The 115,343-nt window shown below is 42.7% G+C and carries 105 protein-coding genes, 1 tRNA gene and 3 pseudogenes (2 of these 109 cut by a window edge); 74 read left to right on the top strand and 35 right to left on the bottom strand.

Translation table 11 applies throughout. The features are described from left to right. The 3 genes from W03_RS04240 to hemB all read left to right on the top strand — a co-directional run. Positions 1-342 carry the final stretch of a type III pantothenate kinase gene (locus W03_RS04240; protein ID WP_244071705.1) on the top strand. It extends 426 nt beyond the left edge of the window, so only the last 342 of its 768 coding nucleotides appear in the window; the start codon falls outside the window, past its left edge; its stop codon occupies positions 340-342. Positions 343-353: 11 nt separating this feature from the next. Continuing rightward, entirely contained in the window at positions 354-1,022 is a 669-nt protein-coding gene (gene yihA / locus W03_RS04245; RefSeq protein WP_244071707.1) for a ribosome biogenesis GTP-binding protein YihA/YsxC, read from the top strand. Positions 1,023-1,429: 407 nt separating this feature from the next. Then, on the top strand, positions 1,430-2,443 hold the full coding sequence (gene hemB / locus W03_RS04250; RefSeq protein ID WP_279600001.1) for a porphobilinogen synthase: 1,014 nt from the start codon (positions 1,430-1,432) through the stop codon (positions 2,441-2,443). Between the two features lie 75 nt (positions 2,444-2,518). On the opposite strand, the gene W03_RS04255 is transcribed toward hemB, so the two are convergent. Then, the gene (locus tag W03_RS04255; RefSeq protein ID WP_244071711.1) at positions 2,519-4,858 is read right to left on the bottom strand and encodes a penicillin-binding protein 1A; all 2,340 of its coding nucleotides are present in this window, start codon (positions 4,856-4,858) and stop codon (positions 2,519-2,521) included. Between the two features lie 133 nt (positions 4,859-4,991). Between W03_RS04255 and W03_RS04260 the strand changes: the two genes are divergently transcribed. From W03_RS04260 to pilQ, 5 genes are read left to right on the top strand one after another with little or no spacing between them, the layout of a single operon-like run. After that, the gene (locus W03_RS04260) at positions 4,992-6,119 is read left to right on the top strand and encodes a pilus assembly protein PilM (RefSeq protein ID WP_244071713.1); all 1,128 of its coding nucleotides are present in this window, start codon (positions 4,992-4,994) and stop codon (positions 6,117-6,119) included. Further along, positions 6,116-6,691: a PilN domain-containing protein gene (locus W03_RS04265; protein ID WP_244071715.1), complete on the top strand. Its 576-nt coding sequence runs from the start codon at positions 6,116-6,118 to the stop codon at positions 6,689-6,691. Before W03_RS04260 ends, W03_RS04265 begins: the two co-directional genes overlap by 4 nt. A gap of 45 nt (positions 6,692-6,736) precedes the next feature. Beyond that, the gene (locus W03_RS04270) at positions 6,737-7,348 is read left to right on the top strand and encodes a type 4a pilus biogenesis protein PilO (RefSeq protein ID WP_244071717.1); all 612 of its coding nucleotides are present in this window, start codon (positions 6,737-6,739) and stop codon (positions 7,346-7,348) included. A gap of 3 nt (positions 7,349-7,351) precedes the next feature. Beyond that, positions 7,352-7,867, top strand: coding sequence for a pilus assembly protein PilP (locus W03_RS04275; RefSeq protein WP_244071719.1), 516 nt, complete (start codon positions 7,352-7,354; stop codon positions 7,865-7,867). A gap of 22 nt (positions 7,868-7,889) precedes the next feature. Then, positions 7,890-9,986, top strand: coding sequence for a type IV pilus secretin PilQ (gene pilQ / locus W03_RS04280; RefSeq protein ID WP_244071721.1), 2,097 nt, complete (start codon positions 7,890-7,892; stop codon positions 9,984-9,986). A gap of 13 nt (positions 9,987-9,999) precedes the next feature. Here the strand turns inward: pilQ and trmL are convergent, their stop codons facing one another. Further along, positions 10,000-10,464: a tRNA (uridine(34)/cytosine(34)/5-carboxymethylaminomethyluridine(34)-2'-O)-methyltransferase TrmL gene (trmL, locus tag W03_RS04285; RefSeq protein WP_244071723.1), complete on the bottom strand. Its 465-nt coding sequence runs from the start codon at positions 10,462-10,464 to the stop codon at positions 10,000-10,002. A gap of 37 nt (positions 10,465-10,501) precedes the next feature. Continuing rightward, positions 10,502-11,179: a ComF family protein gene (locus W03_RS04290; RefSeq protein ID WP_244071725.1), complete on the bottom strand. Its 678-nt coding sequence runs from the start codon at positions 11,177-11,179 to the stop codon at positions 10,502-10,504. A gap of 211 nt (positions 11,180-11,390) precedes the next feature. Here W03_RS04290 and bioB point away from each other — a divergent pair, with 211 nt between their 5' ends. The 5 genes from bioB to bioD are packed head-to-tail and all read left to right on the top strand — an operon-like array spanning position 11,391 to position 15,785. Further along, a complete protein-coding gene (gene bioB / locus W03_RS04295) occupies positions 11,391-12,308 on the top strand; it encodes a biotin synthase BioB (RefSeq protein WP_375792727.1) in 918 nt (305 codons plus the stop codon). A 3-nt stretch (positions 12,309-12,311) separates the two neighbouring features. Then, positions 12,312-13,475, top strand: a complete 1,164-nt coding sequence (bioF, locus tag W03_RS04300; RefSeq protein WP_244071729.1) for an 8-amino-7-oxononanoate synthase — start codon at positions 12,312-12,314, stop codon at positions 13,473-13,475. Next, positions 13,472-14,236, top strand: coding sequence for a pimeloyl-ACP methyl ester esterase BioH (bioH, locus tag W03_RS04305; RefSeq protein WP_244071732.1), 765 nt, complete (start codon positions 13,472-13,474; stop codon positions 14,234-14,236). The genes bioF and bioH overlap by 4 nt, the downstream gene beginning before the upstream one ends. Next, positions 14,226-15,104 carry a malonyl-ACP O-methyltransferase BioC gene (bioC, locus tag W03_RS04310; protein WP_244071734.1) on the top strand — a complete coding sequence of 293 codons (879 nt, stop codon included), beginning with the start codon at positions 14,226-14,228 and terminating at the stop codon, positions 15,102-15,104. The genes bioH and bioC overlap by 11 nt, the downstream gene beginning before the upstream one ends. Before the next feature lie 24 nt (positions 15,105-15,128). Continuing rightward, complete coding sequence (gene bioD, locus W03_RS04315; RefSeq protein ID WP_244071736.1) at positions 15,129-15,785, top strand: dethiobiotin synthase; 657 nt, start codon at positions 15,129-15,131, stop codon at positions 15,783-15,785. Between the two features lie 54 nt (positions 15,786-15,839). Here bioD and W03_RS04320 read toward each other — a convergent pair whose 3' ends face one another. Beyond that, positions 15,840-16,823 carry an MvdC/MvdD family ATP grasp protein gene (locus W03_RS04320; protein WP_244071739.1) on the bottom strand — a complete coding sequence of 328 codons (984 nt, stop codon included), beginning with the start codon at positions 16,821-16,823 and terminating at the stop codon, positions 15,840-15,842. Between the two features lie 586 nt (positions 16,824-17,409). Here W03_RS04320 and W03_RS04325 point away from each other — a divergent pair. Continuing rightward, positions 17,410-18,183 (top strand): phosphoadenylyl-sulfate reductase, encoded by a 774-nt coding sequence (locus W03_RS04325; protein ID WP_244071741.1) that lies wholly within the window; start codon positions 17,410-17,412, stop codon positions 18,181-18,183. A 36-nt stretch (positions 18,184-18,219) separates the two neighbouring features. On the opposite strand, the gene pip is transcribed toward W03_RS04325, so the two are convergent. After that, positions 18,220-19,185, bottom strand: a complete 966-nt coding sequence (pip, locus tag W03_RS04330; RefSeq protein ID WP_244071743.1) for a prolyl aminopeptidase — start codon at positions 19,183-19,185, stop codon at positions 18,220-18,222. 172 nt (positions 19,186-19,357) lie between these two features. Between pip and W03_RS04335 the strand changes: the two genes are divergently transcribed. The 6 genes from W03_RS04335 to W03_RS04360 are packed head-to-tail and all read left to right on the top strand — an operon-like array spanning position 19,358 to position 25,173. After that, a complete protein-coding gene (locus W03_RS04335) occupies positions 19,358-19,576 on the top strand; it encodes a hypothetical protein (RefSeq protein ID WP_244071745.1) in 219 nt (72 codons plus the stop codon). Continuing rightward, positions 19,573-20,739, top strand: a complete 1,167-nt coding sequence (locus W03_RS04340) for a patatin-like phospholipase family protein (protein ID WP_244071747.1) — start codon at positions 19,573-19,575, stop codon at positions 20,737-20,739. The genes W03_RS04335 and W03_RS04340 overlap by 4 nt, the downstream gene beginning before the upstream one ends. Positions 20,740-20,792: 53 nt before the next feature. Further along, positions 20,793-21,515, top strand: a complete 723-nt coding sequence (locus tag W03_RS04345; protein WP_244071748.1) for a TerC family protein — start codon at positions 20,793-20,795, stop codon at positions 21,513-21,515. A 32-nt stretch (positions 21,516-21,547) separates the two neighbouring features. After that, on the top strand, positions 21,548-21,973 hold the full coding sequence (locus W03_RS04350) for a universal stress protein (RefSeq protein WP_244071750.1): 426 nt from the start codon (positions 21,548-21,550) through the stop codon (positions 21,971-21,973). Positions 21,974-21,998: 25 nt separating this feature from the next. Next, positions 21,999-22,763 (top strand): MBL fold metallo-hydrolase, encoded by a 765-nt coding sequence (locus W03_RS04355; protein ID WP_244071752.1) that lies wholly within the window; start codon positions 21,999-22,001, stop codon positions 22,761-22,763. Between the two features lie 19 nt (positions 22,764-22,782). Then, the gene (locus W03_RS04360) at positions 22,783-25,173 is read left to right on the top strand and encodes a GspE/PulE family protein (protein WP_244071753.1); all 2,391 of its coding nucleotides are present in this window, start codon (positions 22,783-22,785) and stop codon (positions 25,171-25,173) included. Positions 25,174-25,465: 292 nt separating this feature from the next. Here W03_RS04360 and W03_RS04365 read toward each other — a convergent pair whose 3' ends face one another. Together W03_RS04365 and glnE are read right to left on the bottom strand one after the other, a co-directional pair. Further along, complete coding sequence (locus tag W03_RS04365) at positions 25,466-25,894, bottom strand: prepilin-type N-terminal cleavage/methylation domain-containing protein (RefSeq protein WP_244071756.1); 429 nt, start codon at positions 25,892-25,894, stop codon at positions 25,466-25,468. 188 nt (positions 25,895-26,082) lie between these two features. Then, positions 26,083-28,890, bottom strand: coding sequence for a bifunctional [glutamate--ammonia ligase]-adenylyl-L-tyrosine phosphorylase/[glutamate--ammonia-ligase] adenylyltransferase (glnE, locus tag W03_RS04370; RefSeq protein WP_244071758.1), 2,808 nt, complete (start codon positions 28,888-28,890; stop codon positions 26,083-26,085). A 200-nt stretch (positions 28,891-29,090) separates the two neighbouring features. Here glnE and W03_RS04375 point away from each other — a divergent pair, with 200 nt between their 5' ends. The 9 genes from W03_RS04375 to W03_RS04415 all read left to right on the top strand — a co-directional run bounded on the left by W03_RS04375 (position 29,091) and on the right by W03_RS04415 (position 39,032). After that, positions 29,091-29,954, top strand: a complete 864-nt coding sequence (locus W03_RS04375; RefSeq protein WP_244071760.1) for a carbon-nitrogen hydrolase family protein — start codon at positions 29,091-29,093, stop codon at positions 29,952-29,954. Between the two features lie 278 nt (positions 29,955-30,232). Then, on the top strand, positions 30,233-31,720 hold the full coding sequence (gene tldD, locus W03_RS04380) for a metalloprotease TldD (RefSeq protein WP_244071762.1): 1,488 nt from the start codon (positions 30,233-30,235) through the stop codon (positions 31,718-31,720). A gap of 69 nt (positions 31,721-31,789) precedes the next feature. Continuing rightward, positions 31,790-33,493: an acetolactate synthase 3 catalytic subunit gene (locus tag W03_RS04385; RefSeq protein ID WP_244071765.1), complete on the top strand. Its 1,704-nt coding sequence runs from the start codon at positions 31,790-31,792 to the stop codon at positions 33,491-33,493. A 6-nt stretch (positions 33,494-33,499) separates the two neighbouring features. Further along, positions 33,500-33,991, top strand: a complete 492-nt coding sequence (ilvN, locus tag W03_RS04390) for an acetolactate synthase small subunit (RefSeq protein ID WP_244071767.1) — start codon at positions 33,500-33,502, stop codon at positions 33,989-33,991. A gap of 132 nt (positions 33,992-34,123) precedes the next feature. Then, a complete protein-coding gene (gene ilvC / locus W03_RS04395) occupies positions 34,124-35,140 on the top strand; it encodes a ketol-acid reductoisomerase (protein WP_244071769.1) in 1,017 nt (338 codons plus the stop codon). A gap of 54 nt (positions 35,141-35,194) precedes the next feature. Beyond that, complete coding sequence (locus W03_RS04400; protein WP_244071771.1) at positions 35,195-35,839, top strand: phosphatidylserine decarboxylase; 645 nt, start codon at positions 35,195-35,197, stop codon at positions 35,837-35,839. A 125-nt stretch (positions 35,840-35,964) separates the two neighbouring features. Next, positions 35,965-36,759 (top strand): CDP-diacylglycerol--serine O-phosphatidyltransferase, encoded by a 795-nt coding sequence (pssA, locus tag W03_RS04405; RefSeq protein WP_244071773.1) that lies wholly within the window; start codon positions 35,965-35,967, stop codon positions 36,757-36,759. Positions 36,760-37,006: 247 nt separating this feature from the next. Beyond that, positions 37,007-38,539, top strand: a complete 1,533-nt coding sequence (locus W03_RS04410) for a 2-isopropylmalate synthase (RefSeq protein WP_244073692.1) — start codon at positions 37,007-37,009, stop codon at positions 38,537-38,539. A 28-nt stretch (positions 38,540-38,567) separates the two neighbouring features. Continuing rightward, positions 38,568-39,032, top strand: coding sequence for a TlpA disulfide reductase family protein (locus tag W03_RS04415; protein ID WP_244071775.1), 465 nt, complete (start codon positions 38,568-38,570; stop codon positions 39,030-39,032). Positions 39,033-39,044: 12 nt separating this feature from the next. Here the strand turns inward: W03_RS04415 and W03_RS04420 are convergent, their stop codons facing one another. Next, complete coding sequence (locus W03_RS04420; RefSeq protein WP_244071777.1) at positions 39,045-39,662, bottom strand: lytic transglycosylase domain-containing protein; 618 nt, start codon at positions 39,660-39,662, stop codon at positions 39,045-39,047. Further along, positions 39,650-41,359, bottom strand: a complete 1,710-nt coding sequence (locus W03_RS04425; protein ID WP_244071779.1) for a proline--tRNA ligase — start codon at positions 41,357-41,359, stop codon at positions 39,650-39,652. The genes W03_RS04420 and W03_RS04425 overlap by 13 nt, the downstream gene beginning before the upstream one ends. 218 nt (positions 41,360-41,577) lie before the next feature. Between W03_RS04425 and W03_RS04430 the strand changes: the two genes are divergently transcribed. The 10 genes from W03_RS04430 to W03_RS04475 all read left to right on the top strand — a co-directional run bounded on the left by W03_RS04430 (position 41,578) and on the right by W03_RS04475 (position 50,469). After that, positions 41,578-42,105 carry an RNA pyrophosphohydrolase gene (locus W03_RS04430; protein ID WP_244071781.1) on the top strand — a complete coding sequence of 176 codons (528 nt, stop codon included), beginning with the start codon at positions 41,578-41,580 and terminating at the stop codon, positions 42,103-42,105. Between the two features lie 246 nt (positions 42,106-42,351). Further along, positions 42,352-43,344: a cytochrome-c peroxidase gene (locus W03_RS04435; protein WP_244071783.1), complete on the top strand. Its 993-nt coding sequence runs from the start codon at positions 42,352-42,354 to the stop codon at positions 43,342-43,344. 232 nt (positions 43,345-43,576) lie between these two features. Continuing rightward, positions 43,577-43,822, top strand: a complete 246-nt coding sequence (gene hfq, locus W03_RS04440; RefSeq protein ID WP_244071785.1) for an RNA chaperone Hfq — start codon at positions 43,577-43,579, stop codon at positions 43,820-43,822. A gap of 24 nt (positions 43,823-43,846) precedes the next feature. Then, positions 43,847-45,022: a GTPase HflX gene (hflX, locus tag W03_RS04445; protein ID WP_244073693.1), complete on the top strand. Its 1,176-nt coding sequence runs from the start codon at positions 43,847-43,849 to the stop codon at positions 45,020-45,022. 35 nt (positions 45,023-45,057) lie between these two features. After that, positions 45,058-46,242, top strand: coding sequence for an FtsH protease activity modulator HflK (gene hflK / locus W03_RS04450; RefSeq protein WP_244071787.1), 1,185 nt, complete (start codon positions 45,058-45,060; stop codon positions 46,240-46,242). Beyond that, on the top strand, positions 46,243-47,124 hold the full coding sequence (hflC, locus tag W03_RS04455) for a protease modulator HflC (protein WP_244071789.1): 882 nt from the start codon (positions 46,243-46,245) through the stop codon (positions 47,122-47,124). Positions 47,125-47,275: 151 nt separating this feature from the next. After that, positions 47,276-47,461 carry a DUF2065 domain-containing protein gene (locus W03_RS04460; protein WP_244073694.1) on the top strand — a complete coding sequence of 62 codons (186 nt, stop codon included), beginning with the start codon at positions 47,276-47,278 and terminating at the stop codon, positions 47,459-47,461. 35 nt (positions 47,462-47,496) lie between these two features. Further along, a complete protein-coding gene (locus W03_RS04465) occupies positions 47,497-48,648 on the top strand; it encodes an ATP phosphoribosyltransferase regulatory subunit (RefSeq protein WP_244071791.1) in 1,152 nt (383 codons plus the stop codon). Positions 48,649-48,678: 30 nt separating this feature from the next. After that, complete coding sequence (locus W03_RS04470) at positions 48,679-49,974, top strand: adenylosuccinate synthase (RefSeq protein WP_244071794.1); 1,296 nt, start codon at positions 48,679-48,681, stop codon at positions 49,972-49,974. 57 nt (positions 49,975-50,031) lie between these two features. Beyond that, complete coding sequence (locus tag W03_RS04475; RefSeq protein ID WP_244071796.1) at positions 50,032-50,469, top strand: GNAT family N-acetyltransferase; 438 nt, start codon at positions 50,032-50,034, stop codon at positions 50,467-50,469. 119 nt (positions 50,470-50,588) lie between these two features. On the opposite strand, the gene W03_RS04480 is transcribed toward W03_RS04475, so the two are convergent. Continuing rightward, complete coding sequence (locus W03_RS04480; protein ID WP_244071798.1) at positions 50,589-52,301, bottom strand: bifunctional diguanylate cyclase/phosphodiesterase; 1,713 nt, start codon at positions 52,299-52,301, stop codon at positions 50,589-50,591. Between the two features lie 516 nt (positions 52,302-52,817). Next, the gene (locus W03_RS04485; RefSeq protein ID WP_244071800.1) at positions 52,818-53,195 is read right to left on the bottom strand and encodes a hypothetical protein; all 378 of its coding nucleotides are present in this window, start codon (positions 53,193-53,195) and stop codon (positions 52,818-52,820) included. 176 nt (positions 53,196-53,371) lie between these two features. Here W03_RS04485 and W03_RS04490 point away from each other — a divergent pair, with 176 nt between their 5' ends. Next, positions 53,372-53,737: a hypothetical protein gene (locus tag W03_RS04490; protein ID WP_244071801.1), complete on the top strand. Its 366-nt coding sequence runs from the start codon at positions 53,372-53,374 to the stop codon at positions 53,735-53,737. Positions 53,738-53,800: 63 nt separating this feature from the next. On the opposite strand, the gene scpB is transcribed toward W03_RS04490, so the two are convergent. Genes scpB through W03_RS04520 form a run of 6 tightly spaced genes read right to left on the bottom strand, consistent with a single transcriptional unit; the run spans position 53,801 to position 58,629 of the window. Next, positions 53,801-54,394 carry an SMC-Scp complex subunit ScpB gene (scpB, locus tag W03_RS04495; RefSeq protein WP_244071804.1) on the bottom strand — a complete coding sequence of 198 codons (594 nt, stop codon included), beginning with the start codon at positions 54,392-54,394 and terminating at the stop codon, positions 53,801-53,803. After that, positions 54,372-55,187 carry a ScpA family protein gene (locus W03_RS04500; RefSeq protein ID WP_244071806.1) on the bottom strand — a complete coding sequence of 272 codons (816 nt, stop codon included), beginning with the start codon at positions 55,185-55,187 and terminating at the stop codon, positions 54,372-54,374. Before W03_RS04500 ends, scpB begins: the two co-directional genes overlap by 23 nt. Before the next feature lie 38 nt (positions 55,188-55,225). Beyond that, the gene (locus W03_RS04505; RefSeq protein WP_244071808.1) at positions 55,226-56,428 is read right to left on the bottom strand and encodes a tryptophan--tRNA ligase; all 1,203 of its coding nucleotides are present in this window, start codon (positions 56,426-56,428) and stop codon (positions 55,226-55,228) included. Between the two features lie 24 nt (positions 56,429-56,452). After that, on the bottom strand, positions 56,453-57,118 hold the full coding sequence (locus tag W03_RS04510) for a site-2 protease family protein (protein WP_244071810.1): 666 nt from the start codon (positions 57,116-57,118) through the stop codon (positions 56,453-56,455). After that, a complete protein-coding gene (locus W03_RS04515; protein WP_244071811.1) occupies positions 57,111-57,743 on the bottom strand; it encodes an L-threonylcarbamoyladenylate synthase in 633 nt (210 codons plus the stop codon). Before W03_RS04515 ends, W03_RS04510 begins: the two co-directional genes overlap by 8 nt. Positions 57,744-57,786: 43 nt before the next feature. Further along, positions 57,787-58,629 carry a 3',5'-nucleoside bisphosphate phosphatase gene (locus W03_RS04520; RefSeq protein ID WP_244071813.1) on the bottom strand — a complete coding sequence of 281 codons (843 nt, stop codon included), beginning with the start codon at positions 58,627-58,629 and terminating at the stop codon, positions 57,787-57,789. A 138-nt stretch (positions 58,630-58,767) separates the two neighbouring features. Between W03_RS04520 and W03_RS04525 the strand changes: the two genes are divergently transcribed. The 3 genes from W03_RS04525 (at position 58,768) to phoU (ending at position 61,559) form a co-directional block, all read left to right on the top strand. Further along, complete coding sequence (locus W03_RS04525; protein WP_244071815.1) at positions 58,768-59,985, top strand: NnrS family protein; 1,218 nt, start codon at positions 58,768-58,770, stop codon at positions 59,983-59,985. A gap of 137 nt (positions 59,986-60,122) precedes the next feature. Then, positions 60,123-60,782 carry a ribose-5-phosphate isomerase RpiA gene (gene rpiA / locus W03_RS04530; protein ID WP_244071817.1) on the top strand — a complete coding sequence of 220 codons (660 nt, stop codon included), beginning with the start codon at positions 60,123-60,125 and terminating at the stop codon, positions 60,780-60,782. 69 nt (positions 60,783-60,851) lie between these two features. Continuing rightward, positions 60,852-61,559, top strand: a complete 708-nt coding sequence (gene phoU, locus W03_RS04535) for a phosphate signaling complex protein PhoU (protein ID WP_244071819.1) — start codon at positions 60,852-60,854, stop codon at positions 61,557-61,559. A gap of 45 nt (positions 61,560-61,604) precedes the next feature. On the opposite strand, the gene W03_RS04540 is transcribed toward phoU, so the two are convergent. The 6 genes from W03_RS04540 to W03_RS04565 all read right to left on the bottom strand — a co-directional run bounded on the left by W03_RS04540 (position 61,605) and on the right by W03_RS04565 (position 68,102). Continuing rightward, positions 61,605-62,069 carry a type IV pilin protein gene (locus tag W03_RS04540; protein WP_244071821.1) on the bottom strand — a complete coding sequence of 155 codons (465 nt, stop codon included), beginning with the start codon at positions 62,067-62,069 and terminating at the stop codon, positions 61,605-61,607. Between the two features lie 102 nt (positions 62,070-62,171). Beyond that, the gene (locus tag W03_RS04545) at positions 62,172-65,753 is read right to left on the bottom strand and encodes a pilus assembly protein (protein ID WP_244071823.1); all 3,582 of its coding nucleotides are present in this window, start codon (positions 65,751-65,753) and stop codon (positions 62,172-62,174) included. Then, the gene (locus W03_RS04550; RefSeq protein ID WP_244071825.1) at positions 65,713-66,285 is read right to left on the bottom strand and encodes a PilX N-terminal domain-containing pilus assembly protein; all 573 of its coding nucleotides are present in this window, start codon (positions 66,283-66,285) and stop codon (positions 65,713-65,715) included. The genes W03_RS04545 and W03_RS04550 overlap by 41 nt, the downstream gene beginning before the upstream one ends. After that, the gene (locus tag W03_RS04555) at positions 66,282-67,139 is read right to left on the bottom strand and encodes a PilW family protein (protein ID WP_244071826.1); all 858 of its coding nucleotides are present in this window, start codon (positions 67,137-67,139) and stop codon (positions 66,282-66,284) included. The genes W03_RS04550 and W03_RS04555 overlap by 4 nt, the downstream gene beginning before the upstream one ends. Beyond that, on the bottom strand, positions 67,069-67,584 hold the full coding sequence (pilV, locus tag W03_RS04560) for a type IV pilus modification protein PilV (RefSeq protein ID WP_244071828.1): 516 nt from the start codon (positions 67,582-67,584) through the stop codon (positions 67,069-67,071). The genes W03_RS04555 and pilV overlap by 71 nt, the downstream gene beginning before the upstream one ends. After that, on the bottom strand, positions 67,575-68,102 hold the full coding sequence (locus W03_RS04565; protein ID WP_244071830.1) for a GspH/FimT family pseudopilin: 528 nt from the start codon (positions 68,100-68,102) through the stop codon (positions 67,575-67,577). The genes pilV and W03_RS04565 overlap by 10 nt, the downstream gene beginning before the upstream one ends. 246 nt (positions 68,103-68,348) lie before the next feature. On the opposite strand from W03_RS04565, the gene W03_RS04570 reads away from it, so the two are divergent. The 5 genes and pseudogenes from W03_RS04570 (at position 68,349) to glgB (ending at position 74,562) form a co-directional block, all read left to right on the top strand. After that, positions 68,349-69,497: an efflux RND transporter periplasmic adaptor subunit gene (locus W03_RS04570; protein WP_244071832.1), complete on the top strand. Its 1,149-nt coding sequence runs from the start codon at positions 68,349-68,351 to the stop codon at positions 69,495-69,497. A gap of 20 nt (positions 69,498-69,517) precedes the next feature. Next, positions 69,518-70,228: an ABC transporter ATP-binding protein gene (locus W03_RS04575; protein ID WP_375792728.1), complete on the top strand. Its 711-nt coding sequence runs from the start codon at positions 69,518-69,520 to the stop codon at positions 70,226-70,228. A 48-nt stretch (positions 70,229-70,276) separates the two neighbouring features. Next, a complete protein-coding gene (locus W03_RS04580) occupies positions 70,277-71,500 on the top strand; it encodes an ABC transporter permease (protein WP_244071834.1) in 1,224 nt (407 codons plus the stop codon). A 45-nt stretch (positions 71,501-71,545) separates the two neighbouring features. Then, positions 71,546-72,169 (top strand): annotated as a pseudogene (locus tag W03_RS04585) (exopolysaccharide biosynthesis protein). A gap of 197 nt (positions 72,170-72,366) precedes the next feature. Continuing rightward, positions 72,367-74,562: a 1,4-alpha-glucan branching protein GlgB gene (gene glgB / locus W03_RS04590; protein ID WP_244071837.1), complete on the top strand. Its 2,196-nt coding sequence runs from the start codon at positions 72,367-72,369 to the stop codon at positions 74,560-74,562. 308 nt (positions 74,563-74,870) lie between these two features. Here glgB and W03_RS04595 read toward each other — a convergent pair whose 3' ends face one another. After that, positions 74,871-75,164 carry a high-potential iron-sulfur protein gene (locus W03_RS04595; RefSeq protein ID WP_244071838.1) on the bottom strand — a complete coding sequence of 98 codons (294 nt, stop codon included), beginning with the start codon at positions 75,162-75,164 and terminating at the stop codon, positions 74,871-74,873. Between W03_RS04595 and W03_RS04600 the strand changes: the two genes are divergently transcribed. From W03_RS04600 to W03_RS04645, 10 genes are all read left to right on the top strand, one after another. After that, entirely contained in the window at positions 75,150-75,803 is a 654-nt protein-coding gene (locus W03_RS04600; RefSeq protein ID WP_244071182.1) for an IS1595 family transposase, read from the top strand. The two genes, W03_RS04595 and W03_RS04600, sit on opposite strands and share 15 nt — an antisense overlap. A gap of 643 nt (positions 75,804-76,446) precedes the next feature. Then, the gene (locus W03_RS04605) at positions 76,447-76,683 is read left to right on the top strand and encodes a cyclic nucleotide-binding domain-containing protein (protein ID WP_244071841.1); all 237 of its coding nucleotides are present in this window, start codon (positions 76,447-76,449) and stop codon (positions 76,681-76,683) included. A 114-nt stretch (positions 76,684-76,797) separates the two neighbouring features. Further along, on the top strand, positions 76,798-76,992 hold the full coding sequence (locus tag W03_RS04610) for a helix-turn-helix domain-containing protein (protein ID WP_244073696.1): 195 nt from the start codon (positions 76,798-76,800) through the stop codon (positions 76,990-76,992). 155 nt (positions 76,993-77,147) lie between these two features. Beyond that, entirely contained in the window at positions 77,148-77,516 is a 369-nt protein-coding gene (locus W03_RS04615; RefSeq protein WP_244071842.1) for a hypothetical protein, read from the top strand. 356 nt (positions 77,517-77,872) lie between these two features. Continuing rightward, positions 77,873-81,040: an efflux RND transporter permease subunit gene (locus tag W03_RS04620; RefSeq protein ID WP_244071844.1), complete on the top strand. Its 3,168-nt coding sequence runs from the start codon at positions 77,873-77,875 to the stop codon at positions 81,038-81,040. A 1-nt stretch (position 81,041) separates the two neighbouring features. Further along, positions 81,042-82,274 carry an efflux RND transporter periplasmic adaptor subunit gene (locus W03_RS04625; protein ID WP_244071846.1) on the top strand — a complete coding sequence of 411 codons (1,233 nt, stop codon included), beginning with the start codon at positions 81,042-81,044 and terminating at the stop codon, positions 82,272-82,274. Between the two features lie 31 nt (positions 82,275-82,305). Next, a complete protein-coding gene (locus W03_RS04630; protein WP_244071848.1) occupies positions 82,306-83,901 on the top strand; it encodes an efflux transporter outer membrane subunit in 1,596 nt (531 codons plus the stop codon). A gap of 222 nt (positions 83,902-84,123) precedes the next feature. Beyond that, on the top strand, positions 84,124-84,720 hold the full coding sequence (locus W03_RS04635) for a TetR/AcrR family transcriptional regulator (RefSeq protein ID WP_244071850.1): 597 nt from the start codon (positions 84,124-84,126) through the stop codon (positions 84,718-84,720). Positions 84,721-84,784: 64 nt separating this feature from the next. Next, positions 84,785-85,057 carry a DUF4242 domain-containing protein gene (locus W03_RS04640; RefSeq protein ID WP_244071852.1) on the top strand — a complete coding sequence of 91 codons (273 nt, stop codon included), beginning with the start codon at positions 84,785-84,787 and terminating at the stop codon, positions 85,055-85,057. 54 nt (positions 85,058-85,111) lie between these two features. Next, on the top strand, positions 85,112-86,773 hold the full coding sequence (locus W03_RS04645; RefSeq protein ID WP_244071854.1) for a M48 family metallopeptidase: 1,662 nt from the start codon (positions 85,112-85,114) through the stop codon (positions 86,771-86,773). A gap of 59 nt (positions 86,774-86,832) precedes the next feature. Here W03_RS04645 and tsaD read toward each other — a convergent pair whose 3' ends face one another. Further along, the gene (gene tsaD, locus W03_RS04650; protein WP_244071856.1) at positions 86,833-87,885 is read right to left on the bottom strand and encodes a tRNA (adenosine(37)-N6)-threonylcarbamoyltransferase complex transferase subunit TsaD; all 1,053 of its coding nucleotides are present in this window, start codon (positions 87,883-87,885) and stop codon (positions 86,833-86,835) included. 118 nt (positions 87,886-88,003) lie between these two features. Here tsaD and rpsU point away from each other — a divergent pair, with 118 nt between their 5' ends. From rpsU to W03_RS04685, 7 genes are all read left to right on the top strand, one after another. Further along, positions 88,004-88,216: a 30S ribosomal protein S21 gene (gene rpsU / locus W03_RS04655; RefSeq protein WP_244071858.1), complete on the top strand. Its 213-nt coding sequence runs from the start codon at positions 88,004-88,006 to the stop codon at positions 88,214-88,216. 94 nt (positions 88,217-88,310) lie between these two features. Further along, complete coding sequence (locus W03_RS04660; RefSeq protein WP_244071860.1) at positions 88,311-88,757, top strand: GatB/YqeY domain-containing protein; 447 nt, start codon at positions 88,311-88,313, stop codon at positions 88,755-88,757. A gap of 90 nt (positions 88,758-88,847) precedes the next feature. Continuing rightward, a complete protein-coding gene (gene dnaG / locus W03_RS04665) occupies positions 88,848-90,641 on the top strand; it encodes a DNA primase (RefSeq protein WP_244071862.1) in 1,794 nt (597 codons plus the stop codon). A 108-nt stretch (positions 90,642-90,749) separates the two neighbouring features. After that, positions 90,750-93,050, top strand: coding sequence for an RNA polymerase sigma factor RpoD (gene rpoD, locus W03_RS04670; RefSeq protein WP_279600006.1), 2,301 nt, complete (start codon positions 90,750-90,752; stop codon positions 93,048-93,050). Between the two features lie 12 nt (positions 93,051-93,062). Continuing rightward, positions 93,063-93,139: transfer RNA gene (locus W03_RS04675), tRNA-Ile, on the top strand. A 260-nt stretch (positions 93,140-93,399) separates the two neighbouring features. Continuing rightward, positions 93,400-95,031 (top strand): FMN-binding glutamate synthase family protein, encoded by a 1,632-nt coding sequence (locus W03_RS04680; RefSeq protein WP_244071864.1) that lies wholly within the window; start codon positions 93,400-93,402, stop codon positions 95,029-95,031. A gap of 305 nt (positions 95,032-95,336) precedes the next feature. Then, positions 95,337-95,906: an NADPH-dependent FMN reductase gene (locus W03_RS04685; protein WP_244071866.1), complete on the top strand. Its 570-nt coding sequence runs from the start codon at positions 95,337-95,339 to the stop codon at positions 95,904-95,906. Positions 95,907-95,938: 32 nt separating this feature from the next. Here W03_RS04685 and W03_RS04690 read toward each other — a convergent pair. Then, positions 95,939-96,725, bottom strand: a pseudogene (locus W03_RS04690) (integrase core domain-containing protein); the annotation flags it as partial. 149 nt (positions 96,726-96,874) lie between these two features. Between W03_RS04690 and W03_RS04695 the strand changes: the two are divergent. After that, positions 96,875-97,612 carry a carbonic anhydrase gene (locus W03_RS04695; RefSeq protein WP_244071869.1) on the top strand — a complete coding sequence of 246 codons (738 nt, stop codon included), beginning with the start codon at positions 96,875-96,877 and terminating at the stop codon, positions 97,610-97,612. A 28-nt stretch (positions 97,613-97,640) separates the two neighbouring features. Here the strand turns inward: W03_RS04695 and W03_RS04700 are convergent, their stop codons facing one another. The 7 genes and pseudogenes from W03_RS04700 to W03_RS04730 all read right to left on the bottom strand — a co-directional run bounded on the left by W03_RS04700 (position 97,641) and on the right by W03_RS04730 (position 105,640). Further along, complete coding sequence (locus tag W03_RS04700) at positions 97,641-99,221, bottom strand: alginate export family protein (RefSeq protein ID WP_244071871.1); 1,581 nt, start codon at positions 99,219-99,221, stop codon at positions 97,641-97,643. Between the two features lie 86 nt (positions 99,222-99,307). Beyond that, positions 99,308-100,957 (bottom strand): MFS transporter, encoded by a 1,650-nt coding sequence (locus W03_RS04705; protein ID WP_244071872.1) that lies wholly within the window; start codon positions 100,955-100,957, stop codon positions 99,308-99,310. A 51-nt stretch (positions 100,958-101,008) separates the two neighbouring features. Next, the gene (locus W03_RS04710) at positions 101,009-102,880 is read right to left on the bottom strand and encodes an amidohydrolase (RefSeq protein WP_244071873.1); all 1,872 of its coding nucleotides are present in this window, start codon (positions 102,878-102,880) and stop codon (positions 101,009-101,011) included. A gap of 133 nt (positions 102,881-103,013) precedes the next feature. After that, positions 103,014-103,643, bottom strand: a complete 630-nt coding sequence (gene ycaC, locus W03_RS04715) for an isochorismate family cysteine hydrolase YcaC (RefSeq protein WP_244071874.1) — start codon at positions 103,641-103,643, stop codon at positions 103,014-103,016. Between the two features lie 42 nt (positions 103,644-103,685). Continuing rightward, complete coding sequence (locus W03_RS04720; protein ID WP_244071875.1) at positions 103,686-104,036, bottom strand: SnoaL-like domain-containing protein; 351 nt, start codon at positions 104,034-104,036, stop codon at positions 103,686-103,688. A 7-nt stretch (positions 104,037-104,043) separates the two neighbouring features. Next, on the bottom strand, positions 104,044-104,676 hold the full coding sequence (locus W03_RS04725; RefSeq protein WP_244071876.1) for an isochorismatase family protein: 633 nt from the start codon (positions 104,674-104,676) through the stop codon (positions 104,044-104,046). Positions 104,677-104,759: 83 nt separating this feature from the next. Next, positions 104,760-105,640: pseudogene (locus W03_RS04730) on the bottom strand (pirin family protein). Positions 105,641-105,759: 119 nt separating this feature from the next. Here W03_RS04730 and W03_RS04735 point away from each other — a divergent pair. Further along, positions 105,760-106,080, top strand: coding sequence for a helix-turn-helix domain-containing protein (locus W03_RS04735; protein WP_244071877.1), 321 nt, complete (start codon positions 105,760-105,762; stop codon positions 106,078-106,080). A gap of 278 nt (positions 106,081-106,358) precedes the next feature. Here the strand turns inward: W03_RS04735 and W03_RS04740 are convergent, their stop codons facing one another. After that, positions 106,359-108,680, bottom strand: coding sequence for an EAL domain-containing protein (locus W03_RS04740; protein WP_244071878.1), 2,322 nt, complete (start codon positions 108,678-108,680; stop codon positions 106,359-106,361). Positions 108,681-109,044: 364 nt separating this feature from the next. Further along, complete coding sequence (locus W03_RS04745) at positions 109,045-109,785, bottom strand: pteridine reductase (RefSeq protein ID WP_244071879.1); 741 nt, start codon at positions 109,783-109,785, stop codon at positions 109,045-109,047. Positions 109,786-109,881: 96 nt separating this feature from the next. Between W03_RS04745 and W03_RS04750 the strand changes: the two genes are divergently transcribed. The 7 genes from W03_RS04750 to hisI all read left to right on the top strand — a co-directional run. After that, complete coding sequence (locus W03_RS04750; protein WP_244071880.1) at positions 109,882-111,078, top strand: class I SAM-dependent methyltransferase; 1,197 nt, start codon at positions 109,882-109,884, stop codon at positions 111,076-111,078. A gap of 86 nt (positions 111,079-111,164) precedes the next feature. Then, positions 111,165-112,247, top strand: coding sequence for a histidinol-phosphate transaminase (hisC, locus tag W03_RS04755; RefSeq protein WP_244071881.1), 1,083 nt, complete (start codon positions 111,165-111,167; stop codon positions 112,245-112,247). A gap of 49 nt (positions 112,248-112,296) precedes the next feature. Then, complete coding sequence (hisB, locus tag W03_RS04760) at positions 112,297-112,884, top strand: imidazoleglycerol-phosphate dehydratase HisB (RefSeq protein ID WP_244071882.1); 588 nt, start codon at positions 112,297-112,299, stop codon at positions 112,882-112,884. 22 nt (positions 112,885-112,906) lie between these two features. Continuing rightward, positions 112,907-113,545, top strand: coding sequence for an imidazole glycerol phosphate synthase subunit HisH (gene hisH, locus W03_RS04765; protein ID WP_244071883.1), 639 nt, complete (start codon positions 112,907-112,909; stop codon positions 113,543-113,545). A gap of 62 nt (positions 113,546-113,607) precedes the next feature. After that, positions 113,608-114,363, top strand: a complete 756-nt coding sequence (gene hisA / locus W03_RS04770) for a 1-(5-phosphoribosyl)-5-[(5-phosphoribosylamino)methylideneamino]imidazole-4-carboxamide isomerase (RefSeq protein ID WP_244071884.1) — start codon at positions 113,608-113,610, stop codon at positions 114,361-114,363. 79 nt (positions 114,364-114,442) lie between these two features. Then, complete coding sequence (gene hisF / locus W03_RS04775; protein WP_244071885.1) at positions 114,443-115,216, top strand: imidazole glycerol phosphate synthase subunit HisF; 774 nt, start codon at positions 114,443-114,445, stop codon at positions 115,214-115,216. Between the two features lie 76 nt (positions 115,217-115,292). Next, positions 115,293-115,343 carry the 5' end (the start) of a phosphoribosyl-AMP cyclohydrolase gene (gene hisI, locus W03_RS04780; protein WP_244071886.1) on the top strand. It continues 339 nt past the right edge of the window, so the window shows 51 of its 390 coding nt (coding positions 1-51); the start codon lies at positions 115,293-115,295; its stop codon lies beyond the right edge, outside the window.

Genomic DNA, 115,343 nt, shown 5'->3' on the forward strand with positions numbered 1-115,343 from the left:
ATTACGCCAAGCGCCCACCTGATTTTTGAGAGTTTGCGTTTGAACACTCAACTGAATTATTCACAGAAAAGCAACTACAACGATTTTCCATTGACTACAAATGAGGCAATTCATAGTGGTGCTATTTATTGCCTTGTAGGTGCAATAGAAAGAATGCAGCAATTATTCGTCGATAAATTTAATTGTTCGATGATCGATTGTGTGATTAGTGGGGGTGGAGCTTCAATATTACTTCCATTTATAAAACTGCCAATAGTATTTGTCGATGAGTTAGTGCTTGAAGGTTTGGTCATCATCGGGAATAGTGATCAAATTGATTCTTGTTCTAGTAACTCTGAGTGACCTTTCTTGCTATGAATTCTTCATTCCATCATGTTAGTTTCTACAAATCGGTTGCCGACATGCAAGATCTTCCTTCGAATTCTAAAGTTGAAGTTGCGTTTGCTGGGCGATCAAATGCTGGGAAATCAAGTGTTATTAACACACTGACAAATAGGAATCGACTTGCTTATGTGAGCAAGAAGCCTGGACGAACACAACTTATTAATTTTTTTAAAGTTACTACTGAATGTGAAGAGAAATTTCTTGTTGATTTACCGGGTTATGGATATGCTGAGGTTCCTCAAGCGGTTCGCGAAAAGTGGTGTAGTTTGTTGAACAATTATTTGCAGCGGAGAGAATCGCTTCAAGGATTAGTATTAATTATGGATGTGCGGCATCCATTGAAGTCGCTTGATATGGAAATGTTGGACTGGTTCTTGCCAACAGGTAAACCAATTCACATCTTACTTACTAAAGCGGATAAGCTTAGTAAGTTACGTGCAAATGAAACCTTGAAAGAAGTAAAATCATTTTTTCAGAATAGTATTTATTCTCGGTGTAGCGTTCAATTGTTTTCTAGCACTATACCTTTAGGCGTTGAAGATGTATATGAGATTCTTGATAGATGGTTTTCTTTTGAAGGGAGTAGCAAAATTACCAATGGTCACATCATCAATAATGAAGATAATGCGCCCCTTTAGCGATTTAAAAAATTAAAGCTTATTTTTTACTTTACCCGTATTCTTATCCTTGAAGGGATAAATAAAATCAGTGAAAGATATGCGGTATAAAAATAAAAAAATCCCCAACCAAGGGGAGGAGGTTGGGGAAATTGCCTTACGCAAAGAATAGAGCACTCGTCTTAGGGAGGAAAGAACGAGCACTGAATTATTGTTTCATCTATATGAGAAATGATTCATCGATAAGTTCAAAAATATTCGATAAAATTTTATGGTAGTTTGTGAATACAGATAAGCCACGTAAGAAGGATGAATAACTTGGTGCTACTAAAGTAGATTGGGCAAGTTTTAGTGCAACTGAAAATCACCTAAATATAGTATATAGTCACTCGATTAAACTGTTTCTTAATTAAATTAATTTTTTTATTGTGTTCTTATATAATCGATTTCCTCAAAAAAGAATGCGCCGACTGCGTCGCGATGAATTTTCTCGACGCTTAGTGCGAGAGTCTCATCTTCAATCTAGTGATTTTATCTATCCAGTTTTTATATTGGAAGGAAAGAATCAAGTTGAAAATGTTTCGTCTATGCCTGGAGTGGTTAGGCAATCAACTGATAAATTGCTGTATACAGCAGAAAGGTGCTTGCAGCTTGGTATTCCAGCTATAGCTATATTTCCGGTAATTGAAGATACGCTAAAGAATCTCACTGCAGACGAGGCATTTAATCCAGATGGATTAGTTTCTCGAGCCGTTCGATTGCTAAAAAAGAATTTTCCTCAGCTTGGAATAATAACCGATATAGCATTGGATCCTTATACCAGTCACGGGCAAGATGGATTGATTGATACGCAAGGATATGTTTTAAATGATGAAACTGTTCAAGTGTTATGTCAGCAAGCGATTGTTCACGCGCAAGCAGGAGCTGATATTGTCGCTCCATCGGATATGATGGACGGACGTGTAGCAGCAATTCGGGAGAGCCTTGATAGTCAGAATTGCATTCATACACGAATCCTAGCGTATTCGGCTAAATATGCTTCCAGTTTTTATGGTCCATTTCGTGATGCCGTAGGTTCTGCAGCTAACCTAGGGGCAGGGAATAAATATACTTATCAGATGGATCCGGCAAATTCCAATGAAGCACTCTGGGAAGTTGGCCTGGACCTATCTGAAGGAGCAGATATGGTTATGATTAAACCTGGCATGCCGTATCTCGATATTGTGCAACGTGTTAAAGACAAATATGGTGTTCCGACATTTGTGTATCAGGTTAGCGGCGAATATGCCATGCTTAAAGCTGCTGCAGCCAATGGATGGTTGAGTGAAGAGGCTTGCGTGCTAGAGTCTTTGCTAGGATTTAAACGTGCTGGTGCTGATGGAATACTTACCTACTATGCACTCGAAGCAGCTCATTGGTTAGCTAGCGGAAATAATAAATGAACTAAACTGCTAATTTAGAAGATCTATTACTAGTTTTCCTGCTTTCAGGAGCATAGAAAGGATGTAATTGTAATACTAGAAGAGCTGGTCTCTGACATCTTTTTCTTCACGAACTCCAGGATTAGGTGCATATTCGATAGGAGGAGGTTCGTATACGGGAGGCAGTTGTTCGCTGAAGAAGTATTCAGTCATATTTCCACTAGAATCTCTGAATCCAGTTCCAGAGTTTATTTTGGTTGCGGTGATACCGTTAGGTATTTTATACTCGGCTATGGGCGTATCTTTCATAACAGGTTTCATATAATCCATCCAAATAGGCAGTGCAACACGCCCTCCAGTTTCATTGCTACCCAGTGATTTTGGCTCGTCGTATCCCATCCAAGATATAGTTACCAAATTTTTCTGATAACCACAAAACCAAGCGTCGATATAGTTACTGGTAGTGCCTGTTTTTCCAGCTAAGTCGGTACGCCCTAACTGCTTAGCCTTAACAGCAGTACCAAAATTAATGACATCTTGCATCATGTTGGTCATAATAAAAGCGTTACGCGGATCAATTACTCGTTTTGCGCCATTTGAAGTACTTACTGGTTGGAATTGCTCTAGGATATTACCTTTTTCATCTTCAATTTTTTTAATGAAGTAAGGTGCAATACGATATCCGCCATTTGCGAATACTGAGTATCCGACGGCCATTTGCATCGGAGTAACTGACCCGGAACCCAGTGCCATAGGCAGATAAGCAGGGTGACGATCAGCATCAAAGCCGAATCGAGAAATGTAGTCTTGTGCATAATGTACCCCAATTGCTTGCAAAATTCGTATGGACACGAGATTTTTAGATTTTACTAGGGCTGTGCGCATGCGAATAGGACCGGCATATTTTCCATCAAAATTTTTTGGTTCCCATAATTGGCTGCCAGTTTGATTTGCATTGAATGAGAGTGGACCGTCATTGATGATAGTAGCCGAGGTAAAACCTTTCTCAAGTGCTGCAGAATAAATGAAAGGCTTAAAGCTCGAGCCCGGTTGTCGCCAAGCTTGCGTCACATGATTAAATTTATTCTTTTGAAAATCAAATCCACCAACTAAAGCACGAATGGCGCCGTCATTAGGATCTAATGAAACAATTGCAGCTTCTACTGCTGGGAGCTGAACAATATGCCAGATATCATTATTTAGATCTTTTTGGATACGAATGAGTGCACCAGGACTGAGATATTTCTTTCCCTGCTCTTTTTTGTTAGTCGGTAGATATTTTTGTGCAAACTTAAGCCCATCTCCTTTTATTTCAATAATTTCCCCACCCTTTCGGTAAACTTGTATAGCATTCTGTTTAACAGATAGCACAACTGCTGGATAAATCATGTCGTTCTCAGTGATGTCATCCAATGCTTCATCGAGTGTTTTTTCCTGATTACTGCCGTGCTTCAATAAATCAATATATCCTTCAGGACCACGATATCCATGTCTTCGATCATATTCAATCAAATTTTTTCTTAAAGCATAATAAGCTGCGTTCTGATCCTGTTGGCGGATCGTGGTATAAACGCGAATTCCTTTACTATAAGCATCTTCTTGGAAGCGATCATAGATCACTTGACGTACCATTTCTGCTACATAATCGGCAGGTGTTGCAAAAACTAGGGATTGTTTTTTTACGACGATGGGCTGTGCTTCTAAGGTACTCAGTTCTTCGCGTGAAATAAGCTTTAATTTATGCAAGCGACCTAAAACATATAGCTGTCGACTTTTTGCGCGCTTTGGATTGCTAATCGGATTATAGGTAGAAGGCGCCTTAGGCAATCCAGCCAGAACAGCAGCTTCAGCAATGTCAATTTCCTCCAGTGGTTTACCAAAATAAGTTTGTGCTGCCGCAGAGAACCCATAGCTGCGCTGTCCAAGGTAAATTTGATTGATATACAACTCTAAAATTTTATCTTTACTGAGATTTTGTTCAATCTTAAACGCCAGCAGCATTTCATTCAATTTGCGAGTGAATGTTTTATCTCGAGTTAAAAAAAAGTTCCGGGCCACTTGCATGGTTATTGTACTTGCACCTTGCTGTACGCTGCCGGCTGAGAAGTTTGAATAAGCTGCGCGTAAGACGCCAATATAGTCTATTCCACCATGTTCATAAAAACGATCATCTTCTGCAGCAAGGATGGCTTGTTTTAAATGTGTTGGCACTTTGGAAATGGCAACTACATTTCTGCGTTCTACGCCAAACTCTCCAATTAATAATTCTTCATCGCTATAGATCCGTAATGGGATTTTAGGGCGATAGTCGGTTAGTGTTTCTAATGAAGGAAGGTTTGAATAGATCACCAAGGCCGCAAATCCAGCGAGGAGCAAGCCAGCTAGACCTAATCCAAGGAATGTATAAAACAAATAAGACAGCCAGCGAGCAAACATGAGTATGAGCTTATTGAAAAATGCAATGAGTAATATGAATAGTTAGGGGGGTAATGTGTCGTTTTTCTTTGAATGAAAGTTCTATTGATTATGACAAAATTTTAATTGTGCTATCACTAACTGAAGAGACTTTATGAGTATCGCTTCTAATATGTCAACATTCAAGGAAAATTTTTCAATTAATTTAGATTTTTTGAAAAGTAAATCACCTTCTTTGATTGGTATCGATATTAGTTCATCCTCAGTGAAAATGGTTGAGTTATCTCATGCTGGCAAAGGCAATCAATTATATCGCATGGAGCGCTATGTTATTGAGGCAATGCCTCCAGATGCGGTGACCGAAGGCAGTATTGCTAACATGGAAGCCGTTAGCGAATGTTTGCAAAGAGGCTGGCGTAGGATGGGTACAAGGTTAAAAAATGTTTCCCTGGCTTTACCCATTACCGATGTCATTACTAAAAGAATTAATGTTCCGGCTGGGCAGCGGGAAGATGATTTAGTGTTTCAAGTTGAAAATGAAGCTAGCCAATATATTCCTTTTTCTTTGGATGAGGTTGATCTGGATTTTCAAGTGGTCGGTCCTGTTGCTGAAAATTCAGAAGAGGTGGAGGTATTGATTGCAGCGTCACGTAAAGAAAAAGTTGAAGATCGCGTTGCCGTAGCATTATCCGCAGGACTCAAAACGCTTGTGATGGATATCGAACCCTATGCGGCACAGTCAGCTTTTGAGCTGGCTTTAAGTCAATTGCCCGATGGCGGAAAGAATCAGATCATTGCGTTAGTTGATATTGGTTCTACAACCATCAAAATGAATGTGTTTCATAATAGTGAATCGGTTTATACCCGTGATCAACCATTTGGCGGCAATCAACTCACTCAGGAAATTTCTAATCAATTTAATCTTCCGCTGGAAGAGGCCGAACTCGCTAAGCGTAACGGCAATTTGCCTGAAAGTTACAAAACGGATGTCTTGCAACCGTTCTGTGAAACGCTGGCGATCGAAATCATGCGAGCTATTCAGTTTTTTTATACATCGACCCAATATACTGAAATTAATTATATTTTTATTGCAGGGGGTTGTGCTGGTATCGCCGAGCTTAACGAAATTATAGCATCGAGAACACAAATCAGTACTTTTACAGTGAATCCTTTTGCTAACATGGAGTTATCGAACCGCATCATTCCTCGCCAACTTAACCAAGATGCACCTGCCTTATTGATTGCGTGTGGTTTGGCACTTCGTAGCTTTGATCCATCATGATACGCATTAATTTACTCCCGCATCGTGAGATAAAACGCAAAGCGCGTCAGCAACAGATCGCCATTTTAGCTGGTGTTGCCTCCTTCTTGGGGGTTTTAGTGGTTTGGGGAGGATCCTCGATAAACTCCGATAGCATTGATTATCAAAAACGCCGCAATCAATTTTTAATTGATCAAACTGCTATTTTGGATAAACAGATCGCTGAAATCAAAGATATAAAAGCCCGTACACAAGAGCTGTTGGCACGTAAACAAATCGTTGAAACATTACAAAATAGCCGATCAGATGCAGTGCATTTGCTCGATCAAGTCGCAAGGCTTTTGCCAGATGGGGTATATCTGCGCAGCATCAAACAAGTTGGTAACGATATTAGTCTGGTTGGGCATGCGCAGTCCAATGCGTGGATTTCTACTCTGATGCGTAATCTCGAATCTTCTCCTCATCTCGAATCTGCATTGCTAGTGGAAATCAAGGCAATTAGTGTCAATAACGCACGGCAAAATGAGTTTAATATGAAAGTTAAATATAAACAAACAGATACCGAAGAGACTGAAGAGCAATCAGTGAATTGAGTGAGCTTACTTAATTCTGTAATTTAATTAAGGATACTGAAGAACATGGATTTAATGGTCGAGTTGCAACAGCTTGATATCAATAAAGCCGGAGATTGGCCTATTCTGTTCAAGGTAATTGCGCTGCTTATACTTTTCATTGGAATTGTGATCGGTGGGTATTTCTATGTCTGGAGTGATCAAATACAAGTGTTAGAAAGTGCCGAAGCTGAAGAAGAGACATTAAAAACGACTTATCTAGCCAAAAAGCATAGTGTCATTAACTTGCCTGCCTTGCGACAACAATTGCAAGATATCGAGCAGTCACTGAGTACCTTGTTGCGACAATTACCGGATAAATCGGAGATGGAAGGCTTGTTAGTCGATATCAATCAAGCTGGGCTCGGTCGTGGACTGCAATTTGAGCTGTTTAAGCCAGCAGAGAAAGAATCCATCAATGCATTCTACGCGGAACTTCCAATCGCGGTCAAAGTAATCGGGGAATATCATGATATCGGAGCCTTTGCCAGCGACGTTGCAAAATTGCCACGTATTGTAACGATTAATGATATCAATATCGTTCCTGGGAATGATGGAAAGTTGATATTAGATGCTATTGCCAAGACTTTTCGATACTTGGATGAGGAAGAGATAGCAAAACAATCCTTAGGAAAGTGAATTATGATGCGTACTGTGCTTCTACTATTACTGTTTATTATTGTGACGATGATGACAGCATGTAGTTCGACCGATTATAGTGATCTTGAATCATTTGTGAATGATTCTTCACAGGGTTTGCAAGGAAAGATTGATCCACTGCCCGAAGTGAAATTACCTAAATCTTTTACTTACCAAGCCTTCGATATTTCCGATCCATTTGTACCTCGCGCAAATGGTCAAGCACAAAATGCTTCAAATGGGATCAGTCCCGATCTCAATCGGCAAAAAGAAATTTTAGAATCTTATCCGCTCGAAAGCTTATCTTTGGTTGGCTCTTTACAGCAAGATAACATGGTTTTTGCCTTAATTAAATCACCTGATGGAATTTTACATCGCGTCAAGAAAGGTAATCACTTAGGACATAATTTTGGAAAGATAGAGGCTATTTCAGAAATGGAAGTTAGTTTGAAGGAAATTGTGCAGAACGGTACGACTGAGTGGGTTGAGAAACAAAGCGCCCTTATATTGAAAAACTAAATTTTATGTTTCATTTCGAGCGATGAAAAAAAATAACTTGATACATGCAGTTACTATATTCTTTCTGACTTTTAGCGGATTAGTTGCTGCTGAGCAAATCCAATCTTCTCCATCTTTCTCAAATACGCTTCGTTCAATCAGTATATCCAATGGACAAAGCGGTGAGATTGTCGCTAAATTAACACTTGAGCAGGCATTGCCTACAGCGCCCGTTGGTGTTGCATTGAACAATCCGTTTCGCATCTACTTCGATTTAAATCAGGTTTCTAACGGTATTGGGAAGAATTATCAGGAATCGCTCGAAGGCGATCTGCGAAGTATCAATGTTGTCCAAGTGGATGATCGTACGAGAGTAGTACTGAATTTGGCAAAATTAATGCAGCACGATATTCAAATCAAAGATAATTTGCTGCTGATAAGGCTTGCTGCTGCTCCGGCTAAACAAACGAGAGCTTCGCCTGTCAGGATTACGGAAGCCGCATCGCAAAAACAAACCAATGGTTTGCGTGATATTGATTTCCGCCGTGGTACCTTGGGGGAGGGTCGAGTAGTCATTGATATGACTAAAACCAATGCAAACGTGGACGTGAAACAACAAGGTGATGTGGTTCTTGTGGATTTTGTGGATACCTTTATACCAGATAGCTTGGTAAGGCGCATGGATGTTTTAGATTTTGCCACACCGATTCAGACCATTGAAACGACTAGAACGGGCGATAACGTCCGTATGGTTATTAAGCCGCATGGTCGTTGGGAACATTCGGCAAGACAATCAGGAACACAGTTTGTGCTTGAAGTGAGAGCGCTAAGTAATGACGAGGACGAGATCGAAAAAAGAAAACGCGCTACCGGAGGGTATACTGGTGAAAGATTATCTCTTAATTTTCAGGATGTTGAAGTTAGGGCGATTTTACAAGTCATCGCTGATTTTACCAATATCAATATTATCGCTAGTGACTCGGTCGGGGGAAATCTAACCTTACGGTTAAGGGACGTGCCTTGGGATCAAGCGCTTGATATTGTATTACAAGTGCATGGATTGGATAAACGCCGCTCAGGGAATGTTATTTTTGTGGCGCCACGTAAGGAGATGGCGGATCGTGAACTACTCGATTTAGAGGCGCAATTGCAGGTTGCCGATATGGAGCCTTTGCGTAGTGAAATATTCCACTTGAATCACCGTAGGGTTAACTCACTGACATTTGATGGAATGCTCAGTAAACGCGGTACGATTAGCTTAGATGAAATCAGTAATACGATCACGATCACCGATATCCCGATGCGATTAGCAGAAATCAGAAAACGAATCGAAAAATTGGATGTGTTTGAACGGCAGGTAGTGATTGAAGCACGTATTGTAGAAGCGGTGGATACTTTTAGCCGCAGCTTGGGTGCGCGCTTTGGTGTACAGAATGCGACCGACGTAGGCGGTTATGGATTTGGTGCATCTGGAAATCTTGCTGGATCGAGTACTTTGGCAGCTGGAGGCGGAGCGGCGGGTCCTAATAATCTCAATGTGAACTTGCCTGCAGCGGCGGCAACTGGTTTATTGGGTGGACCAGCGGCACTGGGGTTAAGTTTGATGAAATTCAATAATGGCCGTTTGATCAATTTGGAATTATCGGCTTTGGAGACGGATAATAAAGGGAGAGTTATTGCCAGTCCTCGCGTCGTGACCGCACACGGAATTGAAGCCATTATTGAACAAGGCGATCGTGTGCCCTATCAACAAGCAACTAGTAGTGGTGCAACCAGTATTCGATTTATGGATGCTACGTTGCGTCTGAAAGTTAAACCATTGATTACCTATAATGGTCAAATTGATATGGAGCTTAATGTGAATCAAGACAAGATTGGTGCTCCCTTGAATCAATTTTTGCCACCACCAATCAATACGAAACAAGTGACGACTAAAGTGCTGGTGGAAAATGGTGGAACAGTCGTGATCGGTGGTATTTTTGATCGAACTGAAAATGTTATTGTTAACAAGGTGCCTTTCCTGGGGGATATTCCAATACTTGGTTACATTTTCCGTAACACCGTTAGAGTCGATAATAAGCGTGAGTTATTGATTTTTGTTACGCCACGTATTCTCAGTGAGACATTGAATCTACAGTAGTTTGATAACTTTCTCATTCTGTGAATATAAAATCTATCTGTCTCCAAGCTTCATAAGCTATCACGGCGACGCTGTTGGATAAGTTTAGGCTCCGGCTAGTCGTAACCATAGGTATATATATTCGTTGATCAACAGAAAATGATTCCAGAAGGTGCAGTGGTAAACCAGATGTTTCTGCACCAAATAAGAAGCTATCACCTTTTTTGTAATCAATGTAATCGTAGCGCTGTGTGCCTTTGGTTGTGACGGCAAAAATCCGGTTGTTTTGTAAGGTTGCGCAACAGCTTTGCCAATTTTCGTGAACATTGATTGTGGCAAATTCGTGATAATCCAACCCTGCACGTAGTAGTTGTTTGTCTTTGAGCGGAAATCCTAAAGGCTTGATCAGATGTAACTGCATGCCGGTATTGGCGCATAATCGAATAATGTTACCCGTATTGGGCGGAATTTCAGGCTGAAACAAAACAATGTTAAACATAAGGATGGCAATTGCAATGGGTCGATGTATTATTCGATTATATTTTGTCAGGTAATGTCCGAGCGATTACCCAATTACTGACTTCGTTCGCACCTTGTTGGCGTAATACTTTAGCTAATTCGTTCAGTGTTGCGCCAGTAGTCATGACATCATCAACGATTGCGACATGTCGACCCGAAAGATCGAGGTCGCACTGAAAGACTTTGCGCACGTTTTTTTGCCGCTCTGGCCAGGGTAAATCAGTTTGTGGTACTGTATGCCGTATGCGATAGCAATGATCCACTAATAAAGGAATTTTCAGTTGTTTTGCAATAAATCGGCCTAATTCGATTGCCTGATTAAAACCCCGTTCCCGTAATCGAATCGGGTGTAAAGGCATCGGTAGCATGATATCAGGTTGATGTTGCATTGAGATCTTAAGCTGCGTCAGAAGCAAGCTTGCTAGAATCGGTGCGATAGCAAAATTGGATTGATATTTTAGGGATCGAACTAACGCATCAATTGGGAAAGTATAGCGCGTAGCAGCAATGGTTCGCGTGAAAGCTGGAGGTTCTTTCAAACATGTGCCGCAGATCTCTGCTGTCGGTACAGGCCACAAACAGATAGGACAATGGTTTTCAGGAAGCCGAGGTAATTCCACTTGACATGGTGCACATAAGTCTTCTGATGTGGTCGCACCGCATAAGATGCAATTACCGTCGGTAAATAATTTCATTGGAATTTATCCAAAAGATTAAAATGCTGTGTAAAAATTGACAGCATACTATGAATCTATGATCATTCAGTTCATCCAACATAGAAACTTTTAAGCATACTATCGAAATGGCAGGTATATCAGCATGACTCTGAATTCATTGACAGCTCAGGAAAAACACGGTGACTTGATCAATATATCGGGAAAAACACAAGATACATTAAATTGGAGTATGACCGATATTGAAGCATTATTGGATGCACCGTTTAACGATTTACTTTTTCAGGCGCAGAGTGTTCATCGGCAATATCATGATGCCAATGGCGTACAGTTATCAACTTTGATCTCAGTGAAAACGGGTGGTTGTCCAGAGGATTGCGGTTATTGCCCACAAGCGGTGCGATATCATACCGGTGTGGACAATCAAGCGATGTTATCGACAGATGAAGTAGTGGTGGCTGCAATGGCTGCCAAGGAAAAGGGAGCTTCGCGTTTTTGCATGGGAGCTGCTTGGCGTGGCCCAAAACAACGCGATATCGAGAAAATGACCGAAATGGTGCGAGCCGTTAAAGCTTTGGGGATGGAAACCTGTGCAACACTCGGTATGCTTAAAGATGGGCAGGCACAGCAATTACGCGAAGCCGGTCTGGATTATTACAATCATAATCTGGATACCGCACCGGAGTTTTACGAAGAGATCATCACTACACGTCAATACGATGATCGTCTGAATACTCTGCAACAAGTGCGTAATGCGGGAATTAATGTATGTTGTGGCGGCATTGTAGGTATGGGTGAGACTCGCCGATCACGCGCAGGTCTAATTGCACAATTAGCAAATTTGAATCCTTATCCTGAGTCAGTACCGATTAATCATCTTGTACAAGTCAAAGGAACGCCGTTGTATGGGACTGATGCATTGGATCCTTTAGAGTTTGTGCGCACAATTGCTGCAGCGCGCATTACCATGCCTAAAGCGATGGTACGTCTATCGGCTGGCAGGCAGGAAATGTCTGAAGCGGTACAAGCACTCTGCTTTCTGGCAGGAGCAAATTCAATTTTTTATGGCGATAAGCTACTAACAACCGCCAACCCAGAAGCCGATCGTGATCAAGCATTGCTCAGTAAATTGGGGTTGCATGCATTGTAATTTATGTTTTTTGATCTGACTGAACAGCTTCGAATTCGCGAGAAAAAATCTCTACGGCGTATTCGTTCTGTTGTCGATGGTCCCCAAGGCAGTCATGTTACGATTGATCACCATGAGTATCTCGCATTTACCAGTAATGATTATCTGGGATTGGCAAATCATCCGGATTTAGTACAAGCCGTTTGTGAGGGCGCGCAACGGTTTGGCGTGGGTGCAGGTGCATCGCATATGTTGCACGGCCACTTCAGCGTACATCACGAATTAGAATGCGCGCTAGCACAATTTGTTGAGTTTCCTGCGGCTTTGTTATTCTCTACAGGATATATGGCGAATATTGGCGTCATTACTGCCTTGGTGGGACGTGAAGATGCGATATTTGCTGATAAATTAAATCATGCTTCACTGAATGATGCAGCGCTTTTGTCACGTGCAGCATTCATTCGATACTCGCATTTAGATCTTGTGACGCTACAACAACGACTGGCCGTATCCCGAGCAAAACGTAAGCTGGTGATTAGTGATACAGTTTTTAGCATGGAAGGGGATAAAGCACCTATTTCTGAATTGATTGCGCTATGCGAACAATATCATGCGATGTTATTGCTGGATGATGCACATGGATTTGGTGTATTGGGTAAACAAGGACGTGGTAGCTTGTTTCTTGAGGATCACAATGCGAAGCATTCTCCCAATGTTGTGTATATGGCAACACTGGGGAAGGCGGCAGGTGTGTTTGGAGCGTTTGTGGCAGCACAAATGGATGTGATAGAAACACTGATACAGTCGGCACGTAGCTATATTTATACGACAGCGGCGCCAGCGCTGCTATCACAAGCATTGTTGGCCAGCTTGAAGCTGATAGAGGAAGAAGATTGGCGACGCCAAGCTTTGATACGTAATATTATGCAGTTGCGCGAAGAACTGAAGTCTCTATCGTGGCGACTGATGGCTTCTGAGACGCCGATTCAGCCTCTTTTGATAGGTAACAATGAACAAGCGGTGCAGCTTAGTGGGGCATTACGAGAGCGAGGTATTTTAGTACCTGCAATTCGCCCGCCGACGGTACCACAAGGTACGGCGCGTTTAAGGATTTCGCTTTCCGCAGCGCATCAACCGCAAGATATTGAGTGTCTTGGGCAAACATTGCGTGAATTAGCCGCATCATGACGCATTTGTATATGGAATCGTTTGGCCAAAATGATAGCCCTGACTTGGTGTTATTGCACGGATGGGCAATGCACATTGGTATTTGGCATGAGGTTTGTGAACCGCTCAGTCGGCATTTTAGATTGCATTTAATAGACCTGCCCGGGCATGGCAACAGTGTAATTGGTGAATTGGAAACCTTACAGCATTGGGTGGATAGCATTGGTAGTCTTTTGCCGAGACGCTGTTTTGTCGTGGGTTGGTCACTGGGAGGGCAGATTGCTATGGAATTGGCGCTGCAATATCCACAGCAAGTACAAAAATTAATTTTGGTCGCCACAACGCCATGCTTCGTTAAACTCGATGGTTGGACATTCGGTGTTGAGCCTAAGCTATTAGAATTGTTTTGGGAAAATTTGAAACGAAACTATCAAGCAACGATTCAACGTTTTCTCACTTTACAGATGACGGGGGATCGACGTGCGATTCAAAATGTACAAAAATTACGTAAACACTTTTTTGAGAAAAAGCAACCGCATGCAATGGGATTGGAGCAGGGGCTAAAAATTCTGCAAACGAGTGATTTGCGCTCACATATACCTGCGATACAGCAACCGGTTTTATTATTGCACGGGGATAGCGATGTGATCACGCATTTGCAGGCTGCCTATTGGATGCAACAGCAAATCCCACAATCTCGGTTAATTACTTTTACACATTGCGGTCATGCACCTTTTTTGTCTGATCCTGAACAATTTGTGGCTTGCCTAAGTGGATTTTGAATATATTCTCGATAAGAAGCAGTTGCGCAATGCTTTTGAAAGAGCTTCCAGCAGTTACGATGAGGCGGCTGTGTTACAGCGTGAAATCAGTAACCGCATGCTGTCGCGCTTGGAGTATATCAAATACCAACCGGATGTTATTCTGGACGCTGGTAGCGGAACGGGTTATGGTAGCCAGCAATTATTAAAACATTATCCTGGAAAGCAGCTTATTGCTATGGATATTGCACGAGCAATGCTCCTTCAGGCCCGGCCCAATTCAAATTGGTGGCAGAGATTGTTACCGGCCATGCGACGCCATCACTATGTTTGTGCTGATATTGAGCAAATTCCATTTAAGCAAGAAAGTATTGGTTTGATTTGGTCTAATCTGGCTTTACAGTGGTGTAATGATTTAGAACATACATTGACTGAAATGCACCGTATTTTGCGGGTCGATGGTTTGTTGATGTTTAGTACTTTTGGCCCGGATACTTTAAAAGAGTTGCGTCAATCATTTGCACAAGCCGACTCATTTAGCCATGTTAACCATTTTATCGATATGCATGATATAGGTGATCTTCTTTTGCATCGCGGATTTACCGAGCCCGTTATGGACATGGAGTGTATTACAATGACTTACCCGAGTGTTTTAAATATCATGCGTGATTTAAAATCGATCGGCGCACACAATGTGACGCAGGGTAGACAATCCGGTTTAATGGGGAAAACTGCTTGGAGAAAAGCGTTATCAGCCTATGACAAATTACGCATCGATGGCAAATATCCAGCTACTTTCGAAGTGATCTATGGTCATGCATGGAAACCACCTTCGCGAAAATCGGTCTTAACGCCGGAAACACGCCGCCAATTGGGCTTAATTGATTGATTCACTAATCAAGCAAAATAACAAATGGCAAAAGGTTTTTTTGTTACTGGAACGGACACGAATGTTGGAAAAACTACAGTCAGTTGTGCATTGTTGCGTGCGTTTTCGGTCCAAGGATATAGAGCGGTAGGTATGAAGCCGATTGCCGCAGGCTACGAAAATGGTCAGTGGCAGGACGTTGAATTATTACTAGCGGCAAGCAATGTAAATGTTACGCAAAAGCAAATAAATCCTTATGCTTTTGAAGCGCCTATTTCTCCGCATCTTGCTGCGCAGCAAGAGAACGTAACGATTGATTTGTCTCTGATCAACGACTACTACAGGCGGCTTTCTATGCAAGCGGATATCGTAATTGTAGAAGGTGCAGGCGGTTTTTTAGTGCCGTTGAATGATTTTCAAACAGGAGAGGATCTCGCAAAAATACTCAATTTACCTGTAATACTGGTGGTAGGCATGCGCCTGGGGTGTTTGAATCATGCTTTACTAACGGCCAGGGCGATTAGTGCAGCACAGTTGAATTTTGTAGGATGGATAGCCAATTGTATTCAGTCACCGATGGTTGCCATGACTGAGAATATTACAACATTAGAACAGCGGCTACAGGTGCCGCTGCTTGGTATCCTACGTTTTGGTGAGCAAACTAATGGATTCACGGCAGTGCCAAAAATTTTGCTTTGTTAACATAATTGCTAGTGAATGCGAGTTTAATGACGAATCAAAAAAGAGACTGTTTGATCAAGCTGCTTTTTTATCCACAGGGACTGGCGGGATTTTACTGGCATTGTTGCGTGCTAAGTGTTTTGCGAGCTTGTCACTAATTGGTAATTGGCAGGTGCGTTCAACCGTAAGGAATTCTCCCGCTGAGTGTGACTCCAGAAATACGTACTCACCATCGGGTCGTAAACATAAATCGATAACACCATATTCGAGACATATTTGTTTCATAAATAACAATAGCCTATCTTGCATAATCGCAGTTAAACTATGACGCCGATAATGTACTGAACTGGATTGTGTTGTATGGAACGGCATGTTTTTATCCATATCAACTGCAGCAGTAAGAATTTCCGTACCGATAATGGTGGCACGAATATAAGCGGTGCCACGTATCCATTGTTGGAAAAGAATGGGTTCAAGCTGTACTTTATCAATCTGTGCAAACTCTTCTGGTTTCATTTTTCGTGTTTCGTACTCACTACGAAAAGCTTGCAGCAGTGGTTTATATATGATTTCGCCGTGATAGCGCTGCCAAAACTGTTTTACTCGATCAGCAGTTGTGGTTAGTAAAGTATCGGGTACTCTTAATCCGCACTGCTTTGCTAACTCCAGTTGCCATGGACGGTGCGCTGCAGCAGCATCTCGTACAACGTTATTAACCCAAAGACAATGATTATCTTGCCACAGTCCATGTAACGAAGTTGGTTCTGTCATGGCGAAGTGCCGAGATAGAGGCTTCAAGCTTTGGATGTGTTGTCGATAGTTCTGGGGTCTGCGCCACCAAACCGCACTGATTTCGGTGCTATCAATCAGCTTATTTTGTCCGATCTGTAGCCAAAATTTTCCAGAGTCTCGCACCGATAACGCTAGGTTCATACTCATTAAAGCAGAAAAATTCGAGAAATCAAGTGAGTGAACATCACTGACTTTATGCTTTCCCAGTGCGGTGATTATAGAATGCGCATGAGTATCATTAGGTTCAGATATAATCAGAATGGACATGAGATTTATAAAATTTATTATAATAGTTATTTAGTTATGAAAATACTTCGCTGTTACTGTGCGGTAAAAAGCATCGCGATTCTATAGTATTCCCCTAAGAATTGAAATTAGCTACAGTCGAATCTCATTTTTTTTGCCACTCCAAAGTTTAACTTCAAGCTAGTTGGAATGATATTACGTTGTATAGGCATCAAGTAATTCATTAAAGTTCAATCAGGTACGATAAGAAAGGCAATAAAATGTACTATAACAAATAGAGCGATTAATAATTGCTTGATTTTCCAAATTTATCTTATGTTTGCTATCGTAGGCATTGAGAGTGAATCAAACTTCAGAAGATTTACTAACAACCCTATTGGGAAGGTGTTTGACAAGAGAACGGATCCTCGGTAGATTGCAAAATGAAAAAAGGTAAGTAATTTTTTACGGCTGTATTTAGCGTACCATCTTTTCAAGGTACCTGATTACAGTGGCATTTTGAACAATCCCTTGTATCATATGTCTTTCATTGAAACATTCCAAGGTATCTGGTTTCATTGTGTTCAGGCCGTGTATGGGGTAAATATTTTATATTTTTGTGGGTCACATGAATATGTCCGAAGCAGCAACAATAATAACTCAAACAAATTCCAGCGATTGCGAACAACCAATTGTGAATCGTACTGATCCTGTAAAGGACAGCGGGAATACTGCTGGTTTAAGTGCGAATGATATTGCGGCCTTAAATGAGCGTTATCGTTCACTTAATTTTGAAGAACGCTTGCGCAAGCTATATGTTGATTTCCAGCCGGAAAAGATTATGGTGACGTCGTCTTTTGCTGCAACATCCGCTTATTTCTTACATATTATTTCGCGGATTCGTCCTGAGCAGGTCATTTTTTTTATTGATACCGGTTTTCATTTTCCAGAGACCCTGATGTATCAAAACTACCTTACTAAGCTTTTTCATTTGAAGGTACAGGATGTTAAAGCTGATGCATATCAGCATGAATACAGCGTTAAAGAAAGATTGTATGAAAAAGATCCGGATTTCTGCTGCACAATCAATAAGATTAATCCATTAGAAGAAATTAAACCGAATTACCATATTTGGGTTTCGAGTTTGATGCGCTGGCAAACGGATCATCGTGCTGGATTGGATATTTTTGAAGAGCGTCGCGGAATTATCAAATTTAATCCGATGATAGATGTTACTCGCGAGGAACGCGATGCTTATATCGTGGAACATAAGTTACCGTTTCATCCGTTGGTTGAAGAAGGATATTCTTCTATCGGATGTAAGCACTGCACAGTAAAAGGTGAAGGCCGCAGTGGTCGTTGGGTAGGTAAACCCAAAACCGAGTGCGGCTTGCATCTATAGCTTGCATCTATAGAAAAAGTCCTGAGTAGAATTAAATTAACTGGTGATTTGTTTAAACTTAGTGTTCATTGTATGAATCAGTGCTGATTGTATACCAGGCTCCCATACTGAATGTCCGGCATCATTGATAACGATATATTCTGCTTGTGGCCATGCTTGATGTAAGTCGTCTGCGCTGACAATGGGGCATACAGCATCATAACGGCCCTGCACAATGGTCGCCGGGATATTGTGTAGCTTGTGAATATTGCTTAATAGCGCATTATCAGGTAAAAAAATGTTGTGCGTAAAATAGTGCGCTTCCATACGGGCGAGTCCTAGCGCAACTGCATCGCTTGCGAAGTAGTCAACAACCGATGGATTGGGGAGTAATGTGGAACAGGATCCTTCATATATTCCCCAATTGCGTGCCATTGGCATATGGATAGCCGGGTCTGGATGAAGTAAGCGTTGATAATATGCAGCTAAAATATCAGAGCGTTCGCTTTCCGGTAGAGGCGCAACAAACTGCTGCCATGCTTCCGGGAAAATGGTACGCAATCCATAAAGAAACCAATCAATCTCTGTTTTGCGGCAAAGGAATATTCCGCGCAAAATAAATCCAAGACAATGTTCTGGGTGTGTTTCACCATAAGCAAGTGCTAGTGTGCTACCCCAGGACCCACCAAATACTAGCCAACGATCAATTTTTAAGTGATTGCGCAACAACTCCAAGTCATTAATTAAGAGCGGCGTTGTGTTATTTTTGGTTTCTCCCAATGGCGTTGAATGTCCCGAGCCTCTTTGATCGTAAATGACAATACGATAATATGACGGATCGAAAAAACGACGATGAGCGGGCGATGAACCTGCGCCTGGTCCGCCATGTAAGAACACAACTGGCACGCCATCTGGGTTGCCGGATTCCTCCCAATACATGGTGTGTGTACTATCAAGCGATAAGAATCCTTGTTGGTAGGGTTGAATTTTAGGATATAGTGGGTGGTGTGAGTGGACATTCATAATATTGAGATCGATGAGTTAATATTCGCGTATTCATTGTAATAGAAAAAAGCGTGCAAATATCACTGAGCTTAGCACTTGGTTCTATTAGGGTTCTGCTATATTGGTGCGTATTTGTTAATGTCATAGGATCTACATGGTGGGTATAGTATTAAAGGAACAGGAAATTTCAATGTTGAGAAAACAAATAGAGATTCTAATGCATGAACGCCAAAGTTTGCTTGATGCAACTGGGGCTGCCGCTGTTTTTATTGCAAGCCTAGATAGTGCAAGATTACCTAAATCTGCTCATCAAGCGGCTAAATTACTGGCTCGTTTGCTGAATAGCTTACCCGAAGAAACGTTGCGAGACGCTTTGGAAAAAGTCAATACAAAGCTTGTGCATCGATGAATGATTCTAAGCGGCAAATGGTGCCTAAAGTCGGATTGGTATTGACTGGAGGGGGGGCGCGCGCAGCTTATCAAGTGGGTGTTCTAAAAGCAATTTCGGAACTATTGCCAGATAAAAAAATAAACCCTTTTCCTGTGGTATGTGGTACATCCGCTGGTGCTATTAATGCTGCAAGTATTGCTGTGTATGCTAGTAATTATGCTGAAGGGGTGAATAACCTTGAAGCGGTATGGTCAAATTTTCACGTTAGCCAGATTCACCGTTCTGATTTTTTGGGCGTCGTACAAAACACTTTGCGGTGTATGCTTTCATTAGTGTCTAGTGAATATGGGAAATCTCGTCCTATTTCTTTGTTGGATAATACGCCACTACAAATGCTATTGCGGAGTAAGTTCTCTTTTCGTTCTATTCCTTACTGTATACGAGAAGGTTCACTGCATGCGATAGGACTTACGGCATGGGGATATACATCTGGAGAATCGGTTACATTTTTCCAAGCTGCAAAAGGGGTAATGCCTTGGAGAAGAGCTCAAAGAATAGGAGTTCCTGTGAAACTGGGCGTTGATCACTTGTTAGCTTCTTCCTCGATACCGTTTATTTTTCCAGCGGTAAAGTTGAATCGCGAATATTTTGGTGATGGATCGATGCGTCAGCTGGCGCCTATTAGCCCAGCATTGCATTTAGGGGCTGACAAAGTATTGGTAATTGGTGTGCGAAGAGCGATACTGGATGAACCTAGAAGGGTTCAAGCTACAGGCTATCCACCTTTTGCGCAGATCGCCGGACACGCGTTTAATAGTATTTTTGTGGATAGCTTGGATGTCGATCTAGAACGCCTGTTGCGAATCAATGAGACAGTTGCACAGGTATCTCATGAAGTGCTTAAGGAAAAAAATATGCGATTACGTCCGATTGAAGCAATGATGATCGCACCCACTCAGAGTATCAATCAGATTGCACAAAAATATGCGCATACTTTGCCGTGGGTCATGCGTTATTTGTATCGAGCAGTGGGAGCGCTGGGACCGAATGGTTTAACTTTATTGAGTTATGTTTTATTTGAATCGGCTTTTTGTCGAGATTTAATCGAATTGGGTTATTACGATACCTTGCAGCAACGGAATGAATTACTGAAATTTCTTGGCGTTGAAACACATATCTGAATTGTGGATAGGTATCATAGCCATACAATGAACAAGAATTATTAGGAAAATAAATGAGTTTTGATGATCCTCAATTTTGGATTGCAGTGCTACAAATTATCGCCATTGATATTGTATTAGGGGGCGATAATGCTGTGGTTATAGCTTTGGCGTGCCGTCGCTTGCCAGAAGATCAGCGTAAATTGGGTGTCTTTTGGGGAGTTTTTGGTGCCATTGTTTTACGGATTGTGTTGATTTTCTTTGCATTAAGCTTACTTGCGATTCCATATTTAAAGATAGTTGGTGCATTATTGCTGCTATGGATTGGAGTCAAACTATTACAACCCGAATCTGATGGTGGACATGAAGTCGGTGCCAGTACGACTTTGATCGGGGCTATCAAAACCATTATTGTCGCCGATGCAGTGATGAGCTTAGATAATGTGATTGCCATTGCGGGAGCGGCAAAAGATGAAATGGGGCTCGTCGTTTTTGGTTTGGTAATTAGCGTACCGATTATTGTATGGGGTAGTCAATTGGTAATGAAACTCATGGAACGTTTTCCAGTGACAATTGCTATTGGTGCAGGGTTACTCGGTTGGATTGCGGGTGATATGTTTGTTTCTGATGTTGTAACCAAGCAATGGGTCGACGCACAAGCGAATTATTTGCATTGGATTGCGCCTATGGGCGGTGCAATTCTAGTAGTTTTTACGGGCAAAATGATTGCCAAATTAAAGACTGATAAACAAAGAGTTATTGTTGATTTGGCGGATGATGCCGCACCGAAGAAATAATTAATTATTTTCCATTCATTGAGAAATTACGCATGTTGAAAATGCTATTACCCGTCGATGGCTCGGATAACTCTGATAAAGCGGTAGCTGGCTTTATATCTATGATTAATTGGTATAAAGAGCTGCCAGAGGTGCATTTATTAACAGTTCAAACACCATTAAGTGGTAATATTTCATTTCATATCAATGCAACAGATATCAAACAGTATCATCATGAAGAAGGCTTAAAAAGCCTCGAAAATGCCCGCAAATTGCTCGATCAAGCAGGAATATCTTATCGGTATCATATTACGGTGGGGGATCCGGCTGAAATGATCGTACAGTTTGCGACAGAACAAAAATATGACCAGATCGTCATAGGGCCGAGAGGTAAAGGAAACATCGAGGGCTTATTATTGGGATCAGTAACTAATAAGGTAATGCAATCGGCATTAATACCTGTGCTACTGGTTAAATAATTGTTTTGTATGAGGCAAAAATCTTTTGAAACTCAGAACGCTAGGGTGTAGCGGCGGTATCGGTAGCGGGGAACAAACCACTGCTTTTCTGTTAGATGAGGATATTCTCATCGATGCGGGAACGGGGGTTGGCGGTTTGCGTAGAGACGAAATGATCAAAATTGATCACATTTTTTTAACGCATGCACACCTCGATCATGTGGTATTTGTTCCTTTTTTAGTGGATACAGTTGGTTATGTGCGTGATAAACCAGTCACTGTTTACGTAACAAAGGCGACGCATGATGTTTTGCAAAAACACCTATTCAATTGGCATTTATGGCCAGATTTCACGAAAATTCCCAACCAGCATACGCCTTATATGCGGTATCAAATTCTTACAATAGGCGATACTATCGATCTACAAGGCCGTAAAATTACACCATTGCCTGCCAATCATGTTGTGCCAACGGTGGGGTATCAATTAAATTCAGGTAGATCAAGCCTAGTATTTACGTCAGACACTACTACCAACCCTGAGTTCTGGCCTATTATTAACAAAATCCAGAATCTGAAGTATCTCATTATTGAATCAGCTTTTTGCAACCAAAAAAGAAATATCGCTATCCGATCTAAGCATTATTGCCCAAGCTTGCTGATAGAAGATCTAAAAAGATTTGAGCGCCATGCCGAAATATATATTACGCATTTAAAACCGGGTGAAGCTGATATCACAATGGATGAAATCCGAAAATCCATGCCGCAGCTTAATCCGCGCAAGTTAGAAAACAATCAGACGTTCGAGTTTTAATCAACCATGGATGGTGCATATGAGAACATCGACTACTTCATTACCAACTAAAGATGGTTCCGCTACAAATCTAGTTGATGGGGGTGATGAAAAAAATTTTCCGAATCACTGGCAACCTCTGATCAATAAGATACAAGCCGCTGAAACGATCGATGAGATCATTCTCGAAGCCAGCAAAGAGATTTGTCGATTGTTCAGTGCGGATCGCGCGACGATCTATACATTGAGTGAAGATCGAACTTATCTGATTACACGTGCAAAAGCCGGTGATTCGCTGCAAGATCTAAAATTGCCATTGACCAAAGGCAGTATTATTGACTATGTCGCTTCACGTAAACAGGCAGTAAATATTGAAGATGTTTACTACAAAGGTGAGTTGAGAAAAATTGATCCATCCATGACGTTCTCGCACGAAGTGGATAAACGTACAGGGTATCGGACCAAGCAGATGCTGGTGGTTCCGATTGTGAGCGCCAATGGTGAAAAAGTACTGGGCGTTGTACAAGTCATTAATCACAAAAACAATCAAGCTTTTTCGTCGACCGATATGACAGGACTGATGGAAATTGGTTGTGCGCTGTCCGGAATCTTACAACCGCAGCCTAAAATTGCCCAAGTAGCCAAATCAAAATACGATCATCTGATTTTTGGTCGCATTATTTCAGCCGATCAGTATGAGCAGGCCGTGCTTACGGCACGAAATAAGCGCTGTGAGCTAGAAGATATTCTTATTGACGAGTTAGAGGTTAAGGCACCGCAAGTTGGTCAGGCATTGTCTTTGTTTTTCAATGTGCCTTATGAGGGCTATAAGGTGGATCGGATCAAACCTTTCTCATTGTTGAAAAACTTAAAAAAAGACTATATCGAGAACAATGGTTGGTTGCCGGTTGATGAAACCAAGGATGAGGTGACGATATTAGCGCTTGATCCTGAATTGATTAAGTCGCAGCGTATCGTCAATAATATTTTTCCCAAGCATAAGGTTATTTATACCGTTACTACACACCGAGAATTTAACCAAACCATTGAGCAGTTTTACGGTGTGAATGCGGATGATGTCGCATCGGGCGATATCAATGAAATGTTGGGTGGAATGGATGAAGGAGATAACGAAGAAGGTGTTAGCCTTAATGAAGAATCATCTGCTGCTTCTGACAATGAATTGGTCAAGTTGGTGAATAAGATCATCATCGATGCCCATAAAATGGGGGTATCCGATATTCATATCGAACCCTATGGGGGTAAGGAAAAAACTAAAATCCGCTTCCGTAAGGATGGTTCGTTGATGCCGTATATCGAAATTCCTGCCAGTTACCGGAATCCGTTGATTACTCGTATCAAGATCATGTGCGATTTGGATATTTCGGAAAAACGCAAACCTCAGGATGGGAAAATTAAATTCCGTAAGTATGCGCCTTTAGATATTGAATTGCGTGTCGCCACGATTCCTTCTGCGGGTGGTATGGAAGACGTAGTGATGCGTATTTTAGCGGCAGGAGAGCCCATTCCATTGGAAAAAATGGGATTTACCGCACACAACCAGGAAGAATTGAAAAAAATCATCAGTAAACCGTACGGATTATTTTTTGTGTGTGGCCCAACCGGTTCCGGTAAGACCACCACGCTGCATTCGATCCTGAAATTCCTCAACCGTACCGATACTAAAATATGGACTGCGGAAGATCCTGTCGAGATTACACAAAAAGGCTTGCGTCAGGTGCAAATCAATGTCAAAGCGGGACTGACTTTCCCTGCGATCATGCGTTCTTTTTTGCGAGCCGATCCCGATATCATCATGGTGGGTGAGATGCGCGACAAGGAGACGACCGGTATCGGTATCGAAGCTTCGCTAACTGGGCATTTGGTGTTCGCCACGCTGCATACCAACAGTGCGCCGGAGTCGGTCATCCGTTTGCTCGATATGGGGATGGATCCGTTTAACTTTGCCGATGCCTTGCTAGGGGTGTTGGCGCAGCGTCTTGCCAAACGGTTATGCAAATGCAAACAAGCGCATGTTGCCACAGAACAAGAGCTTAATGCGTTACTACTCGAATATTGCGAAGAGTTGAATCATATCGACCGCTTTAAAGCGAACCCCGAAGCCTCGCGGCAAGAAATCCTCGACGATTGGAAAGAGCAATACGGTGATGAGGATGGTCAGATTACATTGTACAAGCCGGTAGGCTGCGATGAATGTGCCAATACCGGTTTTAGGGGGCGCGTCGGTTTGCACGAGTTGATGACAGCGAGCGATGCATTGAAAAAGAATATCCAGGAACATGCCCGTGTCGCGGATATGTTAGTCACTGCATTGGGTGACGGCATGCGTACGTTGAAACAGGATGGTATTGAAAAAGTACTGCAAGGTATTACGGATATTCACCAAGTACGGGTCGTGTGTATCAAGTAGGTTGGGAGAAAGTGACAAAAATTGTCACTTTTTGACGCAAATAAGCACTCATAGAAGAATCTAAAAGACACCTCTGCATAACTGATTTCCTCGACTACAAAAAAATCACAGGTATTTGATTTATATATACCGGAAATGAACAGAGAAGCTTAAAAACATAGTCATGTGGAGGTCTTTAAAATGCCTATTCGATTGTTAAATGTAGCAAAACAGAATAAAAAAACCGCTCTAGGAAGAGCGGTTTTTTGTGCAGATCTAGATAGATTACTTTGGCTTCATGTAAGCTTTTAAATTAACAGAATCCTTTCGCTACGCATCCGCCTGATTTAGCCCACTGTATCGGAGATGTGGCACTAGCGGCAGTTCCTGTGAGGATGAAAGTATCGCCAGCTACAAGTCCATTTGTAGCTGCTGGTGTCATTGTTATCACTGCAGATGTTGCCGTATTACCAGAGATTACGCCCGATTGTATTTGTCCTGTTGCGCCAATTTGCCCAGGTACGCTATTGGCACCATGAGTGCAATTGAGCAGAGAAGATTGTTCTTGAAAGCATAGTTCTAGTGCCAGTTTCAGCGGTGCTGCGGCTGATACGACTTCACTGAATCTGGCTTTGGTTGTGTATGTTTGATAAGCAGGCACTGCCACAGCAGCCAAAATACCAATAATAGCAACAACAATCATCAATTCGATCAATGTAAAACCTTTTTGTATTTGTTGCATGTTTCATTCTCCTTTAGGTTGTGTAAGGCACACAAAACGTGTGTGCGAGTTATTAAGCAGGAGTCGTGCCAGAAATTTTGAAAGGGTATAGTATTTTTGTAAAAGTATTCTATATTCATCATGTTAATTTTTATATATTTTTCTATCATTGTGATTTTTGTGATGAATCTTTAATTTTCCAAAAAGCATTATTCGTCTCCAAAAACATCTTCCCACAAAGAAAGCACCGTTAAACGGTCTTCTTGCAAATGGCTGCCTTCCACGCGGGTAAATTGCTGCGCTGGGGTCTTTGTGGTGGCATTATATATGCTGTCGGTATCGCCGCTCAGGCGTTGCCGATGCTGCAAGCGGCGAAATTCACGATAGGCGATGCGGACTTTTTCTGCTTTGCCGGTTGAAATTAATCCAAGCTCGGCGGCCAGTTTGAGTAATGCGATATTGCCGATGTTGCCTGTCAATTGTGGAAATTGTTGTGAAAAACCTAATACTAGGTATTGCACAATGAATTCGACATCGATAATACCGCCGCGGTCATGTTTGATATCGAACAGCGTGGTGGAGTTAGGATGTGCATCGAGCATTTTTTGGCGCATTTTAAGTATTTCGTGACGGAGTTCGGTTGGATTGCGTTGTTTGCACAAAATCGTTTTGCGTATGCTTTCGAACAACGCACCAACATGTGTATCACCGACAACATACCGCGCACGGGTTAACGCCTGATGTTCCCATACCCAAGCCTGTTCTTGCTGGTATTGTGTAAAAGCATCCATGGAATGTACTAGCAAACCAGAGTCACCATTCGGACGTAAGCGCAGGTCGGTATCGTACAGTAATCCAGCCGACGTCGGGCGAGTTAGCCATGAATTGATGCTTTGTGCAAGTTTGGCATAAATTTCTGCGGCATCGGGATGATCGTCTTGAAAAAGAAACACTAGGTCGAGATCGGAAACATAGCCCAACTCCTTTCCACCGAGCTTGCCATAGCCGATGATTGCGAAAGCAGGCGTTTCGCGATGTCGTTTTTTTAATCCTTGCCATGCCAGTTGCAATACAGTATCCAGTATCAGGTCCGCTAGTGCGGTCAAATGATCGCTGAGCGTTTCCAGCAGCAAGGATCCTTCCAGGTCGGTTACCAAGAGGCGAAATACTTGAGCGTGTTGAAAGTGACGCAATACGTCCATTTGCCATTCGACGCTATCAATTTTTGGATTGTTGGCATGATTCAATTGATAAATCAATTCACTGCGTAATGCTGACCAATCAGGCACTGGGTTCGGTACGTCGCGACGCAGTAATTCATCCAATAAAATCGGATGGCGCCCAAGATAATCACTGACCCATTGGCTGATACTGACCAATTCTGCAACCCGTTGTAGGGTGTGTGGATGTTCTCGCAGCAATGAAATATAGGCTGTTTGCACGCTGATTTTTTCCAGTAGTTGCAACATACGCTCGAACGTAATTTCGACAGGTGGGCGTTTGGCGGCAGCTTCAATCAATAACGGAATGAGCGCGGTCATTTGTTGTTGCGTGTATTCCGACAGCAAATGATAGAAATCACCCTGATAAAATAAACGTAATCGTTTGGATATTTTCTCCGGTTCAACGAAGCCCAGCGTGCTGAGTTTCGTGGTGGCTGCTTTGGTGTCTGAAATATTCTGTACTTCGGTGCGCCACAATGAGGTGAGCGTGTCATGAGAAATAGATTTCTTGGGTGTGGCAAAAATAAGATCAAAGTGCTGGCTAACGTTGTTGCGATGGATGTCGAGTTGCTGCATGAAAGCATCGTAATTGGCGAATCCCATGCTGATGGTGATCAGATGCTGATCATCTGGATTTGTTGGTAATGTTTGTGTTTGCTGGTCATCCAAATATTGCAGGCGATGCTCAAGTTTACGCAAGAAAAAATAGGCTTCGGTGAGTTCGGTTACGGTTTGTTCCGGTAGCTGTTGTTTTTCTTGTAACCGTTGTAATACGCTCAATGTAGGACGGATATACCAATCGACATCACGCCCACCCCGTATGAGTTGAAAAACTTGCGCAATAAATTCAATTTCGCGGATACCGCCAGGACCGAGTTTGATATTGTCATGTAGCTCTCGACGTTCAACTTCCTTGCGGATTTGCGCATGAAGTTTCCGCATCGATTCATAAGCGCCAAAATCAAGATATTTGCGAAATACGAAGGGACGAACGATTCTTTCTGTCAAAATCGATTCTACGAATTCTGTTTCTTTGTTGTTCGCAGAATAGCGGGCGACCACGCGGCCTTTGATCCAGGCATGGCGCTCCCATTCGCGTCCTTGCTTGATGAAATAGTCCTCCAGCATTGGAAAGCTGATTGCGAGCGGACTGTTCTCGCCGTGCGGACGTAAACGCATATCTACACGGAATACATATCCATCTATGGTGTAATCATTGAGACTGACAATCAGTTTGCGACCGAGCCTGGCAAAAAATTCGTGATTGGAAATGCACTTGTTGCCGTTTGTTTCGCCATCCTCAGGATAGACAAAGATAAGATCAACATCTGAAGAGACATTCAATTCTCCACCGCCCAATTTTCCCATTGCGACTACCAGTAAATGCTGCGTGGTGTTGCTAGATTCGCCTTGCGGAAAGCCAAAGCGATCAGGCTGTGTGAGCCAGTTTTCGTGATGCCAAAGCGCGAATTGAATGGTGGTTTCGGCCAATTCAGTCATACTTTTCATTACTTCGGCGAGATCTGCCAAGCCATTGATGTCGCGTACAATTAAACGTAGCATGACTTGTTTGCGTAAATCGCGAAGTATCTGGTGCAGCTTATCTTCGTTGGTAATTTGTTCGGTGTGCGAGTTTAAGAAAGCTTGCATTTCATTGCGATCAAAGGATCGTTGAAACGTTTTTGTCAAGGCATGGATTCTTTCAGGCTCACTGGTAAGGAGTCTTTGTGCGTATCGACTATGAGCAATCGCATTAGACAGTCGTGTGTCTGGTAGTGAATCTAAATTAGGCATGATGTATTGTAAATCAAATAGTATGCTGGCAAAGTCGATGGTAAAATCCAATATACGAGAGAAAATTTCTGTTTATTATCACAATAAAAATAAAATAACCTGGTACTATTAAAACCATAATAGGGATAGAGAAAATGAAGATTTCAGATATCCGGTTGAAATTAGTTAGGTATATCATAATCATTGCGGTACTGTAAAAAATGTTAAAAAATACTCATGAACAATATCAACGAGCGACTGAGCATGGGAAACTGGGTAGTTTTCGTGTGGCGGCCATTCAAATGGCTTCGGGACCGAGTGTTTCGGCTAATTTAGAAGAAGCGGCTCGTTGGATTGAAGAGGCGGTAATACAACGCGCTCAGCTGATTGTGTTGCCAGAGTATTTTTGCATTATGGGAATGAAGGATACCGACAAGTTAGCGGTGCGCGAACAACCAGGAGAAGGGCCGATACAGAAATTTCTAAGCGATACAGCCAAACGCCACAAAATATGGTTGGTGGGAGGATCTGTGCCGCTTGCGACACCGGATCCCAATAAAGTTTATAACAGTTGCCTAGTATATGCTGATAATGGCGAATTGGCTGCACGTTATGACAAGATTCATTTATTTGGCCTGCAATTGGGCAGCGAGCATTACGCCGAGGAAAAAACCATTATGGCCGGAGATAAGGTGGTTACGGTGGATTCACCATTTGGCCGAATGGGTTTGTCGATATGCTACGATTTACGTTTCCCCGAATTGTTTCGCAGTATGAACAAAGTTGATATCATTCTGGCACCGGCTGCATTTACGGCAATTACTGGAAAAGCACATTGGGAAGTGCTGGTTCGTGCGCGTGCTGTTGAAAATATGGCTTATGTGATTGCGCCGGGGCAGGGTGGGTATCATGTGGGGGGTCGGGAAACCAATGGCGATAGCATGATTGTCGATCCGTGGGGAGTGGTGATGGAGCGTCTACCAAAAGGTCCAGGCGCAGTAGTTGCGACACTCGATCCCGAATATCAAACGCGTTTACGGACTAATTTACCTGCTTTAAACCATCGAACTTTACAGTTTTGTTAGCTTGCTGCCTTTTGTCCTTAAATACACTATCCTGGATTTATTAGATTGATCTGGAATGACTTCTAGATTTAATTTTTCCACTGTATCTGAAAATTTCAATCAATTCCTAGCGCATATTTCATCTAATATCTTTGTATTAAGGTAAAGTATACTGTTTAGGTAGTATTGTGATTTCAATTCATGAAATGATCGTTCTAAAATCATATGCTTTACCTCGGTTCAATTGAGACTTCTAGAATCATCAATTTCAAATTTTGTTGGATATAAATGATATGGTAATGACATTTGAGAGTACCAAAAACAAACAGGATATTGATCATAAGGATTCTTTTGCCATTGCTGATAATTGCCTGCTATCACCCTATGGTATTGATACGCCTGGATTACAACGAGTATTAGACCAAATTTTGACTTATCAAGTCGATTATGCTGATTTATTCTTTCAATACAATCGCTCAGAAGGTTGGGTATTGGAAGAAGGTATTGTAAAATCCGGTAGCTTTAATATTGACCAAGGTGTCGGTGTTCGGGCGGTGAGTGGTGATAAAACAGGCTTTGCCTATTCCGACGATATTAGCATGTCTGCGTTGGCGGCTGCCGCTCAAGCAACTCGCGCGATAACTCAACAAGGAAGCAGTCAATCTGTGCAGGCTAAGAAACGGCATGATATTGATTTTCATAGACAACTATACTTGCCTGAAGATCCGATTGGCCATCTAAAAGATGCTGATAAGGTGGCTTTATTAGAAAAGCTGGAGCGCTATACACGTAAAATCGATCCACGTATTACACAAGTTGTTGTTTCGCTAGCGGGGGAGTATGAAGTTGTTATGATAGCTCGTAGCGATGGTTTGTTGGCGGCGGATGTCAGGCCATTGGTACGTTTGTCTTTACAAGTGATCGCGGAAGAAAACGGTCGCCGTGAACAGGGTGTTGCAGGTGGGGGTGGGCGCTTCGGTTATGCTTATTTTACTGATGAAATATTGCAGGATTATGCACAAAAAGCAGCACACCAAGCAATCGTTAACTTGAATGCGCGGCCTGCTCCTGCTGGTGCTATGACTGTGGTGTTGGGAAATGGATGGCCGGGCATCCTTTTACATGAGGCAATTGGGCATGGTTTAGAAGGAGATTTTAACCGTAAAGGTAGCTCCGCTTTTTCTGGCAGAGTAGGAGAGCGTGTAGCTGCGGCAGGTGTGACTGTGGTCGATGATGGTACGATTCCGCAACGACGCGGTTCTTTGAATATAGATGATGAGGGTAATCCGACACAATGTACGGTATTAATCGAAGATGGAATATTGAAGGGTTATTTGCAAGATAATTTGAATGCGCGGCTGATGGGAGTTGCGGTGACTGGTAACGGCCGTCGTGAATCATTTGCACATATTCCAATGCCCCGTATGACCAATACCTATATGCTGAATGGCGATAAGATCCCAGCCGAAATTATTGCATCTGTGAAGCATGGTTTGTATGCAGCTAACTTTGGTGGCGGACAAGTGGATATAACCAGTGGCAAATTCGTGTTTTCAGCGGCAGAAGCTTATATGATTGAAAATGGCAAAATCACTTATCCAGTCAAAGGTGCAACTTTAATTGGTAATGGCCCAGATGTACTAACCCGTGTTTCCATGATTGGTAACGATATGTTACTGGATCCTGGTGTGGGTACGTGCGGCAAGGAAGGACAAAGCGTTCCGGTTGGTGTGGGGCAGCCAACGCTTCGCATTGATGGATTGACGGTTGGTGGAACGGGAAATTGATCTTGGATGATCGGCATTGTTGTGATTAAATGGATAATTTTTAACTGATTTGATTGGGATACAGAAAGCATGAATGCGGAATTAACCGGCGCTGAAATTACGATACGCTGCTTACAAGAGGAAGGGGTGCAGTGTATTTTTGGTTATCCCGGTGGGGCGGTACTATTTATTTATGATGAATTGTTTAAGCAGGATAAGGTTCGTCATATCTTGGTGCGGCATGAGCAAGCGGCGATTCATGCCGCAGATGGTTATGCGCGATCTAGCGATAAAGTTGGCGTCGCTTTGGTAACTTCTGGTCCGGGCGTGACTAATGCAGTCACAGGAATTGCTACAGCCTATATGGATTCAATTCCCCTGGTGATTATCAGCGGTCAGGTACCTACCGGTGCGATTGGCTTAGACGCATTTCAGGAAGTGGATACCGTTGGCATCACGCGCCCTTGCGTGAAGCATAATTTCTTGGTGAAAGATGTTTCCGAGTTGGCTACAACAATTAAAAAGGCGTTTTATATCGCATCGACCGGTCGCCCAGGTCCCGTATTAGTCGATATTCCCAAAGATGTCACACAACAACGAACCCAGTTTGTTTACCCGGACAAAGTTACAATGCGTTCGTATAATCCTGTTACCAAGGGAAATTCCCGCCAAATCAAGAAAGCGGTCGAACTGATTCAGGATGCTAAGCGGCCAATGATCTATGCGGGAGGCGGTGTGATTCTGAGCGATGCTGCCGAGCAGTTGACTGAGCTTGCGAGAATGCTGAGCTTTCCTTGCACCAACACTTTAATGGGGTTGGGCGGTTTTCCTGCAACGGACAAGCAGTCTTTGGGGATGTTGGGAATGCACGGTACCTATGAAGCCAATATGGCGATGCAGTATTGTGATGTGCTGGTTGCAGTTGGTGCGCGGTTTGATGATCGTGTGATCGGTAATCCCAAACATTTCTCTAATGAAAATAGAAAAATTATTCATATTGACATTGACCCTTCTTCAATTTCTAAGCGTGTTAAGGTAGATGTGCCAATTGTCGGAGATGTGTTGGATGTACTGAAAGAATTAATAAAATTACTCAAAGCCGAGAAAAAGAGACCCGAACTGCCATCATTGAAGGAATGGTGGCAACAGATTGATTTATGGCGAGAACGGAATTGCTTGAAATTTGATCGTACTAGCGAAATTATCAAACCGCAGATGGTGATCGAAAAACTTTATCAAATTACCAAAGGCGATGCATTTATTACTTCCGACGTTGGGCAGCACCAGATGTGGGCAGCGCAGTTTTATAAATTTGACAAGCCGCGACGTTGGATTAATTCTGGCGGATTGGGAACCATGGGTTTCGGTATGCCTGCAGCTATGGGTGTGCAGCTTGCAAACCCAAAGGGTAAGGTTGCTTGTATTACGGGTGAAGCTAGTATTCAGATGTGCATTCAAGAACTATCTACCTGCAAGCAATATCGATTACCGCTTAAGATTATCAATTTGAATAATCGTTATATGGGGATGGTGCGGCAATGGCAGGAATTCTTTCATGGTAACCGCTATGCGGAATCTTATATGAATGCATTGCCAGATTTTGTTAAATTGTCAGAAAGTTACGGGCATATCGGTATGAAAATTGAGCGTCCTGAAGATGTTGAGGGTGCTTTGAAAGAAGCGTTCAAGCTTAAAGATCAATTAGTGTTCTTGGATTTTATTACTGATCAGACTGAGAACGTTTTCCCTATGGTGCCAGGTGGTAAAGGTCTATCTGAAATGATTTTGGTATAAAAATAAATGCGACATATAATTTCTTTGTTGATGGAGAATGAATCAGGTGCTTTATCTCGTGTTGCCGGCTTGTTTTCTGCGCGTGGCTACAATATTGAGTCTTTGACGGTAGCTCCTACAGAAGACCCGACACTGTCGCGCATGACGCTTGTTACAGTTGGTTCCGATGAAGTAATTGAACAGGTAACCAAGCAGTTGAATAAATTGATTGAAGTGGTAAAGATCATTGATCTTAATGAGGGCAATCACATCGAGCGGGAGCTAATGCTGATTAAAGTACGTGCGATTGGCGTTGAGCGCGATGAGATGATGCGACTGACTGAAATTTTCAGGGGATCTATTATTGATGTAACCAATAAATCTTATACCATCGAATTGACCGGCACCAGTTCCAAACTGGACGCTTTTCTTGAATCCATTGATCGTAGTGCCGTACTGGAAACAGTACGTACCGGTGCTTGCGGTGTAGGGCGCGGTGAATGGGTTTTAAGGATATAATCATTGTTATCGAAAATATTGATGAATGATTAGGTTTCGGGTCTTGAGAGTGCGAAAAGATATCTTGGACTAATGATATGTTTGTTTCTATTTTTATGTTCGTTCTGTTTTGTTTTGTTTAAAAGGAAAATAATGAAAGTTTTTTACGATAAAGATGCGGATCTTTCGCTCATTAAAGGAAAAAAAGTTGCTATATTAGGTTATGGTTCGCAAGGACATGCGCATGCGAACAATTTAACCGAATCAGGTGTGAAAGTGACCGTAGGTTTGCGTAAAGATGGTGCATCTTGGAGCAAAGCGGAAAAGGCTGGATTAAAAGTCAAGGAAGTTGCTGATGCAGTTAAAAATGCTGATGTCGTGATGGTTTTATTACCGGACGAACAAATTGCTACTGTTTATAAGAAAGAAATTGAACCGGCACTGAAAAAAAATGCCACCTTGGCATTTGCTCATGGTTTTAATATTCACTATGGTCAAGTAACGCCACGGGAAGATCTGGATGTGATCATGATCGCGCCTAAAGGCCCTGGTCATTTGGTTCGTTCGACATACCTGCAAGGAGGTGGAGTGCCTTCTCTGATTGCAGTTCATCAAAATAAATCCGGCAAAGCGCGAGATTTGGCGTTATCGTATGCTGCCGCCAATGGTGGTACGCGTGGTGGTGTAATTGAAACGACTTTCAAAGAAGAAACGGAAACAGACCTTTTTGGCGAGCAGGTAGTGTTGTGTGGTGGACTGACGGCGTTAATCCAAGCGGGTTTTGAAACATTGGTAGAGGCTGGGTATTCGCCGGAGATGGCTTATTTTGAATGTTTGCATGAAGTCAAATTGATTGTGGATTTGATTTATGAGGGCGGTATCGCAAATATGCGTTACTCGGTTTCAAACAATGCGGAATATGGCGATGTATCTAGAGGGCCGCGGATCATTACTGACGAAACACGTGCGGAAATGCGTAAAATTTTGCGACAAATACAAACAGGCGAGTATGCACGTGAATTTATTCTTGAAAATCAGGCTGGAGCGCCTATATTAAAGTCTAGTCGACGTTTGGCTTCCGAGCATCCAATTGAGCAAGTAGGTGCAAAATTGCGTGATATGATGCCTTGGATCAAGAAAAATAAGCTGGTAGATCAGGCTAAGAATTGATTTATACATATCAATCGGATTTTTTATTGTATTTCATTTAAAACTATTTTATTTATGACATATTATCCTCATCCAATCATTGCCCGAGAAGGATGGCCGTTTATTGCGATAGCATTTTTAGCGGCCATTGGGGTAACGGTATTTGTCGATTGGCTTTGGGCCATACCCTTTTGGATAATTGCATTTTTTGTATTGCAGTTTTTTCGTGATCCACCCCGAGAAGTGCCTGACAACCAAAATGCCATTCTGGCGCCTGCAGACGGTAGGATTGTGGCAATTGAAAAAGTCCAAGATCCTTATTTGAAACGTGATGCAGTCAAAATTAGCGTATTCATGAATGTATTCAATGTGCATTCAAACCGTAGCCCGGTAGACGGTAAAGTACAAGATAAATGGTATTTTCCAGGGAAATTTATTAACGCCGATTTGCCCAAAGCATCTTTAGAAAATGAACGTAATGCGCTATGGATTAAGGCTGATAATGGTGCTGATGTGACCTGTGTACAAGTGGCTGGTTTGATCGCCAAACGGATTGTTTGTCATATTGCCATCAAAGATCATTTGCAACGCGGCCAGCGTTTTGGTTTTATTCGCTTTGGTTCGCGTGTCGATGTTTATCTGCCTTTAAATATCAAAATTAATGTCAATATTGGCGATAAAGTTTCAGCAACTCAAACTGTTTTAGCTGAATTCCGATAATTGATAGATTTATAACCGTAATAAGCAGAAAAAGTATTATTTCGGTTTTGTGATTGTCCATTGTTGATTTTCTAGTTAGGAATTAGCCTAGTATCAGTTAAAGATTTCTTTTGGAAATTATAGTCATGCCTGATTCTCCACCGGAGCGTATCGTTCTTAAAAATCGCTTGAGACGTCGTGGCATTTATTTGCTACCTAATCTATTCACAACCGCTGCACTGTTTGCCGGGTTCTATGCCGTTGTGCAAGCTATGAATGGTAATTTTCAGTATTCCGCTACTGCCATTTTTATTGCGATGGTGTTGGATGGTTTGGATGGCCGAGTAGCTCGATTAACTGGTACACAAAGCGAATTCGGTGCAGAGTATGACAGTATGTCAGATATGGTTTCTTTTGGCATGGCACCTGCGTTGATCATTTACGAGTGGGCACTGAAAGATACAGGGCAATGGGGTTGGATTATTGCTTTTATTTATTGCGCATGCGCAGCATTGAGGTTAGCGCGATTTAATACGAATATTAATATTGTCGACAAGCGCTTCTTTCAGGGTTTGCCAAGCCCGGCCGCTGCTGGGCTAATTGCCGGATTGGTATGGGTAACCATTGATTTTGGAATACAGATTGATGGAACGAATACTCAATTTATTGCGGCAGCTGGTATTACATTATTTGCCGCTTTGACTATGGTGAGTAATATTCCTTTCTATAGCGGGAAAGAGATTAATTTGCGTCGCAGAGTCCCCTTCTTCACGATTCTTTTGTTGATGTTGTTTTTCTTTGTATTGATTCCTAGCCATCCTCCCTTGGTATTGTTTTGCCTGTTTTTGTGTTACGCCTTATCAGGTTATGTTGTTAAGCTTTGGCGTTTTCTGGGGAAAAATAGAAGTAAAAAAAATATCGGTGAACCTCCAGTTTCGTAGTTAGTCTATTGCCTTATAGAAAAAAACGATTTATGATTCGCGGCTATATGCAAACAAATAATCAACCTCACTGCTGTACCGCTGTCTTAGCGTGGCTTTTTATAGCCGCGTTGAATTCCCTGCTGCGCTTCGCGCGCTAAATTTTCTTATTCATTCCTTTTTAGCAAATTATAAAATTCTTGTAACGAGTTTTATACCAAAAACAGTACTTAATAATGTAATTTTTCTTCTCTAAATGGAGAGTATGATGCAAGAGCATTTGATTATTTTTGATACGACCTTGCGAGATGGTGAACAAAGTCCTGGCGCTTCCATGACTAAAGAAGAGAAAGTGCGTATTGCTTGGCAATTGGAGCGCATGAGGGTTGATGTCATTGAAGCTGGTTTTCCTGCGGCTTCCAATGGAGACTTTGAGGCAGTCAAAGCCGTCGCTGATTCAGTCAAAGAAAGCACAGTATGTGCGCTGGCACGTGCCATTGAGGTGGATATTCAGCGTGCTGGCGAGGCTCTAAAGTGTGCAAAATCTTCTCGGATTCATACATTTATTGCCACTTCACCGATTCATATGCAGAATAAGCTTAGAATGGCACCTGAGCAGGTAATTGAGCAGGCAGTAAAAGCAGTGAAATGGGCGCGTCGGTATACTGACAATGTTGAATTTTCTCCAGAGGATGCGGGGCGTTCGGAAGTCGATTTCTTATGTCGAATTCTTGAATTAGTCATTGATGCTGGTGCGACTACATTAAATATTCCGGATACGGTGGGTTACACCATGCCCGACCAATTTGGTAAGCTGATTAATCAGTTGCGAGAACGAATTCCAAATTCTGATAAGGCTATTTTTTCAGTACATTGCCACAATGATCTGGGATTGGCCGTTGCAAACTCACTTACCGCTGTGATGAATGGCGCACGCCAAATTGAGTGTACGATTAATGGATTGGGCGAAAGAGCGGGCAACGCTTCCTTAGAAGAAATAGTGATGGCGGTTCGTACACGCCAAGATTATTTTCCGTGCGATACTCGCATAGATGCGACACACATTGTTTCGGCCAGTAAATTGGTATCGAGCATTACTGGATTTCCGGTGCAACCCAATAAAGCGATTGTGGGAGCAAATGCATTTGCACACGAATCTGGCATTCACCAAGATGGTGTTTTGAAGCATCGAGAAACGTATGAAATTATGCGAGCAGAGGATGTTGGCTGGGGAGAAAACAAATTGTTACTCGGTAAACATTCTGGGCGCAATGCATTTCGTACACGATTAACTGAGCTAGGGATTGAGTTTGAGTCTGAGGAAATGCTCAATAGCATGTTTGCACGTTTTAAGGAATTGGCTGATAAAAAACATGAAATATTTGATGAAGATTTGCAGGCACTTGCTTCTGATGAAGTGATTGTGTCGCACGAATGCTTCCGGCTTGTATCATTGATAGTTCATAGTGAGACGGGTGAAGTTCCTTACGCACGTATCGTAATTTCTGAAAATGGTAACGAAATACACGCCGAGGCACGAGGAAGCGGCCCTGTGGACGCGACTTTTCGCGCCATTGAATCGTTGTTGAATAGTGAATCCCAACTGCAATTGTATTCTGTGAATAACATCACCAGCGGAACAGATGCACAAGGAGAGGTAACCGTGCGGTTATATAAATCTGATCGTATTGTGAATGGACAGGGGGCCGATACTGATATTGTTGTGGCTTCTGCAAAGGCTTACCTGAATGCACTCAATAAGCTATGTCATAAATTGGAGCGTGCGCATCCACAAGTATAAGGCACGATTGAATCTTGGGAATTTTGATGTGTTAAAACATACCGTAATTGTTCTATTAATGGGAGTTCTTTTACTATTTTGTACGCAAATATTTGCATTTCAGTTTCAGGACACGACAGGAAAGACCCATCAACTTTCCGACTATAAGGGACGTTGGGTGATTGTGAATTTTTGGGCAACTTGGTGCCCACCGTGCTTAAAAGAAATTCCTGATTTGATCGCATTATATAACAATCGACAAGATATCATGATCATTGGCGTTGCGATGGATATGGACGATCCTAAAGTGGTACTGGATTTTGTCCAGTCAATGGCTATTAATTACCCTATAGTATTAGGCAATCCGCAGCTTGCGGCGCAGATTGATGAAATTTCTTTATTACCCAGTACTTACTTTTATGATCCAAATGGAGAACCGGCTGCGCGTCAATTAGGAATTGTTTCTCGTGATAGCATTGAACAATTTATTGCATCCAAATCACCACAGAAGTAAAAAAATCCTTTTTTATTGACTAGCCAATTGATGATGAGAGGAAGGCGAAGAGTATCGCCACTGGGTCGACCATTTATCAAATACTAATTGAGGATAGGTAGCTATACCGAGGCTGCCATTATATCGGCCTAGTGCACGAAAATAATCGCCTTTTTCTATGTCGAGATAATGCCGCAAAATGGTGCATCCATAGCGTAGATTCACGCGTAGATGAAAAAGATTATGTTCTTCCTGACCGATGACATCAACCCAAAATGGCATTACTTGCATGTAACCTCGGGCACCTGCGCTTGAAATGGCGTATTTGTTGAAGCGACTTTCAACTTGAATCACGCTTAAGACAATTTGCGGATCAAGTCCCGCACGTTTTGATTCATAATAAACTGTACGTAGAAATTCATCACGTTCAATTGAGTTAGGTATGAATTTTTCCATACGCTGACTCATTGTAGTAAGCCAAGCGGTATTATCTGCTATAGCCACATACTCGATATACGAAACAGCCTGATCGCTGATCTCATGAAAAGAAATTGTTTGTGTGCTGGCGGATTCGTACTCGTAGCGCTGTTGGTTTGCGACCAGGGGGCTTGAAAATGCTATCAGTAGAACTGCATAGATTAGTAGATACATAACTTTTGTTTGATAAAGAATAAAATGTCATCAATAGCAATTGATTGTGCAGTTTGATCTGTGCGTCCTTGATATTCGATTATTGACTGTTTTAATCCACGTTCACCGATAACAATTCGATGAGGGATACCAATCAGTTCCATATCCGCAAACATCACACCGGGTCGCTCATTACGATCATCCAGTAGCACTTCAATGCCTTCATTCATAAATACTCGATACAGTTTTTCAGCAGTTTGCTTGACCAGCTCACTTTTTTCCAAACCAATAGGCACAATCGCGAGTTGAAATGGTGCCATCGCAATGGGAAAAATAATACCATGATCGTCATGATTTTGTTCAATAGCGGCGGCAACAATACGTGAAATACCAATACCGTAGCATCCCATTTCCATCCAATGTGATTGCCCGGATTCATCTAAAAAGCTTGCCTTCATGAGTTGCGAATATTTAGTCCTTAATTGAAAAATATGGCCTACCTCTATTCCGCGGCAAATTTCCAATTGACCTTTACCATCTGGAGAGGTATCGCCATTGACTACATTGCGGATATCAAAAATATGCTCGGGTATTTTTAAATCGCGATCAAAATTGACTTCCGTTAAGTGAAATCCCTCCACATTGGCACCGCATGCAAAGTTACTCATATTGATTACTGCTTGATCGGCGATAATGGAACAGTCTATTCCAACGGGCCCGATATAGCCTGGAACTGTACCTGTTTGCTGTAGAATATCCTGTTCGCTTGCCATTTCAAACTCAGATAAGAAGGGTATTTTCTTGACCTTTAATTCATTGAGCTGATGATCGCCACGTAATAGCAGTAAGAAAAATTGATCGTTTGCTTTGATGGCTAAAGTTTTCAGCGTTTTCTCTAGTGGAATGCCTAAAAAGCTTGCTACTTCAGCGCAGGTTTTCTTATTGGGTGTTGGTATTTTCTGCATTTCACCTTGTGGTGCAGCGCGTATATTTGGTGCAGGTAGAGCGGTAGCCAATTCTATATTGGCGGCATAATCCGAAGTTGGGCAAAATGCGATTGCATCTTCTCCCGAATCGGCAAGTACGTGGAATTCATGCGAATGGCTACCGCCGATTGCGCCAGTATCTGCCGCAACCGCGCGGAATTTTAAGCCCAGTCGAGTGAAAATGCGGCTATACGTTTCATGCATGAGCCGATAAGTTTTTAGTAAGCTTGATTCATCAACATGAAAGGAATAGCCATCTTTCATGATAAATTCGCGTGCACGCATGACACCGAAGCGCGGGCGGATTTCATCGCGAAACTTGGTTTGTATTTGATAAAAATTGACGGGTAATTGACGGTAACTTTTAATTTCCTTGCGTACAATGTCTGTGATGATTTCTTCATGGGTTGGGCCAAAGCAAAAATCATGTTCGTGTCGGTCTTTGATTTTTAACATTTGTGGACCGAATACATCCCAACGCCCGGTTTCTTGCCATAACTCACTGGGTTGTACCGCTGGCATAAGAACTTCGATGGCGTTACTGGCATTCATTTCTTCACGTACGATATTTTCGACCTTGCGCAGTATTCTGAGGCCTAATGGCATCCAGGTATAAAGCCCGCTTCCAAGGCGTTTGATCAATCCGGCGCGTAGCATGAGTTTATGGCTGGGGAGCTCTGCTTCTGTCGGTGCTTCTTTAAGGGTAGAAATAAAAAATTGCGAAACGCGCATGGTTCATTCCATTGAAACTAAAAAAGATCGCCATTCTACCCTGAAATAAATAGTGTTAGTACGCATCTAATCCAAGTGGGGTTTTGCATTTCGTTAAGCTGCAAGCAAAATCAAAGAATGATCTACCTTCGGAGTCATTTTTTATTTTGTGATACTTTCAATCTGATGGAAAATATGAAAAAATCTACATACTTGATGGATTAAAATGGGTAATTCACATGATAGACCGTAATGGATATCGCCCGAATGTTGGTATTATCTTGCTGAATTCTAGAAACGAAGTATTTTGGGGTAAACGCATCAAACAAAATTCTTGGCAATTTCCGCAAGGTGGTATTAAGTCAGGCGAAAGTCCTGAGCAAGCCATGTATCGGGAATTAACCGAGGAGATCGGTTTACATTCCAATCATGTACAGATCGTTGGTCGTACGAAAGACTGGTTACGTTATGAGGTGCCAGAGCGGTGGATAAGACGTGAGTGGCGTGGTAATTATAAGGGACAGAAGCAAATTTGGTACTTGCTGCGTTTAACAGGGCGTGATAGCGATGTATCTCTGCGTCGCAGTACACATCCGGAGTTTGATGCTTGGCGATGGAACCAATATTGGGTGGAATTGGATTCGGTCGTTGAATTTAAACGGAAAGTATATATGCAAGCACTAACAGAGTTAGCACGGCTTCTAAAGCTGGATTGTTGTCAGGAGAAAAATTATAGCAATAAAATAATAACAAATGATGAGATTTGATCAGAAAAATAAACCGAAGTGAAGATTGTTCGGGTGAAGAAAAAAATTATTAGATGGATATATAAGTATTACTATATTGAAGTTTAAAAGAATTTAACCGAGTGGCTTAGTCTGTGATCACAGATTGCTGATAATAAATCTTCCTAATGTGATATTGTTTACTAAACTCAGGCGTAACCGGCTGCGCCATTACAGTCGTATTTTAATGTACAGTGTTTTTTGTTTTGTTTCTAAGGGAGAAAATTGATGAAGGTACGTACACTGGTTGCATCACTGTTATCGATTAGCGCCTTTGCTATTTCGATGAATGCTTTAGCCAATGAGCCTATTCAGCCTATTAAACCGGCGGTTGTAAAAAATCCAGATATGGTAGAGCTAGGTAAAATGCTATTTTTTGATCCGAGATTATCTAAATCCGGTTTTATTTCCTGTAACTCTTGTCATAACTTAAGTATGGGGGGAACGGATAATATTCCAAGCTCCATAGGTCATAAATGGTTTCAAGGACCTATTAATGCTCCAACTGTGCTAAATTCAAGTATGAATCTGGCGCAATTCTGGGATGGACGTGCTAAAGATCTTAAAGAACAAGCGGGTGGGCCTATTGCGAACCCTGGGGAAATGGGATCTACCCATAAAGTGGCTGTTGAAGTCATTCAATCCATTCCGCAATATCACGGTTATTTTGAGAAAGCATTTGGTTCTAAAGAAATTAATATCGATAAAGTCACAGAAGCGATTGCTGCTTTTGAGGAGACTTTAGTAACACCCAATTCGCGTTTTGATAAATGGCTACAGGGCGATAAAGCTGCGATCAATCAACAGGAATTGGAAGGATACGAATTATTCAAGAATGTCGGCTGTGTAAGTTGCCATTTTGGTGCGGCAGTAGGTGGGGGTATGTATCAAAAATTTGGAGTACATACACCTTATAAAACTACTAGTAAGATCGAAGGCAGGAAAGCCGTCACAGGAAAAGACGAAGATTTGAATGTATTTAAAGTGCCTACTTTGCGCAATATCGAATTAACCTATCCCTACTTTCATGATGGTGCTGTGACTTCGTTAGAGGACGCGGTTAGAACTATGGGAAAAATACAGCTCAATAAAGACTTAAATGAAAAAGATGTGAGTAGTATCGTTGCATTTTTAAAAACACTGACGGGTGATCAGCCTAATATCAAATTACCGATCCTGCCGCCGTCAAATAACAATACGCCCAAGCCAGTACCATTTTAATCTGGTTGTGGTTAGTATAAAGATAGTTATTATTAATATGTGAAGTTGGTATGGAGCATTCATTTTAAAGAAAATGAATGCTCCATCGGAGATGCTGGTTGTGCATATGATTGTCGTCAATCATCAATTTATCTGCAAAATTTAGCTTGTTTAATACGAACTGCTAGATTTACACAAAAAAATGAAGTAGAGTCACTATTCCGCCAACCATAATTAGAATAAGGAATTACCTATGGGTAATAAGGGGCAGCTGCTGCAAGATCCATTTCTCAATATATTAAGGAAAGAGCATATTCCGGTATCAATATATTTGGTAAATGGAATTAAACTGCAGGGACAAATTGATTCGTTTGACCAGTATGTAGTGTTGTTGAAGAACTCTGTTACGCAGATGGTATATAAGCATGCTATCTCTACTGTAGTACCTGCAAGGTCTGTGACTATTCCAATTGAAGTGTCAGAGTCTCATGATATATAGCACTTGAGTGCACCTGACTCGGGTATGTTTGAATTAAAACAAAACCTAACAAATGCTATTCTTGTGAGTCTCGATTTTGGTTGTGGTGATTACCATGGCCGATTGCATGAATTACAGCAACTGGTATTAAGTGCAAATCTTGCTATTGCTGGAATTGTAGAAGGAAAGAGATCGCGTCCTGATGCAAGCACTTTTATTGGTTCGGGTAAAGTTGATGAAGTAGCTCGGCTTGTTTCGAGTACGAATGCTGCACTCGTTGTTTTTAATCATGATCTTTCTCCCGCGCAGCAGCGTAACTTATCAGTGTATTTAAAATGTAATGTAGTAGAGCGTACCAGTTTAATTTTAGATATTTTTGCGCAGCGAGCCAAAAGTTATGAAGGACGATTGCAAGTTGAATTGGCGCAACTTGAGCATCTTGCTACGCGATTGATTCGAGGTTGGACTCACTTGGAACGGCAAAAAGGAGGGATTGGTCTTCGTGGACCTGGTGAAACACAATTAGAAACTGATCGTCGTTTAATTCGCAAACGTGTCAAGTTATTAAAAGAAAAATTATCGGTATTACAACGTCAGCGAACAGTACAAAAACGACAGAGGCAACGTGCGCAAATATTGTCCGTCTCGATTGTTGGGTATACGAATGCAGGAAAATCAACGCTTTTTAATAAATTAACTGCTGCGAAAAGCTATGCGGCTGATCAGCTTTTTGCAACCTTAGATACGACCACGCGGAAATTGTATTTGAGTGAAGCAGCAGGGATAGTTACGGTTTCCGATACCGTGGGATTCATTAGAGATTTGCCACATACATTAGTAGCTGCGTTTCGTGCGACACTTGAAGAGACGGTACAGGCGGATATATTGCTGCATGTAATAGATGCAAGTGCTTCTAATTGGAATGAGCAAGTAGATCAGGTGAATAAAACTCTCAAAGATATAGGTGCAGATACTATTCCACAGATCCAGATTTTCAATAAGAGCGATTTAATGGTTTCGTTGATTACTGCAGGGGCAAAGTATGTGCGCGATGAATATGGTAGAATGAATCGGATTTGTATAAGCGCTAAGACTGGCGATGGTCTGGATTTTTTAAGACTAGCATTGGCAGAATCAATTTTAGAGCATTCTAAGAAAACAGATAGAGAATCTGCTATTGGTACAAAAGAAGTAATCGAAGTCCATACTTCAATGCAATGACTTTTTTGAACGAATACAATAGGAACTAGACTATTATGGGATTAGATGATCCTCAATGGGGGAAAAATAAGGGTGGTTCCAATCCACCGGATTTGGATGAAGTATTGCGGAACGTCAATAAAAAAATAAACAGTTTTTTCGGTCAAAAAAAAGGTAATCATAAAGATGATGACCAGAATCAACGTAATCGGGAATCCAAACCGCACGGCAGTGGAAGTATTGTATTAATTATGGGTTTAATGTTGGCGGTGTGGCTTGCAAGTGGATTTTACATCGTCGATGAAGGACAGCGGGGCGTTGTGCTACGCTTCGGAAAGTATGTTGATACTACGCCCGCCGGTTTGCGCTGGCATATGCCGTATCCTGTTGAAAAAGCTGAATTAGTCAATGTCAGTCAAGTTCGTACAGTAGAAATCGGTTACCGTAGTAATGTAAAGAATAAAGTGCTGCGTGAGTCGCTCATGTTGACGGATGATGAAAATATCATCGATATACAATTTGCAGTGCAATATATATTGAATGATCCTGAAAATTTTCTTTTCAAGAATCGTAGCCCGGAAGATGCAGTGTTGCAGGCAGCGGAAACGGCTATTCGAGAAGTGATTGGTAAAAGTAAAATGGATTATGTTCTATATGAAGGACGTGAGCAAGTTGCAGCTAACGCTACACAATTAATGCAAAGAATACTGGATCGTTATCAGATCGGTATCTTGATTAACAGGGTAACGATGCAAAACGCGCAACCGCCTGAACAAGTTCAAGCAGCTTTTGATGATGCAGTCAAAGCGGGACAAGACAGGGAACGTCAGAAAAATGAAGGACAAGCTTATGCTAATGACGTTATTCCCCGTGCTGTGGGTAGTGCTGCGCGGTTAATTCAAGAATCGGAAGGTTATAAACAACGTGTAATAGCAAGCGCGGAGGGTGATGCGAGTCGTTTTGAACAGATTCAGACTGAGTATAGTAAAGCACCTAGTGTTACTCGTGATCGCTTATATCTTGACATGATGCAACAGGTTTTGTCCTCAACAAGTAAGATTGTTGTCGATCAGAAAAATGGTAACAATTTGCTGTATTTGCCATTGGATAAGTTAATGAGTAGTGGGTCTCCACTGTCATCTCCCGTCAGTGTGCAGACTACACAGCCACAAGAAACAGTATCGGATAGCAATCCAAGAACACGGGATTCTTTTCGCAGTCGTGAACGGGAGAGTCGATAAATGAGAAATTTTTCATCAGGTCTTTTGGGCGTCGTTGTTGCCTTGGTTTTTTTTGGTAGTTCGGTTATTTATATTGTTGATGAACGTCAGCAAGCAATTCTGTTCCAGTTGGGTGAAGTTATTGATGTTAAAACCAGTCCAGGTTTATATTTCAAAATTCCCATTGCGCAAAATGTGTTGTATTTCGAGAAGCGCATTTTAACGATGGATACGGATGAGCCTGAGCGGTTTATTACATCAGAGAAAAAGAACGTTTTAGTTGATCTCTTTGTCAAGTGGCGTATTGTTGACGTTAAGCAATACTATATTAGCGTACGTGGAGATGAGGGTTTGGCTCAAACGCGTTTGGCACAAACGATTAATGCAAGCTTGCGCGATGAATTCGGTAATCGTACGGTACATGATGTGGTATCAGGAGAGCGCGATAGAATTATGGAGATCATGCGTCAGAAAGCCGATAACGATGCGCGCTCCATTGGCGTAGAGGTTGTTGATGTTCGGTTGAAGCGCGTTGATTTACCACAAGAAGTGAGCGAATCTGTTTACCGACGTATGGAAGCTGAGCGTAAGCGTGTCGCTAACGAATTGCGTTCAACGGGGGCTGCTGAGTCAGAAAAAATCCGTGCGGATGCAGATAAACAGCGCGAGATTGTATTAGCTGAGGCTTATCGTGAAGCACAAAAGAATATGGGGCAAGGTGATGGGCAAGCAGCAGCTATTTACGCTTCGGCTTTCGAAAAAGATGCTGAGTTTTATGCATTCTGGAGAAGTATCGATGCATACAAGCAGTCATTTAAGAGCAAAGGCGATATGATGGTTCTTGAGCCTACTTCCGACTTCTTTAAGTACTTAAAGCAACCGAGTATAACGGGGACAAAGTAATTCTTGGCGTTTAACTACGGATTAGTTTATTAACTCTCAAAGGGGTTCTGAGATCGTGGTGGTAATACTCGATTAATGAACCTCTTAGTTTTTGTATGAGTGCATTCTCTCAATCAATGAAGTAACGATATGGAGTAAAGTTGTTGTGATGATGTGGGAAAATTTTCTGATCGCGATTGCATTAATGTTAATTTTAGAAGGAATACTGCCTTTTTTATCTCCGCACACTTGGCGGGAAGCATTTAGGAAAATGATTGAAATTAATGACAATCACATTCGATTTATTGGGCTAACTTCAATGCTGATTGGGGTAATGCTGCTACTCATCATCAGTTAATTTTTTATATTTTTTGGCGACAAGTAAGTTGAATCATGCGTAACTGGCTACTTCCAGAGTATATTGAAGACATTTTACCGGCTGAAGCGCATCGCATTGAGTTGATGCGGCGAGAGATTATCGATTTACTGTTTGTGCATGGTTATCAACAAGTAGTTCCTCCTTTATTAGAGTATATCGAATCCTTATTGTCAGGTAGTGGTAGCGATATGGATTTACGTATTTTTAAAGTGATTGATCAACTGAGTGGCCGTTTGATGGGATTGCGCGCCGATATGACACCGCAAGCAGCTCGTATAGATGCACATTTGTTGAACTGTGATGGGATAACACGCTTATGTTATGCCAGCAGTATTTTGCATACTATACCATTCGGAATAACGCAAACCCGAGAGCCTTTGCAAATTGGCGCTGAATTATATGGTCATTCTGGTTTGGAAAGTGATCTTGAAATTCAGCAATTGATGCTGCAATGTCTTTCTGTCGCTGGTATCGATCAAATTCATTTGGACTTGGGGCATGTCGGCGTGTTTCGCGGATTGATTAAGCGAGGCGGTGTATCGACAGAACTCGAAACTGAACTTTTTGCTGTTTTACAGGCAAAAGATATTCCTTCGTTGAAAGAATTGTCGAGCAAACTCAGAAAACCCACACGTGAAGCGTTGTTGCTATTGCCAGAGCTCTATGGCGATAAAAAGGTTTTGAGAGTGGCTGAGAAGCACCTGCCTGATTATCCAGAAGTGAGCAGGGCATTAGACGAACTTACCGTGATCGAGAGAGACTTGAAGGTATCGGTGGAGAAAATAGCTTTTGATTTGTCTGATTTGCGGGGTTATCACTATCATACAGGCATAGTGTTTGCGGCATATACATCTGGCAGTGCGAATGCGGTAGCTTTAGGGGGACGGTATGATGAGATCGGTAAGGCTTTTGGTCGAGCTAGGCCAGCAACTGGTTTTAGTATGGATTTGAGAGCGCTGTCTCGATTAAATAAACCGCAGCAGTATCCAAAAGGCATAAGGGCGCCTTTTGATGTGAATAATCAAGAATTGCAAGCTCAGATTGCGGCGTTGCGAAAATCAGGACAAATTGTAGTAGTCGATTTACCGGGAAATACCAAAGGTTTGGATGACTATGACAGGGAATTGGTTTTCAGTAAAGGTAAATGGATCATTAAAGAAATTTAATATTTCGCTAAGGGAATTAGAGATTTAGACATGACTAAAAATGTTGTGGTCATTGGTACGCAGTGGGGCGATGAAGGTAAAGGTAAAATTGTCGATTGGTTGACAGATCATGCGCAAGGTGTGGTTCGTTTTCAAGGTGGGCATAATGCAGGCCATACATTGGTTATCGGTGGTCAAAAAACCATACTGCATTTGATTCCTTCGGGAATCTTACGTAGCAATGTAATTTGTTATATTGGTAATGGCGTTGTACTTTCTCCTGAAGCGTTGTTGAATGAAATCGATATGCTTGAAAAGAGTGGAATTGATGTTGCGGGAAGGTTACGTATTAGCGAAGCTTGTCCTTTAATTCTTCCGCATCACATTGCTTTGGATAATGCACGCGAGACTGCGAGAAGTGAAGGAAAAATCGGTACGACAGGCCGAGGAATTGGCCCGGCTTATGAAGATAAAGTAGCTAGACGTGCGATTCGCCTACAGGATTTATTTCATCGTGAGCGGTTTTCCGCGAAACTAACCGAGGTACTGGATTATCATAATTTTGTATTAAGAAATTATTTTTCTGCGCCATTGATTGATTTTCAGAAAACAATGGATGAGGCGCTCATGCAGGGTGAAAAAATTCAACCGATGATGGCCGATGTCGCGCAATTGCTGTTTAAAGCTAACAAAGCTGGGCAGAATCTACTTTTTGAGGGAGCCCAAGGAGCCTTGTTGGATATTGATCACGGTACTTATCCATATGTTACGTCAAGTAATTGTGTGGCAAGTGCGGCAGGACCTGGTAGTGGAGTTGGTCCACAAATGTTGCATTATGTGCTTGGTATTACCAAGGCGTACACTACACGTGTTGGCTCAGGTCCTTTTCCAACAGAATTGGATAATGATATCGGTAAGCACTTAGCAATTCGTGGACATGAATTTGGTTCAACTACCGGACGCCCACGACGCTGCGGTTGGTTTGATGCGGTGGCTATGAAACGCTCTATTCAAGTCAATGGTGTGACTGGCCTGTGTATTACTAAGCTTGATGTATTAGATGGTGTCGAAAGTATTAATTTAGGCGTAGGCTATCGATTAAACGATGGTACGCGTAGTGATGTATTACCAATTGGCGCTGATGATTTTGATCGTTGCGAGCCTATTTATGAAGAAATGCCTGGCTGGAAAGAAAGCACCGCCGGTATTAAAGAATTTGACCGTTTGCCCAAGGCTGCCCAAAATTATCTGAAATACTTAGAGACTGTTTGTGAAGTGCCCATTGATATGATTTCTACTGGCCCAGATCGAGAGGATACTATTTTGTTACGTCATCCTTTTGAGTAAAGTTTGTTTCCTGAGAGCCTGCCAAGGCACAGTTGTTTCTGATGGATATATTTCTGAATGAGTGACGATTTTCCTTATCGAATCGAGATTGTTAATTGGAGAAATAAGGAATCGAATTTGCGTAGTGTACGTTCAGCAGTTTTTATTGCCGAACAAAATGTTCCAGAAGAAATGGAATGGGATTCGATGGACCAGATTTGCACGCATATTCTTGTCCAGGATTTTGAAGGGAATAGTATCGGTACCGCACGGTTGCTGCCCGATGGTCATATTGGGCGAATGGCAGTGCTGAAAGTATGGCGAAGAAAAGGAATTGGCGCTGCTATGCTAAGAAGAATCCTTCAGGAAATGCGGGCTCTGGGAATGAAAAAAGCAACCTTACACGCACAATTGACGGCTGTCGAATTTTACGAAAAATTTGGTTTCCAAAAGCGCGGGAAAGAATTTATGGAAGCAGGTATCCCGCATATAATCATGGTACTTGATTTGTCTTGAAATTGGTTATTGTAGGTTCAATGGGTGAAAACGATAACGGAATCGTGTAGCTTACTTTTTGGATTAAGCCCATGAATTATCAACCATCAATTTTGATTGGATCAAAATCATCTAAGAAGCTACAGAATCCATCGGCGAGCTTTGTAGCACGTGCTTACCTTGGCGCATTCATCTAACAGGTACGCCGTGACATCGTCGACATGCATTGGTTTCGCGAACAAAAATCCTTGGAAAAAATCAACACCTTCTGCGCGTAAGAAGCTTACTTGCGCCTCAGTCTCCACGCCTTCGGCCACGACTTTTAGTCGCAAGTTTTTGGCTAACATGATGATGGTACGAACGAGGATCGCATCGTCAGAATTCTCTACGCAGTCTTTGACGAATGAACGATCGATCTTCAGAAACGTGAGCGGCAACTTTCGCAGGTAACCTAGGCTTGAATACCCCACACCAAAATCATCCACCGAGACGGTTACGCCGCTGTCAGCGAGAGAAGACAGTACACTGCATGCTGATTCAACGTCACCCAGCAAGACACCTTCGGTGATTTCCACGCCAATTTTCTCTGGCGGCACATCAGCCGCGCTGCAGGTCTCTCGAAAGTAGCTCTCAAAACCAGGCTCAAGCAATTGCCGCGCAGAAACATTGACACTGAGATGAAAATCGATGCCTTGGTCGAGCCAAGCCCGTTGTATCCGACATGCTTCTTCAATCACCCAATTGCCGATGACACTAATGAGGCCTGTTTCTTCCGCCAATGGGATGAACTCGTTCGGAGAAATGGGCCCGCGCTCGCGAGAGTTCCATCGAAGCAGCGCTTCAGCTGAAGCATAGGCGCTCGAATGTGCGTCAACAATTGGCTGGACATGTAGTTCCAATTCGCCATTATGCACTGCGGTTCGAAGTCCATTATAGATGATCAAACGTCGATCCGCTGCATGGTGCAATTCCTCTGAGTACCATTGAAACGTATTTCGTCCGCGAGCTTTCGCCTTGTAAAGTGCCGCGTCGGCGTGTTTCATGAGAACGTCTTCAGCCATCCCGTGCTGTGGTGATTGTGCGATGCCGATACTGCACGAACTCATCAGCGCCATTCCGTCGACCATGACCGGCTCTGCCACGGTGCGCAAGAGTTCTGACGAGAATGTGCTGGCTGCATCGGCATTCGTATTACGAAGCACAAAGATGAATTCATCTCCACCGACTCGACACACGAAGTCTTTCGGGTTGCGTAGCTGCTCAAACCGGGCCGAGATAAGTTTGAGGAAGACATCTCCTACTAAGTGTCCGAGAGAGTCGTTGATGTTCTTGAAGTAATCGAGATCAATGAAGAGCAGTGCGCAGGATTCGCTATTCCGAATGGGTTCCTCAAGAAACACCGAGAGCTGAGAGCGATTGGGAAGTCCTGTCAGATGGCAATGCTGCGCCAGATAGGCGATTTCCCGGAGTGCGGCGTTACGCTCGGTGACATCGATACACAGACCGAGTACGCCCGGACCCGTCTCAGGACTGTCGAAGGGCACCTTTGTGGTCATCAGATCGCGGACGTTGCCATTGCAATCGGTGATCACTTCGTTGATGTACTTGATTTTCCCGGTGTGAAGTACTTCCAGATCGTCACGGCGAAAGCCCGCAGCTTCTTCCGAGTTGAATGCGAAGTCGGCGTCGCACATCTGGCAGATTTGCTCAGCCGGGATATTATATGCTTTGGCCACCGCTTCATTGGCCAGGATGTAACGCCCCTCGCTGTCCTTGGCGAATATGAAATGAGGTACCAGATCAATCATCTGCCGAAAGAACGACGATGCAGCGGGAATTCGTTTCTTTTTCATAGTGCGAAACTCATCTCAATGAAGTAGAAATTTCAGAGTTGGAGTCCGCAGTGGTTATGACTCTAGGCATATACAGCACTGGAGGCTAGTAGTTGCGGGCATTTTACTATTTTGGAGTGATGGCTTGCAGATGTGTGTCGGATTGAACTCAATAAAAGAAATCCACATCTTGAACAGTGCGCGCAAGCTCGGGTACTTCACAAATAATACCGAGTACTTCGATGAATTAACAGTGCATTTTGTTAACACAGTGACCCTTTCGCTGGCCTTGAAATTCTGTAGGCGAGTATATGCTAACAAGACAGTCCGTGCAAATAATTACAGCATGAATTCTATCTAAGGAATTATTCGATCAAGTCTGAGATACTCAGCGTCACCTAAAATCAGCGCTGTCGGCAACCCTATTTTTGTATAGAGTTGCTGGGCGATATTCTCCTTAATAATTCGTAATGACTATCTTCATTTGATTGGTTTAACAACTAAGCTAATCTACTACGGCTCCATTTTTTCTATGGATTATTTGATTTCAGATTTTCCCCATTCATTCGCTAAATCATCAGAAGCTTTTTTCCAGTGATTTACAGCTTGATCGAGAATAGCTTTAGCTTGATCTGATTTTCTTTTAGCATCGGTTGTCTCACGCTCGGCGGTAGCGAGTTTTTCTTTAGCTTCGGTCAATTTCTTTTCTGCCGAGATGAAATCTTTCTCTAGATTATCTGCAGATTGCTTGGCTTGCATCATTTTTTCATAAGTAATGCTTGCATTCTTTTGCAATTGTTCAATGTTCTGGGCCATTGTATTGGGAGAGCATATAGCCACGATTACAAATAATAAAATGGAGCGCGCTAAAAACCTTAGATGAATAGAATATTGATAATACTTATTATCTTTCATGTTTTTTAGAAGTGATAAAAATCCGCATTTTTTGCTCTTATATTACGAAAAAAGCAGACGATGGAAAAGTAAATAAAGATTATATAATCAGGATACAAAGTAGCATTCTATCTTAGTATAGTGAGAATTTTTGAATTTATAATCTGATAATTGATTGTTAAAAGGAAAAGTATTTGATGGAACGCATTCGTAAAAATATTATATTGCTTTTTGGAGGTTTAGTATTTGTATTTTCTTTCTCATCAGCTTACGCAGAATGTGCAGGTTGCTTATGCTCGGGGGATCCTTGTAATTTATGTCCGTTACCTGCAATGCAAGACTCGCCTATTAAATTAACCGAGCCAGAGCTATGCAAACGAATACGCGAACAGGTACCACCAACTTCAGCGCAACCAGGTTCTAACGAGTATTTTCCCAATTTGGATAGATCGGTTGCAGTATGTGTCAAAGAGGGTGGGGATGTGGTTCGGAATCGCAAACAAACTACGGAGTTTCCTGCAAGATTCTATTGTAAGCCGCCTATTGATATCAAAAAAGATTAAGGCGGGATGAATTTAATCAATCAACTATTCAAAGCTGACTCGGCAATGTAATAAAGTATTCCGTTATACAGAGATTTTGTCATTTATAATTAGAGACTTCATTTCTTCCAGTGGTGGTAATTCTTCCAACGTACGTAAATTCAGGTCATTTAGAAAATTTTCTGTGGTTGCAAATAGTGCAGGTTTGCCTGGAACACTCCGGTGGCCAACGGTTTCAATCCAGCCACGTGCGCTTAGTGTTTTGAGAATGGCACCGGAAGTACTTACTCCCCGTATTTCTTCTATATCACCTCGTGTAACAGGCTGATGATAAGCAATAATTGCGAGAGTTTCCATGACGGCACGTGTATAACGCGGTGCTTTTTGCGGAGTCAGGCGATTGAGATAAGGCTGTATCTCGAGTCTAACTTGAAATCGCCAACCACTGGCTACTTGAGTGAGCTCTACGCAAGAATTGGTCCATTTGTCGCGAATCTTTTCTAGTTGGCTAGTGATTAGAGAAGCAGTCAATTCATGATTGAATAGTTTTCTAAGCTCTTGCGCAGATAGAGGCTCATGACTGGATAGTAAAGCTGCTTCCAGGATTTGAATTACTTTATTGAGATCGTGCGTTTCATCCGCAGTATTTGTGTGGTCAATCGCTAATGGATCGGACATAAATTAATTCGAATGGTTGAGATTGGGTAACTTCTATCACTAATGCTTTGGCAAGTTCGAGAATCGCTAAAAAAGTTACTATAACTTCTGCAATAGCTGCGGAGGCGCTGAATAATTCGTGAAACTGCAATTGTTCATGTATTTGCAAATCGCGCATGATTTGGCTCATATAGGCCCGAACAGATAATGTTTCGCGCTTAATTTGATGATGTTGGTGAATATGAGAGCGAGAAAGAATGGTTTCCCAAGCTCGTCGGAGGTCATCAATATGAAGACTGGGAGACTGATCGATCGGCGTATGTGCTGTCCATACTTGTGTCACAGTAATTTCACGACCGACTTGTGGTAATTCATTCAAACGCAGTGCAGCTTTTTTGATTTGTTCATATTCCAATAACCGCCTAACCAATTCTGCACGTGGATCATCATCTTCTTCGGTATGTATTTTAGGCATGGCGGGAAGTAGCATGCGTGACTTGATTTCTATGAGTAATGCACTCATTAGTAAGTATTCTGCGGCCAGTTCTAATTGATCGGCGCACATTGTGTCAACATAACGCATATACTGTTGTGTCAATTCAGCCATCGGTATATCGAGAATATTGAGGTTGTGCTTACGAATTAGGTAAAGCAAAAGATCCAAAGGACCTTGAAATGTATCAAGCAGAACTTCCAACGCGTTAGGTGGAATATATAGATCCTGTGGAATTTCTAGCAATGGCTCGCCGCAGATTCTGGCAATGGAAGTAGGTATTCTGGGTTGGTCGATTGAACTTACTATGACAGGGTACATATTAATTGTAAATCAATTGATCGTGCGAGATCTTGAGCTTAGGAGTAATTTAATCCCATTACTTTTCGGATATCGCGCATGGTTTCTTCGGCTAATTTATTAGCTTTCTCGCAGCCATCGGCAATAATATTACGAACTAGCGTTGGATCTTCTTCGTACTTTTGAATTCGCTCATATATTGGACCCTGCTCAGCTAAAATGGCCGAAATTATTGGTGATTTGCAATCCAAGCAACCGATCTGTGCATTACGGCAACCTTGTTGTACCCATTCTTGTGTATCGTGGTTGGAATAGACCATATGAAATTGCCAGACCGGGCATTTATTAGGGTCACCTGGATCGCTTCGTCTAACTCTGGCTGGATCAGTTGGCATGGTGCGAATCTTTTTTTCGATACTGACTGGATCTTCTCGTAAGCTGATCGTATTGTCATATGACTTAGACATTTTTTGTCCATCCAAGCCAGGCATTTTAGAAGCTCCGGTTAACAATGCTTCAGGTTCTGCCAGAATCATTTTTCCACCGCCTTCCAAGTATCCAAATAATCTTTCGCGATCACTGAGGCTTAGACTCTGCTGTTCAGTTAAGAGTGAGCGCGCCTCTTCTAATGCACCTCCATCACCTTGTTCCTGATAGAGGTTGCGTAATTCATTATATAATTTCGATTTTTTCGATCCTAGCTTTTTAATTGCCTGCTCCGCTTTTTCTTCGAATCCGAGTTCTTTGCCATAAATATGATTGAATCGGCGTGCGATCTCCCGAGTAAATTCCAGATGAGGAACTTGATCTTCTCCTACTGGAACCAAGTTGGCACGATAAATCAGTATATCTGCGCTTTGCAATAAAGGGTAGCCGAGAAAGCCATAGGTGCCTAGGTCTTTGTCGGATAGCTTTTCCTGCTGATCTTTATAGGTTGGAACACGCTCCAGCCAACCCAGCGGCGTCATCATTGACAATAGTAAGTATAGCTCTGAATGTGCCGGTACTTTTGATTGAATAAACAGCGTTGCTTGTGACGGATCTACTCCCGCAGCCAGCCAATCGACCACCATATCCCAAACATTTTGTTCAATAATTTCTGGTGTATCGTAATGTGTTGTCAGAGCGTGCCAGTCAGCTACAAAAAATAAACATTCATACTGTTGCTGTAAATGAATCCAGTTTTTTAAAACACCGTGGTAATGCCCCAAATGTAAGCTGCCTGTAGGGCGCATACCCGATAAAACACGATCAGCAAACATGATGCTTTCCTAATCTCGACATTGTTAAATATATAATCCGAAAAGTGATACGATCATTATTTTGAACCAAATAATAATGGGACCAATTATCGCTCCTAGCGCACCGCTAAACATCAAGACCAGCAATATTACGAATCCATAAGGCTCAAGACGCGAGAATTGGTATGCCAAGCGATGGGGTAGTAAGCTAACAGCCATTCGACCGCCATCTAAAGGTGGTAGCGGCAGTAAATTTAGTACCATCAAAATAATGTTGATTTCGATACCGGCGATCCCCATTAGAACTGCTGGTTTAGCAAGACTACTTTCAGGGACTGCGATTGCCAATTTGATGACTACTGCCCAGAGAATGGCCATGAATAGATTTGCGCTCGGACCGGCTACAGCCACCCAAAGCATATCGCTTTTTGGGTGTCGTAAATTAGAGAAATTAACCGGAACCGGTTTTGCCCAACCAAATAAAAAACCTGCCCCCATTGTCATCTTACTGATGATAAACAATGAGAGCGGCACCAGAATGGTTCCGATAGGGTCAATATGACGAACCGGATTCAAGCTAATTCGTCCTTCATTGTACGCAGTAAAATCTCCGAAATGTTTTGCCGCGTATCCATGGGCGGCTTCGTGCAAAGTAATGGCAAAAATAACAGGTAAGGCATAAATTGCAATACCTTGAATAATACTATCCATGATTGATACCAAAGGGTGCTATAGGTCCTTTTCCTTGCCGAATCAATTCTGGAGTATCTTTAGTTAAGTCAATTACTGTTGTCATTTCAATGCCACATGATCCAGAATCCATGACTAAATCTACTTGATGTTCTAAGCGATTGCGGATTTCTTCTGCATCATTTAAAGGCCATTCATCGCCGGGTAATATTAAAGTCGAACTGAGCAAAGGTTCGCCGAGTTCTTCAAGCAATGCTAGAACCACTGGATGATCGGGAATGCGTAATCCGATAGTATTGCGTTTGGGGTGTTGCATTCGGCGTGGTACTTCACGAGTTGCTTGTAAAATAAAGGTATAGTTACCCGGTGTGGTTGCTTTTAGTAATCGATATTGGCTGTTATCAACCTTGGCATAAGTCGCAATCTCTGCCAAGTCTCGACAGATCAATGTGAAGTGATGTTGTTCATCTACTTGTCGAATAGTGCGGATACGAGACATTGCTGTTTTGTCATTTAGGTGACATCCTAAAGCATAGCAAGAATCAGTTGGGTAAACAATCACGCCGCCGCTACGAACTATCGTAACAGCTTGTTTGATCAATCGTGAGTGAGGTGTGTTGGAATGAATTGAGAAAAATTGAGCCACAGTAAGGGTATCGTTGGATGCAGATAAATAGAATCAGATAGAATTATGAATTGTTTTTCCAGTTGTGCCAAATGGGTATACAACCCGGGGGAATATTCGGGAGTTGACCCAAGTCATAATAACTTTCATTTGGGCCATGAAAATCTGATCCGCAAGAAACTGATAGCTTCATATCTTGTGCACATTGTGCATAAAATTTTACTTGTTCAGAGGTGTGGCTTGGGGAGATGACTTCAAGTGCACTACCCCCTAGCTGACAAAATTCATCTAATAAATCCTGTGTGACATTTTTACCTAAACCATAACGGCCAGGGTGCGCAATTACTGCTTGACCGCCACTTCCTCGGATCCAATTAATCGCATCACTTAATTCTGCCCATTGGTGGGGTGTGTATCCTGGTTTTCCTTTAACAAGGTATTTTTTAAACACTGATTTGATGTCTTTGGCGTTTCCTCGCTCAACGAGAAAACGTGCAAAATGAGTCCGCCCGATGATGCCTTGATTTCCAACATATGCACAGGCGCCTTCCAAGCTGCCATGAATACCATTTTTTTCCAGCTCTGCAGCAATTCTTTCCGCTCGTGATAACCGCCCTGCGCGTAGGGTGGCCAGGCCTTCTAACAGTGGAGTATACTTTGGGTCAATTGCAAGGCCAAGAATATGCAATGTGCGACCGCGCCAGCTGACGGAGATTTCTACTCCATTGATAAATTTGATGTGATTGCTGTCGGCGGCTTTTTGCGCTTCAGACAATCCAGCAATATCGTCATGATCTGTCAGTGCTAGTGTTTCAACGCCTCGATGTAATGCGCGCTCCACTAAATGAGTAGGCGTTAGTAGTCCATCTGAGATATTAGAATGGCAGTGCAGGTCAATATTGAGCATAAATGAAGATTACGCAAAGTGCAAAGCGCATAATAACAAATAACCGAGTTTAGGAAAAACAGTGATGCAAATAATCAACGAAACTGTTTTAAAAAATGAGCAATAAAAATATTTATAGGAAATATGATGGTTAATCAAATGACCGTATGGAATTATATCTCTGCCGCTCCTCATCGGTGTCTGTTTTTGATTGGTGCACTGCAAGGTATTTTGACATTACTTTGGTGGGTTTTTGATCTTAGCGGGCGCTATGCCGTTGTGGGGACAGCCTTTAATTGGAGTATTGCACCGATCTGGGCGCATGTTTTTTTGATGATCTATGGCTTCTTTCCGTTCTTTATTTTTGGTTTTTTGTTTACGACATATCCCAACTGGATGAATGGAGAAAAAGTTAAACCTCGCGGATATCTGTCGACTTGTGTGCTAATGCTGTGTGGCGTACTGCTATTTTATATTGGATTGGCGGTAGGTAAAGAACTAAGTATAGTTGGCGTTGCAGTCATGCTTATTGGCTGGAGTTTGGCTGTGTATGTGTTGTTACGAATATTGTTTACGGCTGCTGCGCAGGATAAGCGACATGCCAAGGTAATTAGCATTGCTCTTTTAATGGGATGGCTTGGATTGACGGCTTATCTATTGTGGTTAGTTACAGGTAATCCCTTCATGATTGATTTTTCCAATCATATCGGCGTTTGGTTTTTTTTGGTGCCAATTGTACTAACGGTGTCGCATCGTATGATTCCTTTTTTTTCCAGCCGCGTTTTGGATAATTATGTGATGGTGCGGCCATTCTGGTTGCTTTGGCTAATGATTGCATTCATTGTGGTGCATGGGGGCATGCAGTTGATGGAAATAAGGGGTTATTTATGGATGGTAGATATCCCGTTGGCATTGTGTGCCTTTTATCTTTCTTATCGTTGGGGATGGGTGCGTAGTTTTCGTGTTAAATTATTAGCAGTGTTGCATATTTCATTTGTTTGGTTTGCTATATCTATGGTGTTGTATGGTTTGCAAAGTTTTATTTATATGCAATCTGGTAAGGTGATACTTGGATTGGCACCGTTACATGCGTTAACCATTGGATTTTTCACGAGTATGATTTTGGCAATGGTTTCTCGTGTCACGCTTGGACATTCAGGACGCCCATTAGAATTGGATCAATTTACTTGGATATTATTTTTAGGGTTTCAGGCAACTGCAGTACTCAGAATAATCGCTGATGCTCCATTAGCGGCAACAATAATGCCGCAATTATATGTAATTGCTGGATTGATCTGGCTGTTTTCCTTCGTTTTATGGGCTGTTAAGTATGTGCCGATCTATTGGAAACCCAGGGTCGATGGAAAACAGGGTTAGATTACCAGTTAATAACGATAGTCTGAGGAACAATATATCAGAGTCATCTTAGATCGTTCAATAAGCGTTGTTATAATTACTGGATAACGCTATCCTGGTACGCTAAATTAGTAATTATTATCGAGAATAGGAGCATTATGACTCAAGATGAACAAAAACGTGCAGTAGCTGCCGCTGCTATACAATATGTTCCCGTAGGATCTATTGTTGGGGTTGGAACTGGTTCTACTGCCAACTACTTTATTGATGAATTGGCTAAAATCAAACATCAGATTGAGGGTGCAGTTGCGAGCTCAGATGCGACAGCTCAGCGCCTTAAGGGGCATGGAATTGAAGTTTTAGATCTGAATGATGTTATGGATATTCCCGTTTATGTGGATGGCTCGGATGAAATTACTGAACATTTGCATATGATTAAAGGGGGCGGAGGAGCATTGACACGAGAGAAAATAGTTGCTGCGGTTGCACAAAAATTTATTTGCATTGCTGATCAGAGTAAATTGGTCGAAGTATTGGGCAATTTTCCATTGCCTATTGAGGTAATACCCATGGCTCGTAGTTATGTTGCGCGGGAAATTGTGTTGCTTGGAGGGCAACCGGCACTAAGGCAAGGTTTTAAAACTGACAACGGTAATGTGATTCTTGATATTTATGGGATGAAAATCATGAATCCTGTGGAATTGGAAGCGAAGCTGAATCAAATTGCCGGAGTGGTAACCAATGGGCTTTTTGCTATGCGGTCTGCTAATGTGTTGCTACTGGGGACTGATAGCGGCGTTAAAACAATATCGATTTGATTCGTATTATCTTGCCTATCTATTTACCAATAAATTTCATACAAGAACCTTCAGTCGAGAAAAACACTCATGCAAAACAAAGAACATATTTCTAAACAATTTGATGCAAGCCTAGAAGAAGTTCGGACACGTGTGCTACAAATGGGAGGCTTTGTTGAAGAACAAATTGAGTGTGCAATTGAAGCGTTGATAACAGGCAATGAGGATTTGATTGATCAGGTGATTACACGCGATCATCGTGTGAATGCCATGGAAGTGTCAATTGATGAAATTTGTAATCAGATTATTGCACGGAGGCAGCCAACAGCCAGTGATTTGCGTTTAATCATGATGGTCATTAAAACCATTACGGATCTGGAACGTATCGGTGATGAAGCTGCAAAAATTGCGCGCATGGCAAAATTGATTTATGCAGCGGATCGTATACATATTCCGCGCTTTAATGAAATCAAGCATGTGGCAAGTATTGCGATGGAAATGTTACATAAAGCATTGGATTCTTTTGCGCGACTAGACTTAAATGCTGCTGCGCAGATTGTGCGTCAGGATGAATTTGTTGATGAAGAATTTCGCTCTATTCTTCGCCAGCTCATTACATTTATGATGGAAGATCCAAGAAAGATTTCTACTTGTCTAGAGATATTGTTTATTGCTAAGGCAATTGAACGGATTGGCGATCACGCAAAAAATATGTCGGAATATGTGGTGTATATGGTGAAAGGAAAAGATGTGCGTCACGTAACTGCAGATCAAATCGAGCAAGAAATAAAGGAATAATAGTTCGATTTTCCTTTGTTTCTTGCCAGATTATCAAATTAAAATTTAACGATTCCAACATTCGTCGATACTTCCGCTGGAACCCCGAACCCCCGTATTGGTCAATGTCAAGGTACCGCAAGTATCTCCTGCCATGGAGCCGGTTGGTACTGCTTGCAAAGTAAAGGTGTTGTTCCCAACTGCTGAGAGGTTGATGTCATATTGCTTAGTGCCATCTCTAGGAGATTTTGTGATAGGTAAAGTTACAGCGCCATCATCGCCGGTATTTGCAATTCCATCTGCTCCAGATGTTCCATCATATTGATTATGCTGACTATAAAATTTCTCCATAAACTGTGCATTTTCATGTAATAAAGCTTTTGCTTCGGTTCGATTAGCGCGTCTTACGTGTTCCTGATAGGATGGCAGTGCAATTGCCGCAATAATTCCGATGATGGCAACTGTGACCATAATCTCTATTAAAGTGAAGCCACGCGAATGCGGGTAATATAAAGCTGTATTAAATTTCATAGTGTTTGGTTCCTTTATGTTAAATTTTATGTACTCAAAAGCTGAAAGTTGACCATTGATCTTGTTTATAAGCACCAAGAAGATATTTTTTCAATTAACGGATTACTCCTGCGAAAATTCGCGCCATGTGATTCTGCCACGTTTTCCTTGAGCTCCTGGTGATACTGGTGTGTCTTCAATTCTTCCGGGAGGTTTTTGATATACAGCAAGATCTGATGTGGCGCCAATAGCGGTATTTCTTATGAATGTTACACCACCCATTACAAAACCAATTTCTAAGCCGGAAGAATAACCATCATCCAGCGAAAGTATTCTGTTTCCATTGGTGTCAAAAGTAGGTCGAGTCAACATGCCGCCGGTCGAGAAATTAACGATATTGAGAAATCCTCTTCCGCCAAAATCACATGGTGAAGCTGACGGAACAATGGTGGTAAAGCGAAAGAGGCCATCTTGAATTTCGGGTACAGCCGTGAGCCGCTCGCCACTAATCGGTAAATCCATGTACCAACCTTTAATGGTTGACGAATAATTCACTGCATTTTGGGTGGTGGTTCGGAAACCGGAACCGGTTGTCATAGAAGTTATTTGCTGTATCAATGAGCTTGCAGATAGAGTACCACTGGTATTGTAATCCCATATGCCATACATCGTTTGAGGGTCGGTATTAGTGGTATCCGCGGTTTCTAGGTACTTTCCTGTGCCAAAAAGAACCATCTGTCCGCCTTTTTGATGAAAAGTAACTGCCGGAGGTGAAGTGATTGGTTTTGCAGTACCGGATATAAATAATGGCAATCCGCCTTGAGCTACTCTCCAATTAGCGGGCGATGTGCTACTGGCATCAAACTTCCATAAATTTCCCTTCAGATCACCTGCGTAGATGGTGTCTACTAAACCGTTACCATTGCTGTCAAATACAGCAGGTGTCGAGAGACCGTTACCTGAGCCGCTATATGAAACCAATTTGATATAATCGGTACCGAGTGTCCAGGTACCATCTTCGCCACCGTTAATGAATAATATATACAATGCCGCCTTACCCGCCGTACTATTATATCCATTTCCCACAATGACAGCCCATTGATTGTTTTCCATTTTAACAATTTGTTGAGCTTGCCCGTTGAGTGAGCTTATTCTCGTGAGGTTATGGCTATACCCCATGTCTGCATCATCAGTATCGGTAAATTCCCATAAAAGAAGGTTCGCGGCATTCGTGTTGCTGAAAGTGGGTGCGGACTGGGAAGTATCCGTCGGATTGGTTATGTCCAACGCAAAAAATCCTTTCCCGCCGCCATTCATGCTGCCAATGAGTATGCTCTTCCAGCTTGATGTAACACTACTATAGATATCTCCTGCCATGGGGGAGCCATCAACAAAGTATCGATGGTTGGCATTGTAATCCTTATCGGTCAGGCGACTCAAGTTTGCATAAACTGTATTGGGCACATATGCAATCAATTCTTTACCAGCATCGGCAGTTGTGCATCCTGGAGTAACGCCGACAATACAGGCATTAAAACCGTGTAGCATGCCATCGTTTGCACCGACGTAGACCATTGGTGTTCTGTTGGCATAGGTATTCCGGAAAGCAGTATAGCCTGCATGATCGACATTTGAATAGCCTGCACTAGGCCTACCCACAAAAATTGGTCCGGAATTAACAATATCGCCTAATTTGGTCGTCGGACGAGTACGAAATTTGTTTACAGTACTAGAGCTGGCGCACGTGAACGTTCCACTACCTTCATTTGTAGCTATGCCGCGCAGATAGTCGACTCTTTCCGGACCACAGTTATCGACTGTACCGGCTGCATTTTTATTCAAAAAATTTTTTTGCGTAGTCGTTAAATTGCCATATTGGAATGCGATACCATCGGAACTGCCTTTTGTGATGATGACACGAGAGTTGGGATTAATCGTACTTGAATTAAGCGATACCATTCCTGCTTCCCAATCAGGTGTGCCAAATCCCAAAATAGTAAACGGTATGGATACCAATTGCCCGCTCCAATCGCCACTATTAAATTTTGCCTGATAAACGCGGCCATTGGTTGTTAAAGAGCTTGAATTGGTTGCTACGGCGGAAGCAGCACCTGTACGGGCAACAATGGCTGATAAAGCATTCGATAGCGCTTCTGAAAAAGTGGCAGGATCAGAGGCGCTAAAAAAATTTCCCCGACTATTTATGGCTGCATGCCATAGATCATCAACTTTTGCTGCATCACTGCCTGTTGGATCAGGCCACGATTCTGATCCAGAAGGCAGCGAGGACAGTGTACCGGTCACTCCTAAACCGACAGTAAAATTAACCAAATGCTGCCAGAAAGCAGGATCATGTGCATTGGTTGGCACTTTATTGAGCATATCGGTGCGTAAATCGTTTTTCCAATAATGCATGGCAGCATCTGCAAGGGTATCGCTATAAGCGTCTGAATAAGGTAGTGATGGAGAGTATGTGAAGGAGGCGGGTGTTGCCGGTGAGGAATTATTCGTGATAGTTGTACCCGATTGATTATCCGAATTATCCAGCCCTGAAATTGAACCCTCAGTCCAATAGCCATCCGTCATCAAAATGTTGAAATTTTGACGGCATTCGTGCTGTGTTCCACCGGTAGACCCGGGTGTCTGACCCCAAGGTCCCTTGTCGTCCGTTCTTTTGAAATACTCTCCTACTGCTATCATTGCCTCTCTAAGCGGTGTTCCTGCTGCAGGAATACTATGACTGTAAAAGTTTGTAAAGAAATTGGTTCTATCTGCGCCAGTAAATTGCCTAACACCATTTTTTACAACGGTGGTAGCCACTCCATCCACTGTCGTAGAGGTTTTATTGATAGTCGCAAATCCGACACGCATGGTGTTTCCTTGTACAGCAAACGCCCTGCCGATACCTGCGCGTGCCAGCAATATTCGTGACCGATAATAGGTATACCAATTGGCAAAGTTCTGGATTTCTTCAGCATACGTGCAAGTCGGTGCAACAGCGCAGTCTGTTCGGTTGGACCCACCTATGTATGAATTGGTAGAAGATTTGATCTCAACTTGTGTGTAGCTGGCGGCTGCATTAACGTTTCCACCTACATACTTAAAATATACGGCTGGATAAAATGTTTTTGAAAGGCTACCGGATAGCGTACCGTCACTTTTTAGCCATCGGGCGGTTTGAGTGTTGTTAGCGGTCAGGTTACGACAACCTGCGCCTGCGTTAAATGGATTATGTGGAGCACAAGCTGGGGGTGCATTACCCATTAACGTCCCATCCCCATTACTCCAAGGAAGATATCTGACAGCCGGATTGTAATAAATTTTATTGACGTAACTGGAGCGCAATGAAGTCGAATAACGGTTAGTATAATCAAAATCAACAACGTAGTTGTTATAGTCGCTTGGACCGTAAACATTTGCCGCGCGTGGAAATACGTAGTATACACTTTGAAGAATGAGTTGTTCCGGCATGATCTCAAAATGCATTGATCCTGAATCATCAAGCGTGAACATCACATTGGGTGAAATATTGCCTCCCAGGAACAACGGAACATTAGAGAGCGGTTGCTGAGCACGAATAGAAAAGCTCAATGCAAAAATAAAAATGAAAATACCGTTATAAATGATCTTCATGGTAGAGAATTCCTCCAGTGATTCCGGAAAATTACGGTCGAAACGTTTCTTGTAGCCAAACGACGGTTCCATTTTTTGCACCTTGCGCCCGGACGGTAACGCGGTAGTAATAGCGTAAATAACCGCCCGGGGGTGTTTTTTGGATGCCTTCGATGAGATAAGTTGGGGTAGCAACGAGTCCTTTGGGTAATTCGGGAGCCGTATAAGTAACTCCGTCAATTCTGAAAACATTATTTTTTACATAACTAATTGGGCAGTCTGGTGCGCAGAGTGTTTTCCAAATAGGTGAAGGTGGTTCTGTATTTGCTCCGTAATAACATAATCCACCTGTGCAAGTCGTATCAAAATCAGTAATACCGTCAATCGGTTTTGGGGAATTGGTTGTATCATCATTGTCGCGTATGTGATGTTCAGCATAGCGTAGTGTCATTTCTGCAGCTTGCATAGCCAGCATACGGTCGCGCATATTGCCCGACATGCGTTCTTCGATCGTGGCCATTTTCATTGCAGTAACACCCAGTAAGGATAAGGCAAGCAGAAAAATCAAGCCTGTGACAAATACGGCACCGGTCTGCTTCCGTGGTAAAGGTATTATCTCTTTCATAACATGCTGTTAATACGATTACGTAAATTAAATGTGGCGGTAAAAGTCCTTCTAAGACGCCTGTCTGCTGGAATGGCAACAGAGTTTCCATTGCAATCCAAGTAGTTTCCTACCGTGACAATATTGGTTTTCTCAGAGCGGACTAATACACAAATTCGGGCGGTGATAACTTGCTCCCAATCACCCGGCAAATCGACATATTGATCAACCGATTGATCGGTATTCGTATCGATTCCATATGAGACTTGTAGATCTTCTACATTACTTAATAGCGCTCGGCCTGTAGATGGTACTCCTGGGGCATTGGGTAAATTACCGTCGCACTGCAATTCAGCATTGGCGACATCAATACTAAAATGGTTCTGAATAACTTCGCCAGCTACAGTAACATCGGTTGTTTCGCAATCGCTATCACCCAATGTTCCTTCGAATTGTAGGGTAATAGTATCTGCCGCGTTTCCGCTACCATTTGTGCCATTAATTACTGTTCCCTCGAATTCGGCCTTGAAGCCAGAAAAAGGAATTTCTACATGCCCCGCTTGCTTGACACTGCGTCCAATTATCTCAAGTGCAAAGCGTCCACTTTCTTGTAATCTTGCTTGATTTTCCTGTTCATTGAAGGTTTGTCTGCTACTGACAAATACTGTACCAATGACTAACAGTAGAACGAGCCCAATCGTCATAGCTACCATCAGCTCAACTAAAGAAAAGCCGCGCAGTATATGCATGCTATTGATAGCTGGCTTATTAAAATAGGTTTGTAGTGAGCGGATAGATGTCATTTTATGGAATAAAACGGGCGAAAAAGCATCGGGTTTTGGCAGGAGTGCCACTTGGGCAATTGGAGTTGGCATCGTCAGTGTTACTCATTTCTTTCTCGGTCCACATTAGGTTGATTTCAAAGCCTGTAGCGAGACTTCCTGTAACCGTACCTCTTCCATCCGGTAATAAAATGGAATTGGCGCTATTCCACTGTGCGTGATCGTAAACAGCAATTTGAGTCGCTGTACAAACGGCTGCCTTACAATCTGAGCTATTAGGCGTGGTTGCTGCTAACGAGTCATAAGATCCTGATATTATGCCTGCTAAATTAGCACGCATGCGGTCGGCAATATCCTCGGTTTGTTTGCTGGCAATCGAGCGATAATGTGCAACATTGTTACTTCTGGCTCCGGAAACAATGAGCGCAGCCATGCCCAGCAATCCGAAAGAGACAATTAAAATAGTAATCAGTACCTCTAATAAGCTAAATCCCTTATAAGAGCTACTTCGCATCGAATAAAATTTATTTATGAACATGATCCATTACCCGTTTCAGTGCGGAAGCGCCCTTGATTGCTGAGTACAATAGTTTTTGAATAATTAGAACCGCGATCATCACATAGGGAAAAGGTTGCAGCAGATCCAGGTGAAAAACCATCAGGGCGAAACATGATAGTGCCGGCCAAAGAGGCTTTAAGTGTATTGCCACCAGAAAACGCATAACTCACTTGAAGAATTTCTTCGCCTACATCAATAGTTCTGCTATTGTTGTTATCAACAAAAACGACCCAGCCATTGGACCAAATGTTACTTGCTGTACAATTTGTACCATTGGTACTGGGGCAGATAGTGATTCGAGTGTTTCGTTTTATGGCTTCACTTTTTGCTAAAGCGAGTGCGAAGTAAAAACTGTTACTTTGGGTAATTAGTAAACTGTCTTGTGTAAATGACCGGTAGCTTGGTACAGCTACAGATAAGAGAATGCTCGCTATACTCAGCGTGATCATTAATTCGATCAGTGTGAAGCCACGATATACTGATTTTTTTATGCGCATATTTATTCTAGGGTGCTGTGAATATTTTTATGAATCATAAATTCATCGGGTCTAATTAAGATTTAAGAGGTTATCGGTTGATGTGCTGATAAACTTTAGTCTGTTAGTCAGAATGGTTTGGGAAGGGTGCTTCGCATAGATTTGAGATGCTTGGAATTAACCTTGTGCAGCCTTGCGTTTAAGTTTTCCTATTTGTTTATCAATTACTTATCACTGGCTGCCACCGATAATGTTATATAGATCCATATGATTACAATCACACGAAAACAAATTATTGTTATTGCGTTACTTGTTTTTGTCTTAGCGGGCTATTGGAGTTTCAGCGACACAGTAAGAACCAGCAAGAGCATTTACAAAACGCGTATTGTGGAGCGCGGTGATGTTGTACAAACCATTTCGGCTAATGGTACTTTGACGCCAGTGATTATGGTTAATGTTGGCACGCAAATTTCAGGTACAGTAATTCGCTTATATGCCGATCATAATGATCAGGTACAAACTGACCAGATCCTGGCAGAATTGGATCCGGCTTTACTACAGGCACAATTTCAACAATCCAAGGCGAATTTTAATAATGCTCAAGTAGTACTCAGAATTGCTGAGAATAAATTGAAGCGGCAACGTGCTTTAAAGCGCCAAGGTTTTATCTCTCCCGAAGCGCTGGAAATTGCTGAGCAAGAAACTGAAGCTGCGCGTGCACAGGTTTTTGTGAACAAAGCCCAGATGGCTCGTGACGAAACTAATCTCAATTACAGCGTCATTCGTTCGCCAATTTCAGGTGTAGTGATTGCGCGTGACATTGATGTCGGTCAGACTGTGGCCGCCAGCTTTCAGACGCCTACATTATTTACAATTGCGAAAGACCTACGTCAAATGCAAATCAATATTAGTGTGGCAGAAGCCGATATTGGTCAATTGCATATCGATCAGATCGTTCAATTTACGGTTGATGCATTTCAGCATCGTAAATTTAATGGAACAGTGAAACAAGTTCGCCTTAATCCGACTATTCAGGAAAATGTTGTGACTTATAACGTGGTGGCGATGGTTGATAATGAAGATGGTATGTTATTGCCGGGTATGACAGCTAATATTCATTTTGTTGTGGCGCAGCGTACAGGAGTGTTTCGTATACCAAATGCTGCTTTACGTTACCAACCTAAAGAACCCAACGAAACCGAGAAAATCGATAAACCGGTGACGCAGTCAAATGCGTCACGCATTTACCGACTTAAACAAGATAAAATTGAAGTTGTTCCCGTAATTATAGGAATTACTGATGGTAATTTTACTGAAATTATCAGTGGCGAAATTGCTGAAGGCGACTCAATTATTATCAACGAAATTGTCGATAAGAAAGAATCTGAAAGCAAGTTTAAGTTACGCGTTTTTTGATTTTATCGATAGTGAAGAATGTGACTGAAAATGCGCTGATTCGTATTGAACATTTAGGTAAGAGTTATAGTTTACAAGATACGCATGGTCAAACAATCACGAATCCAGTATTGTTTGATGTCAACTTGTCCATCCAGAAAGGTGAGTTTGTTGCCATTATGGGACAATCAGGCTCGGGAAAATCTACCTTAATGAATATTCTCGGGTGTTTGGATACTCCCTCAGAAGGCTCATATTGGTTGGCTGATGAAAATGTTGCCCTATTATCAAACGATCAATTGGCACAAATTCGTAATCAACGTATAGGCTTTGTATTTCAAGGTTTTAATTTGCTTAAACGCATTACTGCACTGGACAATGTGGCGATGCCTTTACTTTATTCCGGAATTAACCGTACACAAAGCCGCAAGCATGCCTTGGAATTGCTATGCCGCACTGGTTTGGAGAAGTTTGCGCAGCATCTGCCAAATCAATTATCCGGTGGGCAACAGCAACGCGTTGCTATCAGTCGCGCATTAATTAACGAACCTCCGTTAATTTTGGCGGATGAACCTACCGGTAATTTAGACTCACAAACCAGTAAAGAGATTATGCTGCTGTTTCAGCGGCTTAATCAAGAGCGAGGCATTACCATTGTGCTGGTCACTCACGAAGACGATATTGCTGCATACGCACAACGTTTAGTTATATTAAAAGATGGGCGTGTTATTGTGGACAAAAGTAATGTTTAATGCGCTATTTCCGTAATACATCATACCAACTCTATTTAAGATTCATTCATGAATTTGTTAGTGATTTTTGTTGAAGCATTAGGAGCTTTGCGTCAGAATCGTCTGCGGACCGGATTAACCATGCTAGGAATGATTATCGGCGTTGCTGCAGTAGTGTTAATGCTTTCGATCGGTCAAGGCGCGCGCACTAAAATTACTGAAACCATAGCTTCGATGGGTAGCAATCTATTTATTGTGGTTCCGGGGGCTACCTCATCTGGTGGCTTCAGTTTTGGTAGCGGTAGCGTCAGAACACTGACTATCAACGATGCCTATGCCATTGCAGAATTGGCTTCGATAAGCGCGACAGCACCGGTTACCTCGGGTACGGTGCAGCTCAATTATTCTGCCAAAAATTGGAGTACGATCATCACTGGTACGACGCCAGATTATTTTGCTGTTGGCAACTGGAGAATAGAAACAGGTACTATTTTTACCGACTCGGATATACGTTCAGCGGCTCGTGTTGTCGTACTGGGATCAATAACCGCAAAAAATCTTTTTGGTGAGGAAGACCCGATAGATAAAACCATTCGCATCACCAATCGACCTTTTTTAGTGATTGGTGTGTTAGCAGCAAAAGGACAAAGCCTGACCGGTCGCGATCAGGATGATAATGTTTTTATTCCGATCACTACCAGCGAGCGGCAAATTACCGGCAATCCATTCCCAGGCTCAATCCGTTACATGCTCGCACAAGCCAAATCTGCTGAAGATATGGATATTGCAGAGATAGAAATGACGCTGTTGTTGCAGCAACGCCATAAAATCACTAAAGGCAAAGAGAATGACTTTACTGTGCGTAATTTAACGGCAATTGCCGATGTTGCCACTGATGCAGCAAAAATCATGTCAATCGTACTGGGTGCGATCGCTTCAGTATCTTTATTGGTTGGGGGGATCGGCATTATGAATATCATGTTGGTGTCTGTTACCGAACGCACACGTGAGATAGGCATTAGGATGGCTATTGGTGCTAATCGACGCGCCATTTTGACGCAATTTCTTTTGGAAGCCGTAATGATTTGCTTTATGGGAGGATTTTTGGGGTTGTTAATCGGCATTGGTGGCGCCTGGATTGTCAGCCGTGTCGCTGATATGTTGATCGTGATTACGGTAGGTATGGTCGGTTTGGCTTTTTTATTTGCTTCTGCAATTGGTGTTTTCTTCGGTTATTATCCTGCAAAGAAAGCTGCATCAATGAAGCCAGTCGATGCATTACGTTATGAATAACACACTTTAAAATGAATATCAGAAAAATAATAAATGAGTTATCGTATGACAACTAATAATGATAATAAAGTACCCCCGACTTCTGAATTCTTGGCAGTTGTGGTGATCGAGCAGAAAAATGAATTGATCACTGTCGGTGAAATTAAGAATGCTTTGCACGAACGCGGTTTTGGCATATTGATGGCAATTGCGGCGATACCCATCTGTTTACCAATACCTGCGCCACCAGGTTACACGACATTGTTTTCCCTACCATTATTTATTTTTTCGCTACAAATGATTTTTGGTATGCGTGCTCCTTGATTGCCTGCCTGGCTTGAGCGAAAGAGCATAAAGAAATCAGCCCTAGAAAATATTCTTACAAAAGCGCAGCCCTGGTTAAAAAAAATAGAGACTTATATGCAACCACGCATGACCTATATTAGTGTGAGTACTTGGGAAAGATTCATTGGGGTTTTTGCATTTGTATTCGCGGTATCGATTGCATTGCCAGTACCACTGACCAATTTTTTACCTGGTTGGGGCATACTGATCATGTCATTGGGGTTGCTTAATCGTGACGGTTTAACGATTCTGGTTGGTATATTGATCGGTACCGTCGGTATCGGTATTGCCATGATTGTACTTGTAGCATTATGGATGGGTATTCGTATGCCAGAGTTTTTTTAAAAAGAGTGTTTAGCAAAAAATAAAAAATGTCAAACGAGTGAGAGTAACCGATAATTCCTTGCTTAAATCAAGCAAAATCACACTTATTATCAGTATCGCAACCAACATCATTTCGTTTTATCGATGGAGCATGCTAATCTCGTGCTCCATCGGTGAAATCCGGTCTATTATCTTTGAAGGATATTGATTAATTAGCCATGACTGTATCTCGTAAAAACAAGAACTCTATGTTACAGCAATCTTTGTTGGGCGCCCGATTGCACGATCCGTTTGGCTATCTGGGATTACATCAGGATAAAAAACTAACTTACATTCGTGTGTTTCGTCCTGGCGTAAAACAGATTTCGATCAAGGTAGAAGATGATTTTGTACCGATGCATTGTATACATCATGATGGTATTTTTGAGTGGAGCGGCGTGACTAAACCCGAAGTTCCTTATCGTTTACGTATCGAAGTCATGGCTGAGAAGCCAATTATTTTTGAAAGCTATGATGCTTACGCGTTTCCATTAAACATTTCCGATCATGATTTGTACCTGTTTAATGAAGGGAGATTATGGCAGGCCTATCGAATGTTAGGAGCGCACGCCGTTCAAAATAATGGGGTCGATGGCATACGTTTTTCAGTATGGGCACCCAATGCCGAACGTGTGAGTGTGGTGAGTGATTTCAATCAATGGGATGGGCGTGTCAATCCCATGAAAGTGCATCATGCCAGCGGTGTTTGGGAATTGTTTATTCCAGATCTGCTGCCAAACACCTTCTATAAATATGAAATTCGTAATCGAAATACAGGGGAAATTTTGCTCAAGACGGACCCCTACGCCAATCGCTATGAATTGCGTCCCAATACCGCCGCAATGACGCCCGAGCTTTCAGCATACCACTGGCACGATGCCGTGTGGATGCAAGAACGCGCTCAGCGCGATTGGTTGCATGCACCCATGAATATTTTAGAAGTGCACGCAGGGTCTTGGAAGCGTCACCTGGATGGACGCTTTTATACTTATCGCGAATTAGCCGAGCATCTGATTGCATACGTGCAGGAAATGGGTTACACGCATATCGAATTGATGCCGATTTCCGAGCATCCGCTCGATGAATCATGGGGTTATCAAACCACTGGTTATTTTGCAGTAACCAGTCGTTATGGTTCATCAGATGATTTTCGTTTTTTTGTCGATGCTTGTCATCAAGCAAATATTGGTGTGATTCTCGATTGGGTACCGGCACATTTCCCGCAAGATACGTTTGCCCTGGCGCGCTTTGATGGTACTGCGCTGTATGAACACGAAGATCCGCGTTTGGGGTATCACCACGATTGGGGCACGTATATCTTTAATTTTGGCCGCAATGAAGTGAAATCCTTTTTGTTGTCCAGTGCGCATTACTGGTTATCCGAGTTTCATTTGGATGGACTGCGCGTCGACGCGGTTGCTTCGATGCTCTATCTGGATTATTCGCGCAAAGAGGGAGAATGGCTACCCAATCAGTACGGTGGTCGGGAAAATTTGGACGCGATCCACTTTTTGCGCGATCTGAATATCATGGTGCATGCCGAATTTCCCGGTGCGCTTACCTTGGCGGAAGAGTCTACCGCCTGGCCAGGGGTATCGCGTCCAACTTATCTCGGTGGTTTAGGGTTTTCAATGAAATGGAACATGGGATGGATGCACGATACGCTGTTTTATATGCGACAAGATCCGATTTACCGACGATACCACCAGAATCAACTGACTTTTAGTCAATTGTATGCTTATAGTGAAAATTTCATTCTGCCTTTTTCTCACGATGAAGTGGTGCACGGCAAGGGTTCGTTGTATAGCAAAATGACAGGGGATAATTGGCAGAAATTTGCCAATCTGCGCTTATTATTCGCCTACCAAATGACTTATCCAGGCAAGAAACTCAACTTCATGGGCAATGAGTTTGGCCAGATAAATGAATGGCGAGTCAATCATGAATTGGATTGGTATCTTCTGGAAGGCTCTTTTCATGTCGGTGTACAAATGGCGCTACGTGACTTGAATCGGCACTATCATACTATTCCGGCACTCCATCAATTGGATTTTTCACCAGAGGGGTTTTATTGGATCGATTGCCAAGATGCTGACCATTCAATTATTAGCTATGTGCGGCAAGATCACAGCGGCGGATTTGTAGTGGTGGTTCTAAATTTCACCCCAGTGCCGCGCGTGGGGTATCGTTTAGGGATACCCATGGCCGGAAATTACTACGAAATTTTTAACAGCAATTCGATCTATTACGGCGGTAGCAACCAAGGCAACATTGGTAGCATCAGTAGCGTCGCACAAAGCTGCATGGGGTTTTCCGATTCGATCACTATCACGTTGCCGCCGTTAGCGGGGATTATTTTGGAATTGCAACCATAACCTCGGTATAGTTGTAGGAATATCATTCGATATTCACCTAGCAGCCGCAGTGATTTGTCGAAGCTTCCCTGAAACGATATGTTTCTCATCCGATCAGCAGCTAAACCGGCATTTTTGACAACATACCTCATTGGGATCCATAAACATACCGGGAAGATTTGCAAGGAAATGAGTTTGTATTTTCTCAAGTCTTGCAAATCTGAATTGCTACACTGCCTTCAAAACACCCTCAATAAATGGTTGTTTATTCAGAACCAACTGATAATAGATCAGGTGTTTATTTTGTAATAAGGTGATCAATGATTAGTTTATGATTTTTTTGAATATGCATTACACCAACCATGAGGACTAATACTGCCATCTACTACTACGCATTCGCCATCGGCTTCAGGTGTTTTGCCAGGTATGAATTGCCGGCAATTACTACATTGCTCATCCCCTTTGGGCTTGTCAACATAACCCATTAATTCTTTAGATGGTTTTCCTGTCTGCGCTTGAGCAACTAAGCTGGTTGTAAAAGGAATTGTAGCACTTAAAGCTATAAATTTGGGGCTGTAGTAGATTAGCTTAGATGTTAAGCTAATCAAATGAAGATAAGTCATTGTAGATTATTAAGGAAAATACAGTTAAGGTTACTGGAATTTTTTGTGCTGGAAGTTACAGCAAGATCAGCAGCCAATATACTCGGAATACAACCCAATAGCGCCGCGTTGTTTTATCGTAAAATACGTGAAGTTATTGCTTATCATCTGGAGCGGGAATCTCACGAAATCTTTGATGGTATAGTGGAGTTGGATGAGAGCTATTTCGGTGGCGTTCGTAAAGGTAAACGTGGCCGTGGAGCTGCTGGTAAGGTGGCTGTGTTCGGCATATTGAAGCGTGGTGGTAAGGTATACACAAAAGTTGTAGGCGACACTAAATCAGAAACACTTATGCCGCTGATAACCAGAAAAATAGCACCTGACAGCGTAGTTTATACAGATTGTTATCGCAGTTACAATGCGCTTGATGTGAGCCACTTCTACCATGAACGGATTAATCATTCCACGTTATTTGCGCAAGGCAAGAATCACATTAATGGGATTGAGAATTTTTGGAATCAGGCCAAACGTGTTTTAAGAAAATACAATGGAATTCCCAAAGAGTCATTTCCATCTTTTCTTAAAGAATGTGAATTTAGATTCAACTATGGAACACCTAAACATCAACTAAAAATATTGAAAAATTGGACTCAAATTTAAGCTGATCTACTACAGCCCCATAAATTTTATTACCTTACGCCTTGAGAATTTTTTTTCACAGTAACTCATAACTTTCCTCCTTGGTTAGATAAACAACAAATGAAGCACTAGAGAAAATGCGATGATTTTTTCGTCACATAAAAATAGTGCTATTGAAGTTCTTTGGCCACACCATCCATAATCAACCACAACCTAACAAGTATTTAGAATAATGCGTAAAATCTACCTTGGTGTCGCATCATAAACACGATTTGAGAACTTTACAAGATTGCATAAGCTTCTTGCTTCAATATAATTCCGGATTTTATTTGTGTTGTGAGCGACCAATAACTCTTTGGCCTTACACATGAACTCAGGATAATTACCCTAAATTCTTAAGAATCCGCAAAAAAAATCAGATTTGTCACGTCGTCTTGTCTGTGCTGATTTCTAAGTTCGCTAAGCAATCAAATTATTGCATAATCATAATTCAATACAATTAGGTTTCAATGGAATTGAAAATGCAATCTATAGCTTACGATGCTAAATCTACGTTGGTTAACGAATTTTTTGGACGCGATACGAATCAATTACAGAAGGATTACTCTTCTATCCTGGAAATCAATGTTCCGAAAAAAAACTATCTTTACCGTCCAGGGAATCGTTGTTCTTATTTGTTTTGGATAAAAACGGTATCGTCAAGCTTTCTCATTTAACCGAGCGGGGGAGTAAAATTACGGTTGATCTGCTCAGGAGAGGGGATGTCATTGGTTGTTTTTTGAATGATCCTGCCGGTCAGGAAATAGATGAGACTGCGCAAGCATTGGATGAGGTTGATTACTATCGGATAGCTTATGGCGATTTTAAAGCAGTGATGTTTCATCAAGCAGAATTGGCTTAGTATGTTATTCAAGATATGTATGCTCGGAAGCGAAGAGGAGAACGCAAGTTAAGAACTATTTTGACTCAGCCGGTTGAGACGCGCGTTATAACTACATTGTTGGAATTAGCTGAGATGTTTGGAATAAGGTGTACTCATGGGTATACCTTGGAAATTCATTTAACTCAACAAGAAGTGGCAGATCTGGTGGGGGCAAGCCGCTCTGTTGTAAGTACGATTTTGAACGATTTTCGAAATCGCGGAATGTATACGCGCGATCAAATTTGTATTAATGATGCTGCTCTTATCGATTCGTGCAGATTCCAATAATCATAATAATGCTTGATGCTTGATGCTTGATGCTTGATGCTTGATGTGGAATTTGTAAATTTGTTTTTTAGGTAACAGACATCAAGAATTGCTCTGTATTAATTTATTGATCTGGTGATTATTGGAGTGACCAAAATTAATATAGGAGCATTTGCATGAAAGTAATCTCACCGCGTATACATGGTTATCTTGATTTTTTGACAGTTTTTATTTTTTTACTTGCGCCTACGTTGTTAGGGCTAGACCAGTTACCAGCAATACTTGCCTATGGCCTTGCGGTAATACATTTGATTGTTACGTTGGTTTCTGATTTTCCTTTTGGAGTAGTAAAGCTAATTCCATTTAGCGTTCATGGTTGGATCGAGCGAATGGTTGGTCCCTTGTTGATAGCGATACCTTTTGCTCTTGATTTTTCTGATGAAGCTGTAGCGAGAAATTTTTATATTGCGATAGGTATTATTATTGTTGTAATTGGTATGCTTACCGACTATCAGGCTGAAGCAAGGGTTGGAAAAATCAAATAAAGTAGATAGCGATGGTGCTATTTGGTTAAGATTTTTTATGCAAGTGGCCATTAGGGTGGCCACATAAGCCAAATGTCAAGTAGTGGCAATTTGAATATTATTGATAAGATGTTGATTTTTCTAAAGTGTAGCAAATTTCTCGCGTAATATAGGTTTAAGGCGCGTTCAAGCTGAAATACGCATTACTCAACAATTTTGAAAGAAAATTGAATGAGGAAAACCAAATCGCGATAAACTACAATCCTTTTTCACGGATTGAAGTTCCTTCGATTCAGTGAAAAAATATCCGTCGAAAGGGGATGGCTCCAAGTTTTTCAATAGTAGGCAGAAATAAGCAGTAGTCGAAGGAATGTAAAATGAATCAAATTGTCCTTATTGCCTTACGAAGGCCCTATACCTTCGTGGTCCTAGCAATCTTGATTGTTTTGTTTGGCATCAAATCGGTACGTACCGCGCCGACCGATGTTTTTCCAAACATAAAAATACCGGTTATTGCGGTGGTATGGGCTTATGCTGGACTTTTATCGAACGACGTTTCTGGGAGGATCACTTTTTATTTCGAGCGTATGTTGACTTCGACCGTCGAAGGTATCGACAAGATCGTTAGTCAGTCGTATTTCGGTATTAGTATTACGAATATATTTCTTCAACCTGAAACCAATCTGGCCGGTGCCGAGGCTGAGGTTACAGCAATAAGTCAAGCAATTGTTAAGGCATTGCCACCCGATATTTCGCCGCCTATGATCATGCGTCTGGAGGCTTCTTCGGTACCGGTTGCGATGGTCCAGGTTACTTCCGAAACGTTGACTCCCGCGGAGCTTTACAATCTTGCTTATACACAGATTAGGCCTTTTCTTGTAACGATCCCGGGAGCAATTTTACCGCATCCTTATGGCGGGAAACCTAAGCAGCTATTGGTATCTCTCGATCAACAAAAATTAATGGCTCGGCAACTGTCAGCAAGTGACGTTCATGCGGCTTTTGATCAGCAAAATCTTGTGTTACCAGCAGGGGACATGAAAATCAAAGAGACAGACTGGATGGTTAAGACAAATGCCATGCCGATTCATGTTGATGATTTTAATAATATTCCAATTAAGAGAAAAGATGATGCTTTCATCTATCTTCGCGATGTCGCTGATGTGCAGCTTGCCGGGCCGCCTCAAACGAATGCTGTACTGGTGGATGGAAAACAGGCTGTAGTTCTTGTTGTGATGAAAGGTGGCGACGCATCGACTTTGGATGTGGTTGATGGTATTAAAAAGGCTATGCCTCGCATAGAGGAAATTCTACCGCCAGGGGTAGAGCTTAAGATTCTTAACGACGCGTCAATTTTCGTCAAAGATTCAATTTTTGACGTTACGCGGGAGATGTTGACTGCCGGTATTCTTGTCGGTGCTATTGTCATGCTTTTGCTTGGTTCTTGGCGTCCGACGGTAATCGTTGCCACTTCGATTCCGCTATCTATCCTGACTTCACTGATTTGCTTGGAGGCATTGGGAGAATCTTTGAATATCATGACACTTGGTGGATTGGCATTGGCCGTAGGAATTCTTGTCGACGATGCGACAGTCATGATCGAAAATATCGATACCCATCTGGCAATGGGTAAGCCTCTCGAAGAAGCAATCGTTGATGCAGCAAACCAAATTGTTGTTCCGACGCTGGTGGCAACGCTATGTATTGTTATCGTTTGGTTTCCTTTGTTCTGGCTTACTGGAGTATCGGGCTGGTTATTCACGCCAATGGCAAAAGCGGTGATGCTCGCTATGCTGGCGTCCTTTATTTTGTCGCGTACGCTCGTACCAACCATGGCAAAGTATATTCTGGTGCATTCCGATTCCCATGAAGATGAACATAAGCAGGGGGGGATTTTTACTCGCTTTCAGCAGGGATTCGAGAAGCGATTTAATCTTTTCTGTAGTGGATATTACGCACTCCTTGAGAAAGTAATCGAGCATCGCAATCGATTTGTAGGAAGCTTGTTGATCGTTGCGATCGGATCTCTCGTTTTGTTCTACTTTAATGGTCGCGATTTTTTCCCAGAAATCAAGTCTGATACCATGCAGATGCATATGCGAGCTCCGTTGGGTACGCGTATTGAGGTTACGAGCCGTCTCACTTCTCTTGTTGCAAAGGATATCGAACGCTTGCTGCCTGGGAAGGTTGAAGGAATAATCAGCAATTGCGGACTTCCTGTTGGCCCCCATAATTTGGCTTTTATTCCAACTCCTACAGTAGGAGCTCAGGATTGTGATTTGACGATTTCTTTAAAGGACGAAAAATCGCCGGTGTGGGATTATCGGAAAATTATTCGTCAGGGGTTGAAGGAATTATATCCAGGGATTGAGTTTACATTTCAACCTGCTGATTTGACAGCAAAAATTCTTAATTTTGGATCTCCGGCTCCGATTGATGTACAAGTAAATGGAATGGATATTTACGGGAATTATGAATTTTCGCGAAAATTGGTCGGTGAGCTACGCAAAATTCCTGGTTCTACCGATGTGGTAATTCAACAAACCATGCGTACACCAACACTGTTTGTCGAAGGCCAAAGAGCATTTGGATTGGATGTTGGATCAGGTGTCGAGTTAAAAGAGAAGGATATTGCCACTAACATGCTTTTATCAACATCCGGGAGCCAACAGATTGACCAAAAATACTGGCTGGATGAAAGAACGGGTATTTCATATCAAATTAACATCTATACACCGCAGCCGCAGCTTGCAAGCATCAAAGATTTAATGACTATCCCTGTCAATTCTGGTGACATTGATTCGGCTGATAGAAGCATACAGCTTCTGGGAAATCTTACAGAGCTATCAGCGATTGGGTCGCCAGGACTGGTTACTCATAAAGGAATTATGCCGTTGTTTAATATATTTGTGTCAGCCGAGGGACGAGGTCTTGGTGGAGTTTTAGCGGATGTTGAGAAAATCGTTCACGATATGGAAAAAGATCTTCCTCGCGGTTCAGCAGTTGAAATAAGTGGTCAAGCAGAGACTATGCGCAGTGCTTATTCCGAGCTGGTTTTTGGTCTTGTAGCTGCTGTTGTGTTGATTTATCTTCTCCTCGTCGTTAATTTTCAATCATGGTTAGATCCTTTTATCATCATTACAGCCTTACCGGGCGCATTGGCTGGTATCGCCTGGTCTTTATTTTTAACTGAAACCAATATTTCTGTGCCAGCCCTGACAGGTGCCATCATGTCCATGGGGACAGCTACGGCAAATTCTATTCTTGTCGTATCCTATGCCAGAGAGCGTATTCAGGAGCATGGAGATGCGTTATTAGCTGCCATTGAATCCGGAAAAGCTCGTATTCGCCCTGTGCTAATGACTGCATCAGCTATGATCTTTGGCATGCTTCCGATGGCTACCGGAGATTCCACTAATGCTCCGTTAGGGCGCGCAGTTATCGGTGGTCTGACATTTGCGACGATATTCACATTGTTCTTTGTTCCTTGTGTATATGCCATGATATACAATAAACGTACCGCTCCTCAGCGTGAGGATTCCTGATATGAAGCAATTGAATAAAAAAAATGGAATAATAATTTTTGTAGTTGTTCTTTCTGTTTTGTATGTAGGCTACCGGATTTGGGAATTTAGGTCGGGCGCAATTGCCTTACAAAAAGAAGCACTTGATAACTCAATTCCAACGGTTGCCATTACTCATGCCAAACCATCGCCTGCCGAAGAAACGATTAAACTTCCAGGCAATTTACAAGCCTGGTTCCAAGCTCCGGTTTATGCTCAGGTATCGGGATATGTTCGCGAATGGCACAAGGATTATGGCGCGCAAGTGAAAGTTGGAGATATTCTTGCCGAGATCAACGTGCCAGCTCTCGATGCGAAATATCGACAATCTAAAGCAGATTTAGAAACGGAACGGGCTCTTAATGAGCTTGCAATAATTACGGCAGAGCGGTACATAGCATTGCGTAAGAATCAAGCGGTGTCCGAGCAATCGATCACAGTCAAAGTAGCAGAAGCAAAGGCTCAAGCAGCAAGAGTCAAGGCTGCGGAGCAGCATGTCAAGAGTTTTGAAGCATTGATTCGATTTAAAACAATTGTTGCTCCATATGAAGGTGTAGTCATTGATCGTAGTATCAACGTTGGAGACTACATCAATAAAGAAGGTACGATCAGCACGCCATCGGGTGAAGTAGTCAGGAATCTATTTACTGTGGCTGATATTAGTCGGATGCGCTTGTTTGTTAATGTACCGGAGAGATTCGGTCCTTTTCTGCATGATGGATTAACAGCCGATGTAACGGTACCGCAGCTTCCTAATCGGCACTTTACCGCTCATTTTTTAACCAGTGCCCGTGGCTTTGACACCAGTACACGTACGGTAGTAACCGAGTTTGTCATTGAGAATGAAGATAAAGCTTTGTGGCCTGGTTCTTATGCGACTGTTCATATAACCGCTCAAGTTGAGAAAGATATTCTTACTATTCCATCGAGTGCAATGGTGTTTCAAGAAAAAGGAACGCAAGTGGCCGTTGTGGATGATGATCATCGTGTTCGTTTTAAATCGATCATGGTAACTCGAATCTTAGATGCTACGGTTGAGGTGTCTGAAGGAATTTCAGTAAACGATCGAATTATCAATAATCCCAGTGCCGCTTTACTGGAAGGTGATCAAGTGCGCATAGTTACACCTACAAAAGGGTATATGCTAGAAGACAAGTCGGGGTCGGAATTAAAAACATCTCGAGAATCGGCACTGCGAGAACAACATGCACCATAAAGATCAATTGGTTAATTGACTAGATCTATTAATGCAATCCTTATTTCTGAATTTGTGGTATTTTGGTATAAAGCTCAGCGGCTATTTATTAGCTGTAGCTATTCTTGCCGCTTGCGGCACCTTTCCCGCAGTTAATCTTTCTCCTTCATATCAACCGACTCAATTCGTTGTGCCAGATTCATGGCAAGGACAAAGCCCATTCATCAAAGCCAATCCATCGGATGGTGAGCTAAGGCCCGATTGGTGGAAATTGTATGATGATCCGGTACTGGATGGACTTATAGAGCAGGCAATGATAGCCAATCCTGATTTGCACGCAGCCGCTGAGCGGTTTATCCAAGCGCGTAATATCATGATGAAAGCTCGATCTCAGTATATACCTAAGGTCGGTATCGGGTTCGGTGCTTCGAATAATAGGCAATCCGATCATAGCCTTTTCCGCGGCCTTGGGGAGCATGATCAGGATGTAAGGGTTAATACAGGTGGAATCGCATCCTGGGAACCAGATTTCTGGTCAGAGCTACGGAATGCGGCACGAATTGGAATTTATCGCGCTCAAGAGCGAGCAGCAGATTATGGGAATGCGCGACTCAGTCTACAAGCAGAAGTAGCATCGTATTACTTCATATTGCGTGGATTGGATGCACAAATTGCAATCTACACGCAATCTATCGATCTCTATAACTATTCATTGAATATTGTTGAAGAGCAATTTTCTGGCGCAATTGCATCAGCTCTTGATGTTGCGCGGGCCCAGTCGTTGTTATATAGCACCGAATCAAAAATAGCGATTATTCGAAGCGAGCGTCAGATGATGGAACAAGCCATTGCCGTTCTTCTTAATCTTGCTCCGGCTAATTTTAAGCTTGAGCCAGTCGATAATTTCCATCAAATCAATCTTTACATTCCTCAGACGTTTCCTTCTACTTTGTTAGAACGCCGGCCTGATATCGCTGCAATGGAGCGCAGGATGGCGCAGGCTAACAGCGCTATTGGCATTGCTCGTGCCGCATTTTTCCCGAATGTGGCTTTCCGACTTGGAGGCGGATTAGAAGATTCTGGTCTCAATCTACTCAGTTTAGCAAATAGTTTTTGGGCTTATGGTTCCACTGTTTCTCTTCCAATCTTTCAAGGTGGATATCGCCGCGCTCAATTACAACAATCATGGTCGGCTTATCGCGAAACAGAAGATTTGTATCGTGCAACAGTGTTGAATGCTTTTCGTGAAGTTGAAGGAAATTTGATCCAAACGCATTGGTTGACTATCGCTGCCGATCGGCAAGATGCATCTGTTGGGGCGAACCAAAAAACACAAGACCTTACTATGGAACTTTACGTAGGTGGGTTGGCTACAAGTCTTGAACTCATTTATGCGCAACTCAATACATTGATAGCACGTGTAGAATCTGTGCAGATCAAAATTAATTTGTTGAAAGCATCCGTGGCACTAATTCGTTCACTCGGGGGTGGGTGGAATTACAAGGATCTACCTAAGGATGATCAAATTCAGCCTTTCCAAGTATTTCAGTATTGGAATCTTGAAAAACCGATGCCTGTGGGAGGCATAGATGTCAATATTGACAAACCTGCGGTCAATGATTTAACAAAACCCTTCACGAATCATTGAGGATAATAGAAGATTAGTCGGATTTGATACGAATAATTGTGGATTTGCGTAACATTACGATATCGTGTGATGGAATTGGACACACCAGTGAACTCTTGAAATCGCTTGCATAGCTGAATAGTAATCCATCGAGACGATAAGAATTTACTCAAGTTTTGCATGCCGAGAATCGCGTAGGAAATTTTATTTGACTATAAAGACAACCGGTCGTATTATCTATGTATGCCGAAATCAACCCAAAAAGAACTCAATAAAGAAAATCTGCTGAACCAAGGTGTTGCTTTTTTCATGGAGCAAGGTTATCACGGCACCGGATTGCAGGAAATTCTCGATGCAGTGAATGTTCCAAAGGGTTCTTTCTATAATTATTTCGGAAGCAAAGAGGATTTTGGTGCCGAGGTTATTCAGCACTATATTGATCCTTTTATTGTGAAGTTATCCACACATTTGAGCAAAACCGATGTGGATGCGCTAAGTGCAATCAAGAGATATTTTGACGATCTTATTGCAGAGCTCGAAAAAAACCAATTTAAAGGTGGTTGCTTGCTGGGTAATCTGATGGGAGAAATTGGCAGCACCAATGATGTTTGTCAAGAGTCTCTACAATCGGCGGTTAGGCGCTATCGAGACTTATTGCAGTCCGGATTGGCCCAAGCGCAGCAGCAAGGAACGATAAGATCAGACAAATCACCGGAAGCGATGGCTGATTTGCTGATCAATACCTGGCAAGGAGCCTTGTTGCGAATGCAAATTGAGAAATCATCTTTGCCGGTTAAGCAATGTTGCCAGGATTTGCTAGATGATTATTTTAAAGCTTGATTATTTTTTGTTCGGTTATTAGACGACCGGTCATTTCATTAATTCAATTTAAAGGAGATAGAAAATGCCAAAATATATTATTGAACGTGAAATTCCTAAGGCAGGTTCACTGACGCAACAAGAGTTGAAGGCTATTTCGCAGAAATCATGCAATATCCTAAATACTATGGGGCCACGAATCCAATGGCTGGAAAGTTACGTGACTGACGATAAAATCTACTGTGTATACATTGCTCCCGATGAAGCTACTGTTAGAGCACATGCTGAGCAAGGTGAATTTCCCGCTAATCGTATTTCTCAAGTTAAGTCCGTGATTGATCCAACTACGGCTGAATAGCATTCAAAAATTTCTGTGATTCATGAAATGATTTTCGATTAAAGGAGCGATGATATGCAACTTCGTATTTTTCACCTCGCGATACTAACGCTGGCTCTGATTGCCGCAAGTGTTTTTGAGTCATCTGCGGCAACTGAAACAGACGATCAGCTTGCACCTAAACTGCATAACTTGGGTATGCATACATTTCCAGTCAGTACGCAAAGTGAGCTTGCACAGCAATATATTAATCAGGGCCTCAATCTTGCATATGCATTCAATCACGCCGAGGCGCGTCGCGCATTTCGTGAGGCGGCAAAGCTTGATCCCGGGCTTGCGATGGCTTATTGGGGTCAGGCGCTCGTGCTTGGTCCTAATATCAATGCCATGATGGAGCCGAATGAAGAACCACAAGCTTTAGAAATTATGCAAAAAGCCAAGTCACTGATGATGAATGCTTCACCAAGAGAACAAGCACTTATCAATGCTCTGGGAAAGCGCTATTCAGGAGAAACTAAACACAGAACAGCGAATGATAAAGCTTATGCAGAGGCAATGCGGGAAGTGCATCAGCGTTTTCCAGATGATGCGGATATCGCGATGTTGTATGTCGAATCTATGATGGATCTGCGACCCTGGGGTTACTGGATGCTTGATGGTACGCCGTATGAAGGAACAGCTGAAATCGTTGCGCTTACGGAAGATGTATTACGACGTAATCCGCAACATCCTGGTGCATTGCATATGTATATTCACCTGATTGAACCGACCAGTACGCCCGAACGTGCTGAGAAAGCAGCCGATACTTTGTTGAGTCTAATGCCGATGGCAGGACATATGGTACACATGGCATCGCATATTTATCAGCGAGTCGGTCGCTATGCCGATTCTATAAAAAGCAATCAATTGGCAATCAAGGCGGACGAAAATTACATTGCGCAATGCCGCGCTCAGGGGCTATACCCGATGGTTTATTATCCGCACAACATTCATTTTCTTTGGTTCGCAGCCACAATGGATGGTCAAAGCAAAATTGCAATCGAATCTGCCAAACAAGCTGCGAGTAAGATTGACGATGAAGTGCTAAAAGCAATTCCATTGACGGCAGTTTTTCGCGTGACACCCTACTGGGCATTGGCTAGATTTGGACATTGGGAGGAGATTCTTGAACAACCTGCGCCACCGCCAGCCAATCTATTTTTGACCGGGAGTTGGCACTATGTGCGTGGTCTTGCATTTGTCGCGATGCAGCAATTGCAACAAGCTGAGCAGGAGCTAATAGCATTGCGCAAGATTATGAAAAATCCATCGCTAGACAATCCATTGCTGTCTAAAAATACAACCAGTACGGTGCTTGGTATCGCGCCTGAAGTACTGGCGGGTGAAATTGCTGCGGCACGCGGTCAATTTGATCAGGCCATCGCATATCTTGAAAAAGCGGTTCGATTGGAAGATGCCCTGGTGTATACAGAGCCGTCAGAATTTCATCTTCCGCCGCGCCTGGCGCTGGGCGCTATCTTGCTGGAATCAGGTCAGCCATCTGAAGCAGAAACTGTTTATTGGGAGGATTTGCGGAGAAATCGTAATAGTGGTTGGGCGCTTTATGGACTGATACAAGCATTGCGTGCGCAAAAAAAAGATGATCAGGCAGTGCTTATCGAAGCGCGTTTCAAGAAAGCTTGGGAGCGTGCTGATGTTACCTTGCAGGCATCGCGCTTTGGGCATCCATTACGGTGAGGAAGACGTAGTATGGGGATTGGCAACAGATACGACAAACTGAAGAGAAGTTATAAAAGTTAACGCTTCAAGATTGAATCATGGTCAATTGTAGAAAGTGCTGCCAAATTCCAACGTGGTTGGATGGTAAAACTACGCGCTGGTTGCAGCAAGGTATGGTTTTCTTGTATGGATAATCGCAGCGCACCTGCTAAAGCAATCATTGCGCCATTATCGGTACAAAATTCTAACTCGGGATAAAAAACAGTTGCCCCAGCGAGCTTCGCTTTGGTGCTGAGGTTGTCGCGTAATTGATTATTGGCTCCTACGCCACCTGCTACAATCAATTGTTTTATGCTAGTTTGTGATAAGGCGGTCAAGGATTTTTCTACTAAGACTTCGACAATTGCATCTTGAAAGGCCAAAGCAATATCGGCGCGGGTTTGTGAGGTTAGTTCGTGCTTATTGATTAACGTCAGTACGGCTGTTTTTAAACCGCTGAAGCTAAAATTGAGATCTTTGCTATTTAGCATCGGTCTCGGTAGCTTGAAACGTCCAGGTTGCCCTTGATACGCAAGTTTCGATAAAGCTGCGCCACCGGGATATCCCAGACCGAGTAACTTCGCAGTTTTATCGAATGCTTCACCGGCTGCATCATCGACAGTTTCACCCAATAATACATATTGACCGACTGCACTGACTTGCATTAATTGTGTGTGTCCTCCCGATACCAATAATGCAATGAAAGGAAAATCTGGAGCAGGTTTCGATAATAAAGGGGATAGTAGATGTCCTTCCAAGTGGTGTATGCCGATGGCTGGGATATTAAGTGCGAAGCTCAGTGCAGCGCCGACACTGGCACCAACCAATAATGCGCCTGCTAAGCCTGGACCCTGCGTATATGCGATGGCATTGATTTGGCTTAATGTCCGATTGGCAGAAAGCAACGTTTGTTGAATGAGTGGCAAAATGTACCGGATATGGTCGCGCGATGCTAATTCTGGCACGACACCACCATATTCACTATGCATTGCGACCTGTGAATGCAGTGTGTGACTCAGTAGGCCGTGTTTCGTGTCAAGAAGTGCTATTCCCGTTTCATCGCAGGAAGTTTCGATACCTAGAACAAGCATGGGAAAAATAAGTTGTTTTTCTTGGAGAGATAATATTGTTGATGTTATAATCCGCGGTTTTTCGTTTCATCGTTTTTTGCTTGTTCACATTATATAGGAATTAATCTAAAGGAGATTTATGACGTCCATTAAAGTTAAGGAAAATGAACCATTTGAAGTTGCAATGCGTCGATTTAAACGGTCTATTGAAAAAACAGGTATTTTGACAGAATTGCGTGCTCGCGAGTTTTACGAAAAACCTACTACTGAACGTAAGCGTAAATTAGCTGCCGCTGTCAAACGTAATTACAAACGCTTGCGTAGTCAGTTGTTACCCCCTAAACTTTATTGACGTCCTGTTAGGTAATAAGCGAAACGAATAAAAAATTCCATGTTCTATCGTATGGCATGGATTTCTCTTCATTTGTTGCTTCATGGTATTTCTAATGAGCTTAAAACAAAAGATTACTGACGATATGAAAGCCGCAATGCGTTCGGGCGATATTAAGCGGCGCGATACAATTCGCCTGCTGCAAGCTGCGATTAAGCAGCGGGAAGTTGATGAGCGTATTGTGCTTGATGATACTGATATTATTCTTGTAATTGAAAAAATGCTTAAGCAGCGCAAGGATTCTATCGCGCAGTATGAGGTGGCACAGAGAATGGATCTGGCCGACATTGAAAAAGAAGAGGTGTCGGTTTTGATGGACTACATGCCCCAACCGCTGAATGATACAGAAATAACCGCGTTGATTACGGAAGCGATTGCTGCGTCGGGTGCGCAAGGCGTGCGAGACATGGGTAAAGTGATGTCGATATTGAAACTGAAGCTTGCCGGACGTGCCGATATGGCCAAGGTATCGATCCTAATCAAAGAAAAATTATCGGGCTGAAATTCGTATTGAAAAATACAATCGGGGAATTTTCGTGAAATTTACCTGAATGTCTTTATAATTTTGCTGAGTTGTTATTGGATTCACTAAATGATTCCTCAGTCTTTCATTCTTGATCTTTTGAATCGTATCGATATCGTTGACGCGATTGATCGATACATTCCACTGAAAAAAGCAGGCGCCAATTTTACTGCCTGTTGCCCTTTTCACAACGAAAAAACACCTTCTTTCACAGTCAGTCAATCCAAGCAATTTTATCATTGCTTTGGTTGTGGTGTGCACGGGAATGCGATTGGTTTTTTAATGGAGTATGGCGGCTTAAGCTTTACTGATGCAGTAAGCCAGTTAGCCGAATATGCTGGGATGCAAATGCCTGCGCCCGTGACTGTATCGATGAATTTACCAGATTCAAGTGGAAGCCCCGAATCCTCAGAAGAGTTTGTGCAAAACCAGACCAATATTTCGACACAGGATTTGAATCAAACTTTGCAGATTGCAGCCCAGTTTTACAAATCACAGCTTAAATTATCGCAGAAAGCAATTGATTATCTAAAAAAGCGTGGACTATCTGGTAAAACTGCAGCTCGATTTGGTATTGGATATGCGCCCCCAGGTTGGCAGGGCTTGAGTGCCGCATTTCCTGACTACAAATCGGAACAAACGCGAAGTATATTGCAACAAGTGGGACTAGTGGTTGTCGATGCAGATAAGCAGTATGATCGTTTTAGAGATAGAATTATATTCCCGATTGTTAATTTAAAAGGCCGCATCATTGGTTTTGGTGGTCGAGTAATCGAGCAGGGTGAACCTAAGTATTTAAATTCACCAGAAACGGCACTTTTTGGTAAAGGGCGGGAACTTTACCATCTCTTTTCAGCGCGCCGTGCTATTCGTGAGGTCGATCGTGTTATCGTTGTCGAAGGCTATATGGATGTTATCGCATTGTCGCAATACAGTATTGATTATGCGGTCGCTACTCTCGGTACAGCTATCACGAGTTTTCAGATACAGCGATTGATGCGTCAAACCGATAACATCATTTTTTGCTTTGACGGTGACAATGCTGGACGTAAGGCTGCATGGCGCGCTTTAGAAAATAGTTTAGAGTTTTTATCGGATAATAAGTATTTGAGTTTTCTCTTTTTACCTGAAGGAGAAGATCCAGATAGCTATGTGAGCCGCAACGGTAAAGAATTATTTGAGCAACAACTAATGCGTGCTACACCTTTATCTGAGTTTATGTTCAAAGAACTATGCTTGGGTATCAATTTGCAAACTAGTGAAGGTAGGGCAAAGCTAATTCATCAGACAAAGCCGCTATTACAACAAATTAAAGCACCTGCATTGGTTTCGTTGCTTTTGAAAAAATTGGAGGAACTCAGTGGGGTTAACCAAAATCAAATGGCAGGTTTGATGCAATTAAAACCCGCATTAAAAAGAGCGAACATTCAGCAGGATCATGTTGCAAGGCAGTTGATTACACCCTATCGACGTATCATCATGATGTTATTGTGCAAACCGGGCTATCTCGAAAAACTTGATCGAGAATTATTGGTCGAATGTGATGAAACCAAGCAAGAACAAGGTGCATTGAAAGCATTGGTTGATTTGTTGGATAAAAATTTGCATCTAATTGAGAATCCATTGACACATTCTATTTTGACTTATTTTAACGATATTCCCTATAAAACCTTGCTGGAGAATATTGAAAGTGAAATGCTAGAATGGGATGATATGATTGATTTAGAAGCGGAATTTATGGGTGCTCAACAACTGTTGCGACAAGCGCAACGGAATAAGCGTATGACTGAATTACATAGTAAATCATTAGCGCAATTGACGGACGAAGAAAAACAAGAATTGCAGAAACTGACTTCGTTTTAAATCGTAGAGTAATTTTTAAGTAATTGCCTAATGTCAGCATTACCAGCTTTTGTTATAATCAACGGCTTTTAATTTTTTTAAATCCATATTAATAAGTTGGAATTCAACATGCCAAGAAAAAAGGAACTCAAAGCTAAAAGTGATGGGGTTGACGTTGCTACAAAAATAATAACTAAAAAGGCACAAGATATTGATAAAAAAATGATTAAAAAAGAAAAAAATACCTTAATCAGCGAAGCCGAAAATGGAATAAGCAAAAACGCTAAAGTGGTTTCCAAGGTGGAAAAAGTAACAAAAGCGATAAAAAATGAAAAAAACTTTATTCACGATGATGCTTTGGATTTGGAGGGAGTTTCCATAGAAACCGACAGTAGCTTGGATAAAATTGCCGAAACCGCTTTTGATGAAAGCGTTGATGCGGCAGTTAATGCTAAAAAAGGAAGAGGAAGAATCGCCAAGAAAGCAAAATCTGTCACAGATAAAGATTTAGTTAATGAATTAGAACCTTCTTTATCTGTTGGGCAAAGCGCTGCCTTACTACAAGATATCGAAGCGCGTCGGATGCGCCTGAAGATATTGATTGGATTAGGTAAAGAACGAGGTTATCTGACTTACGCGGAGATCAACGATCATCTGCCTGATGACATGCTAGATGCCGAGCAGATTGAAGGTATTATCAGCATGATCAACGATATGGGCATTTCCGTGCATGACGAGGCACCGGATACGGAAACGTTACTTATGTCAGATGCTGCTACAACGGTAGCAGATGAGGATGTGGCGGAAGAAGCGGAAGCTGCACTTTCAACAGTCGATTCCGAATTTGGGAGAACCACAGATCCTGTGCGAATGTATATGCGAGAAATGGGGTCGGTAGGATTATTGACACGTGAAAGTGAAATCGAAATTGCTAAACGTATCGAAGGTGGGTTACGCCATATGATTCAGGCGATATCGGCTTGCCCACCTATCATTGCCGGTATTGTTGCTTTAGCGAAAGACATTGAAAAAGATGTATTACGTATTGATGAAGTTGTTGATGGCTTGCTGGATATCAATGCGCAAGACATTATGAATGAAGAGTTCTCAGAAGATTCGTTAGCGCAAGAATTAGAAGCGAGTGATTTGGATGGCGGCGATGAAGATGAAGAAGGTGGTGATGCTGCTTCAATTGCAAGTGCTAATCTTTTGAAATTAAAATCTGATGCATTAGAGCGTTTTGCTGTTATTTGCGGTATTTATGATGAAATGCAACTGCTGCTTGAGAAAAAAGGGCCTCATCATGCTGGATATATCGAATTACAGGAAAAGATTTCCGCAGAATTAATGGCAATCAGGTTTTCTGCAAAAATGGTGGAGAAACTTTGTGACACGCAACGCGATTTGGTCAATAATGTTCGTAGCTATGAGCGGAAGATCATGGATTTATGTGTGACGAAAGCCAAGATGCCACGCAACTATTTCATCAAGTGCTTCCCCGGAAATGAAACAAACCTTGAGTGGATTGATCAGGAAATAAAGATGAACAAGCCTTACAGTCAAGCGCTTGAACACTATAAACCTGCCATCATGGAAGAACAACAAAACTTGTTGACGTTGAAAGGGGCTATTGGTATACCTATCAAGGATCTAAAAGAAATTAACCGTAAGATGTCAACGGGAGAGGCAAAAGCACGCCGCGCTAAACGCGAAATGACGGAAGCCAATTTGCGGCTGGTGATTTCGATTGCTAAAAAATATACCAATCGCGGATTGCAGTTTCTTGATCTGATTCAAGAAGGTAATATCGGTTTGATGAAGGCGGTTGATAAGTTTGAATATCGACGCGGTTATAAATTTTCGACTTATGCAACATGGTGGATACGTCAAGCCATTACTCGATCAATTGCTGATCAGGCGCGTACTATACGTATTCCGGTGCATATGATCGAAACAATTAACAAAATGAATCGTATTTCGCGTCAAATTTTGCAAGAAACGGGACAAGAACCAGAGCCAGCGATATTGGCTGAAAAAATGGAAATGCCGGAAGAAAAAATTCGTAAAATACTCAAAATTTCCAAAGAGCCTATTTCAATGGAAATCCCGATTGGGGATGACGAAGATTCGCATTTGGGTGATTTTATTGAAGACGCGGCGACAATGGCGCCATCAGATGCGGCGGTGTATGCGAGCTTGAGAGGAGTAACAAAAGATATTCTGGATTCTTTAACACCGCGTGAAGCTAAGGTTTTGCGAATGCGTTTTGGCATTGAAATGAATACTGATCATACATTAGAAGAGGTTGGTAGGCAATTTGATGTTACGCGAGAACGTATTCGTCAAATTGAGGCCAAGGCGTTGAGAAAACTCCGACATCCAGCACGTTCTGAACGTTTACGAAGTTTTTTAGATACAGGTAACACTTAATAAGTATCCTGAGGGTCTGTAGCTCAGTTGGTTAGAGCAGGGGACTCATAATCCCTTGGTCGCTGGTTCGAGTCCAGCCAGACCCACCAAATAAACAAGCACTTAGAGATAAAATCCTAAGTGCTTTTTCTTTCTCGGGTTACATTGAGGCTATTTCGTAGCTACTAGCTATGAATGTATCAAGATCGATTTGCAGTATGCGATTTTTTACAAGTATGAGTTGATATGAGCTAGTATAGGTCTTGAAGACAGATATCTAAATTAGTAATTGAGTGTACGATTACTAAACATTTTACAACCAATGAAACATTTATTTCCGACCTAATACAGGCAGGTCGATAATTATCCAATGAATTTTTTCTCTCGCTACTTGGTTTTTATTTTAGTTATTATTCTGAATGTCATTGTTGTTTACTATGGTTCGACTTATCCATTCATTTATGCCGTGTTGTTTCTGATAGGCCCATTACTGGTAGTCGGCTTTTACGATATTACTCAGAATAAATGGACTGTTACGCGGAATTACCCAATTACAGGTCATTTACGCACGTTCTTCTATTGGGTGCGGCCTTATTTGCGTAGCTATATCGTTGAAGATGATCTGACTGGTACGCCATTTTCTTATCGTGCACGTAATCTTGTTCATGCTCGTGCTCGCGGTAATATAGATACACAGCCGTTTGGGACTGAACAAAACGCATATGATGAAAGCTATCGCTGGATAATTCATTCGATTGTTCCGGAAGAATGTCTTGACAAATCACCGCGGGTTGATGTGGGCAACGATCAAACAAAAAAGCCATATAGCGCATCGGTTTTCAATATTTCCGCAATGAGTTTTGGCGCGCTTTCGGCCAATGCCATTGAAGCACTCAATTTCGGCGCAAAACAAGGTGGGTTTTATCACGACACAGGAGAGGGCGGTCTTAGTCCTTATCATCTGAAACATGGCGGGGATATTGTTTGGGAGCTAGGATCGGGTTATTTTGGGGCTCGCGATAAAAATGGTAACTTCGACCCAGAGCTCTTTAAAGACCAATCCAGCGTGGATGAAGTCAAAATGACCGAAATCAAACTCTCGCAAGGAGCTAAGCCTGGACATGGCGGATTACTGCCTGCTGCTAAGGTTACAGAAGAGATCGCTCGTGTACGCAAAGTTCCGCCTTATGAGGATTGTTTGTCTCCCCGTAGGCATAAAGCATTTTCTACGCCGATTGAAATGCTCGAATTCGCGGCACAAATGCGCGACTTGTCCGGGGGGAAGCCAGTAGGGATTAAGCTTTGTATCGGGAAACCGTATGAGGTTTTTGCAATCATGAAAGCCATTCTAAAAACGGGTATCAAGCCAGAATTTATTGTCGTTGATGGCGCTGAAGGCGGAACGGGCGCCGCACCCGAGGAGCTCTCCGACTGGGTTGGCATGCCGTTGATGGATGGTTTGATTTTGATGCGTAATGCTCTGGTCGGCACCGGGCTTAAATCCTCAATCAAGCTAGCGGCTAGCGGGAAAATCTATTCTGGTATGGGGTTGGCTTATCATATGGCACTTGGTGCGGACTGGTGCAATGCGGCACGGGCATTTATGTTTTCCATAGGATGCATACAGTCACAGCGCTGCCATTTGGATACTTGTCCCACAGGTGTGGCAACCCAGGATAAGCTTCGTCAACGAGCCTTGGTACCGAAGATTCAAGGTCCCCGCGCAGCTCGTTTTCACGGCAAAACATTGGAGGCGCTTGCGGATATTATAGCGGCTGTGGGTCTTAAGCATCCGAGTGAACTGAAGCCCTATCATCTCATGCATCGTGTTGGTCCAGAGAAATCACAAACGATTGATACTATTCATACTTTCCTGCCGGAAGGGATATTATGTGAAGCACCGGAGGATACGATCTATGCGGATTGGTGGAAAGTAGCACAAGCCGATAGTTTCCAGCCAGCATTTGACTTTCATGAATATCGCGTGAGAGCAAGAAATTGATGATTTAAGCCGAGAGTAGATTTATATATATCGCTGCGCAATTGTGTTGGCGACAGATAGGTGATTTTAGTGAGCCTCTAAATCGCTTATTGCCGCATCTTAAATTTTCTATGGTAGTCAATTTGGAGTTCCTGCTTCCTTCAACTCATCAATTGTAATTTGCATCCATTTTTACAGCGCATATCAGTTTTGCAGGGGCATTGGTATTGGTGTTGCAAGCATCCTTGTTGCACACAAATAGTAGCGCTATACAAGTATCGTGATGGATAGGCACTTTCACACTGATCAACAAATAGGAGAAATTTATGATAAGAATTATCGGAATTACTGGAAGCCTACGAAGCGGTTCGCTTAATACCGCCTTGTTACGCGCGGCTGCGAATTTAATGCCGAGCGATTCTACGTTGGAAATCGCGACACTCAAAGGTATTCCACTCTATGATGGGGATATCGAAGCTAATGAAGGCATTCCAAAAGCAGTTCTTGTGCTGCAAGAGCAAATTGCCGCCGCTGATGGGTTATTGCTAGCTACTCCCGAGTACAATAATTCCATGCCTGGCGTATTCAAAAATGCGACCGACTGGTTGTCGCGACCACCCAGCGGTACTGCGCGAATTTTTGGTGATCGTCCGGTTGCATTGATGGGAGCATCGCCTGGTGGATTTGGTACGGTTTTGTCTCAGAATGCTTGGCTTCCTGTGCTACGGACATTAGGTATGCGTCCATGGTTCGGTGGGCGGCTACTCGTATCGCGAGCACACCATATTTTTAACGAATCGGGTGAGATGGTGGACGAGGCGGCGCGTAAACAACTTCAAGATTTTTTAATTGGATTTATAGAGTTTATTCAAGCTGGTAGCAAGTTGCGGCGTTGAAATTGTTAATCCTGAGGGTAATCCTCCCATTTTTAACAGGAGTTTCCAGTAGAGGGTTTTAGTTTAAAAGCTTCTGCCAACTTCATTGCTGGCGTGATACCTCCAAGTGCCATGCTCGGACGTTCATTATTATAAATCCATAACCATTGTGTAGCGGTAAGCTGTGCCTCTTCAATGGTCATAAATTCATTCATCTCCAGCCATTCATGCCGGACGGTCCTGTTATAGCGTTCTACATAAGCATTCTGTTGTGGCTTCCCTGGTTGAGTGTAATGGAGCTGAATACCTCGCTTCTCTGCCCAGCAACAAAGCGTGGCACTGATATTTTCCGGCCCGTTATCACAACGAAAGTTCGAAAAGACCGGCCATTGGTGAGCTGATCAGCCATGAAATCCATCGACCATGTATCATTGGGCCGTTCTGGTACAGCCAATGGCTCGGGCTTCTCTCGTTTTAACCGCTTGCGCGGCTTAATTCGTAAATTCAGCTCCAGCTCACGGTAAATACGATACACACGCTTGTGATTCCATCCAAAACCCTTCACATTACGCAAATAAAGGAAACATAAACCAAAGCCCCAGCGCTTGTGGCAAGCCGTCAAACGTAGTAACCAACCGGCGGATTCCCCGTTCTCATCGGCCGATAACGATAGCAGCTCTCAGAAATGTCAAATGTTGCACAACGCCAAAACGATACTAACGGACTTATCCTGTACTGCCCACTGTGCCATTACTTTGCGCTGTGAAGGCTTTACCACTTTTTTCCGAGTGCTTCCTTCAACAGCTCATTCTGCATCTGGCTTTCCGTAAATCGTTGCTTCTTCATCAGTAAAATTCCTCTTCGTCCACGATAGAAAATTCTACTGCTTTGCTCCTCTAATTTTGGGGGGGATTACCGTTGCAGTGTTGAAATTGTTCATTCCTGATAATAGTTGCGCTTTATAATCTAATTTTTTAAGGAGTATCGATATGTCGAACCGGAATATCACACGCAGGCAATGTTTAGTAGGAGCCTGCGGTTTGGGTGGTTTGGGCTTGGGGATGGCTTTGGGCGTCAAAGCCGAATTATCTTCCACCAAATCAATCAATATAGAAAATGCGGAGGAACCTTATCCACGTAATGCCAATGAAGCGCTGGTACGATTGAAAGAAGGGAATAAACGCTTCATCAATGATAAACCGTACCATGCGCACACAAACATTACTTGGAGAAGCCTTCTCGTCGAAATCCAGAAGCCTTTTGCCACCATTCTGGGTTGCAGCGATTCCCGCGTGCCTCCTGAGTTCATCTTCGACACCGGATTTGGCGAACTTTTCACGATACGGCTGGCCGGCAATATCATCTCAGAAGACGTAATCGGCTCTTTACAATATGCAGTGATTCATCTACATACGCCATTGATCGTCGTACTGGGTCATGAGGGTTGTGGGGCTGTTACAGCTACTGTGGAAGAGATGCTCGATAGAGCTAAGGAACCAGAACGTATCGAATCGCTGATCCAATTGATTAAACCCGGATTAAGTAAGCTCGATCTGAAGCAACGCCATAATGCTTTGCTGAGTGCTGCCGTAGAGGCCAATGTCCGTTGGTCTATACAGCAATTGTCCGTTCTTCCGGAAAGAGAGCGAATCGATATAGAAAAACGTGCGGTCATCATTGGAGGGGTTTATGATTTGGCGACGGGGCGTGTGCGATTTCTGGATTAAATTACGCAAGGAATTAATCAGCGCTCCCCTAGAATTTATAAGTTACCCAAGTGGTAAAGTAATCGACTTCCTTAGCTGCGTATTCGGTTTTCAAAAAATCGCTGGGGAAAAAATGCACATAACTTGCTACGACTGTAATATGCGAAATAGGCTCCCAAGTTAGCACGAATGAAGGCGAGCTTCCCGAATAATGCTTCTGGCCAACAGTAGAAATCGGAGAAAAGATGGGCACGGTCGCAATAGAATATATCGCATCGTTGACATTTTGGCGCCAAAAGAATCCCCAATCAAAAGAAGCTTTTAATTTTTCCGTTAGTGATAAATTGAGCGATGGGTGGATATGGATAAAATTGGGTGGTCCACCCAAATCTGCAAGGTTAAAATAAGCACCTGTAGGAAATAGCGGATTATAGGTACCTAATGTAGATGATTTACCATCTCCACTGGTAATGTCTGCTCGCATGCCGATTTGAGGGTTTAGTGGCAACTGCGAAAAGTTGTAATGTGTATCGGAAGCGGCAGCCCATGCCCTAATATCATTGGAACCAAATTGACCAAATTGGCCGACGAATTCGAAATTATATTTCCAGGGGAAAGGGTTTCCCCAGATTCTTGCACCAACCGTATGCCTAACCTCGTGCCCTCTGCCTTGTGCAAAAATGGCATGGCGGTCATCGTACCCTAAGTAATACAAATCGACATGACCATCGGGTAATAGTGGCCAAACTCTAATCGCATAGGCGCCCCATAGCGACTTATTTGGATTACGGTCATCGTCAAATACGCCGGTTAAATTTCTGACTGGTTTGCCAACAAAGCCGTCTATCGACCAATCTCCTAGTATAAATAGCAGTTTGATGGCATCGAATGATCTTCGATTATTAGGCACTTCGCGACCTGAGATCAACCGTCCCGAGCCATACTCTATTTCTTGTCGGCCAAAGCGTAAGGTTACTGAATTACTGCTGCCGAGCTTAGCAGTTAGATCCATAAATCCTTGGTGGAGATCAAATGCATTTTCGTCTATGTCGGGTCTGGGGCCGCCTTTCCGCCAATCTTCGAAAGTACTCATAAACTGGGCAAATACACGGATATTTGCGCCTAGATGCAAATCACCATGGAGCATATAGCGCTGAAGCCAAATATTACTGTTGCCATTTGGATCGGCAGGCTCCTTACCATATTTTTCATTATGATAAAATTCATAACGCTGTCGCATTTCTCCACCGATACTTAAATACCAATCTTCCTGATTATTTAAAGAGATATACTTTATTGGATTCCAAAAGTCAGTGTTGCGAGGGGAATTTCTAAGGTAGCGATAGTCTTCCTGATAACGCAATGATTTATAACTGCTGATGAATGAATTAGCTCCTTTTTTAGTTAATTCATCCTGTTTGTCTTCTTTGCAGCAGAAATGGAGTCTAGGCCCACTACTTGAATTTATAGATAACTTTTCTTCAAGAAATAATGATTGATCAGCATTGGCGAGCTTCACATCTTTGGCATTAGCTGAATTTATAAAAAAATATCGATCAATAAAAAGCCATTCACCATAAGCTATTATGAATACATGCAAAAAGAAATAGCTAAGCAATCGTGCCATCATTTACAGAACCGTTGATTTATCGCTACTTGTCCACTCGATGTAATGCAAAGATACTTCAGGTTTAATTACTTTCTTACATAGTGAACTCATGAATTGGTCATTATCGAATCGTATGAAACTGGAGATACCGGGGCTCCACCAGCAAAATGGGAAACCTTCGGAACTGTCTCGCCGATATGAAAACTATTGACTACTTCCTGAATGCGTTGATCTTCTCGAGTTATACGCGCATGTTGACGCAAGTGGTCGAGCCAGGAGCTAACCTGAAAAATCTCTATATAGCGACCAGGTACGGCAAGATCCTCGAATACTCCCCAAGCGAACGCGCCATCACGGCGCCGGATTATTCCTAGCGAGTTTATTGCGCGCAGGAAATCTTTGCGTTGGTCCAATACGATCTCGTATTCGATCGTAACTAGCACAGGGCCACGATTTTTGTCCGGTTCTTTTGCGATGGACGGATGTGGCCAATGATAAGACGGAGTCAGATCGGGTGTTTCCTGTGGGCCCAGGCTGAACTTCCGTACTATCAGCGCCGCTATTACAGCACCAGCAGCCGAAATCAGCAGTGCAACAGGCGTATTGGTTTGAGCGGCAACCTTGCCCCACAAAAGACTGCCAAACGTCATACCGGTGAAAAATATCATAATATAAAGAGACAATGCGCGGCCGCGAACCCAAGCTGGAACCGAAATCTGTGCGGCAACTTGCAGTGATGACAAGACGCTAAGCCATGCCGCACCGCAAACCGCCATGATGATATATAGTAATACATCGTTTCGGATCGTTGCGATAGCCAAAGTAGTCAATGCGTAAACTATGGTTGCGATAAATACCAAGCGATCTCGAGTGGTATGCTTGTATATACGCGGTAGCGTAATAGCAGTGATCACTGCGCCAACACCAACGGAAGTCAACAAAAAACCATATGTTCCTGGATTACCTGCAAGTTCGTGTCGTGCGATTAAAGGAAGCAGCGCCCAAACAGAACTCGCGAAGACAATAAAAGCCGTCGCGCGGATCAGTACTGCACGAAAAGATGAAGCCATCCAGCTATAACGCAACCCAGCCCGTAATGCCTGAAAGAATCGCTCAGGCGGCAAAGCATGCTCATCCGGTAGGCGTCTCCAATACCATAGCATGATTGTCATACCGATGAACGAAATCATATTAACGCCATAAGCAGCCCAAGCACCCAACTGTGCCAATAACAAACCACCGATAGCGGGACCGATCGATCGTGACAAATTCATCGATAGCGAATTCAATGCAATAGCTTGCGATAGCAGATTTCGAGGAACGAGGTCAGCGATGGCGGCGCTCAATGCTGGCATTGCCATAGCTGTGCCTAATCCCAAGGCAAAAGTCAAAATTAATAAACTCCAAGCATTCAGTTGACCCGTTGCAGTAAGTACAGCCAGCATAGCCGCCGCAAGCATCATCCAAATTTGTGTGCAGATCAAATAACGGCGGTGATCAATAGTATCGGTAAGCGCTCCGGCGATGAGTGCAAACATCACGACCGGTAGCGAGGTTGCCACTTGTACCAGAGATACCATCACAGGAGAAGATGACAGGTCGGTCATGACCCAGCCGGATGTGGTTGCATTGATCCAGGTGCCAATGTTGGAACCTAGTGACGCAAGCCAAAATATCCGGAACATCGGCATCTGTAAAGGTTCCCAGGCACCGGGATGCGAAGTGCTTGAAGTATTGGTATCGATAGATTTGCTCATCAATGAAATATCAGACTCGATCAGACAGACAATAAAAACCTGTCCCGAAATTTATACCCAGCATGAGCAGCCGAGCGCACCCCAGAAACTGTTTTGGTCGCCGGCAGCTATGGCATTCTGGTAAGCGCGTCCATGTGCATGGCCATGTACAAGGCAGCTAGTACCGCAGCCACAAGCCGTTTGAGCGAATGCGTGTAGCGATGCTGTGTTTGCTGTCGGTTTGAAATAACCACCGAAGTGATTTACTGGAGACCAATCGGGCATAGCTGGTGGCAAGGGTGGAGAAAGCGCATTGAATTCATCGTCACCATAGACAATGCGGCCGCCGACGACGGTCAGCACTGACACAAGATGGCGGATTTCGTTTTCCGGAATCTTGAAGTAATCGGCGGATAGTACGGCCAAGTCGGCATATTGGCCGGGTTTGATCTGGCCTTTGACACCCTCCTCGTTCGAGAACCAAGTATTGGCATGTGTGTACAGGCGTAATGCAGTCTCGCGATCGACGAGATTGGCTGCCGGATACAGCGGAAGATTTCCCAAAGTTTTGCCGGTAACCAGCCAATACAGCGCATTCCAGGGATCATAGCTGGCTACGCGGGTGGCGTCAGTACCTGCACCCACATTTACTCCCAGCTCCAGCATCCGTTTATAAGGCGGCGTGCGTTCCACAGCTTTATGGCCGTATCGTTGCACAAAATATTCGCCCTGATAGGCCATGCGATGCTGTATGGCAATACCGCCACCCAGTTTGGCGATACGTTCAAGATTGGCATCGGTCACAGTTTCAGCGTGATCGAAAAACCAGTGGATGCCGTCAAAGGGAATATCCCGATTCACTTTCTCGAAGACATCCAGTGAGCGGGAAATGGTTTCATTGTAAGTGGCATGCAGGCGGAATGGCCAGCGATGGCTGACAAGAATGCGTACCACAGCTTCCAGATCGTTTTCCATGTGTGGCGACATATCTGGGCGTGGCATGCGGAAATCCTCAAAATCCGCTGCGGAAAAGACCAACATTTCACCTGCGCCATTATGGCGGTAGTAACCATCGCCGTCGCCAGGTTTTATCATCTTTGTCCATTTGGCGAAATCGGTGACCTCTTCTCCGGCTTTTTGTGTAAACAAGTTATAGGCAATGCGCAGGGTCAGCTCACCCGCTTGATGCAATTCTTCAATGATCTTGTAGTCATCCGGGTAATTTTGAAAACCACCGCCGGCATCAATGACGCTGGTGATGCCCAAGCGGTTCATTTCCCGCATGAAATGGCGTGTGGAATTGATCTGATAGTCATAAGGCAATTTAGGGCCTTGGGCAAGCGCTGCATACAGGATCAGCGCATTGGGCTCTGCCAGCAGCAGGCCTGTCGGTTCTCCGTTGGCGTCTTTGGCGATCAACCCGCCTGGTGGATTGGGTGTGTTACGGTCATAACCGCAAGCACGCAGAGCCGCACGGTTTAGCAAAGCACGGTCGTACAGATGTAAAATGAAAACTGGAGTATCCGGTGCTGCGGCATTGATCTCATCTAGCGTCGGTAAGCGTTTTTCTGCAAACTGCATTTCAGTAAACCCACCTACCACCCGTACCCACTGCGGTGCGGGTGTGCGTGCCACCTGTTCCTTTAGGCGGCGCATGGCATCGGCCAGTGAAGGGATGCCATCCCAGCGTAATTCCAGGTTGAAATTGAGTCCGCCGCGGATAAGATGCAAATGAGAGTCGATCAAGCCCGGAATAACACGTCGGCGATTCAGATCGATCACTTGCGTATTGCTATCCGCCAGACGCATGACCTCACTGTCACCTCCCACAGCGATGAAACGACCATCGGCGATGGCGACAGCCGCAGCTTGCGGGTGCTGTCTATCCAGCGTGGTGAATTGGCCGTTGCGAAGGATCAGTTGAATTTTAGAGCTGCTCATCATTTTTTCCTTTAGACGACATGATTGGTACGACTGCTTGCGGAAAGCTCCATGCTACTGAGACTAAATTTTTCCTTGGCGGCAATAAGATGCAGAGGGAACGCGATAGCTATCCGCTTTCGCGTTCCGTACCGTCTTATTTCTTGGTAATGGCGAAGTAGCTCGTCATCAGGTTGCGATAGTTAGGCAGATAGTTAGAAAATAAAGCACCCAAGCCTTCGATATCGTTACGCCAGTCGCGGTGCAATTCGGCAGCTACGCCAAACCAGCTCATCAGTTGCACCCCGGCGGCTTGCATGCGTGCCCAAGCGGCATCGCGGGTTACTTCATTGAAAGTGCCGGAAGCATCGGTGACTACAAATACTTCGTAGCCTTCTTCGATTGCGGATAACGCCGGGAAAGCCACGCAGACTTCAGTTACCACACCGGCGATGATGAGTTGCTTACGGCCGGTTTTTTTGACCGCCTTGACGAAGTCTTCATTGTCCCAAGCATTGATATTGCCGGGGCGAGCAATATACGGTGCATTAGGATGCATTTCCTTGATTTCCGGAACCAATGGCCCATTGGGACCGTCTTCGAAACTGGTGGTCAGGATGGTGGGCAACTTGAAATAATTGCCGCATGCGGTGATGGCCAATACGTTATTTTTGAATTCATTCGGCGAAAAATCCTGCACCAGAGAAATCAGTCCTGCTTGATGATCAACCAGTAGTAAAGCGGCATCATCCTTGTTAAGTCTGTTGTATTTAAAGTCTTTATTCATTGTAACTCTCTTTTTTGTTGATAATTAATTGTGTGTTATTACTTAATACAGTGCGTAGAATCGATCGCTGATGATCTTCTCATCTTTCCAGTGTTGCACCGCCACCTGATCGAATTTTTTGTGACCAAGATCTTTATGCTTGTATTCATAATGCCACTCGGTCATTGTAACGTTTTCTCCTATGGCAGTTGATATGATTTCCGATTTGAGCCATGCTTCAACCCCTTCGAATAATTCGGATTCGCGGGCTTTGGCTTGCTCCAATCCTTTCGCCACCACATCGTTTTTTTCGACCACGATGCAATCGGGATGGTAATACTTATCCATCGATTCCAGAATCTCACCCTTGAGGATCATCTGGTTCAAATCGTTGAGTTTTTCTTCTAAAGTCATGTTATTCCTAATGTTTTGCTTTCTGCACAGCCTGGGCTTTGTCGTAGCTCTCGATCAACAGCCGGTAATGCAACATAGGGTAATCAGCATAAAGATCGGCAAATTCTTTAGCTTCTGGTCGATTCCAAGTCACCTGCAATTCGGAAAGAACTGCGAGTGTATCGATAGGAATAACACCGGCCTGCACAATACGGGCAATGGTTAAATCCGTAGCCATTTTGCTCCAATTACCCGAGGCATCCACCACAGCATAAACTTTATAGCCGGCGGCTACCGCACTGATAGATGGGAAGGCCATGCACACGCTGGTCAGTGTACCCGCCAGGATCAGCGTTTTGCGACCGGTGGCTTCGACAGCTTTGACAAAATCAGGACTATCCCAAACATTGATTTCGCCGCGGCGTCCCACGTATTGCGCATGCGGAGCAGCTTCATGAATTTCCGGAATCAGCGGGCCATTCGGACCATCCGGAACGGAAGCAGAAGTAATGACCGGGATCTTGAGTATTGTAGCAATTTTGGCAAGTGCGATAGCATTGCGGCGCAAATCAGCTATTGGAACATCTTTCACCAGTTGAAACAAGCCGCTCTGATGATCGATCAGCAGCATCAAAGTTTCGTCGGGATTGATATGGCTCATTCTATTTGTTTCTCCTATGAGTTGATTAAAAAATTACCGTCTAAAAACGAGGCTGGTTAGTTAACAGAAAATTGGCGTAGCGCTTATGATATTCTGCCCATTTTGCCACTTTGATAGTCTATTTTGGCTTGGCGTATTTCCTCAGCCGTATTCATGACAAAGGGGCCGCTACCTACGATAGGCTCATCAATCGGTTCGCCGCACAACAATAGTGCGATGGTATTGGGTTCGCTACTGACTTGGATATGACTGCCTGCTCGGTCAAATAATCCAACTTCCGCTATACCGATAGTTTCAGCATTATTAACGTGCACCGATCCTTTGAGTACTGCTAGCAATGTATTGTGGCCATCCGGAACGGTGAGGTCGATAGACTGCTCACCGGTCAATCGCAAATCCCATACGTTAATTGGCGTAAAGGTATGCGCTGGTCCGGTAGCTTTGCCGAATTCCCCGCAATGACACGCACCTTGCCTTTATTCTCCGGTAGGTCGATGATAGGAATTTGATTCGCCAAAATACTTTGATAGCGGGGTGGAGACATTTTGTCCTTGGCTGGCAAATTCACCCACAATTGTACCATTTCTAGTACGCCACCATGTTGCGCAAAGTCGCGACCGTGAAATTCTTCATGCACCAGACCGGAAGCAGCCGTCATCCATTGAACATCACCTGGACCGATCTTGCCGCCACCGCCGGAACTGTCGCGATGCTCTACTTCGCCGCTATATACAATAGTAACCGTTTCAAAACCACGATGGGGGTGTTCTCCAACACCATGACGCTGCTCGGTTGGTGGAAATTTCATTGGCCCTGCATAATCGAATAATAAGAAAGGGCTAATCATGGGTCCTAACGCTGAGTAAGAAAACAGCGTACGTACTGGAAAACCATCACCAACCCAATGTTGGTTCACATTTCGTTGAACGCGTAACAGTTTTTTTTCAGATACTTTGGATTGCATTGTTTTTGGCATGGTTTTTATCTCCGACAAGGTTTTATACTCATATGATAGATTAATATCAATCATCCGATTAAATTACAAGTACGCACAAAAAAGATACTGCAAAAAAGAGATTAAACATGCCAAATAAAGAAGCTTATTGTTTTGTTGAAGTTACATTGAAAGTAATTGGGGGACGCTGGAAGGTTCTAATTATCCATCAATTATTGTATGGAACAATGCGGTTCAATCAACTGCAACGGAACTTGACAGGTATTACTCACCGCACTTTAAGTCGGCAGCTGCAAGAAATGGAAGCGCACCAAATAGTTATCAGAAATGATTTCAACGAGACCCCTCCGCGCGTTGAATATTCGCTATCCCCATTAGGATATTCACTCAAGTCAATTCTGCTTGCGATGGATGAATGGGGGAAAAACTATGGTATTGGAGATAAATAAAAGCAAGCGCTTAAGTTTCCTTGCCGAGTTTAGGCAAGGTCCATGAATTACCAAATTAATTTCCAACCGATACAACTAGCTTTTTCTGATCATTTTTTAATCAATGTCAACGCAGAGTGAGAATCCGGATGCGGTCTGGCTAAAGAAGAATAAGAATTGCAGCTTGGCTATCGCAGCTATCAATGGTATGCATATTGAGGCGAATCGAGCGCAGTCAATAAATACCGAGAAATTCTCTCGGTTGTGCAGAGGCTTATGTTTATTCAGTCAAATGTATATCATGAAATTTTGCTTGATTTATAGCTGTTGATTTTGTTCTTTTCATGTTGGCGAGATAGTAGTAACTTTGAAATTGCATTAGCTTTAATTGGCTTGCTAAATAGAAATCCCTGCGCTTTTTCACAGCCAAGGTTTCTTGAGATATTTAATTGTTCCGGTTTTTCAACACCTTCAGCAATTATCTGGTGTCCCAGTTTTCGCCCCATTTCTATCATAGAACTTATCAAGATTAATGCTTGTTCATCGATCAGCATATCGTTAACAAAAAATTTGTCTATTTTTAGGTGGTCAACTTTAAGGTGCTTAAGTGAAGCAAAAGATGAATAACCTGTGCCGAAATCATCGATTGCTAATGACACACCCAGATCTTTTAAATCTTGAAAAATGGAAAGATTCCGCGGGTCGGTCTGCACGATATTTTCTGTAACTTCTAACTCCAATTCTATTGGGGCTATACCTATTTCCTCAATAATACGTTTAATTACTGATACAAACTCCTGGTCAAGAAAAAGGATTGGAGAAATGTTCACTGCCATGCGCAATGTGCGAACCCCCTCTTTTTTCCAGGCTACCAATTGACGGCAGGCTGTTCTTAATACCCATTCGGTCAGCGGTTTAATCATGCCGATTTTTTCAGCTGTAGCAATAAAATTAATTGGTGGGATTTGACCTAATTCTGGATGACGCCACCTCGACAATGCTTCAAAGCCAAAGATATTGCCAGTGCTTATTTCAATCTGAGGCTGATAAACGAGTGATAATTGTTGCTTTTCAATTGCTTCCCTAAGGTTTTGCTCAATTTGAAAACGATACTGCGCTTTCTGGGTAAGCTCCGTTTTATAGAAAGCATACTGATTCTTTCCATTTTCCTTCGCTTTATAAAGCGAGGTATCGCTTGCCTTTAACAGTGATGAAAAATCTTTTCCATCATCAGGGAAATATGCAATACCAATACTGCAAGAGGGTGTGAGTTTTCTGGAATAAATCTCGATTGGTTGCGCGATTGCATGAAGACAACGTTTTGCAATATTGGTGGCGTAGCTATCTTCTATTTCTTCAACGAGAATGCAGAACTCATCGCCACCAATGCGTGCAATAAAGTCAACTTCATGGCACGTGTGTATCAGGCGCTTCGCTATAGTCTTAAGAAGCAGGTCACCCGCATCGTGCCCCATGCTGTCGTTAATGCTCTTGAAATCGTCTAGATCAATATAGAGCAATGCAAAACAATGATTATGCCGAGTCGATGTCTTGGTTATTTCTTCGATGCGTTGAGAAAAAGAGGCACGGCTCGGAAGCCCTGTTAATTCATCGGTATAGGCTAGTATTCGTATGCGCTTCTGAGCTTGATCTCGCTCCATGACTATCCCCGCCAATCTTGCTCCAGCTTTTAGATCTTTTAGTTCCTTTTCGTTAGGAAGTGCAGGGTGATTGTAGTACATACCGAAAGCACCTAAAATTTTCCCGCTGGAGTTACTAATGGGTTCAGACCAACAGCAACGCATTCCATGGGGGAGTGCTAAATGCTTGATTTCTTTCCATTTAGGGTCTGTTTCAATATTTTCGACGAGAACACGTTTTCCTGTATAAGTGGATGTTCCACACGAGCCAACATTGGGTCCATATTCCAGGCCATTTACTGCGTCACAATATTCTTTTGGTAGGCTTGGAGCTCCTCCATGCAGGAGTTTATTGCCTTCTAGCTCAAGCATAGAACATCGCATTCCAGGATGGCGAGCCTCGTACATCAAGGCAATTGCATCATAGATATCTGCTGCGGGCTGTCCTATGGCAATCATCTCAAGAATTTCTGTGTTTTTATTATCAGATAATTCTGTATTTTTACGCTCTGTTATATCGATATGTGTCCCAACCAAGCGAACCGGCTTATTATCAGATCCATGAGTTACAAGAAATGCACGGGATAACACATAAATCTCATGACCATCCTTATGACGTATACGCATTTCAACTTCATAGGAATCTGCTCGGCCAGCTATGTAGTCTTGAACTTTTTCCAAGACTCTGTTCTTGTCATCGGGATGAACCAAGTTTGCCCAGGTATCTAAGTTGTTACCAAGTTCGTTTTCTGCATAGCCCAGCATGCTTTTCCAGCGTGGCGAATAATAGACTTCATTCGTTTCAAGATTCCAGTCCCAAAGTCCATCATTAGCACCGCGCATTGCCAGAGAAAATCGCTCTTCACTGATATAAAGTTCGGTTGTACGTTTTTCTATTATTAGCTTGATGGCAGCCAATTCTGCATATAGCCGCTGTATTTCTTCAAGTAATTGAGGCTTGGATCGATTCATATAAGCCATAGATATTTTGATAACAGGCCAGTATCAAAGTTAACGGCAAAAATAGAGTAGGTAGTAGAAATTTAAACAAGCATTTAACAATAAACTATATTTGCCATTCTACTATTAGTGAAAGCATAATAGCACAATAGCCTCTTTTAGAACCATGGTTTTTTTATGTGAGGATCTTGTTTTGCTACATAAGGATTTTCACCACTTAGATTGTACCCTGGCGATCATATTTGGGCGGCTTGTATTACCTGTTCAAGACACTCAGTCAGCTTTTTGATGGTTATTCTGATATAGATATGATTAAACGTGAATCGGTTGACTGAGTATCAGCAGTGCAGTGGTGATTGCTTGCTCGGATGCTACTGCATCTGAGTTATAGCGCGATACTTCTGCCACCATCCACTGCAATCACCTGTCCAGTGATGTAGGGTGCATCTGTTATCAAGAAGCATACTGTTTTTGCGATATCATCGGGCTCGCCGCAACGTTTCAATAAAGTACCTGCAATCGTAGCTTGACGTTCCGATTCATCTGCCCATTTTCCTGTTTCCGGCCAAAGAATTGGGCCGGGCGATACGCCATTAACGCGTACTTCGGGTGCCATTTCAACTGCAAGTGAGCGCGTAAGTGCGAGCAAGCCGCCCTTGGCTGCGTTGTAAATTACATAGTTTCTCAAAGGTCGCTCAGTATGAATATCGATAATGTTTACAATGCAACCGTGTTGCTTTTTCAAATGAGTTGAAGCCGCTTGAGATAAAAATAACGGTGCGCGTAAATTGCTCCCGATGAGATCATGCCAATTTTCTTGCGTACATTCATTTAATGGTGTTGCGAAGAAGCTTGATGCATTGTTGACTAATCCGTCTAATTGTCCAAATTGTTGTACGGAGGATTCTATTAAATCTGGTAATCGCTGGTGATCGAGTAAATCGGCTTGAACCAACGCAACTGAGTTTTTGCGTTGTTGGTTTAGCTCTTTTTGCAAGGCACTAGCTTCTTTGAGGGAAGAATGGTAATGAATTACCAATTTAGCTCCGTGTGCATGTAATCGACGACAAATTGCCGCACCGACGCGTTTTGCGCCTCCTGTGATCAATATAACTTTGTTTTGCACATTCACTCCTTGAGTTGATTCTCGAGATGACCTGCTAAACTAGCATTTTGTTGATGAATGTTTTTCTAAAATTTACCATAAATAAACTACTTGCTGATGTTGTTACAGACTACTTTACCACCGGCTGATGAGAATGCGCTGTCGCATAGTCATGCGCTAACATTGCTTATCCGGGAAAAAATTCATAATGCGGGAGGTTGGATATCTTTTGAGCAATTTATGAATCTGGCGTTGTATGCTCCGGGTTTGGGTTATTACAACGGTGGAGCTACTAAATTTGGATGGGCTGGCGATTTTACTACCGCTCCAGAAATATCTTCGTTGTTTGGGCGTACGTTGGCGCGACAGTTGATGCAAATTGCGGAACAATTAAATCCGTTCAATATTTTGGAATTCGGTGCGGGGTCGGGTCAATTGGCGTCGGATATTTTGTTGGCTCTCGAGCAATTCGACCACTTGCCGGAAAAATATCTGATACTGGAGGTTAGCGCGGAGTTACGTGAACGCCAAAGAAACTGGTTTTTGGAAAAAATACCGCATTTGATGTCGCGTATCGAGTTTTTACAGCAATTGCCCATGCAGTTTAACGGTGCGATACTTGCGAACGAAGTGCTTGATGCGATGCCTGTTCATATGATTGTGTGGCAGCAAGATCAGATTTTGGAGCGTGGTGTTATATGGGAAAATGAACAGTTAACCTGGCGAGATTATTTGATTCAAGATACGCAGTTGCTGGATACTGCACGCCGATTACAACCATGGATAATGGGCGATCATGATTCGAATAAAACCTTTCACTCTTATGTGAGCGAAATTAACCTGGCTGCTCGATATTTTTTGAAAAGCTTGTCGCAAATGTTGCAGCAGGGTGTGATGCTATTCATTGATTATGGTTTTGGGCGTAGCGAATATTATCACGCACAACGTAGTCAGGGCACTTTGATGTGTCATTATCGCCACCATGCACACGATGATCCATTAAACTTGCCTGGGCTGCAAGATATCACTAGCCACGTTGATTTCAGCGCGCTTATCGATGCAGCGGACAGTAATGGGCTCGATTTAATCGGTTATACTACGCAAGCACACTTTCTAATGAACTGTGGAATCACTGAAGTTTTGTTACAATCCGCTTCACCGGGTAGCGTAAATTATTTGTCTCAGGCAAATCAACTGCAAAAATTAGTGAGTCCTGCTGAAATGGGGGAATTGTTTAAAGTCATCGCTTTTGGAAAGCATATTTCGGAACCGCTGATTGGATTTCATCGGGGTGATCGAAGTCGTTTGTTATGAAGCGCAATATACACAATCAATCAATTAAAACGATTTAAAAATATACTGATATAAGCTCAGCGCACTGCTGAGTTTGAACTGTTCCGATGTCAAATCCTTTTACTCCTGAGCAACTTATCCGCAAAGAAATTTTTTCTCTTTCGGCTTATCATGTACCACCGGCAATCGGCATGATAAAGCTTGATGCGATGGAAAATCCTTATTTGCTTCCGATGTTCCTCCGCAAAGAAATTGCTTTGCTAGCTGAAAATGCTCCCATCAATCGCTATCCGGATGCGAGCGCTATGGCATTAAAGAAAACACTGCGCGATCATTTGAGAATATCGGATGAAATGGATATTTTGTTGGGTAATGGTTCAGATGAAATCATCCAGATGATAGCAATGGCAATTGCCAAACCCAATGCAGTATTGATGAGTGTTGAACCGGCTTTCGTCATGTTTCGTATGATTGCAACCTTTGCTAATACTCAATATGTTGGTGTGACGCTTAATAAAGATTTCACGATAGATCTCGATGCGATGCTATTTGCTATAGCAAAGCACAATCCGGCAGTAATTTTTCTGGCTTATCCAAATAATCCTACCGGGAATCTATTCGATGAGGAGGCTATTTTGCGTATTATTGCGGCAACTTCTGGTCTTGTCGTCATTGATGAGGCTTATCATGTGTTTGCCAATGCCAGCATGATAGACCGATTGGGTAGCTTCCCTAATGTACTGCTAATGCGTACTTTATCTAAAGTCGGATTGGCAGGATTGCGACTGGGGCTATTGGTAGGGCGCACACAATGGTTGCGGCACTTTGAAAAGATACGTTTGCCGTATAATATCAGTACCATGACACAATTGATTACAGAGAAAGTTTTGCAACATACTGACATATTATCGCAACAAGCTGATGCCATAAAATTAGAGCGTGTAAAAGTAAATGCATCGCTGAGTGCTATGAATGGTATTGAAGTTTTTCCTTCGCGCGCCAATTTTATTTTATTTCGCGTGAAAAATGCTGGTCAGGTATTTCAATCTTTGAAGCAACGTTGTATATTGATAAAAAATCTAGACGGTACTCACCCTCTATTAGAGAATTGCTTGCGTATTACAATAGGAATGCCTGAAGAAAATACACAATTTTGTTCAGCATTGCATGACATTATTAGCCAAACATAAATATCCTAACTCTACAAACGGTTACTCTTTTCGAATTCCTCAACGCAATATGCGCCAAGCCCAGGTTATAAGAAACACGCTGGAAACACAAATTAGTGTTACGCTAAATTTAGATGGTAGCGGTCGCTCCGATTTTAAGACCAGTGTTCCTTTTCTGGATCATATGCTCGACCAAATTGCCCGTCATGGCCTGATAGATCTGGAGATTACTGCAAAAGGTGATTTACATATTGATGCACATCACACAGTAGAAGATATCGGTATTTCATTAGGGCAAGGTTTTGCCAAGGCAGTTGGTGATAAGAAAGGATTGAGGCGTTATGGGCATGCCTACGTTCCTCTCGATGAAGCATTATCACGCGTTGTTATTGATTTGTCCGGGCGCCCTGGATTGGTATTCAATGTGAATTTCTCGCGCGCGCGTATTGGTGATTTTGATGTTGATTTGATTCAAGAGTTTTTTCAGGGATTCGTTAATCATGCGGGCGCTACAGTGCATATTGAAAATTTGTATGGGAGGAATGCACATCACCAGGCCGAAACGATTTTCAAAGCTTTTGGGCGGGCTTTGCGAGTTGCCGTCGAACAAGATCCAGTAATGTCGGATGTGATTCCATCAACTAAAGGTAGTTTATAAAGTATTTTTTGAGTAATAGATTGTGACTGATATTGCAATTGTTGATTATGGGATGGGTAATCTTCGCTCCGTCCATAAAGCTTTGGAACATGTTGCACCCAATGCCTCGATCGTAGTGACGAATGATCCGCGCGAAGTCGAGAAAGCTGATCGAGTCGTTGTTCCGGGGCAAGGCGCTATGCGTAATTGCATGCATGAGCTGGAGATGTGTGGATTACGTCAAGCAGTTATAAGGGCTGCAGAATGTAAGCCTTTTCTTGGCATCTGTATTGGTCTGCAAATGTTGTTTGAGGAAAGCGAGGAGGGGCATACTGCGGGGTTAAATATACTGCCTGGCAAGGTTGTCCGTTTTCCAGAGTCGGCTATGAATACAGCCGATGGAGAAAAATTAAAAGTGCCACACATGGGGTGGAATCAGGTCTATCAAACTATGATGCATCCGCTGTGGGACGGTATTCGAGAGGACGCACGATTTTACTTTGTTCACAGTTATTATGTTGAAACGCCGGATGTTACATCGATTGTCGGTCGTAGTCACTATCCAATGCCGTTTACTTGTGCGGTTGCTAAAGATAATCTTTTTGCGGTACAGTTTCATCCTGAGAAAAGCCAGTCGGCTGGTTTGATGCTATTGAGTAATTTTGCCAAATGGGTACCGTAATCAGTCATTCCGAGAGTTAGGTAAATTAATAAGTACTTTTCACGCATTAATCTTGATAAATCATGTTGATAATTCCAGCAATCGATCTTAAAGACGGTGATTGTGTTCGTCTCAAGCAGGGCGTCATGGAGGACGCAACAATATTCTCCAAAAAACCGGGCGATATGGCTTTACACTGGCTAAATCAAGGAGCTAGGAGGCTGCACTTGGTTGATTTGAATGGGGCATTGGCAGGAAAACCTAAAAATGAACCGACAATTCGTGAAATCGTGCAAGCCATTAATGGTCAAATTCCAATTCAACTTGGTGGTGGTATACGTGATTTGGATACTATTGAACGTTACCTGGATGGTGGTATCAGTTATATGATTATTGGCACGGCTGCTATTAAAATACCGGGGTTTTTGCATGATGCATGCTACGCTTTCCCGGGGCAAATCATGGTCGGACTAGATGCGAAAGAAGGTAAAGTTGCGGTTGATGGGTGGTCAAAAATAACTGGACATGATGTCGTTGATCTTGCGAAGAAATTTGAAGATTATGGTATCGAGGCCATCATTTATACGGATATCGGTCGAGATGGAATGCTCAGTGGTTTGAATACACAAGCTACGAGTGATTTAGCCAGACAACTTACAGTACCAGTAATTGCTAGTGGTGGCATTACCAATATTGAAGATGTTCATAAGTTGTGCGAAATCGAGTCGGAAGGAATCATTGGTGCAATTACGGGACGTGCTATTTATGAAGGCTCATTAGATTTCAAAGAAGCTCAGGTTTTGGCAGATATACTGAGTGTTGGCAATACGGCTTCTTGATACTCTTGTTTATTTAATACCTTATTACACCATAATCCTCTTTATTTTTCCCCTATAACTATAACGCATTCGTTGTTAAATGAGCCTTGCCAAACGTATTATTCCATGCCTGGATGTCACCGATGGGCGTGTTGTGAAAGGTGTTAATTTTGTTGAATTACGTGATGCCGGAGATCCCGTTGAGATTTCGCGACGTTATGATGAACAAGGGGCAGATGAACTGACTTTTCTTGATATCACGGCAAGCTCGGATAATCGTGATTTAATTTTGCATATCATCGAAGCCGTTGCTGCAAAGGTATTTATACCTTTGACCGTTGGAGGGGGAGTGCGTCAGGTTGAAGATATTCGTAGACTACTGAATGCCGGCGCAGATAAGGTGAGTATCAATACTTCTGCGATTATGAACCCACAGCTAATTGCCGAAGCATCTGATCATTACGGTTCGCAATGTATTGTCGTAGCGATCGATGCGAAAAAAGTCAATGTGCTAGGCGATGCATCGCGCTGGGAGGTATTTACACATGGTGGTCGTAAAGCTACAGGTATTGATGCCATTGGGTGGGCAAAAAAAATGCAGGCGCTAGGCGCTGGTGAAATCTTGCTGACTAGTATGGATCGAGATGGTACGCGCAATGGTTTTGATATCGAATTAACGCACGCAATATCTGATGCAGTCAGTATTCCAGTCATCGCCAGTGGTGGCGTTGGAAATCTTGATCACTTAGTGGACGGCATTCTGCGAGGCCGTGCCGATGCCGTATTGGCAGCCAGTATTTTTCATTATGGAGAGTTTACTGTGCAACAAGCTAAGGAATATATGCAGCAGCATGGTATCGAAGTTCGATTGTGATGTTAGAATGACGGCTTATTGCGATAGTGATTGCTGCAATCTTTAATCTTCAGTGCTAAATTATAATAATACAAATATGTCGGATGCGTGGCTTAATAAAATTAATTGGTCTGATGATGGCTTGATA

This window comes from Nitrosomonas sp. PY1, assembly GCF_022836435.1.
Lineage (GTDB): Bacteria > Pseudomonadota > Gammaproteobacteria > Burkholderiales > Nitrosomonadaceae > Nitrosomonas.

Bases quoted from the DNA above. Each gene is read 5' to 3' on its own strand.
- yihA (WP_244071707.1), top strand. From the start codon at position 354: ATGAATTCTTCATTCCATCATGTTAGTTTCTACAAATCGGTTGCCGAC.
- W03_RS04255 (WP_244071711.1), bottom strand. From the start codon at position 4,858: ATGTTTGCTCGCTGGCTGTCTTATTTGTTTTATACATTCCTTGGATTA.
- W03_RS04260 (WP_244071713.1), top strand. From the start codon at position 4,992: ATGAGTATCGCTTCTAATATGTCAACATTCAAGGAAAATTTTTCAATT.
- W03_RS04265 (WP_244071715.1), top strand. From the start codon at position 6,116: ATGATACGCATTAATTTACTCCCGCATCGTGAGATAAAACGCAAAGCG.
- W03_RS04270 (WP_244071717.1), top strand. From the start codon at position 6,737: ATGGATTTAATGGTCGAGTTGCAACAGCTTGATATCAATAAAGCCGGA.
- W03_RS04275 (WP_244071719.1), top strand. From the start codon at position 7,352: ATGATGCGTACTGTGCTTCTACTATTACTGTTTATTATTGTGACGATG.
- pilQ (WP_244071721.1), top strand. From the start codon at position 7,890: ATGAAAAAAAATAACTTGATACATGCAGTTACTATATTCTTTCTGACT.
- trmL (WP_244071723.1), bottom strand. From the start codon at position 10,464: ATGTTTAACATTGTTTTGTTTCAGCCTGAAATTCCGCCCAATACGGGT.
- W03_RS04290 (WP_244071725.1), bottom strand. From the start codon at position 11,179: ATGAAATTATTTACCGACGGTAATTGCATCTTATGCGGTGCGACCACA.
- bioB (WP_375792727.1), top strand. From the start codon at position 11,391: ATGACCGATATTGAAGCATTATTGGATGCACCGTTTAACGATTTACTT.
- bioF (WP_244071729.1), top strand. From the start codon at position 12,312: ATGTTTTTTGATCTGACTGAACAGCTTCGAATTCGCGAGAAAAAATCT.
- bioH (WP_244071732.1), top strand. From the start codon at position 13,472: ATGACGCATTTGTATATGGAATCGTTTGGCCAAAATGATAGCCCTGAC.
- bioD (WP_244071736.1), top strand. From the start codon at position 15,129: ATGGCAAAAGGTTTTTTTGTTACTGGAACGGACACGAATGTTGGAAAA.
- W03_RS04320 (WP_244071739.1), bottom strand. From the start codon at position 16,823: ATGTCCATTCTGATTATATCTGAACCTAATGATACTCATGCGCATTCT.
- W03_RS04325 (WP_244071741.1), top strand. From the start codon at position 17,410: ATGAATATGTCCGAAGCAGCAACAATAATAACTCAAACAAATTCCAGC.
- pip (WP_244071743.1), bottom strand. From the start codon at position 19,185: ATGAATGTCCACTCACACCACCCACTATATCCTAAAATTCAACCCTAC.
- W03_RS04335 (WP_244071745.1), top strand. From the start codon at position 19,358: ATGTTGAGAAAACAAATAGAGATTCTAATGCATGAACGCCAAAGTTTG.
- W03_RS04340 (WP_244071747.1), top strand. From the start codon at position 19,573: ATGAATGATTCTAAGCGGCAAATGGTGCCTAAAGTCGGATTGGTATTG.
- W03_RS04345 (WP_244071748.1), top strand. From the start codon at position 20,793: ATGAGTTTTGATGATCCTCAATTTTGGATTGCAGTGCTACAAATTATC.
- W03_RS04350 (WP_244071750.1), top strand. From the start codon at position 21,548: ATGTTGAAAATGCTATTACCCGTCGATGGCTCGGATAACTCTGATAAA.
- W03_RS04360 (WP_244071753.1), top strand. From the start codon at position 22,783: ATGAGAACATCGACTACTTCATTACCAACTAAAGATGGTTCCGCTACA.
- W03_RS04365 (WP_244071756.1), bottom strand. From the start codon at position 25,894: ATGCAACAAATACAAAAAGGTTTTACATTGATCGAATTGATGATTGTT.
- glnE (WP_244071758.1), bottom strand. From the start codon at position 28,890: ATGCCTAATTTAGATTCACTACCAGACACACGACTGTCTAATGCGATT.
- W03_RS04375 (WP_244071760.1), top strand. From the start codon at position 29,091: ATGTTAAAAAATACTCATGAACAATATCAACGAGCGACTGAGCATGGG.
- tldD (WP_244071762.1), top strand. From the start codon at position 30,233: ATGACATTTGAGAGTACCAAAAACAAACAGGATATTGATCATAAGGAT.
- W03_RS04385 (WP_244071765.1), top strand. From the start codon at position 31,790: ATGAATGCGGAATTAACCGGCGCTGAAATTACGATACGCTGCTTACAA.
- ilvN (WP_244071767.1), top strand. From the start codon at position 33,500: ATGCGACATATAATTTCTTTGTTGATGGAGAATGAATCAGGTGCTTTA.
- ilvC (WP_244071769.1), top strand. From the start codon at position 34,124: ATGAAAGTTTTTTACGATAAAGATGCGGATCTTTCGCTCATTAAAGGA.
- W03_RS04400 (WP_244071771.1), top strand. From the start codon at position 35,195: ATGACATATTATCCTCATCCAATCATTGCCCGAGAAGGATGGCCGTTT.
- pssA (WP_244071773.1), top strand. From the start codon at position 35,965: ATGCCTGATTCTCCACCGGAGCGTATCGTTCTTAAAAATCGCTTGAGA.
- W03_RS04410 (WP_244073692.1), top strand. From the start codon at position 37,007: ATGCAAGAGCATTTGATTATTTTTGATACGACCTTGCGAGATGGTGAA.
- W03_RS04420 (WP_244071777.1), bottom strand. From the start codon at position 39,662: ATGTATCTACTAATCTATGCAGTTCTACTGATAGCATTTTCAAGCCCC.
- W03_RS04425 (WP_244071779.1), bottom strand. From the start codon at position 41,359: ATGCGCGTTTCGCAATTTTTTATTTCTACCCTTAAAGAAGCACCGACA.
- W03_RS04430 (WP_244071781.1), top strand. From the start codon at position 41,578: ATGATAGACCGTAATGGATATCGCCCGAATGTTGGTATTATCTTGCTG.
- W03_RS04435 (WP_244071783.1), top strand. From the start codon at position 42,352: ATGAAGGTACGTACACTGGTTGCATCACTGTTATCGATTAGCGCCTTT.
- hfq (WP_244071785.1), top strand. From the start codon at position 43,577: ATGGGTAATAAGGGGCAGCTGCTGCAAGATCCATTTCTCAATATATTA.
- hflX (WP_244073693.1), top strand. From the start codon at position 43,847: ATGTTTGAATTAAAACAAAACCTAACAAATGCTATTCTTGTGAGTCTC.
- hflK (WP_244071787.1), top strand. From the start codon at position 45,058: ATGGGATTAGATGATCCTCAATGGGGGAAAAATAAGGGTGGTTCCAAT.
- hflC (WP_244071789.1), top strand. From the start codon at position 46,243: ATGAGAAATTTTTCATCAGGTCTTTTGGGCGTCGTTGTTGCCTTGGTT.
- W03_RS04460 (WP_244073694.1), top strand. From the start codon at position 47,276: ATGTGGGAAAATTTTCTGATCGCGATTGCATTAATGTTAATTTTAGAA.
- W03_RS04465 (WP_244071791.1), top strand. From the start codon at position 47,497: ATGCGTAACTGGCTACTTCCAGAGTATATTGAAGACATTTTACCGGCT.
- W03_RS04470 (WP_244071794.1), top strand. From the start codon at position 48,679: ATGACTAAAAATGTTGTGGTCATTGGTACGCAGTGGGGCGATGAAGGT.
- W03_RS04475 (WP_244071796.1), top strand. From the start codon at position 50,032: ATGAGTGACGATTTTCCTTATCGAATCGAGATTGTTAATTGGAGAAAT.
- W03_RS04480 (WP_244071798.1), bottom strand. From the start codon at position 52,301: ATGAAAAAGAAACGAATTCCCGCTGCATCGTCGTTCTTTCGGCAGATG.
- W03_RS04485 (WP_244071800.1), bottom strand. From the start codon at position 53,195: ATGAAAGATAATAAGTATTATCAATATTCTATTCATCTAAGGTTTTTA.
- W03_RS04490 (WP_244071801.1), top strand. From the start codon at position 53,372: ATGGAACGCATTCGTAAAAATATTATATTGCTTTTTGGAGGTTTAGTA.
- scpB (WP_244071804.1), bottom strand. From the start codon at position 54,394: ATGTCCGATCCATTAGCGATTGACCACACAAATACTGCGGATGAAACG.
- W03_RS04500 (WP_244071806.1), bottom strand. From the start codon at position 55,187: ATGTACCCTGTCATAGTAAGTTCAATCGACCAACCCAGAATACCTACT.
- W03_RS04505 (WP_244071808.1), bottom strand. From the start codon at position 56,428: ATGTTTGCTGATCGTGTTTTATCGGGTATGCGCCCTACAGGCAGCTTA.
- W03_RS04510 (WP_244071810.1), bottom strand. From the start codon at position 57,118: ATGGATAGTATTATTCAAGGTATTGCAATTTATGCCTTACCTGTTATT.
- W03_RS04520 (WP_244071813.1), bottom strand. From the start codon at position 58,629: ATGCTCAATATTGACCTGCACTGCCATTCTAATATCTCAGATGGACTA.
- W03_RS04525 (WP_244071815.1), top strand. From the start codon at position 58,768: ATGACCGTATGGAATTATATCTCTGCCGCTCCTCATCGGTGTCTGTTT.
- rpiA (WP_244071817.1), top strand. From the start codon at position 60,123: ATGACTCAAGATGAACAAAAACGTGCAGTAGCTGCCGCTGCTATACAA.
- phoU (WP_244071819.1), top strand. From the start codon at position 60,852: ATGCAAAACAAAGAACATATTTCTAAACAATTTGATGCAAGCCTAGAA.
- W03_RS04540 (WP_244071821.1), bottom strand. From the start codon at position 62,069: ATGAAATTTAATACAGCTTTATATTACCCGCATTCGCGTGGCTTCACT.
- W03_RS04545 (WP_244071823.1), bottom strand. From the start codon at position 65,753: ATGGAACCGTCGTTTGGCTACAAGAAACGTTTCGACCGTAATTTTCCG.
- W03_RS04550 (WP_244071825.1), bottom strand. From the start codon at position 66,285: ATGAAAGAGATAATACCTTTACCACGGAAGCAGACCGGTGCCGTATTT.
- W03_RS04555 (WP_244071826.1), bottom strand. From the start codon at position 67,139: ATGCCAACTCCAATTGCCCAAGTGGCACTCCTGCCAAAACCCGATGCT.
- pilV (WP_244071828.1), bottom strand. From the start codon at position 67,584: ATGTTCATAAATAAATTTTATTCGATGCGAAGTAGCTCTTATAAGGGA.
- W03_RS04565 (WP_244071830.1), bottom strand. From the start codon at position 68,102: ATGCGCATAAAAAAATCAGTATATCGTGGCTTCACACTGATCGAATTA.
- W03_RS04570 (WP_244071832.1), top strand. From the start codon at position 68,349: ATGATTACAATCACACGAAAACAAATTATTGTTATTGCGTTACTTGTT.
- W03_RS04580 (WP_244071834.1), top strand. From the start codon at position 70,277: ATGAATTTGTTAGTGATTTTTGTTGAAGCATTAGGAGCTTTGCGTCAG.
- glgB (WP_244071837.1), top strand. From the start codon at position 72,367: ATGACTGTATCTCGTAAAAACAAGAACTCTATGTTACAGCAATCTTTG.
- W03_RS04600 (WP_244071182.1), top strand. From the start codon at position 75,150: ATGAAGATAAGTCATTGTAGATTATTAAGGAAAATACAGTTAAGGTTA.
- W03_RS04595 (WP_244071838.1), bottom strand. From the start codon at position 75,164: ATGACTTATCTTCATTTGATTAGCTTAACATCTAAGCTAATCTACTAC.
- W03_RS04610 (WP_244073696.1), top strand. From the start codon at position 76,798: ATGTTTGGAATAAGGTGTACTCATGGGTATACCTTGGAAATTCATTTA.
- W03_RS04615 (WP_244071842.1), top strand. From the start codon at position 77,148: ATGAAAGTAATCTCACCGCGTATACATGGTTATCTTGATTTTTTGACA.
- W03_RS04620 (WP_244071844.1), top strand. From the start codon at position 77,873: ATGAATCAAATTGTCCTTATTGCCTTACGAAGGCCCTATACCTTCGTG.
- W03_RS04625 (WP_244071846.1), top strand. From the start codon at position 81,042: ATGAAGCAATTGAATAAAAAAAATGGAATAATAATTTTTGTAGTTGTT.
- W03_RS04630 (WP_244071848.1), top strand. From the start codon at position 82,306: ATGCAATCCTTATTTCTGAATTTGTGGTATTTTGGTATAAAGCTCAGC.
- W03_RS04635 (WP_244071850.1), top strand. From the start codon at position 84,124: ATGCCGAAATCAACCCAAAAAGAACTCAATAAAGAAAATCTGCTGAAC.
- W03_RS04640 (WP_244071852.1), top strand. From the start codon at position 84,785: ATGCCAAAATATATTATTGAACGTGAAATTCCTAAGGCAGGTTCACTG.
- W03_RS04645 (WP_244071854.1), top strand. From the start codon at position 85,112: ATGCAACTTCGTATTTTTCACCTCGCGATACTAACGCTGGCTCTGATT.
- tsaD (WP_244071856.1), bottom strand. From the start codon at position 87,885: ATGCTTGTTCTAGGTATCGAAACTTCCTGCGATGAAACGGGAATAGCA.
- rpsU (WP_244071858.1), top strand. From the start codon at position 88,004: ATGACGTCCATTAAAGTTAAGGAAAATGAACCATTTGAAGTTGCAATG.
- W03_RS04660 (WP_244071860.1), top strand. From the start codon at position 88,311: ATGAGCTTAAAACAAAAGATTACTGACGATATGAAAGCCGCAATGCGT.
- dnaG (WP_244071862.1), top strand. From the start codon at position 88,848: ATGATTCCTCAGTCTTTCATTCTTGATCTTTTGAATCGTATCGATATC.
- rpoD (WP_279600006.1), top strand. From the start codon at position 90,750: ATGCCAAGAAAAAAGGAACTCAAAGCTAAAAGTGATGGGGTTGACGTT.
- W03_RS04680 (WP_244071864.1), top strand. From the start codon at position 93,400: ATGAATTTTTTCTCTCGCTACTTGGTTTTTATTTTAGTTATTATTCTG.
- W03_RS04685 (WP_244071866.1), top strand. From the start codon at position 95,337: ATGATAAGAATTATCGGAATTACTGGAAGCCTACGAAGCGGTTCGCTT.
- W03_RS04695 (WP_244071869.1), top strand. From the start codon at position 96,875: ATGTCGAACCGGAATATCACACGCAGGCAATGTTTAGTAGGAGCCTGC.
- W03_RS04700 (WP_244071871.1), bottom strand. From the start codon at position 99,221: ATGATGGCACGATTGCTTAGCTATTTCTTTTTGCATGTATTCATAATA.
- W03_RS04705 (WP_244071872.1), bottom strand. From the start codon at position 100,957: ATGAGCAAATCTATCGATACCAATACTTCAAGCACTTCGCATCCCGGT.
- W03_RS04710 (WP_244071873.1), bottom strand. From the start codon at position 102,880: ATGATGAGCAGCTCTAAAATTCAACTGATCCTTCGCAACGGCCAATTC.
- ycaC (WP_244071874.1), bottom strand. From the start codon at position 103,643: ATGAATAAAGACTTTAAATACAACAGACTTAACAAGGATGATGCCGCT.
- W03_RS04720 (WP_244071875.1), bottom strand. From the start codon at position 104,036: ATGACTTTAGAAGAAAAACTCAACGATTTGAACCAGATGATCCTCAAG.
- W03_RS04725 (WP_244071876.1), bottom strand. From the start codon at position 104,676: ATGAGCCATATCAATCCCGACGAAACTTTGATGCTGCTGATCGATCAT.
- W03_RS04735 (WP_244071877.1), top strand. From the start codon at position 105,760: ATGCCAAATAAAGAAGCTTATTGTTTTGTTGAAGTTACATTGAAAGTA.
- W03_RS04740 (WP_244071878.1), bottom strand. From the start codon at position 108,680: ATGGCTTATATGAATCGATCCAAGCCTCAATTACTTGAAGAAATACAG.
- W03_RS04750 (WP_244071880.1), top strand. From the start codon at position 109,882: ATGTTGTTACAGACTACTTTACCACCGGCTGATGAGAATGCGCTGTCG.
- hisC (WP_244071881.1), top strand. From the start codon at position 111,165: ATGTCAAATCCTTTTACTCCTGAGCAACTTATCCGCAAAGAAATTTTT.
- hisB (WP_244071882.1), top strand. From the start codon at position 112,297: ATGCGCCAAGCCCAGGTTATAAGAAACACGCTGGAAACACAAATTAGT.
- hisA (WP_244071884.1), top strand. From the start codon at position 113,608: ATGTTGATAATTCCAGCAATCGATCTTAAAGACGGTGATTGTGTTCGT.
- hisF (WP_244071885.1), top strand. From the start codon at position 114,443: ATGAGCCTTGCCAAACGTATTATTCCATGCCTGGATGTCACCGATGGG.